The organism is Embleya sp. NPDC050154, assembly GCF_044460165.1.
Classification (GTDB): domain Bacteria; phylum Actinomycetota; class Actinomycetes; order Streptomycetales; family Streptomycetaceae; genus Embleya.
The window spans coordinates 1-114,409 of record NZ_JBITJP010000025.1; the positions used below are offsets into that span (position 1 = coordinate 1).

Here is a 114,409-nt window from a genome sequence, read left to right on the forward strand (position 1 = left end):
CACCCCACCCCCCCCTTTCGGGGGGGGGGGGGGGGCTATAACCCCGGGGTGCGGCCCCCGCGGGGGGTCATTTTTTTGCGGGGCCCGCCCCCCGGGCCCCCCCGGGGGGGGGGGGGGGCGGCGCCCCCCGCCCCCCCCCGCCCGCGTTCGTGCGAGGAACCGCCGGGGAGAGGGAGACGACCAGGCCTGTCCGGCGGATCTTGGTGGATCGGGCCGCCGGACAGGGCCTAGCCGGAGATCTGGATCTCGTAGGGCGCCGACTCCACACCGGAGGCGGACACCACGCACAACTCCACCCGGCCCGGGTCCACGTCGACCGGGACCGGGACCACCACGCACGCGTCGGAGGGGTTGGCGAAACCGGTGTCGGCCGGGATCAGCGGGGCGTGCACGTGCACCGCGCCGAACTTGACCACCACGCGTGCGAGCAGGTCCGCCTCGTGCGAGCCGCCCGCCGCGAGGTTGATCCCGCGCACCTCGATGTCGTCGCCCTGGCGCACCGCCGAGTCCAGGTCGCCGCGGGTGCGCACGCGGACCACGGACAGGATCACCGGGCGGTCGTTCTCGGCCAGCTTGCCCGCGAGGTAGGTGACCACCGAGACCAGGGCGAGCGCGACCAGCGTGGCGGGGATGTCCGGGAGCCGGTCCGGGTCGCGGGCCAGGCCGACCACGACGAAGCCCACCGCGACCAGGTTGACCAGGACGTACTGCGCGTCCACGAAGGAGGCCCGGCCCGCGTCGTCGGTCACCAGGTCGCGCAGCGAGGCCTGGTCGGCGCGCAACTTCTGGAGCACGCGTCGGCCGACCTTGTCGCCGACGATGCGGCGGACCGCCACCGCGGCGAGCAGCGGCGCCGCCACCAGGGTGATCTGGTCCAGCGCGATGTCGCCGAGCCGGTCCAGGAGCCGATCGCGATCGCCGGTCCCGGACGCGGAGGCGAGCCGCATGCCCAGGAAGGCGAAGCAGTACATCAGCGCCACCATCCACAGCGCGGCGACCGTCTTGGAGGTGGACAGACGGCCGTCCAGGCCCCGTACGGGCGCGAACACGCCGCCGCCCGCCCGGGCGGCCCACCCGACCACGCTGAGCACTCCGGCGACCACCACGGCGGCCACGATCCCGGCGGTGCGCGAGCCGGTCCAGCCGGCGCCGATCGCGGTGAGTGCCTGGACCAGGACCAGTACGGCGACCAGGAGCCACAACACGATCAGCGCGCGCCCGCCGAGAACTTGCAGCCAGGCGCGTCCCTGGGCCCGGCGTACTGCGGCCAACTCCTGCGCCTTGCCGCGCAGTTCGTCGGAGATCCACTGGCGCGCGCCGCCGTCGGAGTGGGCGACCGCCGAGGGCACACCCTCCTTGCGGGCCAGTGCCCGCCGCAACGTCTCGAAATCGGCGACGGTCCTGCGGTATTCCTCCCGGACCACGCAATGACAGTCCGGTCCGTGCACACCGACACCGTGCGCCACTTCGCCACGCCCTCCCCACCACCACATACGAACGTGCTCGTTCAGCGGCACATTGTGCCGCATCCGAGGGAGGTCGCACGGGCCCGGTCGGGTGATCGCACGGATTGTCGATCGAACATCCGACGCAACGTCAACTTCCGTGTCCCACAAGGCGTCCCGCCGGCTCGCCGAGAAGACCCGGGCAAGCCCCGGACGGACCGCCGGCCCCCGTCCGAAATCGGGCGGAGGCCGGCGAAAGCACGTGCGAGCGGGCGGGGACTACTCCCACTCGATGGTGCCCGGGGGCTTGCTGGTGACGTCCAGCGTGACCCGGTTGATCTCCCGGACCTCGTTGGTGATCCGGTTGGAGATCCGGGCCAGCAGGTCGTAGGGCAGCCGCGACCAGTCGGCCGTCATGGCGTCCTCGGAGGACACCGGGCGCAATACGATCGGGTGGCCGTAGGTACGGCCGTCGCCCTGCACGCCGACCGAGCGCACGTCCGCGAGCAGCACGACCGGGCACTGCCAGATCTCCCGATCCAGGCCCGCCCGGGACAACTCCTCACGAGCGATCGCGTCCGCCTCGCGCAGGATCTCCAGCCGGTCCGCGGTGACCTCGCCGATGATCCGGATGCCCAGACCGGGGCCCGGGAACGGCTGGCGCCAGACGATCTCGGACGGCAGGCCCAACTGCTCGCCGACCGCGCGCACCTCGTCCTTGAACAGCTTGCGCAGCGGCTCGATCAGCTTGAACTGGAGGTCCTCGGGCAGCCCGCCCACGTTGTGGTGCGACTTGATGTTCGCGGTGCCGGTGCCGCCGCCGGACTCGACCACGTCCGGATACAGCGTGCCCTGGACCAGGAACTCGACCTCCTCGCCGTGCGCGCCGGCCTCGGCGACCACCTCGGCCGCGGCCTGCTCGAACACACGGATGAACTCGCGCCCGATGATCTTCCGCTTCTCCTCGGGGTCGGTGACCCCGGCGAGCGCGGTCAGGAAGCGCTCCTGCGCGTTCACCACCTTGAGCGAGACGCCGGTGGCCGCCACGTAGTCGCGCTCGACCTGCTCGGGCTCGCCCTTGCGCAGCAGCCCGTGGTCCACGAACACACAGGTGAGCTTGTCGCCCACCGCGCGCTGCACGAGCGCCGCGGCGACCGCGGAGTCCACGCCGCCGGACAGGCCACAGATCACGTGCTTGTCGCCGACCGTCTCGCGGATCAGCTCGACCTGCTCCTCGACGATGTTGACCATCGTCCAGTTCGCCGAGAGCTTCGCGCCCACCTTCAGGAAGCGCTCCAGGATGGCCTGGCCGTGCTCGCTGTGCATCACCTCGGGGTGGTACTGCACGCCGTACAGCCGCGCCCCGTCGTTCTCGATCGCGGCGACCGGCGCACCCGCGCTGGTCGCGGTGACCGTGAAGCCCTCGGGCGCGCCGGAGACCGAGTCGCCGTGCGACATCCACACCGACAACGCGGTGGGCAGCCCGTCGAACAACGTGCCGGTCGTCCCGGTCACGGTCAGCGGCGTCGCGCCGAACTCGGCGAGACCGGTCTTCTCGACCACGCCGCCCAGCGACTGCGCCATGGCCTGGAAGCCGTAGCAGATGCCGAGCACCGGCACGCCGGCCTCGAACAGCGCCGGGTCGATGCTGGGCGCGTCGTCCGCGTACACCGAGGAGGGGCCGCCGGACAGGATGATCGCGGCCGGCCGCTTCGCGAGCATCTCCGCGACGGGCATGCTGTGCGGCACGATCTCGCTGTACACGCGGGCCTCGCGCACCCGGCGGGCGATGAGCTGGGCGTACTGGGCACCGAAGTCGACGACGAGGACGGTCTCGGTGCCGCCCCCGTCCGGGCTGGCAAAGGTCACGAGGGGCCTTCCGGCGAAGCGAAAAAAGGGGTGGACGCCGATTCTACCGGCGCCGCCCGGGTGACCCCGGCTGGTGTCCGCGCCGGCGGGCCCGGCATACTGACGGCCATGTCCTCGTTCGGCGTGACGCGCAGCTTTACCTATGGCACCGGGATCCCCGGCGCCGCCGTCACCGCCTGAACGAGTACAGCCACAGGCAGACGAAGACGCCCCGGGTCCGGTACCCGGGGCGTCTTCGCGTTCACCGCCGCCGCCCCGGAGCACGGACCCCCTCCGGAGAGCAGGCCATCGATGGCAGACACCACCACCACGAACCCGCAGTCCCCCGACGACGTGATCGGCGCGGGGCGGGCCCGGATCGACGATCTCGACCGGCGGATCATCGCGCTGATCACCGAGCGGGTGGACGCCTCGGCGGAGATCCAGCGGGTCCGTGTCGCGTCCGGCGGGAATCGGGTGCAGTTGTCCCGCGAGATGGAGGTGATCGCCCGCTACCGCGAGGGCTTGGGCAAGCCGGGCACGACCGTGGCGCTGACGCTTTTGGAGCTGTGTCGGGGTCGGGTCCGGCCGCAGGCGTAACCTCACCGCGCCGGCCGTCGTTGTGACTGATGGCCGGCCCGCTTGATGCGCGGGCCGGGCAACGCAGGACCGCCGACGCGATGAGGCGCGCTCAACCAGTGCGCCGTGGGACCTCGCGTCGGTGCCGTGACCGGGACGCAGGGGACAGCAACCGGTCACAACCCCGCCGGTGGCCGGTGTCGGGGACGCTCGACACCGGCCGCCGCGCCTTGGGCCGATCCGCGGATCGGCCCGAACGCGCCGCGCTTCGGCGTGCCTCATTCACCGCAAAGCGGATCTTTCACGCCATAGCCGCCGGCAGCGCCAAGAGTAGCGGGATTCCCGTCTCGGTTCGGCGGTTCCGCGGAACCGCCGAACCGAGACGGAGACGTCCGGTTAGCGCAAATGATGATCATTAACCGGTCGATAGATGTCATTTTGTCCCGACTTTCCGGCGCCCATTCCGGGCTCCCCCGGCGATCGGAATTCACCCTTGTGCACCCGCACGCCCCGCGAGCCGCGCACCGCGCCGGCGCGCACCGCACCGCGCGCGGCCGCACCGGCAGAGCGTCGGCGCGCACCCGGGGTCGACGCGCGCGGGGTCGGTCGGCGCACGCGGCGGGTCAGCGCACCCGGAGGGTCTTCATGATCCGCAACGACAGGGTCAGCGAGCGGGCCCACTGCTCGTCGCTCATGCCGAAGGGCGCGGCGATCGGAAGCAGCCGCTGGGTGGCCACGGTCTGCGCCTCGGTGAACTTCATGATCCCCTCGGCGCCGTGCCGTCGGCCGAGGCCGGAGTCGCCCATGCCGCCCATCGGCGCGCCCGCGCTGCCGTACGCCGCCGCGTAACCCTCGTTGACGTTGACCGTGCCCGCGCGCAGCCGCCGCGCGAGCGCACCGCCGCGCCGGGTGTCGCGCGTCCACACACTCGCGTTGAGCCCGTACGCGGTCTCGTTGGCGCGGGTGACGACGTCCTCCTCCTCGGTGAACGCGTACACGGACACCACCGGCCCGAACGTCTCCTCGGCGCACACCGCCATCTCGGGCGTGACGTCGGCGAGCACCGTCGGCTCGTAGAACAGCGGACCCAGGTCCGGTCGCGCGCTGCCGCCGATCAGCACCCGCGCGCCCGCCTCCCGGGCCTCGTCCACGTGCCTGCTCACCGCGTGCAACTGACGGCGGGAGACCAACGAGCCCATGTCGGTGTCCCACGAGAAGCCGGCCGCGAGCCGCATGGTCTGGATCCGGGCCAGGAAGCGGTCCAGGAACGCGTCGTGGATGTCGGCGTGCACGTACATCCGCTCGATCGAGATGCACAGTTGTCCGGCGGAGGAGAAGCACGCGCGCACCGCGCCCTCGGCGGCCCGGTCCAGGTCCGCGTCCGGCAGCACGATCATCGCGTTCTTGCCGCCCAACTCCAGCGACGCGCCGACCAGGCGTGCGGCGGCCCGCTGCGCCACCTCGCGGCCGGTGCGGGTGGAGCCGGTGAAGCCGACGTAGTCCGCGCCCTCGACCACGGCGGTGCCCACCACCGGGCCGTCGCCGAGCACGATCTGCCACAGGTCCTCGGGCAGGCCGCACTCGATCAGCACGTCCTGGGCCCACAACGCGGTCAAGGCGGTCTGCGTGTCCGGCTTCATCACCACCGCGTTGCCCGCGACGAAGGCCGGGATCGCGTCGCCGATGGACAGCGCCAGCGGGTAGTTCCACGGCGAGACCAGGCCGACCACACCCTTGGGGTGACGCACCTCGATCGCCTTCGTCAGCACCGGCAGCGCACCGGCCCGGCGGCGCTCGCGCAGGTAGCCCGCGGCGCGCCGGCCGTAGTGCCGTGAGCACAGCGCGACGTCCAGGACCTCCTCGAACGCGTGCTTGCGCGCCTTGCCGGTCTCGGTCTGGATGATGTCCAGGATCTCCGACTGACGCTCCAGGACCTTGTCGTGGAACCGCAGGAACACCGCCGTGCGCTCACGCACCGAACGTTTGGCCCACGCGGTCTGCGCGAGCCGCGCGCGGGCGAACGCGGAGGTCACGTTCTCCGGGGTGGACTCCGGGAGTTCGGCGATCGGCGAGCCGTCGAACGGACTGCGGGTGGTCACCATCGTCGGCACGGGGCCGGTCACGACGCGACGGGCGAGCCGCTCGGCGGGCAGGCTCGGCAGGTCGATGGGTGCTGCTGCGGGCGCGGGCGCTGCGATGTCCGTCATGCCGTCCAGCCTAGACAGCACTACTTGGCGGTAACAAGGACCGTCCGGTGCGCGGCGGGCACGGCACGTCCGTGCCCGCCGGATCGACCGGCCGGCGCCGCTCAGTCCGTGTCGAGATCGGCCAGCGCCGACTCGATGGTGCGGTGGTAGGTCGGATAGGCGTACATCATGTCCCGCAGCGTGGCCACCGGCACCGCCGCGCGGACGGCGACCACGAGCGCGCCCAGGATCTCGCCGCCGGCCGGGCCCACGGCCGTCGCGCCGACCAGCACACCCCGGTCGACGTCCTCGATCACCTTCACGAAACCGCGCGCGCCGGTGATGTGGCCACGCGAGGAGGCGGCCAGGTCGGCGAGGCCGATTCGCACGGTGAGTCCGGCGGCCCGGGCCTGATGCTCGGTCAGACCCACCGCGCCGATCTCCGGGTCGACGAACGTCACCCGCGGCAGCGCGCTGTGGTCCGCGTCCGGGCCCGCCTCGCCGCGACCGATCGTGTGCAGGACCGCCTTGGTCACGATGGCCGACTGGTACATCGCCACGTGGGTGAACGCGCCCTGCCCGGTGACGTCGCCGACCGCCCACACCGCCGGCGGCTCACCACCGGGCCGCACCCGCAACTGCCCGTCCACCGGCAGCGCGTGCGCGTGCGGGTCGACGCCGAGCGCCTCGGCGCCGAGTGCCGCCATGTCCACCCGCCGGCCCGTGGCCACAAGCAGTTTCTCCGCCTCGATCGAGCGCCCGTCGGACAACGAGAGGGTGAACGCCTTGCCGTCGTACGCGACCCGCTCGGCCCGCACGCCGAGGTGGATCCGCACACCGTCCTCGCCCAGCGCCCACGCGGCCATTTCCGAGGACTCGGGGTCCTCGACGGCCAGCACCCGTTCGCCGTTCTCCACGATCGTCACGTCGGTGCCGAACCGGGCGAACACCTGGGCGAGTTCCAGACCGATCGCGCCACCGCCGAGCACCGCGAGCGAGCGCGGCGCCTCGTCGGCCTCGATCGCCTCGCGGTTGGTCCACAGCGGGGTGCCCGCGAGGCCCTCGATCGGCGGCACGAACGCCTTGGTGCCGGTGCCGACCACGATCGCGTGCCGGGCCCGGAATCGCCGCACGACGCCGTCCGCGTCGGTCGCCTCGACCGTGTCCACGTCGGTGATCCGACCGGCGCCCCGAACGAACGTCATGCCCTTGTCGACCAGTCGGTCCACCGCCGCCCGGTCGTTCCAGTCGGCGGTCAACTCGCGCACCCGCGCGGCGACCTTCGACCAGTCGGGATGCTCCTGGTGCCGAGCCTCGCCGGCCGCGTGCACCATCGCCTTGGACGGGATGCACCCCCAGTACGGACACTCGCCGCCGACCAGGCCGTCCTCGATGCCCACGACCTCCAACCCGGCCGAGGCCAGGTTGCCGGCGACGGCCTCACCGCCCACGCCGAGACCGAGGACGATCACGTCGACGTCGAGGAGTGCGGAAGCTTCGGGGCGCTGCGTGGTCACTTGCGTACCTCCGGGGATGGCTGGACTCCCCCGGACCGTACCCCGGGGCTCGGCCCGAACTCACGCGTCAGCGGCCCTGAAAGGACTCCGTCATCTTGTCGAACCGGTCCCGCGAGACCGAGTCCCAGTTCGACTCGTACGACGCCACGTACAACGCGTAGTCCGTGTTGCCGTTCGTCACGATGCCCAGATTCATCGCGTGACTGGGCACCCGCTTCGTGGTGTCCTCACCGATCGGGTCGCCCTGCCACGTGTACTCCCACAGCGCCGCCTTGCGCGAGCCGGGCGGAACGGGGGTGAAGTCCCGCAGTTGCAGCCGGTTGTACGCGGTCCGCTTCTGCGCGCCCGGCTCGACGACCGTCTCGAAGTTCCCCTTGGGATCGTTGCCCACCGGGGTCGCGCCGATCAGGTAGACCGTCTTCTTGTCCGCCGTCAGGTACTTGATCTGGTCGCGGTTGACGCCGGTCAGACTGCGAGTCACGCCCGGGGGCATGAACAGCGAGAACCCGAGCGGGTCGCGGACCAGTTCGTAGCCGGCGGGCGGGTTGGCCGGTCGGCCGGAGACGGTCGGGGGAGGCGTCGTCGGGGCGGTGCTGCCCGGTGGTGTGGTGTTCGGTGCGCTGCTCCCCGTCGGCCCCGGGGTGTCCACGCCCGACGAAGCCGGGTTCGACCCCGCCTTGTCGCCGTCGTCCTTGTCCTTGGTGACCACGAGGCCCACCACGACACCGCCCACGATCAGCGCCACCACGAGCGCGACGACCGCCACGACACGTCCTCTGCCGCCACGACGCGGCTCCGGCGTCGGGCGGTACGGCTCCGGCGGGGTCGGCGGCCGGTGCGGCGGGCCGCCGACCGGCGGCCCGGTCCGGGTCGACGACATCCCCGCGTCGGCGGGCGAGTGCGCCGGTTGCGACCACGCCGTGGGCGGCGTGTTGCCGTCGGGGTGCCCGCTTGCGCCACTGTCGGAGCCGGGCTGCGCGTGCCGGTGCGGGTCGTACGCCCCGACCGGGGTGGTCGGGGTCTGCGGTGCGGGACTGTGCGTGGGCGGCGGAGGGACCGCGTCGAATTGCCGCGACGGCGTCGAGTTCGCCACGTCGCGCAGGATCCGGGCCCCCTCCTCGACCCCCATCCGCAGGTCCGGGTCCTTGATCAGCCAGCCGTCGATCACCGGTTCGAGCCCGCCCGCGTGCCGGGGCGGGTCCGCCTGATCGGTCAGGATCGCGTTCAGCGTGCTGATCATCGTGCCCCGGCGGAACGGGTTCCGGCCCTCCACCGCCATGTAGAGCACGACCGCCAGCGACCACAGGTCGGCGGCGAGCAGGGGACGCTTGCCCTCGGCCCGCTCGGGCGCCAGGAAGTCCGGCGAACCGACCAGCATGCCGGTCGTGGTGAGCGTCGCGGTGCCGGTCGCGGTGGCGATCCCGAAGTCGGTGAGCACGACCCGACCGTGCGGGGTGACCAGGATGTTCGCGGGTTTGACGTCGCGGTGCAGCACGCCCTTGTCGTCGGCGGCGAGCAGCGCGTCGAGCACCTTGATGCCGAGTTCGGCGGCGTCCGCCGGGGTCAGCGTGCCCTGCGTCTCCAGGATCTCGGCCAGCGACTGGGCCTCGACCAGCTCCATCACGATCCACGGGACGCCGCCGTCCTCGACCACGTCGTGGATGGTGACCACGTTGGGATGACCGATCCGGGCGGCCGAACGGGCCTCGCGCAGCGTGCGTTCGCGGGCGAGCTCCTTCTCCTCGTCGTCGAGGTGGTCGGGCAGTCGCAACTCCTTGATCGCGACGTCACGGTGCAGCATCTCGTCGACGGCACGCCATACCGTGCCCATGCCGCCTCGGCCGAGCATGGTGCCCAACCGGTAGCGCCCGCCGACGATCCGGCCGCGCGTGCCCCCGGTCTGTGCCACGTACCCTCCCCGCGTCAGCCGACTGTCCCGCCGGCCATCTCCAGACTAGAACCCGTCACATTAGGTGCGACCCCGGGATCGGCGGGAGGATGCGAGCCTCGGGCGCGTCGACCGCCCATGGAGGGTGTCTTCGGTCCCTTGTCGGGCGACCGAGGACACGCCCTCGACCGGGCGTGCGATCGGGGATCGCCGGCACACCCTACGGCGTGCCGGCCGACCGCGATCAGTTCGCCGCCGTCGCGCCGCCCTGGTTCTGCGGTGCGCCGCTCGCCCCGCCGCCGCCCTTCGACGGGTCGATCGGCGGGCGCGTGGTCACCGGAGCCGTGGTGCGCGGCGGGGTCGTGGTCGGCGGGCGCGAGGTGGGCGGGCGCGACGTGGACGGGTGGCCCGTGTTCGAGGTGGTGGGCCGAGAGGTGCGGGTCGACCCGCCGCCCTGGCTGCTGTTGCCCGAGGTGCCGGCGCCGCCGCTCTGTCCGGTGCCGGCCGAACTGCCCGTGGCGCGCAGCACGTCGCCGCGGTCGCCGGTGCCCTGCGGGTTCGCCGCCGCCGAGGCGCCCTGCGACGAGCCGCCCTCTCGGGGCGCGTCGGAGCCGCCGCCGTTGCCGCCGCCCTGTCCGCCCATCGCGGCCGGCACCCAGATCGCCAGCGCGGTCACCGCCGCGGCGACCATGCCACCGAGGAGAATGGTCTTGCGCCGCTTCTTGGCCGCGCGGTCGCCGGGGGCCGCGGGACCCGCCGCCGGGCCGATCAGCACCGGGTTGGGCCGGTCGTCGGCGGTCTCGGACCCGTGGACCGCGTCGGCGGGCGAATAGGCGTGCGACCCGGTCAGCGGATACCCGCCCGTCGCACCGTCCGGATCGGCCCGGCTCACCGCGCCGAACGGCGGCGCCGGGCTCACCGGCGGCTCCTGCTGCCAGATCGGCGGCGTCTGCGGGGTATGCGGGGTCTCCTGCGGCTGCGGGGCCTGCTGCCAGGACGACTGGGTCACGCCCCGCACACCGCCCGGGTCCTCCACCGTCGCCGTCCCCGGCGGGATCGGCTCCGCGCTCGGCTCCTGGGGGGCGGGCGCGCCGCCGCTGACCATCGCGGCCATCAGCAGACGCTCGGTGTCGTCCTCGTCGGCCCGCTCCAGCGGATCCTTGCGCAGCAACGCCTCGATCGCCGGCCACAGCGCGCCGGACTGGCGCGGCGGCGCGGGCTCGTCGGTGAGCACGGCGCTGAGCGTGTCCATCGCGCCGGTGCGCCGGAACGGCGAGAAACCCTCCACCGCCTGATACAGCGTCACCCCGAGCGACCACAGGTCCGAGGCCGGACCGGGCCGGCGCCCGAGCACGCGTTCGGGCGCGAGGTATTCGGGCGAGCCGACCAGCATCCCGGTCGCGGTGAGCGTCACCGAGCCGGCCACGGTGGCGATGCCGAAGTCGGTCAGCACGATCCGACCGCCGGGCGCCATCAGGATGTTGCTGGGCTTGACGTCCCGGTGCAGCACGTCGGCGGCGCGCGCGGCGCGCAGCGCGGCGAGCACGGCCAAGCCGACCTCGGCCGCCTCGTGCGGGGCCATCCGGCCCTCTTCCAGCACGTCGGTGAGGGAGGGGGCGCGGACCAGCTCCATCACGATCCACGGACGCCCGTCGTCCTCGGCGACGTCGAAGATCGTGACCACGTTGGGGTGGGTGATCCGGGCCGCCGCGCGGGCCTCGCGCAGCGCGCGCTCGCAGCGCCCCTGGGTCTCCATCTCGTCCAGGTCGTCCGGTATCCGGACCTCCTTGACCGCGACGTCCCGGCGCAAGAGCTCGTCGAAGGCGAGCCAGACCGTGCCCATCCCGCCGCGTCCGAGCGGTTCGCCCAACCGATAGCGCCCATCCACCAGGCGGCCGTGCGAGCCGCTGTCGTGTGCCACGTGGTCCTCCCCAAGACCGTGGACACCACCGATCCGCCCCGTCGGCGCGTCACTGGCGTCACGGGTAAGACGTCCGGTGAGCTCCGAAGGTTCCGCCCGAGAGCGTTCGGTCACGCGCCCGGCGCGAAACTCTCGCGCGCCGCGTCGAAGGCCGAACGCACCAGCGCCGAGCCGGAGTCCGGGCCGGAGACCCAGAAGTCCCAGGTCCGGCCGTCCTCGACGAAGCGCATGTTGATCGATCGGCGCACGGTGCCCCGATCGTTCCAGCGGAACTCCCAGAGTCCGGCGACCTGTCCGTGCACGGTGGTGCACTCGAGCCGGATCAGGTGGTAGTCCGTTCCGTTTCCGATGTAGGTGCCCGGTCCCAGGCCCTTGGACTCCTGTACGGCCAATTCGCCGCACGGATCGCCCTTGGCGTCGGACGCGTCCGGGCGCACTCCGAGGCGGTACAGGTCGTCCGGCGAGCGGTAGTAGACCCGCTCGCCGACGGCGTCGCGATCGGTCCATTCGGCGGGCACCAGGACGGTGAACGCGCCGCGTGAGGTGACCCGTCGGAAGCCGCCCGGCGGGTTCGTCGGAGCGGGGGTGTCCACCCGCGCGGGCGTCGTCGCGGGCCCGACGACGCCCGGGTCGGTCGGGCGAGCGGCACCGGTCGGGGCGCCGGCGGTCGAGGTCGCGGGCGTGTCCGGTTGGGCGACGCCGGAGCCCGCCGAGGTCACCGGCGCCGTTCGGCGCGGCCCGCCCGCCGAGGCCGCGTCCGGAGGCTCGGCCCCGTTCCGCCCCACCAGCACGCCGATCGTGACACCGGCGGCGGTCAGCAGCACCGCGACCACCGTGCCGAGCACGATGAACAGTCGGCCCGGGCGCCCGGTCGGTGCGGGCGTCGGCGGCCCGGCCGGCATCGGCGGCGGACCGGCCGGCCGCGGCGGCGCGGGCGAGACGGCGCCCGGAAGCCGGACCGGAGGCGGGATGGAAGGCGGGATGGAAGGCGGAACGGGGGGCGGGACCGGTACGGGCATCGGCTCGCGCACGTCGGTGGCCTCGACGTCCGGGCGCACCGTCCCGCCGCTCCCGCCCGCCCGGGCCAACAGCGGCCCCGCGGCCGCGGCCGTCATCCGCGCGGCCGGATCCCGGGTGAGCAGTCCGAGCACGGCCTCGGCGAGCGGCCCGGCGCACCCGGGCGGCGGGCAGATCCCGGCCGCGACCGCCTGCAACGTGGCCAGCGGGTTGTCCCGGCGGAACGGCGAGTGCCCCTCGACCATCTCGTAGAGCGTCACGCCCAGCGACCACAGGTCGGCGGGCGGCCCGGACGGCTGCCCACTCGCGCGCTCGGGCGCCATGTACTCGGGGGTGCCCGCCGTCGCGCCGGTCTCGGTGACCGGGGGCGCGTCCGCGTGGGTGGCGATGCCGAAGTCGGTCAACACCACGCCGTCGTCCTCGTCGACCATGACGTTGGCGGGTTTCACGTCGCGGTGCTCGATGCCGACCCCGTGCACGGCGGCCAGACCCGCGAGCATCCGCGCGCCGATCCGCGCGGCCCGGTCCGGCGCCATGGCGCCCTCGGCGATCAGCGCGGTCAGCGGCCGGCCGGGCAGCAGTTGCATGACGATCCACGGGCGGCCGTCCTCGACCACGACGTCGAAAACGGTGACCACGTTCGCGTGCCGGACCCGGCCCGCCGCGCGCACCTCGCGCCGCATCCGCGCCGAGCGCCGCTCGACCTCGTCGGCGTCCAGGTGCTCGGGCAACCGCAACTCCTTGATCGCCACGTCCCGCCCGATGGTCGGGTCGTGCGCCCGCCAGACCACCCCCATCCCGCCCTGACCGAGCACCTCGACCAGCCGATACCGCCCCGCGAGCACGCGCCCACTCATCCCGACCCCTCGACACGATCGTCTCCGCGTCGACCCGGGTCAGCCCGCGATCGACAGGTGTCCACGCGCGTGCTCGTAGTACGCGCCGGCGGTCCCCCACAAATCGTCGCGTCCGCGTACGGTCAGCCAGTAGCGCACGCCGGACGCGGTGCGGACCACCAGGTCCTTGCCGTGGTAGGGGATCAGGTCCTGGCCGCGCCACACGTACTCCCACTCCGCGGCCTCGTGCCCGCGGTAGTCGGTGGCCCGCAGGAGCAGCCGTTCGTAGTCCTCGCCGTCCAGTCGCTCCCGGCCGCCGATGCTGCCGTGCTCACGGTGCGCGACCGATTCCTCCGGGGCCATCACGATGCCCCGATCCACCGTCACGGTCACCGAGATCAGCCGGTCCGGATCGGTCACCGTCAATCCGCTGGGGCTGTCCGTACAGGTCCAGCCCTCCGGAACGGGCAGCGCGAAGCCCAGATCGGTCCGCCGTCGGCGGCGCAGTCGCGGTATCACCTTGTTGTCCACGAACGGGCCGACCACCAGGCAACCGCCGATCAGGGCGCCCACGATGATCGGGTCGGGATTGATCCGCGCGGCCTCCAGGGCCCCGCCGGCGATCACTCCGAGCAACATCGCGATCGGCACCGATCGGGAGATCCGCCGGTGCGGCAACACCAGCCACACGCTCAGCGCGAGCGCGAGCAGCACGATCGTGTACATCCCGGTCCAGTTGCCGAACGCGGCCAACCAGCGCGCGCCGGCAGCGGTGGCGATGCCGACCGAGGTCAGGATGGTCGTCCAGTGCCGGAACCACCAGCGTGGCCAGCGCCGGTAGCGGGCCCGGAAGACGCCGCCCTCGCGGGGCAGCCGCACGTTGGGCGAGGTCTCGTCCAGGCTGCCCCGGCCGGGCCGGTAGGCGGTGGCGCCGACCTTGCCCGGCGGCCGAGGCGTACGCGGCGGCCGAGGCGTGCGCGGCCCGGACGGCGCCTGGGGGTGACCGGACACCCGCACGCCGTGCCGGCGGACCGCGCCGGGCCGGATCCGGTCCGGGACGAAGCGCTCGGCGATCCGGCCGCCGGCCGGGTTGGGACCGCTCTCGACGACCTCCAGGAGCAGTTCCCGCACGTGCGCCGGCGAGCCGCGCCGGCTCGGGTCCTTGACCATCAGCGCCTTGAGCACCGGGGTCAGCGGGCCGGCCAGGAAGATCTCCGGGAAACGGCCCGCGGCCACCGCGGCGAGCGTGGCCGCGTGCGTGTTGCGGCGAAACGCGGGGCGGCCCTCGACCGCCTCGAACAAGGTCGCGCCCAGCGACCACAGGTCGGCCTCCGGTCCGGGCGGCTCGCCCGCGATCTGCTCGGGCGCCAGGTATTCGGGCGATCCCACCATCGCGCCGGCCTGGGTGAGCGTGGCGCTGTCCTCGACCGAGGCGACTCCGAAGTCGGTGAGCACGACCCGGCCGTTGCGGGCGAGCAGCACGTTGGCGGGCTTGACGTCCCGGTGCAGCACGCCGGCCTCGTGCGCGGCCTCCAGCGCCGCGAGCAACCGCAGCCCCAGCTCGGCGACCTGCTCGGACGGGATCGGCCCCTCCTTGTCCAGCTCCTGCGCCAGGGACAGGCCGCGGACCAGCTCCATCACGATCCATGGCCGCCCGTCCTCCTCGGCCACGTCGAAGATGGTCACCACGTTGGGATGGTCGATCCGCGCCGCCGCACGCGCCTCGCGCAACATCCGCGCGCTCAGCGTGCCGCGCTCGTCGTCGTCCTCGTAGCGAGGCAACCGCATCTCCTTGACCGCGACGTCGCGGTCGAGCATGGCGTCCACGGCCCGCCAGACCGTGCCCATGCCACCCCGGCCCAGTTGATCACCCAGGCGGTATCGCCCCGCGACCAAACGCTCGGGTGCTTCCGGGTCGGTCAAGTCTCTCGCTCCCCATGCAGCCGCGGCCCCGCCGCGCGATCGGGTGGTTGCCCTTTCCATACTCCAGTCCGGCGGCGCGCGGGGTCCACCGGTTCCGGGACGAACATCGCCGAAAGACACCTGGCCGGCGTATCGATGGAACGCCACGGCGCCCCGGAAGGTGCCCCAACCACGGCGCGATCAACCGTGCCGGGCGGGCCGGTCGCGGACCGCGTGCCGGGTCGGGCGCCGCCTCACCCGGGCACGATGTCCTCGGCGCCCAGCCGCACCGCGTCCGCGGTGTGATCGTCCATCTGCTCCTGCGAGGCCCGCTCCGCCTCGATCCGCTTGAGGTAGTACTCCACCTCCCGCCGCGACTGCTCCTCCTCCCACCCCAGCACCCGCGCCATCAGGGCCGCGCAGGCCCGCGCCGCCCGCGCGCCGCGGTCGAACATCTCGATCGAGACCCGGGTCCGCCGATCCAGCACGTCGCCCAGGTGCAGCGCGCCCTCGTGGGTGCACGCGTACACCACCTCGGCGGCGAGATAGTCGTCCGCGCCGTCCAGCGGATAGGCCAACTCCGGATCGTCCGCGATCAGCGCGAGCACCTCCTCGATCATCGACCCGTACCGGTTCAACAGGTGCTCCACCCGGGCCACGTGCAACCCGGTCCGCGTCGCGATCGAGGCCCGCGCGTTCCACAGCGCCGGATACCCCTCCGCGCCGGCCAGCGGCACCGTCTCGGTGCAGCTCGGCGGGACCTTGCGGTCCAGTCCGTGCACCGCCGCGTCCACCGCGTCCGCGGCCATCACCCGATACGTCGTGTACTTGCCGCCCGCGACCACCACCAGACCGGGCACCGGGTGCGCGACGGTGTGCTCGCGCGAGAGTTGCGACGTGGCGTCCGACTCGCCGGCCAACAGCGGACGCAGTCCCGCGTACACGCCCTCGACGTCCTCCCGGGTGAGCGGCACCGCCAGGACCCGGTTGACGTGCTCCAACAGGTATTCGATGTCCGCCCGGCTGGCCGCGGGGTGCACCTTGTCCAGGTCCCACCGGGTGTCCGTGGTGCCGACGATCCAGTGCCGCCCCCATGGGATCACGAACAGCACGCTCTTCTCGGTGCGCAGGATCAGGCCGGTGGAGGAGTGGATCCGGTCCCTGGGCACCACCAGGTGGATGCCCTTGGACGCGCGCACGTGGAACTGCCCACGCTCGCCGACCAAGGCCTGCGTCTCGTCCGTCCACACCCCGGTCGCGTTGACCACCTGCCCGGCCCGGATGTCGTACGTCCCGCCGGTCTCCATGTCGCGCACGTGCACGCCCACCACCCGCTCGCCCTCGCGCAGGAACCCGGTCACCGTCGCGCGCGAGGCCACCTGCGCGCCGTAGCCGGCGGCGGTACGCACCAGTGTCATCGTGTAGCGCGCGTCGTCCATCTGCGCGTCGTAGTACTGCACCGCGCCCACCAGCGAGTCCTTGCGCAACGCCGGTGCCAGGCGCAGCGCCTGACGCCGAGTCAGTTGCCGGTGCCGGGGCAGCCCGCGAGCCCGCCCGGCGGAGGCCGCCATGGTGTCGTAGAGCGTCACCCCGGCCGTGACGTACGGCCGTTCCCAGCCCCGATGGCGCAGCGGGTACAGGAACGACACCGGCTTGACCAGGTGCGGCGCGAGCGTGTGCAACAGCAGTCCGCGCTCGCGCAACGCCTCGCGCACCAGCGCGAAATCGAGCATCTCCAGGTAGCGCAGACCACCGTGGATCAGCTTGCTGGATCGGCTGGAGGTGCCCGACGCCCAGTCACGCGCCTCGACCAGTCCCACCGAGAGGCCGCGCGTGACCGCGTCCAGGGCGGTGCCCGCGCCGACCACGCCGCCGCCCACCACGACCACGTCCAACTCGCTCTCGGCCATCCGCCGCAACGCCTGCGCGCGCGCCCGAGGTCCCATCGCCGCGGTCCGCATCAGCCACCTCCGAATCCGATCGTCACCTGCCGGACCACACCGATCGGGCGACTCGCCCCACCCCCGCCTACCCAATGCCCGTCGGCCGGACCACGCGCTCTGTCATTCTGGGTGGGTTCGGGCACCGGCGCCGCGGCCGGAAGGGCGCGCGCGCCGGTTCCCCGCACTCGGCACCGGGGGGCGGCGTGGACGCGGGACGCATGGTCGGCGACGGCCGGTTCGAGTTGATCGAACGCCTCGGCGCGGGCGGCATGGGCACGGTGTGGCGGGCCCGGGACGTCACCCTGGGCCGCGAGGTCGCGCTCAAGGAGGTGCGGGCACCCGACGGACTGCCGGCCGACGAGGTGGACCGAATCCGGCAGCGGGCGCTGCGCGAGGCGCGCGCGTTGGCCCGACTCGCCCACCCGAACGTGGTCACCGTCCATCAGGTGATCGAGGACGAGAGCTACCCGTGGATCGTGATGGAGCTGGTCCCCGGCGGCTCGCTCCAGGACGCGCTCGACCGGGGCGGTCTGTCGCCCGACCGGGCGGCCGGGGTCGGCCTGGCGGTGCTCGGGGCGCTGCGGGCCGCGCACGAGGCGGGTGTGCTGCACCGCGACGTGAAACCGGCCAATGTGCTGCTCGGACCCGGCGATCGAGTCGTGCTCACCGATTTCGGCATCGCCGCGGTCGAGGGCACCCCCGCGCTCACCGTGACCGGTTCGATCATCGGCTCCCCCGAATACCTGGCCCCGGAGCGGGTGCTCGGGCACGCCCCGCGTCCCGAGGCCGACCTGTGGTCGCTGGGCATGCTGCTGTACGTCGCGGTCGAGGGGTACAGCCCGTTCCGCCGCGCGTCGACCATGGCCACGCTCGGTGCGGTGCTGCACGAGACGCTGCCGCCGCCGCGCCGGGCGGGCGCCTTGGCCCCGATCATCGTCGAGTTGCTCGCCAAGGACCCGGACGCGCGCCCGACCGGGGCGGAGTCGGCCGCCCGACTGGAGGCGGCGATCCGCGGCGACGACGCCACGCTGCCCACGACCGCGCCGCCGCGTCCCCCGCTGCCGCCTCCAGGCCCCGAATCGCCGTCCCACCTGCGCCTCCCGCTGCTCGCGGCGCTGCTCGTGGTCGTCCTGATCGCGGCGGGCGTGCTCACCGCCCTCGCGCTCACGGGCGACGACGGCACCCCGCGGGCACGCACGTCCTCCCCGGCGCCGTCCGCGCCGACCGACACCGGCCCGCCGGCCGGCTCGGCCGCCCCCACCTCGCCCCCGGGCCCGCCCACCGCCCCCGGCACGACCGTGCCGCCCACGACCGTCACGGTCACCGCGCCCGCCGCGGAGCCGCCCGCCGCGACCGCGTCCCCCACCGGGCGCCCCGGCGGCCATTGGATCGCCCAACTCGCGTCCGTACCCAAGTCCGACGAGGTGACCGGGCGCGACGCGAAGCTCGCCGAGGTGCGCCGGCAGGTCCCCGACGCGCAGGTCCTGGACAGCGACCGGTACGCCTCGCTCAAGCCGAACTACTGGGTCGTGTACGCGGACGGCCCGTTCCCGGACGGCACCGCCGCGTTGGCCTACTGTGCCGCTCGCGGTCGCACCGTCGCCGACCTGTGCGTGGGCCGGTTCCTCAGCGGCGCCTCGGCCGATCTCAAGTACGTCTGCGCGCCCGCGAACGGCACGACCACCGGGATCTGCCGCCGCGACTGATCCGTCTGCGAACGCGAACGGCCCCGAACACCAAGGGTGTTCGGGGCCATTCGGCAACTTCGGTCCGGCCGGCGACTTCCCGGCCGGCGACTTCGCCGATGTGCGGACCTCGTCGGTGTACGGACTTCGGTCAGTGTGCGGGCGAGACGGTGACCTCGACCTGCTGGAACTTCTTGAGTTCCGAGTAGCCGGTGGTGGCCATCGCCCGACGCAGCGCGCCGAACAGGTTCATCGAACCGTCGGATACGTGCGAGGGACCGAGCAGGATCTCCTCCAGCGTGCCCACCGCGCCCAGGTTCATCCGCCGACCGCGCGGCAGTTCCGGGTGGTGCGCCTCGGAGCCCCAGTGGTGACCGGCGCCGGGGGCGTCGCTCGCCCGGGCCAGCGCCGAACCGATCATCACCGCGTCCGCGCCGCACGCGACCGCCTTGGCGATGTCGCCGCTGCGTCCCACGCTGCCGTCGGCGACCACGTGCACGTACCGGCCACCGGACTCGTCGAGGTAGTCGCGGCGCGCCTCGGCCACGTCCGCCACCGCGGTGGCCATCGGCACCGCGACGCCGAGCACGCCGCGGGTGGTGTGCGCCGCGCCGCCGCCGAAGCCGACCAGGACCCCGGCCGCGCCGGCCCGCATCAGGTGCAGAGCGCCCTGGTAGGTCGCGCAACCGCCGACGATCACCGGCACGTCGAGGTCGTAGATGAACTGCTTGAGGTTCAGCGGCTCGGCGCGCCCGGAGACGTGCTCGGCCGAGACCGTGGTGCCGCGGATCACGAACACGTCCACGCCCGCGTCGATCACGGCCTTGTGGTACTGCGCGGTGCGCTGCGGCGACAGCGCCGCGGCGGTGACCACGCCCGAGTCGCGGATCTGCTTGATCCGCGCGCCGATCAGCTCCTCCTTGATCGGCTCGGCGTAGATCTCCTGCATCCGCCGGGTGGCCGCGTCCTCGTCCAGCGCGCCGATCTCCTCGATCAGCGGCGTCGGGTCCTCGTAGCGGGTCCACAGCCCTTCGAGGTTGAGCACGCCCAGGCCGCCCATGCGACCGACCTCGATCGCGGTCTGCGGCGACACGACGCTGTCCATCGGCGCCGTCAGGAACGGCAGCTCGAACCGGTACGCGTCGATCTGCCACGCGATCGAGACCTCTTCGGGGTCCCGGGTCCGCCGGCTGGGGACGATGGCGACGTCGTCGAAGTGATAGGCACGCCGGCCACGCTTGCCCCGGCCGATTTCGACCTCAGTCACGTTGCGCCTCTCCTGCTGGAATCGGTGGATGGGAAAACCCGTATCCCAGGGTACGGGGCGGGCAAACCGGCGAGAGGCCCCGCCCGCGGTACGGACGAAGCCCCTCGGGGTGTGGCGCGATCTAGCGCGAGTGGTAGTTCGGCGCTTCCTGGGTCATGTGGATGTCGTGCGGGTGCGACTCCTTGAGCCCGGCCGAGGTGATCCGCACGAAGCGGCCCTTGTCCTGGAGCTCGGTGACGGTCGCGGCGCCCGCGTAGCCCATCGACGCGCGCAGGCCGCCGATCAACTGGTGCGCGACGGCGGAGAGCGGGCCCCGATAGGGCACCTGGCCCTCGATGCCCTCGGGGACCAGCTTGTCCTCGGAGAGCACGTCGTCCTGGAAGTAGCGGTCCTTGGAGAAGGACTTGGCCTGGCCGCGCGACTGCATCGCGCCGAGCGAGCCCATGCCCCGGTAGGACTTGAACTGCTTGCCGTTGATGAAGATCAGGTCGCCGGGGCTCTCCTCGCAGCCCGCGAGCAGGCTGCCGAGCATCACCGTGTCCGCGCCGGCCGCGATCGCCTTGGCGATGTCGCCGGAGTACTGCAGGCCGCCGTCGCCGATCACCGGCACACCCGCCGCGCGGGCGGCCTGGGCCGCCTCGTAGATCGCGGTGACCTGCGGCGCGCCCACGCCCGCGATCACCCGGGTGGTGCAGATCGAGCCCGGGCCGACGCCGACCTTGACACCGTCCACGCCCGCGTCGATCAGCGCCTGCGCGCCGTCGCGGGTGGCGATGTTGCCGCCGATCACCTCGACCTTGGTGTTCGCCTTGACCTTGGCGATCATCTCCAGGACGTTGCGCGAGTGGCCGTGCGCGCTGTCCACCACGATGAAGTCGACGCCGGCCTCGACCAGCGCCTGGGCCCGGCGGTAGCTGTCGTCACCGGTGCCGATCGCGGCGCCGACCACCAGTCGGCCGTCCGCGTCCTTGGTCGCGTTCGGGTACTGCTCGCTCTTGACGAAGTCCTTGACCGTGATCAGACCGCGCAACTTGCCCGCGTCGTCGATCAGCGGCAGCTTCTCCACCTTGTGCCGGCGCAGCAGTTCCATCGCCTGGTCGCCGGTGGTGCCGACCTTGCCGGTAACCAGCGGCATCGGGGTCATGATGTCGCGCACCCGGCGCGAGTGGTCGACCTCGAAGCGCAGGTCGCGGTTGGTCACGATGCCCAGCAGCCGACCGTTGTCGTCGGTGACCGGGACGCCGCTGATCCGGAACCGCGCGCACAGCGCGTCGACTTCCTGGAGCGTGGCGTCCGCGCCGATGGTGATCGGGTCGAGCACCATTCCGGCCTCGGAGCGCTTGACCGTGTCCGCCTGCGCGGCCTGGTCCTCGATCGAGAGGTTGCGGTGCAGCACGCCGACGCCGCCCTGACGGGCCATGGCGATCGCCATTCGGGCCTCGGTCACGGTGTCCATCGCCGAGGACAACAGCGGGATCCGGACGCGAATGTTGCGGGTGACCCGGGCGGAGGTGTCCACCTCGCTCGGCACGACGTCGGACGCGCCCGGCAGCAGCAGGACATCGTCGTACGTCAGCCCGAGCATCGCGAACTTCTCGGGTACGCCGTCGGCCGTGAGACTCATGACACCTTCCGAAGGTATTCCGATGGATCGCTCCGCCGGCCCGCTCCCCGAACAGGGCGGGTCCCCGGGTACGGCGGAAACGCGCTCTCGGCAAGCGGATGGGTGGATTGAGGGTTCATGCTACTGGCCCCACGCGGTGCTTCGAGCCCGCTTGCCGATGGTGAGCACAACCGCGCACCGGGTCCGCGCCATTCCCGACCCGCCTCAGCAGCGGTCGGGCACCGCCCGGCGCCGGTTCGCCGCGGTGCCGTCCACCTCGGCGAGCAGCGCGTCGAACAGTCTGGCGATCCGGTCCTGGGCGGGCGTGGGACGGCGTCGCCGCAACTGCTCGACGAGTTCGTCGTCCTGCCGCAGCAGGCCCAGGTCGGCGGTGCCGGATCGGCCACCGAACCGCACACCGCCGCCGCTCACGCGGTCTTCTCCTCGCCCGCCAACGCCCTCAGGCGAGTCAGCGCACGGTGTTGCGCGACCCGCACCGCGCCGGGCGACATGCCCATCGCCCGCCCGGTCTCCTCGGCGGAGAGCCCGACGGCGACCCGCAGCACGAGCAACTCGCGCAGGTTGTCGGGAAGACGGCCGAGCAGGGCCCGGGCGTGCGCGGCGTCACTGCGCCGCACCACCTGGTCCTCGGGACCGGGATGGTCGTCCACCGCCTCCGGGAGATCGCACGTGGGTACCGCGCCGCGCATCGCGGCACGCTGCACGTCGACCACCTTGTGTGCCGCGATGCCGAACACGAACGCCTCGAACGGGCGGCCCTCGTCGCGATAGCGCGGCAGCGCGGACAACACGGCCAGGCAGACCTCCTGCGCGGCGTCGTCCGCCGCGTGCTCGGCGCCGGAGACCCGACCGAGCCGGGCCCGGCAGTAGCGCAACACCAGGGGTCGCACGTACGCGAGCAGTTCGTCGGTCGCCTGCACGTCCCCCTGGACCGCGCGAACCACGACGGCACGCATGCCGTCGTCGGCCTGCGCGTGTGCTTCGTACGGCTCGTCCGGCATTCGCTCGGGGGTCCCACCCATGCCATTCAGTATGCAGGGATCGGCGACCGAATCGCGGCCATGCCGACCCGGGGGACTCATCCGGCCCCCCGGGCAACGGCAATCACCGCACGGACCCTCGCCCGTCGGGGGCCGTCGGCACACGCCTCATCGCACAAGTCCCCACCGACCGTGCCCACCCGGGAGGCGACCCTCGGGCCCCTCACGGTCGGGGGAGTGCTCGCGTGCGTGCGTCATCGCACGAGTCCCCACCGGAATCCGAGCGCGACCGCGTGGGCCCGGTCGGACGCGCCCAGCTTCTTGAACAGCCGGCGCGCGTGGGTCTTGACGGTGTCCTCCGACAGGAACAGCTCGCGCCCGATCTCGGCGTTGCTGCGCCCGTGACTCATCCCTTCGAGCACCTGGATCTCACGTGCCGTCAGGGTCGGCGCCACGCCCATGTCGGGCGAACGCAGACGCCGGGGCGCGAGCCGCCAGGTCGGGTCGGCGAGCGCCTGGGAGACGGTCGCGCGCAACTCCGCGCGCGACGCGTCCTTGTGCAGATATCCCCGAGCCCCGGCGGCGACCGCGAGGGCCACGCCGTCCAGGTCCTCGGCCATCGTCAGCATGATCACCCGTGCGCCGGGGTCGCCGGCCAGGAGGCGGCGCACCGCCTCGACGCCGCCGAGCCCGGGCATCCGCACGTCCATGAGGACGAGATCGGACCGCTCCGCGCCCCAGCGCCGCAGTACCTCCTCGCCACTCGTGGCCGTCGTCACCCTCTCGACGCCGGGGACCGTGGCCACCGCCCGCCGCAGGGTCTCCCGAACCAGCGGGGAATCGTCGCAGACCAGGACGGTCGTCATCGCCGGCCTCCGCAGTGGATCCGCGTCACGTTGAGCCTCCACGCCTGTACGTACCGTTTCCTTTGCGGCGGTCCCGGAGGACGGTGACTCGGGGTCCGGCCCCGACCGCCTCCATCGCCAACCGCTTCACCCACCCCAACGAGCATCACTCGAAAGGGTTACGGGGGGAGTTCCGCTCCGCCGTTACGACAACGAGGCGACCGAGCCCGAGGACACGCGTGGGTGATCGCTCGCGTACCCAACGTCACCTTCCACCGCTTCCCCTCGTCGAATCCCACCGAAGCGCACCCACCGGTGCCCGTGACCCACCAGAGTGAGTAATTTTTTCTGCTTTCAGTGCATAAGTGGGAATTAGGATTGGAACTGATCAATTCGTGACACAGTCGCACCTACTTCTGATCGCTTGATCACGACTGTTCTGCACGGTCTGCACCCGAGGTGGCAACCCTGCTCACCGACAACTCGTACGCGATAAGCAAGAGGGACGAGTCATGGCTGATTTCTCGCGACTCCCCGGCCCCAACGCCGATCTGTGGGACTGGCAGCTCTCGGCAGCCTGTCGCGGAGTCGACAGCGCACTGTTCTTCCACCCCGAAGGCGAGCGAGGCGCCGCCAGGGTCGCCCGAGAGGCTTCGGCCAAGGAAGTCTGCATGCGGTGCCCGGTCCGTCGCCAGTGCGCCACGCACGCCCTGAAGGTGCGCGAGCCGTATGGCGTATGGGGCGGGCTCACCGAGGACGAACGGGTCGAACTCGACAGCGACCGCCGGCACGGGGTCGCCGCGGAACGCGCGGCCGCCGCGGCCGGCGGCGCGTCCGTGACGCACTGAGACACACACCAAGCTCGGCGGCCCGCCCCCGGATCCGGGGGCGGGCCGCCGAGCTTGGGCGCGGCCCGGCACGTGTCACCACGAGCCGCGGCACGTGTCACCACAGCAACGCCGAGGCGCTCGCGATCGCCTACCGGAGGGCGGACATGTCCATCTCCCACACCTTCGGCCAGTCCTTGCCCCGGAACGCCGCGTCGGTGCCGCCGTCGCAGAAGACCACCGAACCGACGAAGAAGCTCGACTCGCCGCCGAGCAGGAACGCCACCAGCGCGGCGATCTCCTCCGGCCGACCGCCGCGGCCGGCCGGGATCGTGTTCAGGAACATCTCCATGCCCTCGGCGGTCAACGGGTCCTTGCGGCCCTCGGCCGTCATCGGCGTCTCGATCAGACCCGGCGCGATCGCGTTCAGTCGGATGCCGTCGGCGATGTACTCGGCGCATTTGGTCCGCGCGTACCACGCGAGCGCGGCCTTGGTCGCGGGATAGGCCTGGAGCGCGGCGAACTCGCCGAACGCCTCGGTCGCCGCCGTCGCGCCCGCCTCGTCGCCCGCCAGACACAACTCGGCCACCTCCACCGGCCAGTTCGGCTGGGCGGTCGTCGAGTTCGAGCTGATCAGCACGACGGACGCGTTCGTGCCGGCCGCGAGCAGCGGACGCAGCCCCTCCAGGAGCGCGATCGCGCCGAAGTAGTTCACCGACACGAGCAGACCGCCCGGGCGCCCGGTGGCCGCCGCCAGACCCGCGAAGGGCACGAAGCCGTCGAGCGCGCCGCCGGACAGTTCGGTGACCCCGGCGATCGCCTCGGCGCGACCCTCGGCCGTGCTCAGGTCCACCTCGACGTCGGCGTCGTGCAGGTCGACGCCGATCACCCGGTGGCCGTCCGCCTCCAGCCGGGCCTTGGTCGCGGCGCCCAGACCCGAGGCCGCTCCGGTGATCGCGTAGGTACCCATGTCTCTCCTTCGATGGTGCTCGACCGACGGCGCTCGACGGCAGTCGCCCGGCCGACTCCTGACGGTCCGTCAGTTGACGGCTCCCGGCACTCTCGCAGATCGGGCCGGCACCGGAAAGGCCGACGGGCCCGACCGCTGCGAAGCGGTCGGGCCCGTCGGGGTGTCGCGAGGTGTCGCGGGTGGAACTAGTGCGAGTGGCCGTGGCCGCCGTGGTTGTGCGCGGCGGGCTCTTCCTCGGCCGGCTTCTCGACGACCAGGGTCTCGGTCGTGAGCAGCAGCGACGCGATCGACGCGGCGTTCTGCAGCGCGGAACGGGTCACCTTGACCGGGTCGATGACGCCCGAGTCGACCAGGTTGCCGTACTCGCCGGTCGCGGCGTTGAAGCCGTGCCCGATGCCGAGCTCCTGCACCTTGTTGACGATGACGTAGCCCTCGAGGCCCGCGTTCTCGGCGATCCAGCGCAGCGGCTCGACCGCGGCGCGACGCACGACCGCGACGCCGGTCGCGATGTCGCCGGTCTGGCCGAGGTTGTCGGCGAGCACGGAGACGGCGTGCACCAGGGCGGTGCCGCCGCCGGCGACGATGCCCTCCTCGATGGCCGCGCGGGTCGCGGAGACCGCGTCCTCGAGACGGTGCTTCTTCTCCTTGAGCTCGACCTCGGTGGCCGCGCCCACACGGATCACGCACACGCCGCCGGCCAGCTTCGCGAGGCGCTCCTGGAGCTTCTCGCGGTCCCAGTCGGAGTCGGTGTCGTCGATCTCGCGCTTGATCTGCTTGACCCGGTCCGCGATCGCGGCGGCGTCGCCGGCGCCGTCGACCAGGGTGGTCGCGTCCTTGGTGATGGTGATGCGACGGGCGCTGCCCAGCACCTCCAGGCCGACCTGGTCGAGCTTGAGGCCGACCTCGGGGGCGATGACCTGACCACCGGTCAGGATCGCCATGTCCTCCAGCATCGCCTTGCGGCGGTCGCCGAAGCCCGGGGCCTTGACCGCGACGGCGTTGAACGTGCCGCGGATCTTGTTCACGACCAGGGTCGACAGCGCCTCGCCGTCGACGTCCTCGGCGACGATCAGCAGCGGCTTGGACGCGCCGGCCTGGATGATCTTCTCGAGCAGCGGCAGCAGTTCGGCGATGGCCGAGATCTTGCCCTGGTGGATCAGGATGTACGGGTCGTCGAGGACGGCCTCCATACGCTCCTGGTCGGTGACCATGTACGGCGACAGGTAGCCCTTGTCGAACTGGAGGCCCTCGGCGAACTCCAGCTCCAGACCCATGGTCTGGGACTCCTCGACGGTGATGACACCGTCCTTGCCGACCTTGTCCATGGCCTCGGCGATCAGCTCGCCGATCTGCTGGTCCTGCGCCGAGAGCGCGGCGACGGCGGCGATGTCCTCCTTGCCGTCGATCGCGCGGGCGGTCTTGAGCAGCTGCTCGGATACCGCGGCGACCGCGAGGTCGATGCCCTTCTTCAGGTCCATCGGGGCCGCGCCGGCGGCCACGTTGCGCAGACCCTCGCGGACGAGCGCCTGGGCCAGGACCGTCGCGGTGGTGGTGCCGTCACCCGCGATGTCGTTGGTCTTGGTCGCGACTTCCTTGGCCAGCTGCGCGCCGAGGTTCTCGTACGGGTCCTCGAGCTCCACCTCACGGGCGATCGTCACGCCGTCGTTGGTGATGGTCGGGGCACCGAACTTCTTGTCGATCACGACGTTGCGGCCCTTGGGGCCGAGCGTGACCTTGACGGTGTCGGCCAGCGCGTTGACGCCGCGCTCCAGCGACCGCCGGGCCTTCTCGTCGAACTGGAGGATCTTCGCCATGAGGGTCTTCGTCCTTAAAGGTTGCTAGTCGACGTCGTACAACCGACTCCGCCCCGGGTCCACCGGCCGACAAGGCAGGGCGATCCGGGGCGGGGTCGTCGAACCGTCACCGGTTCCGGCGCGTCAGCGCGATGTCACTTCTCGATGATCGCGAGCACGTCGCGAGCCGAGAGAACGAGGTATTCCTCGCCGTTGTACTTCACCTCGGTGCCGCCGTACTTGCTGTACAGAACGGTGTCACCGACGCTCACGTCGAGCGGCAGACGCTGACCGTCCTCGAAACGACCCGGGCCCACAGCCAGGACGACGCCCTCCTGGGGCTTCTCCTTGGCGGTGTCCGGGATCACGAGACCCGACGCGGTGGTCTGCTCGGCCTCAAGCGTCTGGACCACGATGCGGTCCTCGAGCGGCTTGATGGCAACCTTGGTGTTGGCGGTCGTCACGATGCGACCTCCCCCTTCGGAGATCTCACGGAAAAATGTCTGTCGGCGATGGGACAGATCCGTCGTCGCGGGTGCCGGACCTGCTCGTATCGCACTGGCACACTCATGGGGAGAGTGCCAGCACAGACACTAGGTGGCGGTTAGCACTCCGTCAACCAGAGTGCCAGATTCAGCGCGTCGGACCGCATTGTTCATACCGGTGGCCTTCCCGACGGGGGCCGGCGGCGCTCGGCGAGAATGGGCGCGTGCACACCGAAGCTTTCACCGCGCTGCTGACCGACGAGGGCCGTTCGCTGCTGGACCTGCTCGCCGACCACGAGATCGGCGAAGAGCTGTCGTTGGCCACCCGGCTGCGTCGGGAGCACTCGCCGGAGCTGGTGGCCGCCGCGCTCACCCAGTCCCGGCTGCGGCAGCGCGGGCGGGCCAAGTTCGGTGCGGACGCGGCGCGGATGTACTTCACACCCCATGGGCTGGAACAGTCCACCCGCACCTCGGTGGCCGAGCACCGGGCCGCCCGGCTGGTCGCGGCCGGCGGGATCGACCGGGCCGTGGACCTGTGTTGCGGCATCGGCGGCGACGCGCTCGCGCTGGCCCGCGCCGGGATCGCCGTGCACGCGGTCGACCTGGACCCGCTGACCTGCGCGGTCGCCCGGGCCAACGCCGACGCGCTGGGCTTGGCGCACCTGCTCACCGTCGAGTGCGCGGACGTGACCGAGGTGGAGTTGGGCGGGTACGACGCGGCGCTGATCGACCCGGCGCGGCGCACCGCCCGGGGCCGCACCTTCGACCCCCGGGCGTACTCGCCGCCGTTCTCGTTCCTGACCACGCTCGCCGCCCGGGTGCCGTGCGGCGCGGCCAAGGTCGCGCCCGGCATCCCGCACGAGATCGTGCCCGAGGGCATGGAGGCCGAGTGGGTCTCCGATCGCGGCGACGTCAAGGAGGCGGTGTTGTGGTGGGGCCGGCTCGCGCGCGGCGGCCTGCGCGCCACCGTGCTGCCCGCCGGCGCCGCGCTGGCCTCGGGCCCGGCTCGCCGGGCACCGGTGGGCCCGGTCCGCCGCTACCTCTACGAGCCGGACGGCGCGGTGATCCGGGCGCACCTGGTGGCCGAGGTGGGCGAGTTGGTGGACGGCAACCTGGTGGACGAGACGATCGCCTACCTCGCCTCGGACAAGCTGGTCGCCACCGCGTTCGCGAGCGTGTACGAGATCACCGACGTGTTGCCGTTCAATCTGAAGCGGCTCAAGGCCCTGTTGCGCGAGCGCGGCGTCGGCAACCTCACGGTCAAGAAGCGCGGCTCGGCGGTCGAACCCGAGGAGGTCCGCCGCCGGGTCGGGCCGACCGGCCCGAACGCGGCCACGGTGCTGCTGACCCGGGTGGCGGGCGCGCCCACGATGCTGATCGGGCAGCCGGTGTCCCCGGGGCAGCCCACCGGCCCGGGCCTCGGCGGGGTGCTCGACCGGCCGGGAGGACCTCAACCGATGTAGTCCTCCAGGCGCGCGACCGTGTAGCCCTGGGCCTGGATCTTGCGCAGCATGTTGCCGAACATCTCGGTCATCGTGGTGCCCTTGAGCTCACCGGGCCCGCGGAAGTGGGCCAGGATGATGTCGCCCGGGTGCAGCTTCTTCTCGCCGACGTACTGCATGTCGTTGATCTGCATCGACTCCCGCCACTTGACGATCGCGTCGATCCCGCCGCAACCACCGGCCACCGTCTGCGTGGTCGCGTTCCAGTTGCCGTACGGCGGGCGGAACAGCGTCGGGCGCTTGCCGTAGATCTCGGCGAGCCGGTCCTGCTGACCGCAGATCTGGTGCTTCTGCGCCTCCGCGCCCAGCGTCTTGAGGTCCGGGTGGGACAGCGTGTGGTTCTGCACCGTGGCGCCGAGCGCCTGGAGCTTGCGGAAGTACTCCGGGTCCTGCCGCACGTAGGTGTCGTTGAGGAACATCGACACCGGGATCCGCAGGTCCCGCATCATGTCGAGAAACCCGGGATCCTTCTCCGCCCCGTCGTCGATCGTGATGAACACGATCTTCTCCTCGGTGGGGATCTTGTCCACCACCGGCGGCTGGGGCCCGCCGGCCTTGATCGGCTTGACCGCGGGCGGGGCGGGCGGCGGGGTGAACGGCTTCAGGTTCCACTTCGCGGCAAGCGCGGCGGCGTCGGCGCCCGGGGTGTCCGGCTTCGCGGCGGGAGTGGGCCTGGTCGGGTCGGTGGACGCGCCGCCGGTGGGCCGGCCGGTGCCCTTGACCGCGGCGGTGTCGTCGGAGCCGCCGCAGCCGGTCAGCGCGACGAGCAGCGCACCGGCCAGGCCGATCAGGGCCGAGGTGCGGGCCGCGCCCCGCCGCTTTTGTACCGTTCGATGCGCCACTGTCGCCGGACCCTTTCGTTCGTGTGCTCCGATCGCGCCCACGCTACGCGTCGCGGCGGCCTGTCACGGTCCGGACAAGGGCTGTTCAAGGGACTGTCGAAGGACTGTTGAGCAGCCGATGAGCTGGGCACACTCCCGGCAAGGCCAATGGCACGTGCGGCGGCACGCAGCCATCAGCCAAGGCACTCGGCCCGCGTCCGGCTTGCGAATGGCCTCCTCGTCGGACGCGGGTCGAGTGTTGCGCGGAACCGGACGCCGGACTCCGACGCGGACCGGCATCTCCGCCGCGGACCGGAACGCCCACTCGCGCGTGTCGGCCCGAACGCGGCGCCCGGTCAGGGGCCGACGCTGAGCCGTTCGAAGCTCCACGCGTGCGGCGTGCGGGCGACCAGCGCGGCCGGGGGGTCCGGCAGCGACACCGGCTCGCCGGTCCACAGCGCGATCACCACGACCCGGTCGCCGTCCCGCTCGTCGGAGGAGGCGAACACCTCGACCCGTTCCAGGCCGGGCGCGTCGACCAGGACCGGCAGCGCCGCGGCGTGCACCCACGCGGCCAGCGCCGCTCCCCCGCCGGCCTCGGCCCTGGCCTCCCACATCGCCGCGATCGCCATCTCGCCTCTCCCGTTTCCACCGTTCCCGAACCCTCGTACTCCGCGTGAGCGCCCGCGCCTACGACAGCGCCTGGGTCACCGTGACCGGCATCGAGGAGTCGGCCGGGATGGACAGCGTGGAGGGGGCCCGGTCCCGGGCGACCATCTCGGCGCCCAGCGCGGCGACCATCGCGCCGTTGTCGGTGCACAGGCCCGGCCGTGGCACCCGCAGCACGATCCCGGCCGCGTCGCAGCGCTCCTGCGCCAGGGCGCGCAACCGCGAGTTGGCCGAGACGCCGCCGCCCATCATCAGGTGCTCGACGCCGTTCTCCTTGCAGGCGCGGATCGCCTTGCGGGTCAGCACGTCCACCACCGCCTCCTGGAAGGAGGCCGCGACGTCGGCCACCGGCACCGCCTCGCCGGCCCGCTGCCGGGCCTCGACCCAGCGCGCGACCGAGGTCTTGAGGCCGGAGAAGGAGAAGTCGAAGGGCGCGTCGCGCGGTCCGGTCAGCCCGCGCGGGAAGGCGATCGCGGTTCGGTCGCCCTCGCGCGCCCGCCGGTCGATCACCGGTCCGCCCGGGAAGCCGAGCCCGAGCACCCGCGCGACCTTGTCGAACGCCTCGCCCGCCGCGTCGTCGATGGTCGACCCGAGTGGCCGCACGTCGGCGGTGATGTCGGGCACCAGGAGCAGCGAGGAGTGTCCGCCGGAGACCAGCAGGGCCATGCACGGCTCGGGCAGCTTGCCGTGCTCCAACTGGTCCACGCACACGTGCGAGGCCAGGTGGTTGACGCCGTACAGCGGCTTGTCCAGCGCGACCGAGTAGCCCTTCGCCGCCGCGACGCCGACCAGCAGCGCCCCCGCCAGGCCGGGGCCGGAGGTGACCGCGATCGCGTCGATGTCGCGCATGGTGACGCCCGCGTCGGCGAGCGCGCGGCGCACCGTGGGCACCATCGCCTCCAGGTGCGCGCGGCTGGCCACCTCGGGCACCACCCCGCCGAACCGGGCGTGTTCGTCGACGCTGGAGGCGACCGCGTCGGCGAGCAGCGTGGTGCCGCGCACGATGCCGATGCCCGTCTCGTCGCACGAGGTCTCGATGCCCAGGACGAGTGGTTCGTCAGCCACCGGTGGCCGTTCCTTCCCGACGTTCCTTGAGATCGCGGCGCATCACCAGCGCGTCCACGTTGGCGGGCTGGTAGTAGCCCCGCCGCACGCCGATCCCCTTGAATCCGAAGCGCTCGTAGAGCGCCTGTGCGCGGGCGTTGTCCACGCGCACCTCCAGCAGTACGTCCCGACAGCCGCGTTCGAGCGCCAGATCGAGCAGTTCGGTCAACAACACCGAGCCCAGGCCCGTCCCCCACCGATCGCGGCGCACCCCGATCGTCTGCACGTCGCCCTCGTCGCCGATCACCGCGAGCCCGGCGTACCCGGCGAGCGCCCCGGTCTCGTCCTCGGCCACCACGTAATAGCGCAACTCGGGCTCGGACAACTCGGACCAGAACATCCCGGCCGACCACGCGTCCTCGGCGAACAGTTCGTGTTCGAGTCGCATGACGGCCTCGATGTCCCACCACCGCATGCGCCGCAGTCGAGGGCCGGATTCCATGCCGGGAGTCTATCGACTGCCCCACCACCCCTTGAGCCCGATCGATCGGGCCGGCCCGGGGCGGGGCGACCGACAGGGGGCCGGCAGGGGTGCCGGGGCGGGGTGGGGCCGGCGTCGCGGATCGGTGACCGTCAGGCCCGGGGCGGCGGTCCGTCGGGGGTGACGGCCTTGTAGCCCGCGGGGACCTGCGCGTCGGGGCGGCGCAGGTACAACGGCTCGGGGGCCGACAGGGCCTCCCCGGCCGCCAGTCGCCGTACGGCGAACGCCGCGAGCGCCGCCGCGTCCGGGTGCTCCGGCGCACGCGCGTCGGTGAACGTCCCCGCGTACAACGCGGCGCCCGCGCCCACCGCCGGCAGCTTGGTGACGTCCTCGGGCAGGTCGCCCGCGCGATCCACCGCCGGGCCTTGCGCGCGCGCACCCGCTTCGTCGTACCGCGCCCAGTAGACCTCCTTGCGGCGTGCGTCCGTCGCCGCCACGAACGGCCCGGTGACGGTGCCGTCCCGGCGGGCCGCGTACGCGAGCGCGTCGAGGGTGCACACGCCGTACACGGGGATGCCGAGCGCGTCGCCCATCGCGAGCGCGGTCACGATGCCCACCCGTAGGCCGGTGTACGGCCCGGGCCCGACCCCGACCGCGATGGCGGTGACGTCGGAGCGGGTTCGGCCCGCCGCGCGCAACACGTCGGCGATGCCGGGCGCGAGCAGTTCGCCCTGCCGACGGGCGTCGACCCGGGTGGAACCGGCGAGGACGGCGGAATCGTCGTGGAGGGCGACCGTGACGGCCGGGGTGGCGGTGTCGAAGGCGAGCAGCAGCACGGCACCAGGCTACCGACCGCGCGCCGTGCTCTCGTCCGCCGCGCCCGCGGGACGCGCGGGTGCGTGGGGCGCCGCGGGCTGCCGGGAAGGAAAAGTGGACCCGGCTCCAACGCGCGGGCGGTGCCTGCCGGCACCATGGAGGCCACCACACGGCGGAAGAGGGACCCAAGGCAATGGCGAAGCGGCTCAACCCGGGCGTGGCCGTCGCGGGCATCACCATCGCCGCACTGGTCGGCGTCGGCTTCCTCGCGGCGCAGGCCGCGAACTCGGCACCGGACAACCGGGGGATAGCGCGCACGAACACGCCGACCCCCACCGCCCCGTCCGGGGCGACCGCGCCCCCGGTCTACGTACCGCCGCCGGTGCCCGCGGGCTCCGGCACCGGCAAGCGGGTCGTCTACGCGATCAAGGACAGCCACGTCTGGCTGGTCGACGAGGCCGACCGCACGCTGCGCGAATACCCCGTCGCGAACGCGCCGGTCAAGCCGCAACCGGGCTCGTACCAGGTGACCCTGAAGAAGGAGGAGGCGCAGACCGGCAGCGACAACCTCCGGATCACCTACTCGGTGCGCTTCGGCGCGGTACAGGGCATCCCGCTCGGCTTCGCCGCGACGGACACTCCGCTGGACAAGATCGACACCGGCGCCAAGCCCGGCCCCTCCCCCAGCGGCACCGCACGCCCGAAGGCCTCCACGTCGCCGGCCAAGAGCGCGGGTATCCGCTCCAAGCCGGACGACGGCGCGGCCCTGTGGGCCTTCGCCCCGGTCGGCACACCCGTCATCGTGGTGCCCTGACCGCACGGGTCCGATTCACCACGCCACGCCCACCATTGCCCCATTCAGCGGCGATTCCCGTGCTTTGCCCACATATCATCAGGATGATGATCCCTCCGGTCACACCAGCCCCATCGGGCACACGCGGCTGACCGACAGGGCCCGTCAGGGCAATGGCACCGAGGAAATGGTGGCGGCGTGGCGCACGACTCCTCCGGTCCGAGCGGTCCCGGCGACGTCCAGGGGCCGACTCCCCGGCGCAGGTTGTTCGACTACCCCCGGAGCAATCGGCGGGGACTCCGGCGTTGGTTGCCCTCGTTCAAGCACCTGCTCACCTTCGTCCTGCTGGTCCTGTCCGGCCTGTTCGCCGCCGTGGGTCTGGTCTACGCGGTCACCCCGGTTCCGCACACCGTCAACGCCCAGGCCCGGCAGCAGAGCAACGTCTGGTACTGGAGCGACGGCAGCGAGATCACCCGCACCGGCACCACCAACCGGCAGACCGTGCCGCTGGCCGCGATCCCGATCGACGTGCAGCACGCGGTGCTCGCCGCCGAGGACCGCTCCTTCTTCTCCAACGCCGGTGTATCGATCACCGGCACCGTGCGCGCCCTGCTGCGCAACGCCGCGGGTGGCTCGGGCGGCCTCCAGGGCGGTTCGACGATCACCCAGCAGTACGTCAAGAACGTCTACCTGACCCAGGAGCAGACGCTGGGCCGCAAGTTCAAGGAGGCGATCATCTCGGTCAAACTCGACCGCACCGTCTCCAAGGACGAGATCCTCACCGGCTACCTCAACAGCGTGTACTTCGGCCGCGGCGCGTACGGGATCCAGGCCGCCGCGCAGGCGTACTACGGCATCGACGTCGGGCAACTCACCGTCGAGCAGGGCGCCTACCTGGCGGTGCTGCTGAACGCGCCCAGCGCCAACGACGTCCGGAACACCACCGAGGCGGGCCGGCGGCGGGTGCTCGCACGCTGGGACTACGTCCTGGACGGCATGGTCAAGGAGAAGTGGCTCACCCCCGAGCAGCGCGCCGGCATGGTCTTCCCGGAGCCGATCGACCCGCGTCCGGCGGCCAACCTGGCCGGCGTCAACGGCTATCTGGTGGAGATGGCCAAGCGCTACCTGCTCGACCACGACGTGGTCGACGAGGACCGGCTCGACGCCGGCGGCTACGCGATCACCACGACGTTCGACAAGCGCACGACCGAGGTGCTCCAGCAGACCGTGCAGGACCAGCTCGCCCAGTCGCTGGATCCGGCCGAGCGCTCCGCGGACGTCGGCGTACGCGTCGCCGCGGCGTCGGTGGAGCCGGGCAGCGGCCGGATCGTCGCGATCTACGGCGGCCCCAACTACGTCCGGCAGTTCGTCAACGACGCCACCCGCCGCGACGTGCAGGTCGGTTCCACGTTCAAGCCGTTCGTGCTGGCCGCCGGTCTGCGCGACGGCGTGCAGGACCGCGACGGCAGGCGGGACCGGATCAGCCCGCGCACGGTCTACAACGGCAACGACAACGTGGTGATCCGCTACCCGAACGGCAAGCCCGTCCTGCAGGACGGCGTGCCCTGGCAACCGGGCAACGAGGACGGCGTCGACTACGGGCAGATCACCCTGGCCCGGGCGATGGACAAGTCGGTGAACACCGTCTACACCCAACTGGGCATGGACGTCGGCCCCGACCGGGTGGTGCGGGCGGCGGTGGACGCGGGGCTGCCCGCGAGCACGCCGGGGCTGCAACCGATCCCGTCCGTGTCGCTGGGCACCTCCACCCCCAGCGCGCTGGACATGGCCTCGGCGTACGCCACGTTCGCGGCCGAGGGCAAACAGCGCGCGCCCTACCCGGTGGACCGGTTGACCCGCTCCGGCGACACCGTGGACCTGCCCGATCACGACACCGAGGACGCCTACGACAACCAGCAGGCGAACGCGGTCACCCAGGTGCTGCGCGGCGTCGTGGACAGCGGCACCGGATTTCGTGCACAGGCGCTGAACCGCCCGGCGGCGGGCAAGACCGGCACCACCGACGACAACCGCTCGGCCTGGTTCGTCGGCTACACCCCGGACCTGTCCACCTCGATGGGCATGTTCCGCGAGGACGCCGAGACGCACGCGTTCTTGTCCCTGTCCGGGGTCGCCGGACTGGACCGGGTGGACGGCGGCAACCTGCCGACCCGGATGTGGACGACCTACATGCGTGCCGCACTCGCCGGGCAGAAGGCGACCGACTTCCCGGAGGAGACCGCCGGCGGCCTCGGTGTGCCGGACACCAGCCTGGTGCCGCCGAACACCGGTACCGCCACGCCCAGCGCGCCGGCCACCGCGACCACCGGTCCGCCGACCGGCGACACCGGCACCACCGCTCCGCCGACCACGCCCCCGGCGACCGGCACCCGCCCGCCGGACACGTCCGCCCCGCCGGGCGGTTCGGGTGGCGGCGGCGCGACCAGCCGCCCGCCCTCGAACGTGCCCGAGTCCCCCGACGCGCCCGAGTCCCCGGCGGCGGCCGTCACCTGACCGGCCCAGGGCCTCGGTCCCGGTCCGGGTCCGGGTCCGGGTCCGGGTCCGGGTCCGGGCCGGTCGATCCCGGTCCGGGTCAGCCCGCCAACGCGTCGAGGTCGATGCTCGCCCAGCGGGCGCCGACCCCGGTCACCTGGATCGTGCGCACCTCGTCGCCGGCGAAGTCGGTCGCGCTCTCCGCGAGCGCGTCCGGCCCGAGCGCGTCACGCGCGATGGCGATGTCCAGGCGGTCCTCGGTCAGTTCCTCGACCATGCCCTCGCCCCACTCCACGACGGTCACCGACTCGTCGAGCGAGGCGTCCAAATCCAGGCCGTCGATCTCGGCGGTGACGTCCGCCGAACCGCCGAGCCGATAGGCGTCGACGTGCACCAGGGCCGGGCCGCCGACCTCGGAGGGGTGCACCCGGGCGATCACGAACGTCGGCGAGGTCACCGCGCCGCGCACTCCCAGGCCGACCCCGATGCCCTGGGTCAGCGTGGTCTTGCCCGCGCCCAGGCCGCCGGACAGCACGATCAGATCGCCGGCCCGCAGCAACTTGGCCAGACGGGCACCGAGCGCGCGCGTGTCCGCGCCGCCGGCGACCGTCACCGTCACACTTCGCACCACTTCAGCACTCCCACCACGCCGAACTCGCGAACCCGAACCGCTTCGGGCCCGCCCTCCCCGAGTCGTCCCGGCTTCCCGGGATCATCGCTCGGGGTCATCACCCGGGATCACTGTCCCGCAGGATCACGGCTCGCGTCGATTCCGACCTATGCGGACGATCCGCCGCGCGCGTGCCCGCCGGATCGCCCGGCGCGCCGCCCGGGTGCACGCGTGGCGCGCGCGAGAAGATCGCGCACCGCCGCGTTGACCACCACCGGATGCTCCAGCGGGGTCAGGTGCCCCGACTGCGGCACGATCAGCAACTCGGCGCCGGGCAGCGCCTCCTTGATCGCCTCGCTGTGCGTGGCCGGCGCGATCAGGTCGCCCTCGCCGCCCACCACGAGCGTCTCCACCCCCGCCAGCGCCGGCAGCGCGGCCATCTTGTCGTGTGCCTCGAAGGCCGGGAAGAACTCGGCGATCACGTCGATCGGCGTACCGGAGATCATCCGGTCGGTGAACCGCACCAGGGTCGGGTCCACCTCGGAGTCGAACGCGTACCGCTCGGTGAACAGGTACACCAGGTCGCGGGCCGCCCGCCGACCCGCCTCCACCAGCGCGGCCCGCCGGCCGAGCGTACGCAGCAACCCGGGCGCGATCCGGTGCACGAGCCGGGCGCCGGCCGCGGGAATGCCCAGCGTCACCGTCGCCCAGCGGCCCGCCGAGGTGTTCATCAGCGCGACGCCGATCACCCGGTCCCCGAACAACTCGGGGTGCTGATCGGCCAGCGCCATGATGGTCATCCCACCCATCGAGTGGCCCAGCAGCACGAGCGGGCCCTCGGGCGCCAGTTCCGTCAGCACCGTGTACAGGTCGGCGCCGAGGTGGTCGATCGTCGAGGTCTCCGGAGCGCCCCGGCCGGATCGGCCGTGGCTGCGCTGGTCGTAGAACACCAGGCGGTATTCGTCGCGCAGTTCGGCCCGCTGGTAGTGCCAGCAGTCCATGTCGAGGCAGTAGCCGTGACACAGCACCACGGTCACCGCCGCGTCACGCCTGCCGTCCACCTCGGCGTACAACTCGACGCCGTCGCCGGTGGTGACGATGTGCGGCTCGCCGCGCAGCGTGCCGAACTCCGCCAGCGCGTCCATCTGCGCCTCGGTCCGGCGGCGGAACGCGCGGCCGACGGTCATCCGCTCGATCGCCACGCCCGCGGCGGCGCCGGCCGCGAGCACACCGACCGCGGCGCCCACGATGCCGGCCCGGCGGCCGAGCGCACGACCGCCGCCGGAGGGGCCCGGCACGGGGGTGCTCACGGCGCGCCCGTCCCGGTGGCGGCCGTTTCGGCGGTCGTCCCGGCGGCGGTCGTCCCGGTGTAGACGCGAGGCACCCGCGCGCCGATCCGGGTGACGATCTCGTAGCTGATCGTGCCGGTCGCCACCGCCCAGTCCTCCGCGGTGGGCTCGCCCCGATCGCCCGGCCCGAACAGGATCGCCTCGTCGCCCGCGGCGGCCGGGTCGTCGCCGAGGTCGACCACGAACTGGTCCATCGCCACCCGGCCGGCGATCGTGCGCCGGCGGCCGGCCACCAGGACCGGACCGGCGTTGCTCGCGTTCCTGGGGATGCCGTCCGCGTAGCCGGTGGGCACCAGCGCGAGCGTGGTCTCGCGCGGCGCGATCCACGAGTGCCCGTAGGACACGCCGTGCCCGGCCGGAACCCGCTTGACCCCGGCCAGGTTCGCCGCCAGCGTCATCGCCGGGCGCAACCCGAAGTCGGCGGGGCCGCCGACCTCCGGCACGGGCGACAGGCCATAGCTGACCAAGCCCACCCGGACCAGGTCGAAGTGCGCTTCGGGCAGCAGCAGCGTCGCGGGCGAGTTGGCCATGTGCCGCACCTCGGGGGTGACCCCGCAGCCCTCGGCGTGCGCCAGCATCTCGGTGAACTCGGCCAGTTGCACCGCAATCGAGGGGTGTCCGGGCTCGTCCGCGCAGGCGAAGTGCGACCACAGGCCGACCACCTCGACGGCGCCGTCGGCCTGGGCCTTGAGCCCGGCATCGACCAGGGCCGGCCAGTCGGCGGGTAGGCAACCGTTGCGGCCCAGGCCGGTGTCCGCCTTGAGGTGCACGCGCGCGGTCCGGCCGCTCGCCCGTGCGGCGTCCACCACCTCGCGCATCGCCCAGAGCCCGCTCACCGAGATGTCCACATCGGCGCGCACCGCGTCCTCGAAGCGGTCGCCCGGGGCCCACAACCAGGTGAGCACGCGCCCGGTGTCGCCGGCCGCGCGCAACGCGAGCGCCTCCTCGACCACCGCGGTGCCCAGCCACGCGGCGCCGCCCGCACGGGCCGCCCGCGCGCACGGGAGCAGGCCGTGTCCGTAGGCGTTCGCCTTGACCACGCTCATCACCGCCGCCGAGCCCACCCGAGCCCGGACGGCCGCGATGTTGTCCCGAATGGCATCGAGATCGATCCGCGCCTCGGCACGCATGTGGCTGGTGGTCCTTCCGACGACGGTCATCGACGAGAGCCCGCGTCCCGGCTCCGGACGGGATCCGGTGCCGGGCATCCCGGAGCTCAAGACTCCCAGTGTGGCAGGCCCGTGCCGGGGCGGTCTCCCTGTCACGTGCCTGTGACGTCCGCCCACACCGCGGGCAGCGCCCGGATCAGGTCCGGCGCGGTCACCGGGCCGGGCAGCGCGCGGGCGGCCAGGCCGTGCAGGTAGGCGGCCGCCGAACCGGCGTCCAGCGGGTCCAGGCCCGCCGCGAGCAGCGCGCCGGCCAGGCCGGAGAGCACGTCGCCACTGCCCGCGGTGGCCAGCCACGGGGTGCCGGTGGGATTGATCCGGACCCGGCCGTCGGGCGCGGCGATCACCGTGGTGGAGCCCTTGAGCAGCACCACGCAGTCGTAGAGCGCGGCGAGCCGGCGCGCGTGCTCCAGCCGCTCCGCCTCGACGCGTTCGCGGGTCGTGACGACCCCGGCGGCGGCGAACAGGCGCACCGCCTCTCCCGCGTGCGGGGTGAGCAGCGCGGGAGTCGGCCAGGTGCCGGGTTTCGCCCGGGCGAGCAGGGTCAGTCCGTCCGCGTCCACCAGCACCGGCGCCGAGCCGTGCAGTACGCCCGCCCAGCGCGCCTGGGCGTCCTGGTCGGTGTCCAGGCCCGGTCCCACCACCCAGGCCTGCACCCGACCGGCGTCGACCGGGGCAGCCTCGGTCGCCAGCGTCTCCGGCCAGGCCGCGAGCACCGGGCGCAACACCTCGGCCGGACCCGCGCAGCGGACCGCGCCCACGCCGCCGCGCACGGCCGCGCCGACCACGAGCACCGCCGCGCCGGGGTATCGGGGCGAGCCGGCGACCACGCCGAGCACCCCGCGCGAGTACTTGTCGCTCTCCCCCGTGGGAGCGGGCAACAGCCGGGCCACGTCCGCGTGTTGCAGGACGTCCACCCGTGACGTCGGCAGGTGCGGGTCGAGCCCGATGTCCACCAGGTGCCGCACGCCGGCGTACTGCGCTCCGGGGTCGACCAGCAGGCCGGGCTTGTAGGTGCCGAAGGTGACCGTGACATCGGCCCGTACCGCCGCGCCCTCGACCCGCCCGGTGTCCGCGTCCACCCCGCTGGGCACGTCGACCGCGACCACGATCGAATCCCGCACGTGCGCGAGCAGTTCCGCGGCGGGTGGGCGCAGCGCGCCCTTGCCGCCGATCCCGACGATGCCGTCGAGCACCAGGTCGGCCCGCCCGAGCAGGTCGATCGTGTCGGCCCGGTCCGGCGCGCCGGCGTCCCACACCCGTACGCCGGCCCGCCGCGCCCACGCCAGGCCCGCCGGATGGGCCCGCTCCGGCGCGAGCAGCAACGCGTCCACCCGCGCGCCGCGTCGGGCCAGCATGCCGCCCGCGTACAGCGCGTCCCCGCCGTTGTCGCCGCTGCCCACGAGCAGCGCGACCCGGGTGCCGTAGACCCGGCCGAGCAGTCGGGCGCACGTATTCGCCAGGCCGGTCGCGGCGCGCCGCATCAGCGTGCCCTCGGGCAACGTGGCCAACAGCGCGGCCTCCGCGCCACGCACCTGCTCGACGCCGTGCGCTGCGCGCATGCGCGACCCCCTCAGCCCTCGGCGATGACGACAGCGGAAGCAATGCCCGCGTCGTGGCTGAGCGACACATGCCAGTGCCGCACGCCCAGTTCGAAGGCCCGCGCGGCGACCGTGCCGGTCACCGCGAGCAGCGGCCGGCCGGAATCCTCGGTGGTCACCTCGGCGTCCAGCCAGTGCAGGCCGCCGGGCGCGCCGAGTGCCTTGGCCAGGGCCTCCTTGGCGGCGAACCGGGCGGCCAGGGACGCGACGCCGCGTTCCTGCCCGGACCGCACCCAACGCTCCCCTTCGGTGAAGAGCCGATCGGCCAACCCGGGGGTCCGCTCCAACGACTGCCCGAACCGCGCGATGTCCGCGACGTCGATACCCACACCGATGATCACGGCCCGAGCCTACAAACACCGGGGCCGCCGGCGCCCCGGCCCACGACGAGTCCGGGCCGCACCCCCGGCGGGGGTGCGGCCCGGTGGGCTCGTGGGCGCTCTCGGGTCACGACGCCTCGACGACGTCGGCCCGGTTGCGCTCGTTGACGAGAGTCACCGGCGGCTCGACGCGCACCTCGGTGCGGCGCCGCGGCTGCCACTGGCCGAGCAACATCGCGCCGAGGGCGATCAGCAGCCCGAGCACCTGGAGCGCGGTCAGCGTCTGGCTCAGCACGACCAGGCCGGCCAGCGTGGCGACCACCGGGTTGACCAGGCCGAGGAAGGACGCCACGCCGGCGCCGAGGCGCTCGATGCCGCGGAACCACAGCACGTAGGCGAGCGCGGTGCCGATCAGCACCAGGTAGCCGAAGCCGAGCAGGTTGCGGCCGGTGGGCACCGGCGGCATGCCCTCGATCGCGAACATCATCGGGACGATCACCATGCCGCCGACGGTGAGCTGCCATCCGGTGGTGGCCAACAGCGAGACCCCCTCGGGTCGACCCCAGCGCGCCGACATCACCACGCCCATCGCCATCAAGGTGGTGGCCAGCAGCATCAGGCCGACACCGATCGGGTCGAGTTCCGCCTCCGAGCTGAGCACGAGCAGGGCGACGCCGACCACGCCGCCGACGCCGGCGAGCAGCACCCGCGGTTGTGCCCGCACCTTCAGGATCAGGAACGACAGGCCCGCGACGATCAGCGGCGACACCGAGCCGATGGTGGCCGCGACACCACCGGGCAGGCGGTACGCGCCGGCGAAGATCAGCGGGAAGAACAACCCGACGTTGAGCATCCCCAGGACGAATGAGCGCCACCACCACACCCCGGTCGGCAGCCGTCTGGACATGGCGACCAGGAGCAGACCCGCGGGCAACGCCCGCACGCCGGCCGCGAGCAACGGCCGGTCGGCCGGGAGCATCTCCGTGGTCACGAGGTAGGTGGTCCCCCACGTGGCCGGGGCCACGGCCGTCGCCAGGAGCATCCCCACCCGACCGATCCCCCTGCTACCACCCTGAACCGCCATGCCATTCACCTCAACGCTAGTTTTGCGAGCAGTAACTATCTGAACGTTGAGATAAGTAAATACCCTCCTTCTGTGAGCGTCAAGTAGATGAGCGTTGAGATAAATTGGCGGCATGACCGAACGCGGCACATCCGAGACAGACATCCGCGACGCGATCGACGACGTCTGGGACCAATGGCACCGGGAGCGGCCCGACATCGCTCCCGAGAGCCTCGACGTCATGGCGGCCGTCGGGCGGATGAACCGGCTGCGCCGGTTCATCGACCAGACGTTGCGCACCTACTTCGCCCGCTACGGGCTCGACTTCTCCGAGTTCGACGTGCTGGCCACGCTGCGCCGCTCCGGCGGCGTCGAGGGGGTCAGCGCGGGCACGCTGCTGCGCTCGGCGATGGTCACGTCGGGCGCGATCACCAACCGGGTGGACAAGCTCACCGCGAAGGGCCTGGTCGAGCGCTCGGTCAGCGCCGAGGACCGCCGCTCGGTCCTGGTCAAGCTGACCCCCGAGGGCGTCAAGCTCGTGGACGACATCCTCGTCGGCCACCTGGAGAACGAGGGCCGCTTCCTCGCCGTCCTCGACGAAAGCGAGCGCGACCAGCTCAACGCCCTGCTGCGCAAGCTCCTGATCGCCCAGGGCGACACCCACCTGGGCTGACCCGAACCGATCCGGCCCCGAGCGCCCCGCCCGAAACGCGAAACCGCCCCGCGCCCCCTCTCGATGAGGGGGCGCGGGGCGGTCGAGGATCGGGTCGGACTACTCGACCGTGACCGACTTCGCCAGGTTGCGCGGCTGGTCCACCTCGTGGCCCTTGGCCGTGGCCAGCTCGCACGCGAACACCTGCAACGGCACGGTGGACACCAGCGGCTGCAGCAGCACCGGCGTGACCGGGATGCGCACCAGGTGGTCGGCGTACGGCACGACCGCCTCGTCGCCCTCCTCGGCGATCACGATGGTGCGTGCGCCGCGGGCCCGGATCTCCTGGATGTTGGACACGATCTTGTCGTGCAGCACCGAGCGCCCACGCGGCGACGGGACCACCACCACGACCGGCAGGCCCTCCTCGATCAGCGCGATCGGACCGTGCTTGAGCTCTCCCGCCGCGAAGCCCTCGGCGTGCATGTACGCCAGCTCCTTGAGCTTGAGCGCACCCTCGAGCGCCACCGGGTAGCCCACGTGCCGGCCCAGGAACAACACCGAACCGGCGTCCTTGAGCGAACGGGCCAGCTCGCGCACCGGCTCCATCGTGTCCAGGACCTTGTCCACCATCTCCGGCATCGCCGCGAGCTGCTCGATCACCTCGGTGATCTCGTCGCCCCACTTGGTGCCACGCACCTGGCCCAGGTACAGCGCGACCAGGTAGCAGGCGACCAACTGGGTCAGGAACGCCTTGGTCGAGGCGACGGCGACCTCGGGGCCCGCGTGCGTGTACAACACCGCGTCCGCCTCGCGCGGCATCGTCGAGCCGTTGGTGTTGCAGATGACCAGCACCTTGGCGCCCTGCTCGCGGGCGTGCCGCTGGGCCATCAGCGTGTCCATCGTCTCGCCGGACTGCGAGATGGTCACCACCAGCGTCTGCCGGTCCAGGATCGGGTCGCGGTAGCGGAACTCGCTGGCCAGCTCGACCTCGCAGGGCACGCGGGTCCAGTGCTCGATCGCGTACTTGGCGATCAGGCCCGCGTGGAAGGACGTACCGCAGGCGATGATCACGACCTTGTCGATCTCGCGCAGCACCTCGTCCGCGATCCGCACCTCGTCGAGCACCAGGCGCCCGTCGGTGCCGATCCGGCCCAACAGCGTGTCGGCGACCGCCTTGGGCTGCTCGGCGATCTCCTTGAGCATGAAGTAGTCGTAGCCGTCCTTCTCGGCGGCCGACACGTCCCAGTCCACGTGGTACTCGCGAATGGCCGCGGGCGCGCCGTCGAAGTCGGTCACCGTGATCGCGTCCCGGCGCAGCTCGACCACCTGGTCCTGGCCCAGCTCGATCGCCTCGCGCGTGTGCTCGATGAACGCGGCCACGTCCGAGGCGAGGAAGTTCTCGCCGACACCGCGACCGACCACCAGCGGCGAGTTGCGGCGCGCACCGACCACCACGTCGGGAGCGTCCGCGTGCACCGCGACCAGGGTGAAGGCGCCCTCCAGCCGACGGCAGACCCGGCGCATCGCCTCGGCCAGGTCCTCGCCGGCGCCCGCGAACTCCTCGGCCAGCAGGTGCGCGACCACCTCGGTGTCGGTCTCCGAGGCGAGCTTGTGCCCGCGCTCGGCCAACTCGGCGCGCAGCGCGGCGAAGTTCTCGATGATCCCGTTGTGTACGACGCCGACCCGACCCGCGTTGTCCAGATGCGGATGCGCGTTCGCGTCGTTGGGCGCACCGTGGGTGGCCCACCGCGTGTGCCCGATGCCACACGTCCCCACCGGAAGCGGCGATTCCGCCAGCGCGCCCACCAGGTTGGCCAGCTTCCCGGCGCGCTTCTCGCTCACCAGGGCACCGGCGGAGAGCACGGCCACCCCGGCCGAGTCGTAACCGCGGTATTCCAGCCGCTTGAGCCCGCCGATGACCACGTCCAGCGCCGATTGAGCGCCCACATATCCCACAATCCCGCACATGGGGGCCAGCCTACGGGGTCCACATCGGGCCGGCGGAAACGCGTTCGACGGCCCGGCGACGGCGCGTGGGCGCACACTCGGGACAATAGGCACGTGCACTCCTTCGCGGCTCAGGGGCCGGCTCGCGACCTGTCCCCCTTCGTCGAACTCGACCGCGCCGCCTGGACCCGGCTTCGGGCCGGGACGCCGCTGCCGCTGACCGCCGACGAACTCGAACGCCTGCGCGGCCTGGGCGACGTGGTCGACCTCGACGAGGTCTCCGACGTCTACCTGCCGCTGTCCAGGCTGCTGAACCTCTACGTGGGCGCCACCCGGGGCCTGGGCCGCGCGCTCACCACGTTCCTGGGCAACGGCGAGAACCCGGGCATACCGTTCGTGATCGGCGTCGCGGGCAGCGTCGCGGTGGGCAAGAGCACCACCGCCCGCATCCTGCGCGAACTGCTCGCCCGCTGGCCCGACCACCCGCACGTCGAACTGCTGACCACCGACGGCTTCCTCTACCCCAACGAGGAGTTGGAGCGCCGCGGGATCATGCACCGCAAGGGCTTCCCCGAGTCCTACGACCGACGCGCCCTGGTGCGCTTCGTCGCCGACGTCAAGGCGGGCAAGCCCGAGGTCACCGCGCCGGTGTACTCGCACCTGACCTACAACATCGTGCCGAACGAGCGGCTGACCATCCACCGGCCCGACATCCTGATCGTCGAGGGCCTGAACGTGCTGCAACCCGCCTCGCCGACCGCCGACGGCCGCCCCCGGCTCGCGCTGTCCGACTTCTTCGACTTCAGCCTGTACGTGGACGCCCGCACCCAGGACATCCGCCGCTGGTACCTGGAACGCTTCGTCAAACTGCGCCAGACCGCGTTCCGCGACCCGGCCTCGTACTTCCGCAAGTACGCGGTGATGACCCCCGAGGACGCGCTGCGCTACGCGGAGAACACGTGGGCCACCATCAACGAGACCAACCTGGTGCAGAACATCCGACCCACCCGCGCCCGCGCCACGCTGGTACTGCAAAAGGATGCGGAGCACGCGGTGAGCAGATTGCGACTGCGCAAGCTGTGAAGGGCGGTACCGTCACGGGATGTTCCATCTGCGCCTGATCGTCCCGGCCGACCGCAGCGCCGCCGTGCGCGACCTGTTGCTCGGCGAACCGGGAGCGACCCACCTGGTGGTGTGGCCGGGCGCGGCGGTGCAACCCCCCGGTGACGTGATCGCCTGCGATCTCGCGCGCGAGACCACCAGCGCGGTGCTCGCCGACCTGCGCGCGCTGGGCCTGGAGGACGACGGTGCGATCGCGCTCGAGGACCTGGACGTGATGTTGTCCCGGTCCGCGGACCAGGCCGAGCGGAACGCGCCGGGCGACAGCGCCGACTCCGTAGTCTGGGAGGAGATCGAGGAGGCCACCTCCGAGGAGTCCACCCTCTCGGTGACCTTCCTGGCCTTCCTGACGGTGGCCACCATGATCGCGGCGTGCGGTGTACTGCTGGACAACCCGATCCTGATCGTCGGCGCGATGGTGGTGGGACCCGAGTTCGGCCCGCTCGCCGGACTGTGCGTGGCCACCGTGCAGCGCAAGCCCCGACTCGCCGGCCGTTCCGCGCTCGCGCTGCTGATCGGCTTCCCGGTGGCGATGGCGGTCACCATGGCGTTCACCGCGCTCCTGGGCGCGTTCGGCCTGTTCGACCGCGAAATGCTCGAACGCTCGCGCCCACTCACCGAGTTCATCTTCCAACCGGACTGGTTGTCGTTCTGGGTCGCGCTGCTCGCCGGCGTCGCGGGCATGCTCTCGCTGACCAGCGCCAAGTCCGGCGCGCTGATCGGCGTACTGATCTCGGTCACCACCGTGCCCGCGGCCGCGAACGCGTCGGTGGCCATCCGGTACGCCGACTACCGGCAGGCGGCCGGCTCCCTGGGCCAACTCGGCCTGAACCTGGTCGGCATCGTGCTCGCGGGCACCCTCACCCTGCTCGTCCAGCGCGGCCTGTGGAGCCTGCAGGCCGCCCGCGCGAAACAACGGCCCCCGTCGCGTACGACGGGGGCCGGGAAGTCATCGTGACCCCGCGGGGGTTCGGCCGTGCTACTCGAGCGCGAGCAGGGTCCGCACGACCTCGGCCAGACCCGCGGCCTCGTCGTGCGCCTGGTCGTGCGTCTGCGCCTCGACCATCACCCGCACCAACGGCTCGGTGCCCGAGGGACGCAGCAACACCCGGCCGGTGTCCCCCAATCGCTTCTCCGCCAGCGCGACGGCCTGGGCCAGTTCGGGCGTGGTGTGCACCCGGGTGCGGTCCACCCCGGCGACGTTGACCAACATCTGCGGCAGGCGCGTCATCACCGAGGCCAACTCGTGCAGCGGCGTGCCCGTCTCCGCGACGCGCGCGAGCAGGCGCAGCGCGGTCAGCGTGCCGTCGCCCGTGGTGGCGTGATCCAACAACACCACGTGGCCGGACTGTTCGCCGCCCAGCGACAGGCCCGAGGCCTGCATCGCCTCCAGCACGTAGCGGTCGCCGACCGCGGTCTCCACCATCTTGATGCCCGCGGCCTGCATGGCCAGCTTGAGCCCCAGGTTGGACATCACGGTGGCCACCAGCGTGTTCTCCACGAGATGTCCGCCGTCGCGCATCGCCAGCGCGAGCACCGCCAGGATCGCGTCGCCGTCGACCAACTCGCCGCGCGCGTCCACCGCCAGGCACCGGTCCGCGTCGCCGTCGTGCGCGATGCCCGCGTCCGCGCCGTGCTCGACCACGGCCGCCCGCAGCGCGTCCATGTGCGTGGAACCGCAGTTGTCGTTGATGTTCAGCCCGTCGGGCTCCGCGTGGATCGCGATCACCTCGGCCCCGGCCCGACGCAACGCGTCCGGCGCCACCGCCGAGGAGGCGCCGTTCGCGCAGTCCACCACGACCTTGAGCCCGTCCAGGCGATGCGGCAGCGAGGACAGCAGGTGCTCGACGTAGCGCTCGTGGCCCTCGGGATGGTCCTGTACCCGGCCCACCCCGGACCCGGTCGGCCGCTCCCACGCGGTGCCCAGCAGCGCCTCGATCTCGTTCTCCACGTCGTCGGGCAGCTTGTGCCCGCCCCGCGCGAAGAACTTGATCCCGTTGTCCGGCATCGCGTTGTGGCTCGCCGAGAGCATCACGCCCATGTCCGCGCCGAGCAGCCCGGTCAGGTAGGCGATCGCCGGCGTCGGCAACACGCCGGCGCGGTACACGTCCACACCCGCGCCCGCCAGACCCGCGACCACGGCCGCCTCGAGAAACTCTCCGGAGGCCCGGGGGTCACGACCCACCACGGCGAACGGCCTGCGGCCGTGCCCTGATTGCGGAATCCCGTCCCGGCCGCGTGATCCGAGCACCCGCGCGGCGGCGACCGCCAGATCGAGCGCCAGTTCCGCGGTCAGCCGGCCATTCGCCAGGCCACGCACGCCGTCCGTACCGAAGAGTCGTCCCACAGTTGGATCTCCCGCATACATTCCGGATGTCTCGGACACTACCTCGCGACGCCACTCCCCCAGGAGTACCGCCGGAAAATGCATCAGGCCCCGGGGGCACGAACCGTGCCCCCGGGGCCTGATGACGCTGCGTACAGCCGCAGAGGGTGCTGCGGGCTGTTTAGCGCTTGCTGTACTGAGGCGCCTTGCGCGCCTTCTTCAGACCGTACTTCTTGCGCTCCGTGGCACGCGGGTCACGGGTCAGGAAGCCGGCCTTCTTGAGCGCCGGGCGGTTCGACTCTACATCGGCCTCGTTCAGCGAACGGGCCACACCCAGACGCAGCGCGCCGGCCTGGCCGGAGACGCCGCCACCGTGGATGCGGGCGTGCACGTCGTAGCGGTCGTCCAGCTCGAGCACCTTGAAGGGCTCGTTGACGAGCTGCTGGTGCACCTTGTTCGGGAAGTACTCCTCGAGCGTGCGCCCGTTGATCTTCCACTTGCCCGTGCCCGGAACGATCCGGACGCGCGCGACGGCTTCCTTGCGGCGGCCGGTGGCCGAACCCGCCTGCGGCTCGCTGAAGCGCGAGGCGAGCGACTCGGACGTGTAGCTCTCGAGCGGAAGACCCTCGGTCTCCTCGATCGGGGTTTCTGCAATGGTCTCGGCCACTGTTCTCCTCAAACTATTCGTTCGTCAGGCGGTGGCCGTGACTACTGCGCGACCTGGGTGATCTCGAACGGAACCGGCTGCTGCGCCGAGTGCGGGTGCTCGGAACCGCGGTACACCTTGAGCTTCGACAACATCTGCCGACCCAGGGTGTTCTTCGGGAGCATGCCCTTGATGGCCTTCTCCACGGCCTTCTCGGGGTTCTTCTCCAGCAACTCGTCGTAGCGGACGGCGCGGAGGCCACCCGGGTAGCCGGAGTGGCGGTACGCCATCTTCTGGCTGCGCTTGTTGCCCGACAGGTGAACCTTGTCGGCGTTCACAATGATGACGAAATCGCCGGTGTCGACGTGCGGCGCGTACACCGGCTTGTGCTTACCCCGGAGCAGGGCAGCAGCCTGGGTGGACAGACGGCCGAGCACGACATCGGTCGCGTCGATGACGTGCCACTGACGCTGGACGTCGCCGGGCTTGGGGCTGTACGTGCGCACGGTCGATAGCCTTCGCTTCTTCGTGAGTGTGTGCTTACGGATGCCGACTGGCTGTCCGGGAGATGATTCCGAACCGAATGCGGACTCCGGTGGCCGGCGGCCCGGCGTACCGACTCCACTCAAGCAAGCCAATACGCACAACGAACCGGCACAATACCGGGTCAAGGGGGTGCCGGTCAAAACGAGCAATGGGGCGATGATCTGCTCACGCCCCTCCCCAGCGTAAGCCATCCGCGCGGGTGCTCCTACCGTGCCACGCCGGTCCTCACCGGATCGGCGGATAGGTACGATGCGCCGAACGATCGGGTCGTCGGCGCATGGGGAGCCGAGGCGGGTCACTCCTTGCAGGGGGCGGGTATGTCGGGGGTCGGTACACCGGGAGACGACGGGCAGCAGCCCTGGAGCGTACGCCCGGGCGGGCCCGGGTCACCGGGGCAGCCGGCCCACGCGTGGGATCCGTTCCCCACTCAGGCGCAGGGCCCCCAGGGGCCACAGCCGCATCCTCAACCACAGCAGCCCTTCGCCCGACCGGCGCACGAACAGCCAACGGGGCAACAGCAGTTCGGCTCCTCCACCGGTCCCGACTGGGACGCGCTGGCGGAGCGACGCGACGCGGCGGCCCGCCGCCGCAGGCTGCTGTTCACCGTGGGCGGCTCCGTGCTCGGACTCGCCCTGATCGGCGGCGTGGTCGCGGCGGTCATGGCCACGTCCGGCGACGACGACAAGAAGAGCGCGGGACCGGGCGCCTCGGGCGTCCCGTCCGCCTCGACCTTCGCCCCGGCCAAGCCCACCTTCCGCCCCGCGCCCACGGTCCCGCCGCCGCCTCCGGCCCAGGCCGTGCTCGCCGACCCGGCCCTGGACAACGCGCCGTTCACGGTCGAATCGCTGTTCCCCGGCGCGAAGTTCACCGTCAACGGGCGGCAGTACTCGGTGGTCGCGAGCAAGCTGGACAACACCTGTTCGGACGGCACCGACGCCAAGCTCGGCCCGGCCGCGCGCAACCAGCAGTGCACCCAGCTCATCCGACTCGCGGTGGTCGGCCCGAACGGCATCGTCTCCACCGCCGCGGTCGCCTCGTTCCCCTCGGCCGACAAGGCCGCGGCGATCAAGAACGGCAAGGACGGCGGCGAACTGCTGCCGCTGGCCGGCCCCGGCGTCAAGGTCCTCGACGCCCAGAAGCAAAAACACGGCAAGCTGCGCAACTCCGTCGGCCGCTACGCGCTGTTCACCCTGGACTGGTACGCCGACGGCAAGGACCCGGTCGGCGACGACAAGACCATGGCGCAGGCCCAGGACGACGTGGACAAGTTCCTGTGGAACTCGCTGACCGCACGCGGCGAGGCGCGCTCCAAGCAGATCGACGACGAGAACCGGCGCAAGGCCCTGGAACAGATCCAGGGCTGACCCGGACGGGCCGGGGCCGCGCCCCGACCCCCGTCCGTCCCGACCTCAGCCGCCGTCCCGACGCCGACGGGTGGCCGTCACCCGGTCCGCGAGCAACGCGTCCGCCGGGTAGGCCACCTCCTCCAGGGTCAACCCGTGCGCGGGCGCGACGTGCACGCCCGAGTCGCGCACCGCGCGCCCGAGCACCTCCAGCGGCCACTCCACCGGCTTGCGTCCGGTGCCCACCGCCAGCATCGCGCCCACCAGCGAGCGCACCATGTTGTGGCAGAACGCGTCGGCCCGCACGGTCGCCACGATCACCGGCCGAAACGCGGGACCCACATCGGCCCCGCTCGGCGTCTCGCGCGCCCAGGAGAAGTCCTGGAGGCAGCGCACGGTGGTGGCCCCCTCGCGCTTGCGGCAGAACGACGCGAAGTCGTGCTCGCCCAACAACCGCTGCGCGGCCGCGTTCATCCGGGTCTCGTCCAGCGGCCGGTCGTGCCACACCACGCTGCCCCGCCGCAGCGGGTCCACCCCGCCCGGCGCGTCGCACACCCGATACGCGTAGCGCCGCCAGATCGCGCCGAACCGGGCGTCGAAGCCCTCGGGCGCCACGGTGATGTCGCGCACCCGCAGATCCCGGGGCAGCGCCCCGGTGACCCGACGCAGCGCCACGTCGCCCAGCGCGGCCCACACCTCGTCGGGCACGTCGAGGTGGGCCACCTGACCCCGCGCGTGCACCCCCGCGTCCGTGCGCCCGGCCACCGTCAACTGGGCGGGCTCGGCCAGCCGCAGCACGGTGGTCAGGGCGCTCTCCAGCGTGCCCTGCACGGTGCGCAGCTCGCGCTGCCGGGCCCAGCCCGCGAACTCGGTGCCGTCGTACGACAGATCGATGCGCAAGCGCACCACGTCAACCACCTCCGGGCATGGCGCGAGCCCGCCCTCCGTACGGGTACGGGGGACGGGCTCGCACTGTGATTCACAACGCGTGGAGCACGCGACGAGACCGTCAGGCCTTGTCGGCGTCCTTGCTCTCCTCGGCCTTCTCGGCCTCGGCGGCGGGCGCCTCCTCGGTCTCGACGACCTTCGTCGTCTCGACCTTGGCGGTCTCCTGCTCCTTGACCGAGCGCTTCGTGGCGGCCTCGGCCTCGCCGACCGCGGTCTGCGCCACGGTCAGCGCCTCGACCAGCTCGATGACCGCCATGGGCGCGTTGTCGCCCTTGCGGTTGCCGATCTTGGTGATGCGCGTGTAACCGCCCGGGCGGTTCTCGTACCGAGGAGCGATCTCCTCGAAGAGCGCGTGCACGACGCTCTTGTCACGAACGATCGTGAGCACCTGGCGACGGTTGTGCAGGTCGCCCTTCTTCGCCTTGGTGATCAGTCGCTCGGCGACGGGACGCAGCCGACGCGCCTTGGCCTCGGTCGTGGTGATCCGACCGTGCTCGAACAGCGCCGTCGCGAGACCGGCCAGGATCAGCCGCTCGTGGGACGGGCCGCCGCCGAGGCGCGGACCCTTGGTGGGCCTGGGCATGTTCTCTCCTAGATATTCCTGCGCCGGCCGTATCAGGTACCGGCGTCAGTCCACCCGGGCCGGTCGGCCCGGGTGGTGGGCTACGCCTCGCGACGAAGCTCAGTACTGCTCGGTCTCGGCGAAACCGTGGTCGTCCTCGTCGCCGAAGCTGTCCGCGGCGGCGGTCGGGTCGAACCCGGGCGGGCTGTCCTTGAGGGCCAGACCCATCCCGTTGAGCTTCGCCTTGACCTCGTCGATGGACTTCGCACCGAAGTTGCGGATGTCCAGCAGGTCGGCCTCGCTGCGCGCGACCAGTTCACCCACGGTGTGGATGCCCTCGCGCTTGAGGCAGTTGTACGAGCGGACCGTGAGCTCGAGCTCCTCGATCGGCAGCGCCAGATCGGCCGCGAGCGCGGCGTCGGTCGGCGACGGGCCCATGTCGATGCCCTCGGCGTCGATGTTCAGCTCGCGGGCGAGACCGAACAGCTCGACCAGCGTCTTGCCCGCGGAGGCCATCGCGTCGCGCGGACGCATGGACTGCTTGGTCTCGACGTCGACGATCAGCTTGTCGAAGTCCGTGCGCTGCTCGACACGGGTGGCCTCGACCTTGTACGTGACCTTGAGCACCGGCGAGTAGATCGAGTCGACCGGCACGCGGCCGATCTCCTGGCCCGCCTGCTTGTTCTGCACCGCGGAGACGTAGCCGCGACCGCGCTCGACGGTCAGCTCCATCTCCAGCTTGCCCTTGGCGTTCAGCGTCGCCAGGACCAGGTCGGGGTTGTGCACCTCGACACCGGCCGGCGGCGCGATGTCGCCGGCGGTGACCACACCCGGGCCCTGCTTGCGCAGGTACATCACGACCGGCTCGTCGTGCTCCGAGGAGACGACGAGCTGCTTGATGTTCAGGATGAGGTCGGTGACGTCCTCCTTGACACCCGGCACGGTGGTGAACTCGTGCAGGACGCCGTCGATCCGGATGCTGGTGACAGCAGCGCCCGGGATCGAGGACAGGAGCGTACGACGGAGCGAGTTGCCGAGCGTGTAGCCGAAGCCGGGCTCGAGGGGCTCGATGACGAACCGCGAGCGGTATTCGTCGACGACGTCCTCGGTGAGGGTCGGCCGCTGGGCGATAAGCATGGGGATGCCTCCTGGTAATGACGCCCGCTATTTGACGCCAGTGGAAACAAGGATACGGGCGGACCGGCACAATCCCGGTCCGCCCGATCCCGTGGAGCTCTTACTTGGAGTAGAGCTCGACGATGAGCTGCTCCTGCACCTGCGTGTCGATGACCTGACGCGCGGGGAGGGAGTGCACGAGGATGCGCATCTTGCCCGGGATGACCTCGAGCCAGGCCGGGACGGTGCGCTCGCCGGCCTCGGCACGGGCGACCACGAACGGGGTCAGCTCGACCGAGTCCTTGCGGACCTCGATGATGTCGTTGTCGGAGACCCGGAACGACGGGATGTCCGTCTTGACGCCGTTGACCACGATGTGACCGTGGCGAACGAGCTGACGGGCGTGGTCACGCGACTTGGCGAAGCCCGCGCGGTAGACCACGTTGTCCAGGCGCGACTCGAGGATGCGAAGCAGGTTCTCGCCGGTCTTGCCCTGGCGACGGTTCGCTTCCTCGTAGTAGCCCTTGAACTGCTTCTCGAGCACACCGTAGATGCGCGCGCACTTCTGCTTCTCGCGCATCTGCAGCAGGTACTCGCTGTCCTTGGTACGGCCACGACCGTGCTCACCCGGCGGGTAGGGGCGAATCTCGATCGGGCACTTCGGGCCCTCGCACTTGCTGCCCTTGAGGAACAGCTTCATCTTCTCGCGACGGCAGCGCTTGCAGTCCGCGCCGGTGTAACGCGCCATTGTTCTTTAACTCCTAGTCAGCTGCTGGTCAGACGCGGCGGCGCTTGGGGGGGCGGCAGCCGTTGTGCGGCACGGGGGTGACGTCCTGAATGGAGCCGACCTCCAGGCCGGTGGCCTGCAGCGAACGAATGGCGGTCTCACGACCGGAACCCGGGCCCTTGACGAAAACGTCGACCTTGCGCATGCCGTGCTCCTGGGCACGACGCGCGGCGGACTCGGCGGCCATCTGCGCGGCGAAGGGGGTCGACTTGCGCGAACCCTTGAAGCCGACGTGGCCCGCGGAGGCCCACGAGATCACGTTGCCGCTGGGGTCCGTGATCGAAACGATGGTGTTGTTGAACGTGCTCTTGATGTGGGCGTGCCCGTGAGCGACGTTCTTCTTTTCCTTGCGGCGCACCTTCTTGGCGCCCGCGCGGCTCTTGGGAGGCATCTGCTGGAAACTCCTGAGGTCGTCGGTCCGCTACGAATTGAGGACCGCGTGATCCGTCGTACGCGGACTACTTCTTGCCCGGCTTCTTCTTGCCGGCGATCGCGCGGCGCGGGCCCTTGCGGGTACGCGCGTTGGTGTGGGTGCGCTGACCGCGGACGGGAAGACCGCGACGGTGACGCAGACCTTCGTAGCAACCGATCTCGACCTTGCGGCGGATGTCGGCCTGAACTTCGCGGCGGAGGTCACCCTCGACGCGGTAGTTCGACTCGATCCAGTCGCGAAGCTTGATCAGGTCGTCCTCGGCGAGATCGCGGACGCGGGTGTCGGGGTTGACACCGGTGTTCTTCAGCGTGTCCAGCGCACGAGTGCGCCCGACGCCGAAGATGTAGGTCAGAGCGACCTCGACCCGCTTCTCACGGGGGAGGTCGACGCCGACGAGGCGTGCCATATGTGTGGCTCCTGGTTTAGTCGGAGGTCTGGCCCAGCACCGGTCCGGCACACCTTCTGGAGATGTCCTCGGTCCTCGGCCTCCGGCCGAGGGTGGCGTCCCGCACGAAACGGGGGTCGGGTGCTGCGGCTCTTACGGGGTGCGTCGCGCGTCGATCGCTCGTTGTGCGAGGGGGGTGTTGCTCAGCCCTGGCGCTGCTTGTGGCGCAGGTTCTCGCAGATCACCATGACCCGGCCGTGACGGCGGATCACCTTGCACTTGTCGCAGATCTTCTTGACGCTCGGCTTGACCTTCATGATTTCTCCGGTACGTGTGACGAAGGCGTGCGGGCACGCCGCCGTCGCCGAGTCGGTTATCGGTTTGCGTCCAAGCCCCGCACACCACGCTCGGCGTGGGCAGGGCCGGGGCTCGCCTACTTGTAGCGGTAGACGATCCGGCCGCGGGTCAGGTCGTAAGGGCTCAGCTCCACGACAACCCGGTCGTCCGGAAGAATACGGATGTAGTGCATCCGCATCTTCCCACTGATGTGCGCGAGGACTTTGTGCCCGTTCTGAAGCTCCACGCGAAACATGGCGTTGGGGAGCGACTCGATGACGGTGCCCTCGATTTCGATGGCCCCTTGCTTCTTGGGCATGTCCTCCGCGCTTCGTATCTCGGGATCAGCTACCGTTACCCGGCGCACATGACGAAGCTCAAATTTTTGGCGCCCAGATGACGGGCGCGCCAAACCTGGCTACATGTGAGCCGACGAGTCAGTCTAAGGCACTCGGCCAGTGAAAGCGAAACCGGGCCCGGAACCGCAGGTTCCGTTCCTGCCGGGCCCGTCGGTCTACCTCAGGAAGTAGACCAGCGCCCACACCAGCACGCCGAGTGACATCACGACCAACCAGACCTTGTTCAACGTCGCGTTGGAAACCCGCGGACGCCGCTCCTCCGCCGGGCCGTAGGCACCGGCTCGTGGAGGCGCGTCGACGATCGGTCGGTACTCCGGCGGCGGCGTCGCACCCGCCGCGTCGTCTCGATCCTCACGGCCCGGCAGATTCGCCGAGACCGCGTCGAGCTCCCCCACCGTACCGGCTCGGCGGACCGCGTCCAGGCGCGCCCGGTATTCGGACAGCGCCAGCCGACCCGACGCGAGGTGCTCACGCAGCTCGGCGGTCACGCGTTCGCGGTCCGTGGGAGTCGCGGGAGCGTTCGGATCTCGGTCCATGAGACGAGGGTAGCCCGGTCACGGCGAGGAGCGCCCGTGGCGCCAGTAGACCATCTGGATCGAACCCAGCACGGCCGCGGCGGGACCGTAGACCCACACCGGCCAGAAGTACACGACCCCGGTACCGGCCACCGCGACCAGCAGCCAGATCACCACGTTCAACGCGGTGACCGCGTTCAGCGTGGTCCACGCCGCGCGCAGGGCCCGCGCGCCGGCGGCCCACCCGTCGCGCTCCCCGTGCGCCGGAACCACCTCCCGGCGCACCTGCGGCCGGACCGGCGGCGGCGCGGGCCGGGGCGCCGGCCAGGACGCGACCGGCGGCGACTCCGGCGCGACCGGCCGCGCCAGGGTCGCCCGGGTGCGGGCCACCTCGTAGGCCATCCGCGCGCGGATCACCTCGACATCCGCCTCCAGGTGTTCCGGCGGCGGCAGATCGGCGATCAGCCGAGCCAGCTCCCCCAGCGTGACCGCCTCGTAGGCGGCCCCCATGCGTTCGTTGAACTCTGCGAGCGTCAACCGTCCGACGGCGTGGTGATCGCGCAGCAGCGTCACCGCCGCCTCACGGTCCACGTCGGATGCCCGCATGGTCGGAGTCCTCACCATGTCATCGACACTAGGCAGGGCGCGAAGAGTCGTACATGGTGCCAGCCCCACCATCGAGGGGGGTCTGGCATCAGGGCAGCGTCAGTACCACGGGCCCGTTCTCGGTGATCGCGATCGAGTGCTCCCAGTGCGCCGCGTAGCCGCCCGCGGTGGTCTTGACCGTCCACTCGTCGGCCAGCGTGTACGTGTCCGGCTTGCCCAGGGTGACCATCGGCTCGATCGCCAGGCACACCCCGACCTCCAGGCGCGGCCCGCGCCCGCCGGGGCCGTAGTTGAGCACGTGCGGGTCCTGGTGCATCTCGGTGCCGATGCCGTGGCCGCCGTAGTCCTCGACGATGCCGTATTTGGCGCCGCCCGGCAGCGGGTTGGCCCGGATCGACTTCTCCACCGCGTGGCTGATGTCGGTCAGCCGACCGCCGGCCACCGCGGCCTCGATGCCCGCCCACATCGACTGCTCGCACACCCGGCTCAGTTCGAGCACCTCGGGCCGCACCGTGCCGATCGGCACGGTGATCGCCGAGTCGCCGTGCCAGCCGTCCAGGATCGCCCCGCAGTCGATCGAGATGATGTCTCCGTCGTGCAACGGCGTCTCGTCCGGAATCCCGTGCACCACCACGTCGTTGACCGACGCGCAGATCGACGCGGGGAAGCCGTGGTAGCCCTTGAACGAGGGGATCGCGCCCGCGGCGCGGATCGAGCGTTCGGCGATCGCGTCCAGGTCGGCCGTCGTCACGCCCGGCTTCGCCGCTTCGCGCAGCGCCTCCAGGGTGTGTGCCACGACGGCCCCGGCGCGACGCATCTTCTCGATCTGCTCGGGCGTCTTGCGTTCGATTCGCATCTGCCGCTTCCTGAACACCGGCATGGCCGTCCTCATTCGTATTCGTGTGTCGCCGAGGTTGTGTGTCGGCGCGAAAGCACGATGGGCGATCCGGGGTTTCCCCGGATCGCCCATGTGTGATGTCTGTCGCGGCCGACGCCGATCAGGCGCGGAACTCCCGAAGCGCGGCCATCGCGCGCTCGGTGACCTCCTTGACCGGACCGGTCGCCTGGATCGGCAGCAGGAGGTTGCGCTCGGAGTAATAGCCGACCAAGGGTTCGGTCTGCTCCTTGTACACGTCCAGACGGTGCCGAACGGTCTCCTCGCGGTCGTCGTCGCGCTGGTACAGCTCGCTCCCGCACTCGTCGCAGACCCCGGCGACCTTCGGCGGGTCGGTCAGGATGTGGCAGACGTGCCCGTTGGCGCGGCACTGCCGACGGCCGGAGATCCGCTGGATGATCTCCGAGTCGTCGACCTTGAGTTCGAGCACGACGTCGAGTTCGGTGTCGTTCTCGGCGAGGATCTCGTCGAGCACCTTGGCCTGGGCCGTGTTGCGCGGGAACCCGTCGAGCAGGAAACCGGCGGCGACGTCCGGCTGCGCCAGGCGCTCCCGGACCATGCCTATGGTCACCTCGTCGGGTACCAGGTTGCCCGCGTCCATGTAGGTCTTCGCCTCGCGGCCGAGCGGGGTGCCCTGACTCACGTTGGCGCGGAAGATGTCACCGGTCGAGACGGCGGGAATCGACAGGTTGGCGGCGATGTACTGGGCCTGGGTTCCCTTACCCGCGCCGGGAGGCCCCACGAGAACGATACGCATTTAGCGGAGGAAGCCTTCGTAGTTGCGCTGCTGGAGCTGACTCTCGATCTGCTTCACGGTTTCCAGACCCACTCCCACGATGATCAGGATGCTCGTGCCGCCGAACGGGAAGTTCTGGTTGGCGTTGAAGAGCACGAGCGCGATGCTGGGTACCAACGCGATCATGCCCAGGTACAACGATCCGGGCCACGTGATCCTGGTGAGGATGTAGTTCAGGTATTCCGCGGTCGGTCTGCCGGCGCGGATCCCCGGAATGAAGCCACCATACTTCTTCATGTTGTCGGCAACTTCTTCGGGGTTGAACGTGATGGCCACGTAGAAGAACGCGAAGAAGACGATCAGCAGGAAGTACGTGATCATGTACAGCGGATGGTCGCCCTTGACGAAGTGGCGTTCGATCCACACCGCCCAGTCCGATTTCCCACCGCTGAACTGAGCGATGAGGGCCGGGATGTACAGCAGCGACGAGGCGAAGATGACGGGGATGATGCCCGCCTGGTTCACCTTGAGCGGGATGTAGGTCGAGGTCCCGCCGTAGGCGCGACGCCCGATCATGCGCTTGGCGTACTGCACCGGGATCCGGCGCTGCGCCTGTTCCACGAAGACCACCAGGCCGACCATCACGAGGCCGATGGCGATGACGGTGAAGAACGGTACCCAACCGCCGCCGATGGTGCCCTGCTCCTTGATCGTCCACAGCGCGGCCGGGAAGCCGGCGGCGACCGAGACGAACATCAGGATGGACATGCCGTTGCCGATGCCGCGGTCGGTGATCAGCTCACCGAGCCACATGATCGTCGAGGTGCCGGCGGTCATCACGGCGACCATGACGATCACTCGGAAGAGCGAGTCGTCCGGAACGATGCCCTGCGGGTCGCAGGTGGCGCTGCGGGCGCTGGAGAAGAGCGCGCCGCTGCGTGCGGTGGCGATCAGCGCGGTGGACTGCAGGATCGACAAAGCGATGGTCAGGTACCGGGTGTACTGGGTGATCTTCGCGGTGCCGGACTGCCCCTCCTTCTTGAGGGCCTCCAACCGCGGGATCACCACGGTGAGGAGCTGCAGGATGATGCTCGCCGTGATGTACGGCATGATCCCCAGCGCGAAGATCGTGAGTTGCAGCAGCGCGCCGCCGCTGAACATGTTCACGAGGCCGAACAGGCTGTTCCGGTTGGAGTCCTCTACGCAAGAGCGCACCATCTCGAACGAGACGCCCGGTACCGGGATATGCGACCCGATCCGGAAGAGGACGATGATCGCCAACGTGAACAGCAGCTTCTTGCGCAGGTCGGGCGTGCGGAACGCCCTGGCGAACGCGGTGAGCACACTGCCTCCTGCGCCTCGCCCGTCTTAGGGGCGAGTCGATCGAGTCGTCGGTCCGGTAGGACCACTGGTCAGGTCCCACACAGGAACCTCACGGACAATAACAGCGCCGACGGCCCGGAAGTATCGCCCCGGCCCGACGTTCCTGCGACATGACACAACACACGGTAAAAACACAGCAAGTCATGTGTGGGGGTGGAGCAATGAACCTGCCCCCACGTCACAGCAAACCACAGGGGCGCCACCACCTTACCGGCGTGACACCCCTGCGCTATAGCCTCCAACGACGTCAAGGCCCGTTCGGTACCGATCCGAACGGGCCATGACGATCACACCTTGTCCCGCGTTCGGATCAGACCGACAGTTCGTCGGTCGAACCACCCGCGGCGGCGATCTTGGTCTTCGCCGAGCCGGAGAAGGCGTGCACCTTCACCTGGACGGCAACCGAGATCTCGCCGGTGCCCAGGATCTTGACGGGCAGGTTCTTGCGAACCGCGCCCTTCTCGATCAGACCCTCGACGGTGACTTCGCCACCGTTGGGGTACAGGGCCTCGATCTTGTCCAGGTTCACGACCTGGAACTCGACCCGGAACGGGTTCTTGAAGCCCTTGAGCTTGGGCAGCCGCATGTGCAGCGGCATCTGCCCACCCTCGAAGCGGGCCGGCACCTGGTAACGAGCCTTGGTGCCCTTGGTGCCACGACCGGCGGTCTTACCCTTGGAGCCCTCGCCACGACCCACGCGGGTCTTGGCGGTCTTGGCGCCCGGGGCGGGCCGCAGGTGGTGCACCTTCAGCGGGTTGTCAGCACCCATGTCAGTCGACCTCCTCGACGGTGACGAGGTGCGACACCGTCGCGATCATGCCGCGGATCTCCGGGCGGTCTTCCTTGACGACCACGTCGTGGACGCGCTTGAGACCGAGCGAACGGAGAGTGTCCCGCTGGTTCTGCCTGCCACCGATCTTGGATCGGGTCTGCGTGACCTTGAGACGTGCCATTACGCACCAACCCCCGCGCGGGCCCGCAGGAGCGCGGCCGGGGCCACGTCCTCCAGAGGCAGGCCACGACGAGCCGCGATCTCCTCGGGGCGAACGAGCCCCTGGAGCGCCGCGACGGTCGCGTGCACGATGTTGATCGGGTTCGACGAACCGAGCGACTTGCTCAGCACGTCGTGGATGCCGGCGCACTCGAGCACGGCGCGCACGGGGCCACCGGCGATGACACCGGTACCCGGCGAGGCCGGCTTCAGGAGCACGACGCCGGCAGCCTTCTCACCCTGGATCGGGTGCGGAATGGTGCCCTGGATACGGGGGACCTTGAAGAAGTGCTTCTTGGCCTCTTCAACACCCTTGGCGATCGCGGCCGGCACCTCCTTGGCCTTGCCGTAACCGACACCTACGGTGCCATCGCCATCGCCAACCACGACCAGCGCGGTGAAGCTGAAGCGACGACCACCCTTCACGACCTTGGCGACGCGATTGATCGCGACGACGCGCTCGACGTAAGCGGTCTTCTCGGCGGCTGCGCCACCATCACGTCGATCCCGCCGGTCCCGCCGCTCGCCGCCGCCGGCGCCGCCACCGCGGCGCTGGGGTCCAGCCATCAGAATGTCCTCACATCTGTCGTTCGAAGCTTGTCCCGGAGCGGGCTCAGAAGGTCAGCCCGTTACCGCGTGCGGCATCCGCGAGGGCGGCGATACGACCGTGGTACTTGTTACCACCGCGGTCGAACACAACGGCCTCTACACCGGCAGCCTTCGCGCGCTCGGCGACCAATTCGCCGACCTTGCGAGCCTGAGCGGTCTTGTCGCCCTCACCACCACGGATGGACGGGTCCATCGTGGAGGCCGAAGCGAGAGTGTGGCCGGCGATGTCGTCGATAACCTGCGCCACCATGTGACGGGTGGAGCGGCTCACGACGAGACGGGGCCGCAGCGGGGTGCCGGAAACCTTCTTCCGCACCCGGATGTGCCGGCGCTTGCGTGCGACAGACTTCTTCGCAACGCCCTTGCCGGTCTTCACGCCGACAGCCATGCCTACTTACCAGCCTTTCCGACCTTGCGGCGGATGACCTCGCCGGCGTACTTGACGCCCTTGGCCTTGTACGGGTCGGGCTTCCGCAGCTTGCGGATGTTCGCGGCGATTTCACCGACCTTCTGCTTGTCGATGCCTTCGACCGAGAAACGGGTCGGGGCCTCGACCACGAAGGTGATGCCCTCCGGGGCCTCGACGACGACGGGGTGGCTGAATCCGAGCGCGAACTCCAGCGAGGAGCCCTTCGCCTGGACTCGGTAACCGACACCGCTGATCTCGAGCTTCTTGATGTATCCCTGGGTCACACCAGTGATCATGTTCGCCACCAGCGTCCGGGACAGCCCGTGCAGGGCCTTCGAGCGACGCTCGTCGTCGGGACGGGTCACCGCGAGGGTGCCGTCATCCGACTTTGCGATCTCGATCGGGGCGGCGATGGTGTGCGACAGGGAACCCTTGGGGCCCTTCACGACAACCTCGCGGCCATTGATGGTGACGTCCACACCGGTGGGAACCGGGATGGGGAGACGTCCGATGCGCGACATTGCTCTCCTTCCCTTCCCTTACCAGACGAAGGCGAGGACTTCCCCGCCCACGCCCTTCTTGGCCGCCTGCTTGTCGGTGAGGAGACCGGTCGACGTCGAGATAATCGCGACGCCGAGGCCACCGAGCACCTTCGGCAGGTTCGTGGACTTTGCGTACACCCGCAGACCGGGCTTCGACACACGGCGGACGCCGGCGATCGAGCGCTCGCGGTTCGGGCCGTACTTGAGGACGACGGTGAGCTTCTTGCCCACCTCCGCGTCCTCGACGCGCCAGCCCTGGATGTAACCCTCCTGCTGGAGGATCTCCGCGATGTGCGACTTGATCTTGCTGAACGGCATCACGACATCGTCGTGATATGCCGAGTTGGCGTTCCGCAGACGGGTCAGCATGTCTGCGATGGGGTCGGTCATGGTCATGACGGCCTCAAGGCCTTTCTCGCCGTGGTTTCCCGGCGTGCGATCCCTCGCCCCGCCGCCCTCCCGAGGGAGAGCGGCGGAGCGACGACTGCGGTGCGGGACCTACGACGTCGTTACTGTTCTCGCCCGTCCCCGCGGGACGGGCGATGTGCCGGGTCGCGTCGGCCGTCGAAACGGCCGCCGCGAACTACCAGCTGCTCTTGGTGACGCCCGGCAGCTCGCCGGCGTGCGCCATCGTGCGCAGGCACACGCGGCACAGGCCGAACTTGCGGTACACCGAGTGAGGGCGGCCACAGCGCTGGCAGCGCGTGTAGCCACGAACCTCGAACTTCGGCTTGCGGGCGGCCTTTGCGATCAGGGCCTTCTTCGCCACGTCTCAGTCTCCTTGTTGCGTTCCTCAGTCGGCGAGCCGACTGCTCACGCTTCCTTGAACGGGAAGCCGAGGAGACGCAGCAGAGCGCGGCCCTCGTCGTCGTTCTTGGCGCTGGTCACCACAGTGATGTCCATGCCGCGAACGCGGTCGATCTTGTCCTGGTCGATCTCGTGGAACATCGACTGCTCCGTGAGACCGAAGGTGTAGTTGCCGCGGCCGTCGAACTGCTTCGGCGAGAGCCCGCGGAAGTCGCGGATACGCGGCAGAGCGATCGACAGCAGACGGTCGAGGAACTCCCACATCCGGTCGCCGCGCAGTGTAACGTGCGCGCCGATCGGCTGACCCTCACGCAGCTTGAACTGCGCGATGGACTTGCGGGCCTTCGTGACCTGGGGCTTCTGGCCGGTGATGGCCATCAGGTCCTTGATCGCGCCGTCGATCAGCTTCGAGTCGCGGGCGGCGTCGCCCACACCCATGTTGACCACGATCTTGGTGACGCCCGGAACCTGCATGACGTTCTCGAACGAGAACTCCTCACGCAGCTTGCCGAGGATCTCCTCGCGGTAACGCTGCTTCAGACGCGGCAGTTCGCGCGCCTCAGTGGTGACCGTCATCAGATGTCCTCACCGGTCCGCTTGGCGTACCGGATCTTGTTGCCCTCGTCATCGAACCGGAAGCCGGTCCGCGTCGGGACCTTCTTACCGTCCTTCTCCACGACCAGCATCACGTTGCTGACGTGGATGGAGGCTTCCTGGGTGATGATGCCACCGGTCTTGGCACCCTTGGCGGACTGACCCACCTTGGTGTGCTTCTTGATCCGGTTGACGCCCTCGACCAGGACGCGCTCCTTCGGCGGGTAGGCCGCGATGACCTTGCCCTGCTTGCCCTTGTCCTTGCCCGTGATGACCTGTACCAGGTCACCCTTCTTGATCTTCATCGCCTTCGCCATTGGTTAGAGCACCTCCGGCGCGAGCGAGATGATCTTCATGAACTTCTTCTCACGAAGCTCACGGCCGACCGGGCCGAAAATACGGGTGCCTCGGGGTTCGCCATCGTTCTTCAGGACAACGGCGGCGTTCTCGTCAAAGCGGATGTAGGAGCCGTCGACACGCCGGCGCTCCTTCACGGTCCGCACGATGACCGCCTTGATGACGTCACCCTTCTTCACGTTGCCACCGGGGATCGCGTCCTTGACGGTGGCAACGATGACGTCCCCGATGCCCGCGTAGCGCCGGCCGGAGCCACCGAGCACACGGATGCAGAGAATCTCCTTCGCACCCGTGTTGTCGGCGACTCGCAGTCGCGACTCCTGCTGGATCACGTCTAACTCCTGATCGTCACGTCGCGGTCACGACCCACGGTTGGTGGGGCGACCGGCGCTCGCTACTTGGCCTTTTCGAGGATCTCGACGATGCGCCAACGCTTGCTGGCGGACAGCGGCCGAGTCTCCATGAGGACGACACGGTCACCGACGCCACAGGCGTTCTGCTCGTCGTGAGCCTTCAGCTTGTTCGTGCGGCGGATGACCTTGCCGTACATCGGGTGCTTCACGCGGTCCTCGACGGCGACAACGACGGTCTTGTCCATCTTGTCGCTGACGACGAGGCCCTCACGGGTCTTGCGGAAACCCCGGGTTGCTTCAGTCATCTCAGTCTTCTCGCTCACGCCGCGCCTCCGGTCTCCTGCACGTCGATGCCCAGCTCGCGCTCGCGCATCAGCGTGTAGATCCGGGCGATGTCCTTACGGACAGCCTTGAGCCGCCCGTGGTTTTCGAGCTGCCCGGTCGCCGCCTGGAAACGGAGGTTGAACAGCTCCTCCTTGGCTTCGCGGAGCTTGGCGACGATTTCCTCGTCACCGAGTTCGCGGAGCTCGGACGCCTTGGTAACGGCCGCCATCACGCCTCACCAGCCTCGCGCCGGACGATCCGGCACTTCATCGGCAGCTTGTGCACGGCGCGGGTAAGCGCCTCACGAGCCACCTTCTCGTTCGGGTACGACAGTTCGAACATCACCCGACCGGGCTTGACGTTCGCGACCCACCACTCGGGCGAGCCCTTACCGGAACCCATGCGGGTCTCGGCAGGCTTCTTGGTCAGCGGACGGTCGGGGTAGATGTTGATCCACACCTTGCCACCACGGCGAATGTGCCGGGTGATGGCAATACGAGCGGACTCGATCTGACGGTTGGTCACGTACGCCTGGCCGAGGGCCTGGATGCCGTACTCGCCGAACGCCAGTTCCGTACCGCCCTTGGCGCGGCCACCGCGCTTGGGGTGGTGCTGCTTGCGGTGCTTGACCCTGCGGGGGATCAGCATCGGGGTCAGGCCTCCGATCCGGATTCGGGCGCCGAGTTCACAGCCTCGGCCGCCGGCGCGGAGCCGGTGTCCGAGGAACCGGTGGCCTGCGCGTCGTTCTGCTGCGGACGTCCGCCGCGGCCACCACGGCCGCCGCGCTCGCCGCCACGACCGCCGCCGCCACCCTCGCCACGACGGGGACGCTCGGGAGCGCCACCACGGGCGGGACGGTTGCTGGCGCGAGCCGCGGCGTTCTCGGCGCGAACCTCGGCGATGTTCTTGACGTCGCCCTTGTAGATCCACACCTTCACACCGATGCGACCGAACGTCGTACGGGCCTCGAAGAAGCCGTAGTCGACGTTGGCGCGCAGCGTGTGCAGCGGCACGCGACCCTCACGGTAGAACTCCGAGCGGGACATTTCGGCCCCACCCAGACGACCACCGCACTGGATCTTGATGCCCTTGGCCCCGGCCTTCATGGAGCTCTGCATCGCCTTGCGCATCGCGCGGCGGAAGGACACGCGGCTCGAGAGCTGCTCGGCCACACCCTGCGCCACAAGCTGAGCGTCGACCTCGGGGTTCTTGACCTCGAGGATGTTCAGCTGAACCTGCTTGCCGGTGAGCTTCTCGAGCTCACCGCGGATGCGGTCGGCCTCCGCACCACGACGGCCGATGACGATGCCCGGCCGGGCGGTGTGGATGTCGACGCGGACGCGCTCACGGGTGCGCTCGATCTCTACCTTCGAGATCCCGGCGCGCTCCATGCCCTTCGTCATCATCTGACGAATCTTGACGTCCTCGCCGACGTAGTCCTTGTACAGCTTGTCGGCGTACCACCGGGACTTGAAGTCCGTGGTGATGCCGAGACGGAACCCGTGCGGGTTAACCTTCTGGCCCACTAGCGGGTCCTCTCCTTCTCGGCGACAACCACGGTGATGTGGCTGGTGCGCTTGCGGATGCGGTACGCCCGGCCCTGTGCCCGCGGACGGAAACGCTTGAGGGTCGGACCCTCGTCCACGTAGGCGGCGGACACGTACAGGATGTTCGTGTCCAGGTTGTGGTTGTGACCGGCGTTGGCAATGGCGCTGTCCAGCACCTTGCCGACCGGCTCACTCGCGGCCTGCGGAGCGAATCGCAGGACCGCCTGGGCCTCCGCGGCGTTCATGCCACGGATGAGGTCCACCACACGGCGGGCCTTCATGGGCGTGACGCGGATGTACCGCGCCTGAGCCCTGGCTTCCATCGACGTCCCCTTGCTCATCTCGATATCCATGCGATTCGCCGCGTCAGCGACGACGCGACTTCCGGTCGTCCTTCTCGTGACCGCGGAAGGTCCGAGTCGGCGCGAACTCGCCGAGCTTGTGGCCGACCATCGACTCGGTCACGAACACCGGGACGTGCTTACGGCCGTCGTGCACCGCGATCGTGTGGCCCAGCATCGCCGGGACGATCATCGAGCGGCGGGACCAGGTCTTGATGACGTTCTTGGTTCCCTTGTCGTTCTGTACGTCCACCTTCTTGATCAGGTGGCCGTCGACGAAGGGTCCCTTCTTGAGACTGCGCGGCATCGAGACTGCTCCTAGCGCTTCTTGTTCGTCTTGCGGCGGCGGATGATGAGCTTGTCGCTGGCCTTCTTCGGCCGGCGAGTACGACCCTCGGGCTTACCCCAGGGGCTCACCGGGTGGCGACCACCGGAGGTCTTACCCTCACCACCACCGTGCGGGTGGTCGATGGGGTTCATCGCCACACCGCGGACGGTCGGGCGCTTGCCCTTCCAGCGCATGCGACCGGCCTTGCCCCAGTTGATGTTCGACTGCTCGGCATTGCCGATCTCGCCGACCGTCGCCCGGCAGCGCACGTCCACCAGGCGAATCTCGCCCGAGGGCATGCGGAGGGTCGCGTGAGCGCCCTCCTTCGCCAGCAGCTGCACGCTGACACCCGCGGAACGGGCGATCTTCGCGCCGCCACCGGGCCGAAGCTCGATGGCGTGGATGACCGTACCGACCGGGATGTTCCGGAGCGGCATGTTGTTGCCCGGCTTGATGTCGGCGCCCGGACCGTTTTCGATCCGGTCGCCCTGCTTCAGCTTGTTCGGGCACAGGATGTAGCGCTTCTCGCCGTCCGCGTAGTGCAGAAGAGCGATGCGCGCGGTGCGGTTCGGGTCGTACTCGATGTGAGCGACCTTCGCCGGAACGCCGTCCTTGTCGTTGCGCCGGAAGTCGATCAGTCGGTACGCGCGCTTGTGGCCGCCACCCTGGTGGCGAGCAGTCACACGGCCGTGGTTGTTACGACCACCCTTGCTGTGCAGAGGGCGGACCAGCGACTTCTCCGGCTCGGACCGCGTGATCTCGACGAAGTCGGCGACGCTGGCGCCACGACGGCCCGGCGTCGTCGGCTTGTACTTGCGGATGCCCATGGCTTCTCTTAGTCCTCGTCCGTATCAGCGGCCGTCAGCCGACGGGTCCACCGAAGATGTCGATCCGCTCGCCCTCTGCAAGGGTGACGATCGCGCGCTTCGTGTCCTTGCGCTTGCCGAAACCGGTCTTGGTGCGCTTGCGCTTACCGACGCGGTTGATCGTGTTGACGCTCTCGACCTTGACCCCGAAGACCGCGATGACGGCCTGCTTGATCTGGGTCTTGTTGGCGTCGGGGTGCACGATGAACGTGTACTTGTTCTCGTCGATGAGCCCGTAGCTCTTCTCCGAGATCACCGGCTTCAGCAGCACATCGCGCGGGTCGGTGTAGGTCTTGCTGGTGACCTTCGTCGTGCTCTCGACGGTGTCGGTGCTCACGCGTGGCTCCCTTCGAGCTCGTCGGAGCTCGCGACCGCCGAGGCGGCCTGGGCCGGTCCGGCGATGAAGCGCTCCAGAGCGGCCTTCGTGAAGACCACGTCGTCGGAGACGAGCACGTCGTAGGTGTTCAGCTGCCCGACCTCGAGCAAGTGCACCTGCGGAAGGTTGCGGGCGCTCAGCCAGGCAGTGGTGTCGGACTTCTCGACGACCAGGAGCACGTTCTTGCGCTCACTGATCTTGCCGAGCAGCGTCTTCGCCGCCTTGACCGACGGCTTGTCGCCCTCGACCAGCGCGGAAACGCAGTGGATGCGCTCGTGACGCGCCCGGTCGGAGAGGGCACCGCGCAGGGCGGACGCCTTCATCTTCTTCGGGGTCCGCTGCTCGTAGTCGCGCGGCACGGGACCGTGCACGACGCCACCACCGGCGAACTGCGGCGCGCGGGTCGAGCCCTGACGGGCGCGACCGGTGCCCTTCTGGCGGTACGGCTTGCGCCCACCGCCGCGGACCTCGCCACGAGTCTTGGTCTTGTGCGTGCCCTGACGAGCCGCGGCGAGCTGGGCCACGACGACCTGGTGGATCGTCGGGATGCTCACCTGGACGTCGAAGATCCCCTCGGGGAGATCGATCGTCCCGGACTTCTCGCCGGCGGGCGAAAGAACGTCAATGCTGGTCATGAAATTCACACACCCTTCGCAGCAGTGCGCACCAGCACCAGGCCGCCGTTGGGGCCGGGGACCGCGCCCTTGATCAGGAGCAGGCCCTTCTCGGCGTCTACGGCGTGCACGGTCAGGTTCTGGGTGGAGACGCGCTCGTTACCCATGCGGCCTGCCATGCGCACGCCCTTGAACACACGACCCGGGGTGGCGCAGCCACCGATCGAGCCGGGCGAGCGGTGCTTGCGCTGCGTACCGTGCGAGCTGCCGAGACCCTTGAAGCCGTGTCGCTTCATGACACCGGCCGTGCCCTTGCCCTTCGAGGTGCCCATGACGTCGACCTTCTGGCCGGCCTCGAACACCTCGGCGGTGATCTCCTGCGCCAGCGTGTACTCGCCGGCGTCGGAGGTACGGAGCTCGACCAGGTGGCGACGCGGGGTCACCCCGGCCTTGGCGAAGTGGCCGGCGAGCGGCTTGTTCACCTTGCGCGGGTCGATCGCGCCGAACGCGATCTGGACGGCGGAGTAGCCGTCGACCTCGGCGTTGCGGACCTGGGTCACGACGCAGGGCCCGGCTTCGACCACAGTCACTGGAACGACGCGGTTGTTCTCGTCCCAGACCTGGGTCATGCCGAGCTTCTTGCCCAGAATGCCCTTCATCTGCTTCGTCATCGTCGGTGCGTCCTCAGAGCTTGATCTCGATGTCGACGCCGGCCGGCAGGTCGAGACGCATAAGCGAGTCGACCGTCTTCGGCGTGGGGTCGAGGATGTCGATGAGCCGCTTGTGAGTGCGCATCTCGAAGTGCTCGCGCGAGTCCTTGTACTTGTGCGGCGAGCGGATGACGCAGTACACGTTCTTCTCGGTCGGCAGCGGCACCGGTCCCGCAACCTGCGCACCAGTACGCGTCACCGTCTCGACGATCTTCTTCGCCGAACTGTCGATGACCTCGTGGTCGTAGGCCTTGAGCCTGATGCGGATCTTCTGTCCCGCCATGGCTGCTTCGAATTCCTTCTCTCGTACCGCTGCGGATCACCCCCGCTGACACGGGGAGAAGACTTGGGCTGAAAACCCCTTGGGGTTTCCCTTCCCCGCCGACCCCCGCGGTCGGGCGTGTCGCTCTGTTGCTCACAAGCGCCCCTTGGAAACCCTTACGGGCGGCCTGGGGGCCTGGGCAACGTACTCTCGGCGTCACCTTCGCTGCGGCAAGCGAAAGGACGGCACGAGGTCGCTAAGCGACGACGCCGGCTGCATGGGTGGCAGGACAGAAGTCCACCGATTGTTCGGAGCCAACGGGGCCGGCGCCACGGCTCTGTCTGTTCGACAGGCACGGCGCAGCCCGTTGTCTATCCGAGCAACTTGGCTAGTATGCCCCACGAATGGCGGGCTTGGCCAATCGAGCGACTCCCCCAGGTTTGAGAGAGCCCCCGAGCAATGGATATCCGGTCCCACCTAGGGGGTGGAATCGATCCGGACAAAGCCCCGCCCGCCGACCCAGGTGGACCGGCGGGCGGGATTTCATCACTTCTTGATCTTGACGACCTGGCCGGCGCCCACGGTGCGGCCACCCTCGCGGATGGCGAAACGCAGACCCTCTTCCATGGCGATCGGCTGGATCAGCGCGACGTCCATGCCGGTGTTGTCACCCGGCATGACCATCTCGGTGCCCTCGGGGAGGGTCACCACGCCGGTCACGTCCGTCGTACGGAAGTAGAACTGCGGCCGGTAGTTGTTGAAGAAGGGGGTGTGACGGCCACCCTCGTCCTTCGACAGGATGTAGACCTGAGCCTCGAAGTCGGTGTGCGGCGTGACCGAACCCGGCTTGATGATGACCTGGCCGCGCTCGACGTCCTCGCGCTTGATGCCGCGCAGGAGCAGACCGACGTTCTCGCCCGCCTGACCCTCGTCGAGCAGCTTGCGGAACATCTCGATGCCGGTGACCGTCGTGGTGGTCTTGGTCTCCTTGATGCCGACGATGTCGACAGTCTCGTTGACCTTGACGATGCCACGCTCGATGCGGCCGGTGACGACGGTGCCACGACCGGTGATCGTGAAGACGTCCTCGACGGGCATCAGGAACGGCATGTCGGTGTCACGCGGCGGGGTCGGGATCGCCTCGTCGACGGCGGCCATGAGCTCGAGCAGCTTGCTGCCCCACTCCTTGTCGCCCTCGAGCGCCTTGAGCGCCGACACCCGCACGACCGGAAGGTCGTCGCCCGGGAACTCGTACTCGGAGAGGAGCTCGCGCACCTCGAGCTCGACGAGCTCCAGGATCTCCTCGTCGTCCACCATGTCGGCCTTGTTCAGCGCGACCACGATGTACGGAACGCCGACCTGGCGGGCCAGGAGCACGTGCTCCTTGGTCTGCGGCATCGGGCCGTCGGTGGCGGCGACCACGAGGATCGCGCCGTCCATCTGCGCGGCACCGGTGATCATGTTCTTGATGTAGTCGGCGTGCCCGGGGCAGTCGACGTGCGCGTAGTGACGGTTCTCCGTCTGGTACTCGACATGCGCGATCGAGATCGTGATACCGCGCTGCCGCTCCTCCGGCGCCTTGTCGATCTGGTCGAACGGCGTGAAGGGGTTCAGGTCCGGGTACGCGTCGTGCAGCACCTTGGTAATCGCCGCGGTCAGCGTCGTCTTACCGTGGTCGATGTGACCAATGGTGCCGATGTTGACGTGCGGCTTAGTCCGCTCGAACTTAGCCTTCGCCACTGGGGTCCTCCTGTGGACTGGTTCTTTACGCCGTACGACGTCGGGTATCGGGGGTGAGCCGGGGCGGGGGCACCGGAGTCCGGATACGGACCCCGGGTCCCCCTGGTATCGCTGCTGCCGCTGGGGCGGTGATTACTCGCCGCGCGACTTGGCGATGATCTCCTCGGCGACGTTCCTCGGAACCTCGGCGTAGGAGTCGAACTGCATGGAGTAGCTCGCGCGACCCGAGGTCTTGCTGCGGAGGTCGCCGACGTAGCCGAACATCTCCGACAGCGGGACCAAGGCCTTGACGACGCGCGCACCGAAGCGCTCGTCCATGGCCTGGATCTGGCCGCGACGCGAGTTGAGGTCGCCGATCACATCGCCCATGTAGTCCTCGGGCGTGGTGACCTCGACGGCCATCATCGGCTCGAGAAGAGCCGGGCTGGCCTGCCGGGCCGCTTCCTTGAACGCCTGCGAACCGGCGATCTTGAACGCGAGCTCGGACGAGTCGACCTCGTGGTAGCCACCGTCGATCAGCGTCAGACGCACGCCGACCATCGGGTAGCCGGCGAGAACGCCGTACTGCATGGCCTCCTGCGCACCCGCGTCCACCGAGGGGATGTACTCCCTGGGGATACGGCCACCGGTGACCTTGTTGACGAACTCGTACGCGTCACCCTCGAGCGGCTCGAGCGCGATCTGCACCTTGGCGAACTGACCGGTACCACCGGTCTGCTTCTTGTGCGTGTAGTCCACGCGCTCGACGACCTTGCGGATCGTCTCGCGGTAGGCCACCTGCGGCTTGCCGACGTTGGCCTCCACGCGGAACTCGCGCTTCATCCGGTCGACCAACACCTCGAGGTGCAGCTCGCCCATGCCGCCGATGATCGTCTGGCCGGTCTCCTCGTCGGTGTGCACCTGGAACGAGGGGTCCTCGGCGGCGAGGGACTGGATGGCAACACCCAGCTTCTCCTGGTCGCCCTTGGACTTCGGCTCGATGGCCACCTGGATGACCGGGGCCGGGAACGTCATCGACTCCAGGATCACCGGGTTCGCCGGGTCACAGAGCGTCTCACCGGTGGTGGTGTCCTTGAGACCCATCACGGCGATGATGTCGCCCGCGCCGACCGACGGGATCTCCTCACGCTTGTTCGCGTGCATCCGGTAGATCTTGCCGATGCGTTCCTTCTTGCCCTTGACCGAGTTCAGCACGGAGCTGCCGGCCTCGAGGACACCCGAGTAGACCCGGACGAAGGTGAGCTTGCCCAGGTGCGGGTCACGCATGATCTTGAAGGCGAGGCCCGCGAAAGGCTCGTCATCGCTCGGCTGGCGAACGATGACCTCTTCCTCCTTGTTCACCGCGTGGCCCTGGATGCCCTCGATGTCGAGCGGCGACGGCAGGTAACGGACGACCGCGTCGAGCAGGGGCTGAACGCCCTTGTTCTTGAACGCGGTACCGCAGAACACCGGAGTGAACGTCGGCTGGCCCTTGTTGTCACCCTTGGTCGAGGCGATGGTGGCGCGACGGATCGCGGCCATCAGCTGCTCCGTGGTGGGCTCTTCGCCCTCCAGGTACAGCTCCATCATCTCTTCGTCGTACTCGGCGATCGTCTCGAGCAGCTTGCCGCGGTACTCGGCGGCGGCCTCGGTGTGCGTGGCCGGGATGTCGACGACGTCGTACATCTCGCCCTTGGCCGCCTCGGCCGACCAGACCAGCGCCTTCATGGCGACCAGGTCGACAACGCCCTGGAAGTCCATCTCGGTGCCGATCGGAAGCTGCATGACCAGCGGAACCGCGCCCAGCCGCTCGTCGATCATGTCGACACAGCGGTGGAACTCGGCGCCGGTGCGGTCGAGCTTGTTCACGAAGCAGATACGCGGCACGCCGTACCGGTCGGCCTGACGCCAAACGGTCTCGGACTGCGGCTCCACGCCGGCGACACCGTCGAAGACGGTGACGGCGCCGTCGAGCACACGCAGCGAACGCTCCACCTCTACGGTGAAGTCGACGTGGCCCGGGGTGTCGATGATGTTGATCGTGTGATCGACGTCTTCGAGCGTCCAGTGACAGGTCGTCGCGGCAGACGTGATGGTGATGCCGCGCTCCTGCTCCTGTTCCATCCAGTCCATGGTGGCAGCGCCCTCATGAACCTCACCGATCTTGTAGTTGACCCCGGTGTAGAACAGGATCCGCTCGGTGGTGGTGGTCTTGCCCGCGTCGATGTGGGCCATGATGCCGATGTTTCGGACCTTGGCCAGATCAAGAGCAGTGGTAGCCATCGTGGCTTGTCTTCTCTCGGCTTCTCGTCGTTGCGGGTGGAACTACCAGCGGTAGTGCGCGAAGGCCTTGTTGGACTCGGCCATCTTGTGCGTGTCCTCGCGGCGCTTGACCGCGGCACCGAGACCGTTGCTCGCGTCCAGGAGCTCGTTCATCAGACGCTCGGTCATCGTCTTCTCGCGACGGGCGCGGGAGTAGCCGACGAGCCAGCGGAGAGCGAGGGTCGTGGAGCGGCCCGGACGGACCTCGACCGGCACCTGGTAGGTCGCGCCACCGACGCGGCGGCTGCGGACCTCGAGGGTCGGCTTCACGTTCTCGAGCGCGCGCTTGAGCGTGATGACCGGGTCGGTACCGGTCTTCTCGCGGCAGCCTTCGAGAGCGCCGTAGACGATCTTCTCGGCGACGGAGCGCTTGCCGCTCATCAGGACCTTGTTCACCAGCGAGGTGACCAGCGGCGAGTTGTAAACCGGGTCGATGATGACCGGTCGCTTGGGGGCAGGGCCCTTACGCGGCATTAGCTCTTCTCCTTCTTCGCGCCGTAGCGGCTGCGCGCCTGCTTGCGGTTCTTGACACCCTGGGTGTCGAGCGAACCACGAATGATCTTGTAGCGGACACCGGGGAGGTCCTTCACACGACCACCGCGAACGAGCACAATCGAGTGCTCCTGGAGGTTGTGACCCTCACCGGGGATGTAGGCCGTCACCTCGATGCCACTCGTGAGGCGCACACGCGCGACCTTGCGAAGCGCAGAGTTCGGCTTCTTCGGCGTCGTCGTGTAAACACGGGTGCACACGCCGCGACGCTGCGGGCTCCCCTTGAGCGCCGGAGTCTTGGCCTTGTCGACCTTGTCCTGGCGGCCCTTTCGGACCAGCTGCTGGATCGTGGGCACCGCGTCTCCGTCTTCTTCGTGCCGAGCGGTCTTTTTGAAGCGACTGCAATGTCTGAATCGGCCTGCATCCCGGTCGACGCCGGAGCCAACCGCAAGTCCGACCCCCGCGGTCGGGCGTGTCGCCCGGTCTTGGGAGTGTGCTTGCTGTGGAGGCTGCGGGTCGGCCCCTTACGCCCTCTCACGCACGCATCCCGTGGGGATTGCGGTGAGCGCAGGCACAAGAGCCCGGGGACACCCCAGGCACAAGGAGAGAGACTACCTACCACAGCAGCAGAGGTCAAAGCGAAAAGAAAGACCCCCGCCACGACATGGAATTCGGCGCTCTCACCTTGGCGGAGCACCGAATCGTTCAGGGCGGTACATCACCCTCCGAGCCCCACCGTACCCGGCATTGCGGCCGGAGGCGAACGAGCGCACGCGTGGTGGTCGCCCGGGCGGGACGCGGTGACTCAGCACACGGCGCGCAGCGCGCCGAACAGATGCAGGTGATCGGAATAGTCGTGGCCGTCCGAGTCCAGTACGACGATCACGATGACCAGCGCCAGCAGCGCCATCCCGATCCAGCCCAGCACCACGCCGGCGATCGCCATGCCCCGACCCTGCTGACCGGTGCGCTCGGTCTGGGCCAAGGCTATGTGCCCGAAGATCACCGCGAGCAGGCTGCCGATCCAATAGATCCAGACGATGCCCAGGATCATCGACGCGATGGCCAGGCCGTTGGTGCCCGGCTGAGGCAGGTATCCGCCGTAGCCGGGGTGTTGGTAGTAGCCGTACGCGTACGGCTGCTGCTGCCCGTACGGCGGCGCCTGGCCGTATGCGTAAGGCGGGGGCTGCTCCCCCGGACCGTAGCCCTGGCCGTGCGGCGGGGGCGGCTCGCCGTAGGGGCTCCACGCGGCGCCGGGGGGCTGATCTTCGTGGTGCTCGTATCGGGGCTCGTACTGGGGCCCGTCAGGGGTGCTCATGGGGTTCTCCCGGGGTGGGACGGCGCGTTGGCAGCATCGTCGCACCGATCGGCGCCGGCATGGAGGGCCTGCGAACAACCCGGGTCCGCGCACGCGACAGGGCCGCCACCCCGAAGGGTGACGGCCCTGTTCCCGGCTGTGGGCCGATCAGCCCTGGTAGCCGCCGAAGTCGTACTCCTCCAGCGGGACGGCCTGGCCGGAGCCCGAACCGAACGCGGAGTAGTCGGCCTCGTCGTACCCGGACATCGAGTACATCGCGGCCTTGGCCTCTTCGGTGGGCTCGACCCGGATGTTGCGGTAGCGGGGCATGCCCGTACCGGCCGGGATGAGCTTGCCGAGGATCACGTTCTCCTTCAGGCCGAGCAGCGGGTCCGACTTGGCGTGGATCGCCGCGTCGGTCAGCACTCGGGTGGTCTCCTGGAAGGAGGCCGCCGACAACCACGACTCGGTGGCCAGCGACGCCTTCGTGATGCCCATGAGCTGCGGACGGCCCGAGGCCGGGTGCCCGCTCTCCGACATCACCCGACGGTTCTCGGTCTCGAACCGGCCGCGCTCGACGAGCTCGCCCGGAAGCAGCTCGGCGTCGCCCGACTCGATGATCGTCACGCGGCGGAGCATCTGCCGAATGATGATCTCGATGTGCTTGTCGTGGATCGACACACCCTGCGAGCGGTAGACCTGCTGGACCTCCGCCACGAGGTGGATCTGCACCGCACGCTGGCCGAGGATGCGCAGCACGTCGTGCGGGTTGACCGCGCCGACGAGCATCTTCTGACCGACGTCGACGTGGTCGCCCTCGTCGACCAGCAGGCGCGAGCGCTTGCTGACCGCGTACGCCAGTTCCTCGGAACCGTCGTCCGGGACCACCACGACCTTGCGGGTCTTCTCGGTGTCCTCGATGCGCACCCGACCGGCCGCCTCGCTGATCGGGGCGACACCCTTGGGGGTGCGCGCCTCGAAGAGCTCGACGACACGCGGCAGACCCTGCGTGATGTCGTCACCCGCCACACCACCGGTGTGGAAGGTACGCATCGTGAGCTGGGTGCCGGGCTCACCGATCGACTGGGCGGCGATGATGCCGACCGCCTCGCCGATGTCCACGAGCTTGCCGGTCGCCAGCGAGCGGCCGTAGCACATGGCGCACGTACCGACCTTGGACTCGCAGGTCAGCACCGAACGCGTCTTCACCGACTCGACACCTTCGGCGACGAGGTGGTTGATGATCACGTCACCGAGGTCGGCGTTGGCCGGGGCCAGCACCTTGCCGTCCACGACGACGTCCTCGGCCAGGTTGCGGGCGTACACGCTGGTCTCGACGTCGTCGTCCTTGCGGAGCACGCCGTCGGCACCGCGGGTGGCGATCGACAGGACCAGGCCGCGGTCGGTGCCGCAGTCCTCCTCGCGCACGATCACGTCCTGCGAGACGTCCACCAGACGACGGGTCAGGTAACCCGAGTCGGCGGTACGCAGCGCGGTGTCGGCCAGACCCTTACGGGCACCGTGCGTCGAGATGAAGTACTCGAGGACGGACAGACCCTCACGGAAGGACGCCTTGATGGGACGAGGGATCGTCTCGTTCTTGGCGTTCGACACCAGACCACGCATACCCGCGATCTGACGCATCTGCATCATGTTTCCGCGAGCACCCGAGTCGACCATCATGAAGATGGGGTTCGTCTTGGGGAAGTTCAGGTTCATCGCCTCGGCGACCTCGTTGGTCGCCTTGGTCCAGATCTGAATCTGCTCCTGCTGACGCTCGTCCTTGGTGATCAGGCCGCGCTCGTACTGCTTCTGGACCTTCTCGGCCTGGGCCTCGAAGCGCTCCAGGATCTCCTTCTTCGCCGGCGGCACGACGACGTCGGAGATCGAGACGGTGACACCGGAACGGGTGGCCCAGTGGAAGCCGGCCTCCTTCAGGTTGTCCAGCGTCGCCGCCACGACCACCTTCGGGTACCGCTCCGCCAGGTCGTTCACGATGATCGACAGCGTCTTCTTGCCGATCTCCTCGTCGACGAACGGGTAGTCCGCCGGCAGGAGCTCGTTGAACAGCGCGCGGCCGAGCGAGGTGTGCACGCGCAGCGGCGAACCGGGCTCCCAGCCCTCGGGCGCGACCCAGCCGCGCGACGGGACGGTGCCCGCCGGCAGTCGCAGCTCGATCTTCGCCTGCAGGTCGAGCTCACGGGCGTCGAACGCCATGATCGCCTCGGCCGTGGACGCGAACACGCGTCCGTCGCCCTTGGTGTTCTCCCGCTCGGAGGTCAGGAAGAACAGGCCCAGCACCATGTCCTGGGTCGGCATGGTGACGGGACGACCGTCGGCCGGCTTCAGGATGTTGTTGCTCGAGAGCATCAGGATGCGGGCCTCGGCCTGCGCCTCCGCGGACAGCGGCAGGTGCACGGCCATCTGGTCACCGTCGAAGTCCGCGTTGAACGCGGTGCACACGAGCGGGTGAATCTGGATGGCCTTGCCCTCGACGAGCTGCGGCTCGAACGCCTGGATGCCCAGACGGTGCAGCGTCGGTGCGCGGTTGAGCAGCACCGGGTGCTCGGCGATGACCTCTTCGAGCACGTCCCACACCACGGGGCGGGCGCGCTCGACCATGCGCTTGGCCGACTTGATGTTCTGCGCGTGGTTGAGGTCCACCAGGCGCTTCATCACGAACGGCTTGAACAGCTCGAGCGCCATGGCCTTCGGCAGACCGCACTGGTGCAGCTTGAGCTGCGGGCCGACGACGATGACCGAACGCGCGGAGTAGTCCACGCGCTTGCCGAGCAGGTTCTGGCGGAAACGACCCTGCTTGCCCTTGAGCATGTCGGACAGCGACTTGAGCGGCCGGTTGCCCGGGCCGGTCACCGGACGACCGCGGCGGCCGTTGTCGAACAGCGCGTCGACGGCCTCCTGGAGCATCCGCTTCTCGTTGTTCACGATGATCTCGGGGGCACCGAGGTCGAGCAGACGCTTCAACCGGTTGTTGCGGTTGATCACGCGGCGGTACAGGTCGTTCAGGTCGGAGGTCGCGAAGCGGCCACCGTCCAGCTGCACCATCGGACGCAGGTCCGGCGGGATCACCGGGACGCAGTCCAGGACCATGCCGTTGGGGCTGTTCCGGGTCTGCTGGAACGCGGAGACGACCTTGAGGCGCTTGAGCGCGCGGGTCTTCTTCTGGCCCTTGCCGGTGCGGATGATCTCGCGCAGCTTCTCGGCCTCGGCGTCGAGGTCGAACGACTCCAGTCGACGCTGGAGCGCCTGCGCGCCCATGCCGCCCATGAAGTACGTGCCGAACCGGTCCCGCATCTCGCGGAACAGGATCTCGTCGCCCTCGAGGTCTTGGACCTTGAGGTTCTTGAACCGGGTCCAGACGTCGTCGAGACGGTCGAGCTCGCGCTGGTTGCGGTCGCGGAGCTGCTTCATCTCGCGCTCGGCACCTTCGCGCACCTTGCGGCGGACGTCGGACTTGGCGCCCTCGGCCTCCAGCTCGGCGAGGTCGGTCTCGAGCTTCTTCTGGCGCTCTTCGACGCTGGCGTCGCGACGCTGCTCGATCTGCTGCCGCTCGACCGAGATCTTGGCGTCGAGGGACGGCAGGTCGCGCTGGCGACGCTCGTCGTCGACGTACGTGATCATGTACGCCGCGAAGTAGATGACCTTCTCGAGGTCCTTCGGGGCGAGGTCGAGCAGGTAGCCGAGGCGGCTGGGCACGCCCTTGAAGTACCAGATGTGCGTGACCGGCGCGGCGAGCTCGATGTGGCCCATGCGCTCACGACGCACCTTGGCGCGAGTGACCTCGACGCCGCAGCGCTCACAAATGATGCCCTTGAAGCGGACGCGCTTGTACTTGCCGCAGTAGCACTCCCAGTCCCGGGTCGGACCGAAGATCTTCTCGCAGAAGAGCCCGTCCTTTTCCGGCTTCAGGGTGCGGTAGTTGATGGTCTCGGGCTTCTTGACTTCACCGTGCGACCACTGGCGGATGTCGTCTGCGGTAGCGAGGCCGATACGCAGCTCGTCGAAGAAGTTGACGTCGAGCACTGTTTCGTCAATCCCTCTTTCGGGGTTTGGTCCCGGCGGTCACGGCGGGGGCTGTGCCGTGATCACCAGTGTGTGTCTTCATCAGGACTGGGGTCGAAATCCCGGGGCCGGCCTCACGGCCGGACCCGGGAGGGAGCCTCAGACCTCTTCGACGCTGCTCGGCTCACGCCGCGACAGGTCGATACCAAGCTCCTCCGCAGCGCGGAAGACGTCCTCGTCGGTGTCGCGCATCTCGATCGACATACCGTCGCTGGAGAGGACCTCCACGTTGAGGCAGAGCGACTGCATCTCCTTGATGAGCACCTTGAAGGACTCGGGGATGCCCGGCTCCGGGATGTTCTCGCCCTTGACGATCGCCTCGTACACCTTCACGCGGCCGAGGACGTCGTCGGACTTGATGGTCAGCAGCTCCTGGAGGGCGTAGGCGGCACCGTATGCCTCGAGTGCCCACACCTCCATCTCACCGAAGCGCTGGCCACCGAACTGGGCCTTACCACCCAGCGGCTGCTGGGTGATCATCGAGTAGGGACCGGTCGACCGGGCGTGCAGCTTGTCGTCGACCAGGTGGTGCAGCTTGAGGATGTACATGTACCCGACCGAGACCGGGTGCGGGAACGGCTCGCCGGAGCGGCCGTCGTACATCTTCGCCTTGCCGGTGCCGTCGATCAGACGGACGCCGTCGCGGGTCTTGTTGGTCGAGTCGAGGAGACCGGTGATCTCCTCCTCGCGCGCACCGTCGAAGACCGGGGTGGCGACGTTGGTGCCGGGGGCACCCTGGTCGGCCGCGATCGCCCGGAGGCGACCCTTCCAGTCCTCGTCGTCGCCCTCGACGCTCCAGCCGGTCTTGGCGATCCAGCCGAGGTGCGTCTCCAGGACCTGACCCGGGTTCATGCGGGACGGGACACCGAGCGGGTTGAGGATGATGTCGACCGGGGTGCCGTCCTCCAGGAACGGCATGTCCTCGACCGGCAGGATCTTCGAGATGACGCCCTTGTTGCCGTGGCGACCGGCGAGCTTGTCACCGTCGGTGATCTTGCGCTTCTGCGCGACGTAGACGCGCACGAGCTGGTTCACGCCCGGCGGCAGCTCGTCGCCGGCCTCGCGGTCGAACACGCGGACGCCGATGACCTTGCCCGACTCGCCGTGCGGGACCTTGAGCGAGGTGTCGCGCACCTCGCGCGCCTTCTCGCCGAAGATCGCGCGGAGCAGGCGCTCCTCCGGGGTCAGCTCGGTCTCGCCCTTGGGCGTGACCTTGCCGACCAGGATGTCGCCGGGTACGACGTCGGCGCCGATCCGGATGATGCCGCGCTCGTCCAGGTCCGCGAGGACCTCCTCGGAGACGTTCGGGATGTCCCGGGTGATCTCCTCCGGGCCGAGCTTGGTGTCCCGGGCGTCGACCTCGTGCTCCTCGATGTGAATCGAGGAGAGGACGTCGTCCTGCACCAGACGCTGCGACAGGATGATCGCGTCTTCGTAGTTGTGGCCCTCCCACGGCATGAACGCCACGAGCAGGTTTTTGCCGAGGGCCATCTCGCCCTCTTCGGTGCACGGACCGTCGGCCAGCACCTGGCCGGCCTCGACCCGCGCGCCCTCGTCGACGACGACCTTCTGGTTGAAGGACGTGCCCTGGTTCGAGCGCATGAACTTCTGCACGCGGTACGTGGTGTACGTCGCGTCGTCGTTCATCACGGTGATGTAGTCGGCCGAGACGTCCTGGACCACGCCCGGCTTCTCGGCGGTGATCACGTCGGCGGCGTCGACCGCGGCGCGGTACTCCATGCCGGTGCCCACCAGCGGGGACTCCGCCTTCAGCAGCGGCACGGCCTGGCGCATCATGTTCGAGCCCATCAACGCGCGGTTCGCGTCGTCGTGCTCGAGGAACGGGATCATCGCGGTCGCGACCGACACCATCTGGCGCGGCGAGACGTCCATGTAGTCGACTTCGTCGCCGGGGATGTAGTCGATCTCGCCGCCGCGGCGACGCACGAGCACACGGGCCTCGGCGAAGACGTCGTCTTCCTTGAGCGGCGCGTTCGCCTGGGCGATGACGAAGCGGTCTTCCTCGTCGGCCGTCAGGTAGTCGATGCCGTCGGTGACCCGGCCCTCGATCACCTTGCGGTACGGGGTCTCCACGAAGCCGAACGCGTTGACCCGACCGTAGGACGCGAGCGAGCCGATCAGGCCGATGTTCGGGCCTTCGGGGGTCTCGATCGGGCACATCCGGCCGTAGTGCGACGGGTGCACGTCACGGACCTCGAAGCCGGCCCGCTCACGGGAGAGACCGCCGGGGCCCAGCGCGGACAGACGACGCTTGTGGGTCAGGCCCGACAGCGGGTTCGTCTGGTCCATGAACTGGGACAGCTGGCTGGTGCCGAAGAACTCCTTGATGGAGGCGACGACCGGCCGGATGTTGATCAGGGTCTGCGGCGTGATCGCCTCGACGTCCTGGGTGGTCATCCGCTCGCGGACGACGCGCTCCATCCGGGCCAGGCCCGTACGGACCTGGTTCTGGATGAGCTCGCCGACGTTGCGCAGACGACGGTTGCCGAAGTGGTCGATGTCGTCGACCTCGACCACGATCTCCTGGCCGGACGCGCCTTCCATGGCCTCTTCGCCGGCGTGCAGCTTGACCAGGTACTTGATGGTCGCGATGACGTCTTCGACGGTCATGACGCCGGCGTCCAACGCCTGCTCGACCCCGAGCTTCTTGTTCACCTTGTAGCGGCCGACCTTGGCGAGGTCGTAGCGCTTCGGGTTGAAGTAGAGGTTCTCGAGCAGGGTCTGCGCGGCCTCGCGGGTCGGCGGCTCCCCCGGACGCAGCTTGCGGTAGATGTCCAGCAGCGCGTCGTCCTGGCCCTGGGTGTGGTCCTTCTCCAGGGTCTGCCGCATCGACTCGTACTGGCCGAACTCCTCGAGGATCTGGGAGTCGGTCCAGCCGAGCGCCTTGAGCAGCACGGTGACGCTCTGCTTGCGCTTGCGGTCGATGCGGACACCGACGGTGTCGCGCTTGTCGATCTCCAGCTCCAGCCAGGCACCACGCGAGGGGATCACCTTCGCGCTGAAGATGTCCTTGTCGGACGTCTTGTCGACCTGGCTGTCGAAGTAGACACCCGGGGAGCGAACGAGCTGGGACACCACGACACGCTCGGTGCCGTTGATGATGAAGGTGCCCTTGTTCGTCATGAGCGGGAAGTCGCCCATGAAGACCGTCTGGCTCTTGATCTCGCCGGTCTCGTTGTTGGTGAACTCGGCGGTGACGAACAGCGGCGCCGAGTAGGTGAAGTCGCGCTCCTTGCACTCCTCGATGGAGTTCTTCGGAGGCTCGAACCGGTGGTCCCGGAACGTCAGGGACATCGACCCGGAGAAGTCCTCGATCGGGGAGATCTCTTCGAAGATCTCTTCGAGGCCGGACTTCGTGGGCACATCCTGTCCGCCCGCGAGGGCGGCCTCGACCCGTGCCTTCCACGCACTGTTGCCGAGCAGCCAGTCGAAGCTCTCGGTCTGCAACGCGAGAAGGTTCGGAACCTCCAGGGGTTCCCTGATCTTGGCGAAGGAGATGCGGAGCGGGGCAGTGGCGGCGCCGGGGTTGGTAGCGGAGGCGGTGCGCGAGGCGGCCAAGAGGGGTCCTTCCGAGGGCTCGGACTCACTATGCGCATACAAGACGGCCCGGGTTCATACACCGGGAGAAGTCAATAGGCAGCGCAAAGGGTCAGTGTAGCCACAAGGCACACCGCTGTCCAGCCCCTACGAAGGGCCGGTCCACAACCCGGATTCAGAAACCATCCGGCAACCGTGCTTCAGGGGTGCGTCCGAAGAATTGCGCGCCCCGAACCGTTCGTCAAGGGGTTGCTTTCCCCCTCAGAGCCGACGGAACCCTTCCGCGGACCGAGAAAACCGGACGGAGGTCCCGATCCCGCGGCCTGCGACGAGAGTCTCGTCACAGTGGCCGACCGCGTTCGCGGAGAGCCTCGGGAAGCCTGGAAAACACGGTAGACCGGCGGTCCGACAACGACCGGATCCGGCGCTCGGAAGTCGCCGCGCGCGCCGTGGCGCGCGCCCTCGCCGAGGGGCGACGGGCCTGGTACGAGGGGGTCCGACGGGTGCCGAGGGTGTTGGGAGTATCACCCTTTCGAGCGAGGCCGACAGGGGTATCCCCACCCTCGCGCGGCCCGCTGCGGCGCTCGGCCGAGGAGGTGCGGCGCCCCCGGAGAACCCCGGAAAAGCCCGAAGGCGACCGCCCTGACGGACGATCGCCTTCGGTGATGCCACCCGGTGGGCGGCGTCGAATTACTTGACCTCGACCGAGGCGCCGGCGCCTTCGAGGGCAGCCTTCGCCTTCTCGGCGGCCTCCTTCGAGACCTTCTCCAGGAGCGCCTTGGGGGCGGAGTCCACGAGGTCCTTGGCCTCCTTCAGACCGAGGCTCGTGAGCGCGCGCACCTCCTTGATGACCTGGATCTTCTTGTCGCCGGCACCCGTGAGGATGACGTCGAACTCGTCCTGCTCCTCGACGGCCTCGGCGACAGCGCCCGGGCCGGCGGGGCCCGCGACGGCGACCGGGGCGGCAGCCTTCACGTCGAAGGTCTCCTCGAACAGCTTCACGAAGTCCGCGAGCTGGATGAGGGGCATGGCCTTGAACTCTTCGATGAGCTCTTCGTGGGTGAGCGCCATGATCGGCGGTCCTTCCTGATCAATTCGGCTGGTGCCGGGTGGTGTGGATGGGCGGGGGCGCTGCCCCCGGCGACGTCGGTCGCGACTGCCGAACTACTACTCGGCGGTCTCGGCCTCGGCGGCGGGAGCCGGCTCGCCGGCACCGCCCTGCTCGACCTTCGCCCGAAGCGCGTCCGCGGTGCGGACGAACTGCGAGAGCGGAGCCTGGAAGGTCGCCGCGGCCTTGGCCATGGATCCCTTCATGGCACCCGCCAGCTTGGCGAGCAGCACCTCGCGGGACTCGAGGTCCGCGAGCTTCTTGATCTCGTCGGCGCTGAGCGCCTTGCCCTCAAGGACGCCGCCCTTGATGACGAGAAGGGGGTTCGCCTTGGCGAAGTCACGCAGGCTCTTCGCGGCCTCCACGGGGTCACCCGTGACGAACGCGATCGCGGACGGGCCCTCGAGGAGGTCGTCGAGCTGATCGATGCCCGCCTCGTTGGCGGCGATCTTGGTCAGCGTGTTCTTCACCACGGCGTACTGCGCGTTCTCACCGAGCGAACGACGCAGCTCCTTGAGCTGCGCGACGGTGAGCCCGCGGTACTCGGTCAGCACTGCGGCGTTCGAGTCACGGAACTGCTCCGTGAGCTCGGCGACCGCGGCCGCCTTGTCGGGCCTCGCCATAGGGCTGGCCTCCTTCCGCGATGCGATTGCCGATCGACCGTGGCGGTCGATCGTGTGCCGGATGAATACGCCGGTCCGCAGGGCGGAAGGGGTCCACATACGAAAAACGCCCCGGCGCAGGCGCACGGGGCGTACATCCTCGAATCACGCGCCATGCGCGTGCCTCGGGGGCAACGTCTCACGTTCACACCTGCGCAGGTCGTCCGCGATGCGGAACCTTCGTTTGCCGACCCTGCCTTACGGCACGACGACAACGACCGACGGTCTTTGGCTTGGACTCAAGGTACGCGACGGCACTCGTTCGGAGCAAATCGGTTGCCGGCGAGTGGGCAACGACGGTTCTTCCGGCGGGCTTTCGGCCCGTCCCCGGTGCCCGCGCCCCGGTCGGCCGGGCGGGGACGAACGTGCCGAGGCCCGGCACACCGTGTGGTGTGCCGGGCCTCGTTCGCGTGCGGGGCGGTCAGACCGCCTCTTCCTCCACCAGGAGGTTGCGGGTGCGGTTGGGGTCGACCTGGATGCCGGGGCCCATCGTGGTCGAGACGCCGACCTTCTTGATGTAGCGACCCTTGGCGGCCGACGGCTTCGCGCGGAGCACCTCTTCGAGGGCGGCGGCGTAGTTCTCGACGAGCTGGGTGTCGTCGAACGTCGTCTTGCCGATGATGAAGTGCAGGTTCGAGTGCTTGTCGACGCGGAACTCGATCTTGCCGCCCTTGATCTCGTTCACGGCCTTCGCCACGTCGGGCGTGACCGTGCCGGTCTTCGGGTTGGGCATGAGGCCACGCGGGCCGAGCACGCGGCCCAGGCGGCCGACCTTGCCCATCAGGTCCGGGGTGGCGACGACGGCGTCGAAGTCGAGCCGACCCTTGGCGACCTCGTCGATGAGCTCGTCGGAACCGACGATGTCGGCGCCGGCGGCCTTGGCAGCCTCGGCACGGTCACCGGTCGCGAAGACCAGGACCCGGGCGGTCTTGCCGGTGCCGTGCGGGAGGATGACGGTGCTGCGGACCATCTGGTCGGCCTTGCGCGGGTCGACGCCCAGACGCATGGCCACCTCGACGGTGCCCGCGAACTTGGTGGGCGAGGTCTCCTTGGCCAGACGAACGGCCTCGAGGGGCGAGTAGAGCCGCTCGTGGTCGATCTTGGTGTCGGCCTCGCGGTAGGACTTGCTGCGCTTCACTGAAAGCTCCTGGAATTCTGAAAGGAGTTGTGGTGGGAGCGGGTCGCGCGGACCCTTCCACTCCGCGGGGCCGTGGGCTTTCGCGCACGTCCTCGCGTCGGTTCCGGTACTGCCTGACTGCGGGGCTCGATCAGCCCTCGACCGTGATGCCCATCGAACGCGCGGTGCCGGAGATGATCTTCTCGGCGGCGTCGATGTCGTTGGCGTTCAGGTCGGCCATCTTGGTCTGCGCGATGCCGCGGATCTGCTCGCGGGTGACCTTGGCGACCTTGGTCTTGTGCGGCTCGCCCGAGCCCTTCTCGACACCGGCGGCCTTGAGGATCAGGCGCGCGGCCGGCGGCGTCTTCGTCACGAAGGTGAAGGAACGGTCTTCGTAGACCGAGATCTCCACCGGGACGATGTCGCCACGCTGCGACTCGGTCGCGGCGTTGTAGGCCTTGCAGAACTCCATGATGTTGACGCCGTGCTGACCCAGCGCGGGGCCGACCGGCGGGGCCGGCGTGGCTGCGCCGGCCTTGATCTGCAGCTTGATGATCGCTGACAGCTTCTTCTTCTTGGGAGGCATTTTTTCCGGGTCCTTCGACGAGATGTACGTCCCGATCACCACGCGGAGCGCGGACGTGTTCGGGCCCGCCACGCGGTGCGGCGCCCCCTCAACGATAACCACCGTTGTGAGGGCGCCTTGTCCACCACCCGGATGCGACCCCGGCGAAACGGGGTCCCACCTGGGGGAAGTATCAGTTCTTCTGGATCTGGTTGAACGAGAGCTCGACCGGCGTCTCGCGCCCGAAGATCTCCACCAGGCCCTTGACCTTCTGCGAATCGGCGTTGATCTCGTTGATCGTCGCCTGCAGCGTCGCGAAGGGACCGTCGATGACGGTGACCGAGTCGCCGACCTCGAAGTCGAGCACCTTGACCTCGGTCGTGCTCTTGGCACCGCTGCCGCCGCCGGTCGCCTTCTCCTCCTCGGGGGCGAGGATCTTGACGACCTCGTCGAGGGTGAGCGGGAAGGGCTCGTGCGCGTTGCCGACGAAGCCGGTGACACCGGGGGTGTTCCGGACGGCGCCCCACGACTCGTTCGTCAGGTCCATCCGGACCAGCACGTAGCCGGGGAACTTGTTGCGCTTGACGGTCTTGCGCTGGCCGTTCTTGATCTCGACGACCTCTTCCTGCGGCACCTCGACCTGGAAGATGTAGTCCTCCATGTTGAGCGAGGTGGTGCGGGACTCGAGGTTGGCCTTCACGCGGTTCTCGTAGCCGGCGTACGAGTGGATGACGTACCACTCGCCCGGGGCGCGGCGGAGCGCTTCCTTGAAGTCCTCGATCGGGTCGCCCTCGGGGGCGTCCTCGAGCTCGGCGTCGTCCTCGGCCTCGGCGGCCTCGTCGTCGTCCTCGAACTCTTCGTCGTCCACGCCCTCGGCGTCGTCCTCGGTGGCCTCGGCGTCTTCCACTTCGTCATCGGTGGAGACGGCCGGGGCCTCGGCCGCGTCCTCGAGGGCGTCCTCGAGAGCAGCGGCCTCCGCCTGCTCCGACAGGGCCGCCGTCTCGTCGGCGGAGTTGTCGGCGGACAGGTTCGGGTCAGACACGTTGGGTGCTTCTTCCTGGCTGGGGGTCGAACGGTCGTTGCAGGCGCGCTGCGCAAGGGTGGGGCTCAGCCGAAGATGGCGAGCGCTGCCTTCGCGAAGCCGAGGTCGAGTCCGTAGACGATTCCGATGATCATCAGACAGAACACGATGACCACCGTGGTGTACGTGCTCAGCTCGTTGCGGGTCGGCCAAACGACCTTGCGCAGCTCGGCGATGATTTGCCGGTAGAAGAGAGCCGCCCGCGCGAACAGGTTTTTCTTCTTCTGCTCCGGCTTGCCCGAAGAGCCCTTCGGGCGGTTCGCCCGGCGACCGCCGGGGGGCTCGTCGTCGGAGCCGCGGCCATCAGAGCTGCTGTGCTCAGGCGTAGCCGTGGAGCCGTGGGCCTCCGTCAACTCGTCCTCACCTGATCCGGTCCGACCGTGGATCACCGACGGGGTTGTCGGCGCCGACAGTTTGCGCTGACTGCGTGCGAGTCACGGTCGATCCGGGGATCGACCGCGGTCACACATCGCAGGGCACGAGGGACTTGAACCCCCAACCCCCGGTTTTGGAGACCGGTGCTCTGCCAATTGAGCTAGTGCCCTTCATCCGGTCATCAACCTAGCGGAGTCGCCGACCCGAGAACACGAAATTTTCGGGCGCGGCAGCACGCAGGTTGGGACCGCCAAGCGTCGAGTGTACGGGGTCGAGTGCGTCAGGTCGAACCCGTGCCGCGCGGGCCGGCCGTCGGGCGCCGCCCGCCCGTTTTCCGCGTGCCCCCGGTGGGACCGGAATGGCACCATGCCGGGCATGACGGCTCCCACCTCCAGTTCCCCGTCCGTACCCGCGCCCGAGCGTCGGATCTCCGCCCTCGTCGGCGCCATCGCCGAGTCCGCGACGCTCGCGGTCGATGCCAAGGCCAAGGCGCTCAAGGCGGCCGGTCGCCCCGTGGTCGGCTTCGGCGCCGGCGAGCCGGACTTCCCGACGCCCGACTACATCGTGGACGCGGCGGTCGCGGCGTGCCGCGAGCCCGGGTTCCACCGGTACACCCCGGCCGGCGGGCTGCCGGAGTTGAAGGCCGCGATCGTCGCCAAGACACTGCGCGACTCGGGCCTGGCGGTGGAGCCGGACCGGGTGCTCGTCACCAACGGCGGCAAGCAGGCCATCCACGAGGCGTTCGCCGCCATCCTGGATCCGGGCGACGAGGTGCTGGTGCCCGCGCCGTACTGGACCACCTACCCGGAGTCGATCAAGCTCGCGGGCGGGGTTCCGGTGGCGGTGGTCGCCGACGAGACCACCGGCTATCTGGTGTCCGTCGAGCAGTTGGAGGCGGCGCGCACCGAGCGCACCAAGGTGCTGGTGTTCGTCTCGCCGTCGAACCCGACCGGCGCGGTGTACTCGCGGGCCCGGACCGAGGCGATCGGGCGCTGGGCGGTCGAGCACGGGCTGTGGGTGCTGACCGACGAGATCTACGAACACCTCGTCTACGACGACACCGAGTTCGTCTCGATGCCGGTGGTGGTGCCGGAGCTGGCGGATCGCTGCGTGATCGTCAACGGCGTCGCCAAGACCTACGCGATGACCGGCTGGCGGGTCGGCTGGGTGATCGGTCCCCGGGACGTGATCAAGGCCGCGACGAACCTCCAGTCGCACGCCACCTCGAACGTGTGCAACGTGGCGCAGGCCGCCGCGCTGGCCGCGCTGACCGGCGACCTGACCGCGGTGGACACGATGAAGGTGGCCTTCGACCGCCGCCGGCGCACGATCGTGCGGATGTTGAACGAGATCCCGGGCGTGCGGTGCCCCGAGCCCAAGGGCGCCTTCTACGTGTATCCGTCGGTCAAGGGGGTGCTGGGCCGAAGGATCCGCGGCGCCCGCCCGAGCAGCTCGGCCGAGTTGGCGAGCCTGATCCTGGACGAGGTCGAGGTGGCCGTGGTGCCGGGCGAGGCCTTCGGCACCCCGGGCTATCTGCGGTTGTCCTACGCGCTCGGCGACGACGATCTGGTCGAGGGCATCGGGCGGATCGCGCGGCTGCTGGCCGAGGCCGAGTAGGCGTCCGCGTGCCCTGGGGCCGTTGCACGGGAGACCGGGCGGCGGCCCTTTCGCGGCGGTCTTGGGTGCGGGCGCGCGGGTGGACGCGGAGGCGTTCACGCGCCGGCCCCCGAAGTTTCCGCTCTCCTTCAGGGGGATCATCCGCGGTACCCCTCACGTGGACGGGGCCGGTGGTCCATGATCTGTGGATGGATCGTCCCGCACGCGATGTCCGCACCCTCCCGAAGGCTCATCTCCACCTGCACTTCACGGGATCCATGCGGTCGGAAACCCTGTTGGAACTGGCGGATCTGCACGGAGTGCGGCTGCCCGACTCGCTGACCTCGGGTCGACCACCACGATTGCGGGCCACCGACGAGCGGGGCTGGTTCCGCTTCCAGCGGCTGTACGACATCGCCCGCTCGTGTGTGCGGACCGCGGACGACATGCATCGGCTGGTCCGCGAGGCGGCCGAGGACGACCGGGCCGAGGGGTCGGGCTGGTTGGAGATCCAGGTGGATCCGACCTCGTACGCGCCTCGTCTGGGCGGACTGACGCCCGCGGTGGAGATCGTGCTGGACGCGGTGGAGGCCGCCCGCGCGGCGACCGGGATCGGGATCGCCGTGGTGATCGCGGCCAATCGCACCAAGCACCAATTGGAGGCGCGCACGCTGGCCCGGCTCGCCGCGCAGTACACCGATCGCGGCGTGGTCGGGTTCGGGTTGTCCAACGACGAGCGGCGGGGTCGGGCGCCCGCGTTCGAGCGGGCCTTCGAGATCGCCCGGCACGCCGGGTTGTTCGCGAACCCGCACGGTGGCGAGTTGGACGGGCCGCGCAGCATTCGCGAATGCGTGGACGTGTTGGGCGCGCGCAGGCTCGGGCACGGGATCCGGGTGGTGGAGGATCCCGAGCTGATGGCGCTGCTGGCGCGGCGGCGGATCGTGTGCGAGGTGTGCCCGGCCTCCAACGTCGCGCTCGGCGTCTACGACAAGGTCTCGGACGTGCCGCTGCGGAGGCTGTTCGAGGCGGGGGTGCCGATCGCGCTGGGTGCCGACGATCCGTTGTTGTTCGGGTCCCGGTTGGCCGCGCAGTACGAGCTGGCCCGGGACGAACACGGGTTCACCGATCCGGAGTTGGCCGAACTGGCCCGGCAGTCGATCCTCGGGTCGGTGGCGCCGGCGCAGGTACAGCGGGCGTTGCTGGACGGGGTGGACGGGTGGCTGGCGGCACCGGGTGCCGCGCCGGCGCCGGATCTGGTTCCGGCCCGGCCGCCGGTCGGGTGAGCCGACGGGGGGCGCGGATTTCGGGCGGCCCGAGCGGTCAGAGCTTGGCGTTGATCAGGACCGGTTCGTTGACCAGGGTGACGCCGAACGTCGCGTGCACACCGTCCCGGACCTCGCGGGCCAGGGTGAGCAGGTCCTCGGTGCTGGCCCGGCCCCGGTTGGTCAGGGCCAGGGTGTGCTTGGTGGAGATCCGCGCCCGGCCCTGCCCGTAGCCCTTGGGGAAGCCGGCGCGTTCGATCAGCCAGGCCGCGGAGGTCTTGACGTGGTCGTCGCCGGACGGGTAGCGCGGCGGGGTGGCGTCGGGGCCCAGGTGCCGCGCGGCCCGCGCGGTCAGGTCGGCGAAGGCGTCGTGGGTCAGGATCGGGTTGGTGAAGAACGAACCCGCGCTCCAGGTGTCGTGGTCGGCCGGGTCCAGCACCATGCCCTTGCCGCGCCGCAGGCCGAGCACCGCGGCGCGGGCGGCCTCGACCGGGACCCGCTCACCGGGCTCGACGCCGAGCGCGCGGGCCAGTTCCGCGTACCGGATCGGCGCCGAGCGGCCGGCGTCGTCGCGCAGTCGAAAGCGCACCCGCAGCACCACGTAGCGGTCGTCGCCCTTGAACACGCTGTGCCGGTAGGTGAAGCCGCACTCGGCGGCGGTCAGCGTGCGCGGCGCGCGCTCGGTGCGGTCGTAGACCTCGACCGAGGCGATGGTCTCGGCGACCTCCTGGCCGTACGCGCCGACGTTCTGCACCGGGGTCGCGCCGGCGCTGCCCGGGATGCCCGCGAGGCATTCGATGCCGGACAACCCCGCGGCGACGGCGGCGGTGACCACGTCGTCCCACGGCACGCCGGCCTCGACGCTCACGTCGGTGCCGTCGACGCGGAGTCCGGTGGTGGCGATCCGCAGCACGTCGCCCGGGAAGCCGTCGTCGCCGACGACCAGGTTGCTGCCGCCGCCGAGCACGAGCAACGGGATGCCCTGCTCGTCGGCGGCGCGCACGGTCGCCAGTACCGCGTCGGTGGTCGTGGCCGTGTGGAGCCGACGAGCCGGACCGCCGAGGCGGAGGGTGGTCAGGGAGGCGAGAGGCGCGTCGGTTTCAGGCTGCACCGTTGGATTCTCGCATCACCCGACCGGGGCGGGACTCAGGCCAGCTGCACGATGGCCCGGGGCACGCCCAGGACCTTGGCGCCGGCGGCGGTGACCAGCAGGTCCACCCGGGCCCGGCGGTCGTCCAGGAGCACCGCGACCTTGCCGCTGACCTCGATGGTCGCGCCGTCGACGGTGTCGGGGACCACGACCGGCTTGGTGAAGCGCACACCGAACTCGATCAGCGCGCCCGGGTCGCCGAGCCAGCCGGTGACCACGCGTGCGGCCTCGGCCATGGTGAACATCCCGTGCGCGATGACGTCGGGCAGGCCGACCTCGCCGGCGAAGCGGCCGTTCCAGTGGATCGGGTTGAAGTCGCCGGAGGCGCCCGCGTAGCGGACCAGGGTCTCGCGGGTGACCGGGAAGCTGCGCGCGGGCAGTTCGGTGCCGACCTCGACGTCGTCGAAGGAGATCTTGGCGGTCATGATCAGGCCTCCGAGTCGGCGGCCCGGGCCACCAGGGACGAGAGCGCGGTGACGATGTGCTCGCCCTCCACCGTGGTCACCTCGGCGCGCGTGGTGAGGATGTCGTTGCCCGCGAGGGACTTGATGTTGTCCACGGTGGTCACCACGGTCAGTCGGTCGCCCGCGCGAACCGGCCGCGTGTAGGTGAACTTCTGGTCTCCGTGCACGACGCGCGAGTAGTCCAGGCCCAGTTCGGGGTCGTACACCACCTGGTCGGCCGCGCGCATGGTGACCACGATCGCGAACGTCGGCGGCGCGATCACGTCCGGGTGGCCGAGCGCCTTGGCCGCCTCGGGGTCGTTGTACGCGGGATCGGGGTCACCGATCGCCGCGGCGAACTCGCGGATCTTCTCCCGACCCACCTCGTACGGCTCGGTGGGCGGATACGTCCGTCCGATGAACTTCGCGTCCAGCGGCATGAAGCGGGTCTCCCTGATGGATGGGCGGGGCTGATGGATGGCGGACCGTTGCATCGCGGGCCGGCGGAGGCGGGCCGGCGCGGGCGACGTTGCGGAGAATACGACAACGAGGCCACCCCCCTTGCGGGGAGTGGCCTCGTCGGTGTCGTGGTGCGAGCCGCTAGCGGGTTTCGCGGTGCGCGGTGTGCGCGTTGCAGCGGGGGCAGTGCTTCTTCATCTCAAGACGGTCCGGGTCGTTACGCCGGTTCTTCTTGGTGATGTAGTTCCGCTCCTTGCACTCCACGCAGGCCAGCGTGATCTTCGGGCGGACGTCGGTGGCAGCCACTGGAGTGCCTTCCTTGCGGTCAGGGGTGAATACAGCAAAAGCAGCCGATGCGGAGTCTCCCCCGAATCGGCTCGCTTGGTAGCGGCGACCGGACTTGAACCGGTGACACAGCGATTATGAGCCGCTTGCTCTACCGTCTGAGCTACGCCGCCTCAACGAGGCCCCCGCCTGTTCCCAGGCGGGGATCCCATCGTCTGAGCCCCAATACGGAATCGAACCGTAGACCTTCTCCTTACCATGGAGACGCTCTACCGACTGAGCTATTGGGGCGAGCAGGAAAACCATACACGCTGCCCGTCACCGATCGGAAATCGATTGGCGCAACGCCCCCGGCTCGACTACTCGGTGGACCAAACAGACCTGGTCAGAGCCCCTTCGACGGTTTGCGCGTACACGGCGGCGGCCAGCCACGCAGCGGACAAAAGGTCGTTGTCGCCCGTGCGAAGACGCCCGAAAACATCCCGTTCGCGGCCCGCCGCGACGTGCGTGAGGCGCTCGACCAGATCCGCCCCCGTGGTCAGTCCGACCCGGCGCAGTCGGGCGGTGTCGCCGGCGGTGGAGCCGGCCAGGGCGAGTACCGGCCGGCCGCCGCTGATCGCGCGTTCGACGTGACGGTGCATCAGGTACAGCGGGGCGGGCGACGGTTCCTCGGCAGCGCCGGTCGGCGCCCCGGCCGGCGCTGCACTCGGGAGGTCGGCACGATGCAGCCGGTCCAGGCCCAGGTCGATCCGGCCCAGCCGCTCCTCGGTCAGCCGCAGGGTGGGCCCGTCCCCCGGTGGGATGCCGATCGCCAGCACCCGGACCGCGCGGTCGGCACCGGGTTCGAGCCGACCGATCAGCCGCAGCCGCAGGCCGGGGCAGGTTGCCAGCAGGCGCAGGTTGTCCCGGTAGGCGAAGGCGGGGTCGGCGTGCGCGACCAGCAGGTGCACATCCAGTTCGCCGCACGCGGCGTGCACCCGGTCCCGGGCGCCGGCGGTGGTGCCGAGCACGGTGACGTCGAGGAAGAGCAGGTCGGCGCCGGCGGGACGGTCGTCGGGGGGCAGGTCGCGATGACCCACCACGCGGTCGACCTGGGCGGGCAGCGGGACCTCCCACAGATCGCGCAGGGGTTCCTCGGTCCAGGCCACGCCGCTCGCCCGTGCCGCGCGCACGCCCTGGCCGGCGCCCAGTCGGCCGCCCGCGGACGCGGTGGCACCGGAGACGACCAGGCCCGCACGGGTCAACGCGACCGGGTCGATGGAGGTGTCGCCGACCCGGATCGCGCGGGTCGCGGCACCGACCGCGCGTTCGGCGCCGCCGGGTGCGACGTCGCCGATCGTGCGCAGCGTGCCGGTGGAGTCCACAGTGGTGGTCACCGCGCCCGCGAAGCCGCGTGCGGTCAGCACCGGTTCGGTGAACAGGCCGTACAGGCGCAGCGAACCGGCCGCGGCGTAGGCCCGGCGGGAGGTGCCGCGCAACGCCTCGAGCGCCTGCGCGGCCTCGCCCGTCGAGGTCCGCAACGCATGGGCGACGTCGAGCAGTTCGCGCAGTGCGGCGACCAGCTCGGCGAGCCGGTACGCGGGATCGTCGGCGCGGGCGGCGCGCAGCCCGGTGGCCACCGCGACGGCGGCGGCGGACGCGCGGTGCAGTCCGGCCAGACGCGCGGTGTGCGCGGCGCGCAGCAGGCCGGCCTGGAGCACCGCGCCGGCGCTGTCCAGGCCGGCGTCCACGATCGCGGCGCCGGCGGTCCACAGCGCGTCGGCGGCGGCGCGTTCGGCGTCGGTGGGGCCGGCGGGTTCGGCGCCGATGGGTTCGACGGCCTCGGTCGGCGCCGCGGTCCCGGCCGGGTCCGTGGTCTCGGTGCCGGCGTCGGCGCCGGGTGTGCCTTCGGCGACCGGGGCCGAGGCGGCGGCCGCGGCGCGGTGTACGCAGGCGGGTGCGAGCAGGCACGAGCAGCGCAGGTCGGCGGTGGTGGTGACCGCCCCGGTCGGGATGTACAGGGTCAGTTCGGCGTCGTCGCCGACGGTGATCCGCACGGTGTCGCCGTCGCGTTCGACCGCGCACGCGGCGAGTTTGCCGATCGCGGCGTCCAGGCGTTTGCGCAGGCGCGGGGTGAGTGCCTCGACGATGTCGGCGGTGACGTCCGGCGCGACGGGTGGCAGGCCCTGCGTGCTCATCGGACCTTCTCTCCGACCCAGCGGGCCAGTTCGGTGGGGCTCAGGGCGGCGACCGGCATGCCGGCGGCGACGAGGCTGCCGGCGACGGCGGTGGAGTAGCGCGGCCGGCCCGCGTCGTCCAGGCTCGCGCAGCCGAGGATGTGGCAGCCGGAGGAGGCCAGCGCACGCACCTCGCCGAGCAGGCCGCCCAGCGGGTAGCCCTCCTCGAAGTCGCTGATCACGGTGATCAGCGTGCGGGAGGGCACGGTGACCAGTTCGCGGGCGGCCCGCAGGCCGGCGGCGATGTGCGTGCCGCCGCCGACGTTCACCTCCAGGAGCAGGCCGAGCGGGTCGTGCACATGCTCGGTGAGGTCGATCACCTCGGTGGAGAAGGCCAGGAAGTGCGTGCTCAGCGACGGGACGCCGGCCAGGATCGACGCGGTGAGCGCGGACCAGATGGTGGAGGCCTCCATCGAGCCGGACACGTCGACGACCAGGATCAGCCGCCAGTCGTTGCTGCGGCTCGCGCGGGTCCTGAAGATCGGCCGCTCCGGGACCACGACCACGGTGCCCTCCGGGTTGCGGCGGGCGGTGGTGAGGTTGGCGCGGAGGGTGCGCGGCAGGTCGAGCGCGCCGCCGGGGCGGCGGGTCGGGCGCGGTGTGGTGATGCCGGTCAGGGCGGGTCGCAGGCGGGTGGCGAGTTCGCGGGTGAGCTCGGCGACGATCCGGGCGATCAGCGGGCGCAGCAGCGCGAGTTTGCCCTCGGGGAGGCCGCCGGCGTGGGCCAGGACGGTCTTGAGCAGGTCCACGGAGGGGCGGGCGGCGGCCGGGTCGAGGTGGGTGAGCACGTCGGTGCGCCCGGCCGCCGCGGCGGCGGCCAGCACCTCCTCGCGGACGGCGGGGCCGAACAGGGCGATCAGTTCCTCGGACCATTCCCGCACGCCCGGGTAGGGGGCTTCCCGGCCGCCGCGGTCGCCGTCGCCGAGGTCGCCCCGGGCACCTTCGCCTCGGCCGGTGCCGTAGAGCTCGTCGAGCGCGGTGGCCATCCGGGCGGCGTTGCCCGGGAGGCGGTCGGAGCGGCGGCCGAGAATGAGCTTCCAGCGCTGGGCGCTCGGGATTTCGTGGGCGGGTGGCGGGATTGCGGTCCGGTCGGCCGGCAATTGTGCGCCCTCGCCCACCGGTTGCGCGGAATTCGGAGGCTGCGGTGTTACGGCGCCGGGCGAGCCGATCTCGTCTCGCGACGCGCCGGCGGTGGGTTCGGGTGGGGGTAGCAGGCCGCGTCGGGTGAGGGCTTCGCGGGCGGCCAGGTCGGCACCGGTCCAGCGGGCCAGTTCGAGCGGGTCGGTGTCGGTGTCGACGCGGTCGCCCAGGTGGTCGGCCACCGCGTCCAGTACCCGGTCGCGGGCCGCGGGGCTGAGCGTGTCGAAGCCGCCGCGCAGCGCCGGCAGGCGCTCCAGGAACGGGCGGTCGGCAAGGGTGTCGACGCGGTCCAGGAGCGCGGTCGACACCGGGCCGCCGGTTTGCAGCAGCGGGCCGGCCGCCGTGAGCAGGCCGGTGAGTCGACGGGTCAGGTCGGCGCGGGCCGCGGGAGTGGTCGCGGTGTCGATCCAGGAGCCGATCCGGTCGCCGAGGACGACCGCGTCCTCGTGCCCGAGCAGGACCCGGATCGCACCGGCGGCGGCGGACATCAGCGGCGAACCGTCGGCGGCCAGCCGGGCCAGTCCGGTGGACAGCCGCAGTCCGCCGAAAGCGTCGGCGCGCCCGGCCAGATCGGCCAGGGCTCGCGCGTCGGCGGGATCGTCGGATCCGTCCAGGCCGTCGAGGTGGCGGACGGCGGCGGTGAGCAGGGTCCGGGTGATGTCGGGTCCCCCGGCGGAGCCGGACTTCGAGTCGACCGCCTTCGGGTCGGCGTCTGCCGTCTCGTTGCCCGGCGCGTCGTTGCCCGGCTCGGACTCGGATGCCGCCTCGGGCTCGGGTGCGGGCTCCGGTGCGACGCCCAGGTGGCCCGCGTGGATGCGGTCGGTCAGGGTCAGCGCGGTGAGCAGGTTCGGAAGGGTGGCGATGCCGGGGAGGGTGTCGGCGGTCTCGGTCAGCCGGGTCGCGGTGAGCTCGGTCAGGCCGCACGCGGCGGCGCGTTCGAGCCCGGTGAGGATCTGTTCGGCGGTGGGGCCGCCCTCGTCGAGTTCGGTCCGGTGCCGCGCGCGCAGGGTGCCTTCGGCAGCCTGTTCGGGGGTCACGCCGCGCGTGCCGGCCGCGTCCAGCAGTGCCGCGGCGGACGGTGTCCAGCGCACCCGCCAGCGGGTGGTGACCGCGTCCGCACCGCCCGCGCCGACCACCGCGACCGGTTCGGCGTACGGGATCCGACAGGTCGTCAGTTGTTGCAGGAGCAGTTCGCGGCGCCGATCCAGGTCGCTGCGCAGCGGGTCCAGGCGCAGGTCGCGTTCGGCCGGGTCGGCGGGGCCGGGCAGGCCGAGTTCGGCGATCCGGCGTTCGACCTCGGGGCCCAGGCCGCTGCGCGGCGCGGCCGGCGCGGGGCGGCCGGCCCGGGTGCCGACCAGAACGTGTTCGAGCGCGCGGGCCACCGAGCGGCCCCGGCCCAGCGGCTCGCCGTGCGTGAGCACGGTCTGCACCGCCTCGAGCAGTTCGCCGCGGCCCGCCGCGGGCAGCCCGCGCAGGTTGGCCAGGTCGCCGGCGAGCCGGACGATCTCGCGGGCGTCGGCCGGCCCGCTGGGGTGACCCTGGCGGCGCAGTTCGGCGCAGATCCGGACGGCCGCGGCGATCAGCGCCTCGTACAGCGCGGCCGGGTCGCCGCCGGATTCCAGCACACTCTGCTGCCACTCCGGGTCGCGGATGCCGGCCGGGTAGCCGGAGCGCGCGTCCAGGAGCGGGTAGGTGTACGGGATCAGCGACATCGTGACGTCGGCGATCTCGGCGGCGGGCGCGACGGTGTCCTGGTCGAGCAGGGCCGGCGCGTGGAAGGCGCCGAGCACCACCGCGGCGCGCGCGCCGCCGGCGGTCGCCTCGCGCAGGGTGGCGCGCATCCACGCCTCGCGGCGCAGGTCGACCGGGTCCACGCTGCCCGCGTCGCGGCGCAGTGCCCAGCCGACGGTGAGCGCCGCCCGGCGGATCGCCTCGGCGGGCGAGCCGGGTGCGGTGGCCTCGACCAGCCGGTCCCACAGGTCGTCGCCGGCGCGGCCGGTGAGCCGGTCGCGCAGCGCGGCGTGCAGTGTCCCCGCGCCGTGTGCCGCGCCGTCGCCGGCGTCCGCGGGCACGTGGTCGGTGCGGTCCCATCCGGGGTGCCCCAGCGGAAGGTCGCACGGGATCGCGGGGACGCCGTTGCGGGCGGCCCAGCGCAGGGCGGCCAGCTCCGGCGAGAAGTCGGCGAACGGGTAGAAGCCGAGCCCGTTCGGCCCGGTCCCGGCCAGTGCGATCGGAGCCCGGGTGTCCTTGTGCGCGAGCCACTCCAGCCAGGGCGCGGCCTCGTGCGGCAGTTCGACGAGCAGGACCTCGGGGCGGGCCGCGTCCAGCAGGGCCGGGACGGCGGCGGCGAGCGAGGGGGCGTGGTGGCGCACGCCGATCAGGTAGGGCTGCCGGGACGCGGCCAGGCGCTCGGCGGCGGGACGGGCCTCGTCGATGGGCCCGTCCGTACGTGTGGTCGACACCTCGTCAGCCCTCCAGGACTCCGCGCAGGTCCCACAGGGTGCGCCAGGTGGCCGAGCCGTGTTTCGCGCGGCGGCGCACCGCCGCGTCCCAGTAGGACAGGAGCCGGGCGGCGTCGGCCGGGTCGTCCTTCTTCGCGACGCCGAGCAGGTGTCCCGGGAGCAGGCTCAGCACGTCCCGGTCGCCCGGGAAGTACGCCGCAGCCAGCGCGAGCGAGGAGGCCACCGAGACCGCCTCGGCGGTGCTCAGCACGGTGGACGGGCGTTCGATCTCCCAGCCCTCGGCGGAGCGGCCGGTGCGCAGGTCGCGGAACGCGGTGACCAGTACCTCCAGGACCGTGTCGTCGACGGCGTACGCGGTCCCGGTGCGCTCCACCGCGGCCTTGGCCTGGCGGCGGACCAGCGCGATCTCCGCGTCGTGGTCGCCGATCGGGCCGACCGTCTCGAAGTTGAATCGGCGCTTGAGCGCGGCGGACATCTCCGAGACACCCCGGTCGCGCAGGTTCGCGGTGGCGATCAGGGTGAAGCCCGGCGCGGCGTGTACCTGCGCGTCGGTGCCGCCCGCGAGTTCGGGCACCGCGATCCGGCGCTCGGAGAGCAGCGACACCAGCGCGTCCTGCACCTCGGGCAGGCAGCGGGTGACCTCTTCGATCCGGGCCACCCCGCCGGTGGTCATCGCGGTGAGCACCGGCGAGGGCACCAGGGCGCCCCGGCTGGGGCCCTGCGCGAGCAGCAGCGCGTAGTTCCAGCCGTACTTGAGCTGGTCCTCGGTGGTGCCCGCGGTGCCCTGCACGGTGAGCCCGCTGGTGCCGCACACGGCGGCGGCCAGCAGTTCGGACAACATCGACTTCGCGGTGCCGGGCTCGCCGACCAGGAGCAGGCCGCGTTCGCCGGCGAGGGTGACCACGCAGCGCTCGACGAGGGCGCGTTCGCCGACGAACTTGGCGCCGATGGTCAGGGTGCGCGGCAAACCGTCGACCGGTTCGGGCAGCTTGAGTTCGTCGCCGCTGCCCATCACGAAGGTGACCACGGCGCGCGGGGTCAGCCGCCAGGCCGGCGGGCGCGGGCCGCGGTCGTAGGCGGCCAGGAAGGCGAGTTCGCTCGCGTACAGGTCCTCGGGGGGTTGTATCTGGCGCGCGCTCGCGGCGGATTCGGTTGCGGTTGCGGTTGCCATCAGCGGCGGCCCTTCCGGGTGGTGCGGGTGACGAGTTGTTCGAAGCCTGGCGCATCGCCGTCCTGCACCCGTCGCCAGGCCCGGTGGAACAGTTCGGGCACCGGGCATTCGGGCACGATCGTGGTGTGGGTGGGCGTCGCGTACAGCCCTTCCTTCCAGGTCTCCACGGGCAGTGCGGGGGCCTTGAGCGCGCTCCAGCCGCCGGGCAGGAACAGCGTGCGGCCGGCGCGCGAGCGCTTGGCCTCGACCACCAGGTCGGTGCCCGCGAGTTCGGTGCGGGCCTTCTTCAGGCGCGCGGGCTTCCAGCCGGTCCAGCGGGCGACGTGCCGGTCGGTGGGGTCGGGCAGGGCGAGCAGTTGCAGGTACAGGACCGCCGCGTCCTCGCCGATGCCGTGCGTCTTGGCCACCTCGGCGACCAGGTCGGGTACCGAGTACGCCGGGTCCTGCTGGATGCCGGGCGGGCCGTCGGCGCGCAGCAGTTCCTCGAAGGCCGGGTCCAGGATCCGGCGGAAGGACTTGAGGCCGGCAGAGTCGGCGGCGCCGCGGAGCGCGATCAGCCGGTCGAACCACGGGTCGTCGGCACCGGTGAAGCCGGCGGGTCGGACCTCGGCGAATTCGCTCTCGCCGTACCAGGGCCGGAGCCAGAAGCGGTCCTCGAGCCGGAGTATGCCGTCGGGGTCGCTGCCGCCGGTGGCGGGCAGTCCGACCGCCTCGCGCAGCAGGGCCGCGGTGTTGCCGCGCTCGGCGTACTCGATGTCCAGGTCGAACACCAGTCCCGGGTCGGCCAGTCGGGTGCGCAGCAGGCCGAGCACGTGCGGCAGGTGCGCGCGCAGCGGATCGCCGTAGGGCAGCCGGTAGGCGAGCCAGGCGAGCGCGGTCACGGTGGCCTTCAGGCCGTGGCCGCTGGGCACCGCCTCGCTGTCGGAGGCGCGCAGGCGGCCGTCCTTGTCCACCGTGTGGGTGGAGGTGCCGGTGATCCACTTGCACGATTCCGGGGTGAGCACGCTCTCGAACGATCCGGCGGACAGGCCCCGGACGTCCGCCGCGACGTCCTCGGGCAACCGGAGCACCCGGCCGAACGCGGTGTTCCAGGCGCGGCAGCCGGCCTCGATGTCGTGGCCCGTCGTCCACAGGGTGTGCACGTCCTCCGGGCGTTCGGGGATCAGCGCGCCCAGCACGCCGGCCCGCGCGCTGCCCTCCAGCCGGTCCAGCTGCGAGCGTGCGCTGTCGATCTCGGCCACCTTGAGCCGGAGCAGGGCCCGCTGGTCCTTGTCCAGGTCGCCGGCGGTCAGTCCGGTCAGCAACAGGCTCGCCTCGGCCCGGCCCAGGCCAGTGCCCTCCATCAGAGCGGTGACCGCCTCCGGCCGCCAGGTCAGCGGACCGTGTTCGCGGATCCCGCGCACCACGGCGGCGACCCGCTCCGGGGACATCGGCTCCACGTAGCGGTGTTCCTCGTGGGTGGTGAAGCCGTCGATCGCCGCGAACGTTCCCGAGGGGTCGTGGTCGAGCGCGGTCCAGTGCTCCTTGTCGTTGCCGTAGGTGTACTGGCTGTCCAGGATCACGATGGTGCGGTCGCCGCGGCGGATCACCCGGCCCCGGCGCTTGTTGTCCTTGTTCTTCTTGCGGCTGGGCTCGCACAGGGTGACCGAGCGCAGCGTCCCGGCGGGTGTGCCCAGCGGGCCGGCGGCGAGCGCCTCCAGTGCCACGAGCAGCGACGCGCGGTGCTCCTCGGAGGTGAACGGGGACAGCGCACGGGCGAGCATCGCGGCGCGGTGGTCGAGCAGTTCGTGCCAGGACATGTGCGGATCGGTGAGCCGGTCGGACTCGGTGGTCCACTCGGCCGGGCCGTCGGTGCGGGCCAGCATCGCGGCCACGGCGGTGATGTGGTTCATCGTGGTCCACGCGGCCGGGCTTGTGCCGTAGTGCCGGTATCCGCCGTTGCGCGCGATCCCGGCGAGGGCCGGGTGCAGTTCGGCGTCCTGGCCGTGCGCGGGGCCGGTGGGCACCACGCGGGCCTTGCGCTCCTTGACGGTGACCTTGCCGAAGTCGCGGAGTCTGCGGGCGAGTCGGGAGGTGTCCGCGGCCAGCCCGGCGACGCAGCGCACGAGTCCGGCGTGGCCGATCTCGGGCAGCAGTCGGCGCACCGGCTCGATCCGCACGGCGTCGGGTCGGCTCGGCTTGTTCTTGTCCTCGGACTTCTTGGCGATCGCGTACTCGGCCATCGCCCGCTCGTGGTCCGCGTGCACCTCGGCAACCAGTTCGGCGGCCCGCTCGGGGGTGAGCGCGCGCAGGGCCAGCGAGCCGGCCTCGTCGCGCGGGCGCAGTGCGTGCCAGAACGCCGGCGGCGGGACGATCCGGCTGCCCAGGGCCAGGTCGCCGACGCCGCCCCGTTGGCCGCACTGGCCGAGCAGCACGTCGCCGGCCCACAGCGTCGCCTTACCGCCGCTCTCGACGACCGCCGTCGGGGCCGCGCCGCCGGGCAGGCGCAGCGCGCCGATCGGCACCTCCTGCGGCGTGTTGTCCCAGTGCCGCCGGTTGCGCACGGGCGCGCCGACGGTGCGGCCGTCCACGGAGCCGGCGGTGATCGTGTCCCCGTCGACGCGGACCCAGTGGCCGAGCAGTGTGCCGTCGGTGCCCAGCGGAGTGTTCTCCAGCCCGGGCAGCAGCGGCAGCAGTTCGCATCGGTCGGCCACCAACGCGCCGCCGTCGGCGACCGCGGCGGCGAACGGCGCGGGCAGCGAGACCCGGCCGTGGGTGCCGGTGGCCGGGTCGTACTCGGTCCACTTGCGGTCGCTGCGGTCGAAGTCGAGCGACCAGTGCGTGGTGCCGTCGGTGAGCACGCCCCGGCGCGGCGGCAGCTTGGTGTCGCCCGCGTACAGCGGCCGGCCGCCGGTGGTGCGGCCGCCGTCGGGCAGCGCGAGGGAGAGCATCGAGTTGGCGTCCGAGCCGCCGTTGGGGCTCTCGCCGGTGAGCGGGAAGGTCTCGGTCGGGCGCCCGGACCAGTACGCCTCCCAGTCGTACTCCTTGTTGTACCAGGCGACCAGGAGTTGTCCGTCGACATAGCGGAAGGCGGGGCGCTGCCACGAGATGCGCTCCTTGGGCAGCCGCGGCTCGTGGTCGAGCAGGATGCCCTCGGGGCCGACCACGACCGCGCGCTTGTCGGAGGAGAGCACCAGCGCGGGCCACGCCTCGTCGACCCGGATCTCGCTCTTGCGGCCGAAGAGGTCGATCGCCTCCTCCAGCGCGGGCCAGCCGAGTTCGTCGTAGACGCCGGCGCGCAGCGTGGTGGTCAGCAGGGCGACGGCGTCGAACGCGCGGATCCGGGAGACCAGGTCCGGGGTGACGTCCTCGACCACCTCGCGGAACTCGTTCAGTACCTTGAACTCGTGCTCGACGGTGGGCAGGCCGGCCGCCGAGGTGACCCGGGCGCCCTGCTCGGTCAGCCAGCGGGCGAGCACACCGCGCAGCACCGGGTGCGCGGCGGTGGCCGCGTGGTGGTTGCCCTTGAGGCCGCCGATCGCGGCCTGGAGCAGGGCGGTGTAGCGCTCGTCCGCGGCGACGTGGGCCAGTTCGCTGCGGCCCGGTTCCTGGTCGTTCCACCATTCGCCGAGGTCGATCGAACCCTTGGGGTCCGGGTCGGCCAGCGGTATGCGCTCGGACAGGGCCGTGTCGAGCAGGTCGATGTCCACGCTGGAGCGCCAGCCGTTGCCACTGAACAGGTCGACCGGCACCGCCTCGGCGCGCAGCGCGTCGGCCATCTCGGCGAGCAGCTTCGCGGTGCGCTCGCTGCGCGCGTTGTAGCGCCAGCCGCGCTGCCGGTGCGTGGACCAGCGGGTGACCCATTGGGCCCGGGCGCCGGCGACCAGGTCGCCGCCGACCAGCAGATCCAGGACTCCGGCTTCGGCGAGCAGGTCGAGCCACAGATCGTCGAGTTCGGCGTCCGGGGTCGAGCCGCCGGGGGTGGGCAGGATCTCCAGCAGCCGGACCCGGATCTCCGGCTCGGCGGCGGCCAGCGCCGCGATCGGCTTGCGGTTGACCTTCCAGAAGGACAGCGGCGCGCGGCCGATCGCGGGCGTGGCGAGCAGTTCGCGCAGCAGCGCGTGCTCCTCGGCGGTGTGGTCGCCGCCGGCCGCGCGGATCAACGCGCGGGCGTCCTCGGCCAGGCCCGCGTACGGCGGCATGCCCGCGGTGCAGCGCTCGACCGCGAGTTGGCGGAACTGCGCCCATGCCTCGATCGGACCCAGCCGCGCGGACAGTGCCTTGGCGTGTTCCTTGAGCGCCTTGGCGGTCAGCGCGCCGGCGAAGGCGAACTCCAGGAAGACCGCGCGCAGCCGCTCCTCCTCGATCGGCAGGTTGTGCACCCGCTCGGCCTCGCGGGCCTTGCCGAAGAACGCGGACGCGTAGGTCGTGTTGTCGTGCTTGAGGAAGATCCGCGCGGCCTGCTCGTGGAAGGTGGGCAGGAAGTGCGGTACGGCCCGGCCCAGTCGGGTCGCGAGCTGGTCGAAGCCGTCCTTGGCCGCGCCGGGCTTGGTCTTGGCCTGCCGGTCCAGCCGCTCGATGTCGCGGACCAGGGCCAGCGCGTGGTGGCCGTTCGCCGGGTCGTTGACCAGGGCCCAGGCCGGGAAGCCGAGCGCCTCGCGGCGGACCTGGCCGACCTCGGGCGCGTCCTGTTCGCGGGCCAGGCCCAGGAATCCGAGCGCCAGGTCCTCGGCCTCGCCCAGCGTCGCCGGGACCAGCCGGACGATCGGGCGGTCCTCGAACGCGGGGTGCAGGTAGGTGCGCACCGTGAGCGTGTCGATGTCGTCGCCGGTCAGGGTGCCGGCGGGCAGGATGCCGCCGGCGTCCAGCAGCACGCGGGACGGGTCGGGGGTGGTGCTCATGCCGCTTCCTCCGTGGTCTCGATCGTGCGGCCCGCGTACAGCGCGGCGCCCATGCGCATGCCTTCCGACCAGGCCACCGGCGGAACCCGGTCCAGGGTCAGCGTGCTGCCGCCCTCGGTCCAGGTGACCGAGCCGGTCTCGGTCGATTCGTAGCCGTCGTAGTCGCCCAGCCACATCCGGGCCTCGACCTCGCGGTCGCCGTCCAGCACCGCGCACACGGCCTGGCCGCCGCGCACCTGGTAGCCCAGTTGGGTGGCCCGGCCGATCAGGAAGCGCAACTGGTCGTAGCGCCCGCCGGAGAACTCCTCGATGCCGCTGCGGGTGCCGTCCAGGTCGGCGGGTCGGTGCCACACCTCGCGGTAGAGCTGCTGCACCCGCTGCTCGACGCCCAGTTCGACGGCGAACTCGCGCAGGTCCTCCAAGTCCTCCAGCAGCACCGGGTGCGGGATCCGCACGGTCCGCGCGTCGAGGTAGACGGTGTCGCCGTCGGGGTCGACGATGCCGACGCCGCGCTCGGGGTCCGCGCCGCGCAGAAATCCGGCCACGTCGGCGCCGTCGGCGGTGACCACCAGATCGCGCAGTACCCGCTGCCAGGACGGATCCGGCCACACCCGGGACAACACCGCGACCGGGACCGGGAGCGAGCCGATCATCCAGCGCTCGACCGCGTCCTGGCACGAGCGGTCGTGCCGCTCCAGCCACTCGACGAGCTGTCGCAGGCCCACCACGGCCGGGTCCTCGGCGAGTTTCCCGGGCACCGACTTCAGTTGCCGCCCCTTGGCATTGCGGCACACCACCTTGCCGTCCTGCACGGCGACCTCATAGTCGCCCGCCCGGATCCATCCCACGATCGTTCCCTCCACAGCTCTTCGCGAATGTCGGTGACACCCCGTCAAATGCCAAGCGGCACAAGGCGCTCGGCGCCGGTGACCAGGTTGGCGGGAACGTTAGCCGCCGATTCCGACAGCGCCGTCACCCGCCAGGATGAAACCCCGGGGAAATCCGCCTTCGATGGCCGAATATCGCGCCCGAGAGGCAAACTCGGGGCGGCGCTTGGACTAACTTGCGTGGAATGACAGTGCCCGCCGCACCCCGAGGTCTGCGCAGCCTGATTCCCGGTCCCGGGCCGGAAGGGGATCCCGGCGCCACGGCCGGCGGTACGGCCGCCGGCGCGCCGATCTCGGCCTGCCCGGTGTCGCAGCCGGCCGAACCCGCGCCGGTCGCGGCGCGTACCCGCTCGATGCTGGACGCGCTGGCGCCGGTAGCGGTGCCGCGCGCGGTCGCCGAGGCGTCCGCGGACGTGTTGTGCGCGCTGGCCGCGACCGCGCCCGCGGAACTCGCGCAGGTGGCCCAGGAACTGGCTCTGCGGCTGCGCGCCGCCGCCCATCCGGCGTAACTTCACCGATCGCGACCGCTCGTTCGGCCGTGTCGCCGTATCCGACGGCAGGTTGGCGCGTTGTTCAGGATCCACCCGCCGCGGGTGGGACCTGTACGAACCGAAAGGACCGACACAAGATGTCGCGTATCGCCAAGGCCGCAGTCCTGACCGCCACCGTGGGCGCCGCTCTCGCGGGCGCTGCCGGGCCCGCCATGGCCGGCTCCGAGGCGGACGGCGCGGCCGTGGGCTCGCCCGGCGTGCTCTCCGGCAACAACATCCAGGTTCCGGTTCACGTCCCGGTCAACTTGTGCGGCAACACCGTGAACATCATCGCGGCGCTCAACCCCACCATCGGCAACACCTGCATCAACGGCGGCTGACGTCGACATCGGCTGACGAACACTTCGGCCCCGCTCGGTGCGTTCTTCCACGCATCGAGCGGGGCCGCGTCGTGTGCCGCGACGACCGGCGGGGCGGATCGGAACCGGCGCCCGGCGGCCGGCCGGGGCTCCCCGGCTTCGGACCGGCCTTCATCGGTTCGTCGGTTCATCGGGTCGTCGGTTCGAACCGGGGTTCGGTGCGGCGCGGCGCCGGGGTAGGCATCCGCGCATGACGACCTACGCCCTGCACCACGTACAGCTCGCCATCCCGGCCGGCAGCGAGGACGCGTGCCGTGCCTTCTACCTCGGCGTCCTGGGCATGACCGAGGTGGCCAAGCCGCCGGTGTTGGCCGCGCGCGGCGGCCTGTGGGTGCGGGCCGGCACGCTGGAGATCCACCTCGGTGTCGAGGCCGACTTCCGACCCGCGCGCAAGGCGCATCCCGGCATCCTGGTCACCGACCTGGACGACGTGATGGCCAGACTCACCGCGAACGGCACCGAGGTCGTCCCGGACGGCGAGTTCCCCGGCCACCGCAGGTGCTACGCACAGGACGCGGTGGGCAACCGGCTGGAATTCCTCCAGCCGCTGTGACCGACCGCGCGGCCCGAGATCACGGGCGGCGGGCCACCACGTCGATCTCGACCAGGATGTTCATCAGGTCCGAGCCGACCGTCGTGCGCACCGGGTACGGCGCGGTGAAGTACTCGCGGTAGACCTCGTCGTATCCGGCGAAGTCGCGCTTGAGGTGCTCCAGGTGGGTGGTCACCTTGACCACGTGGCTGAAGTCGAGGCCGGCCTCGGCCAGCACGGCCTTGAGGTTGTCCAGCACCTGGCGGGTCTGGGTGGCCACGTCGTCGCCCACGGTCGCGCCGGTGGCCGGGTCGATCGGGCCCATGCCCGCGGTGTAGACGAAGTCGCCGGCGTCGATGCCCTGCGAGTACGTGCCGCCCGGCTTGGGCGCGGCGTCGGTGCGGATTTCCTTGTGTGCCATGGGAGTTCGCTTCCTTGATCGCATTGTTCGTGCTTGTGGACAGTAGGTGAGCGGGCGGCTCAGCGGACGACCGCGTCGTCCTGGTGCAGCAGCCGCAGTTCGTCCCGGCGGGGCAGGCCCTCCCAGTCGCCGGGCACGGTGACCGCGAACGCGCCGGCCGCGGCGGCGGTGGCCACTCGGGCGGCGACCGAGCCGCCCTCGACCAGTTCGGCGAGATAACCGGCGGCGAACGCGTCGCCCGCGCCCACCGGGTCGACCGCGTCGACCCGGTGCAGCGGCACCTCGTGCGGCCGGCCGTCGACGAGCGCGACGGCGCCGCGCGAGCCCTGCTTGAGCAGCACCTGGGTGGGGCCCAGCGCACCGAGTTCGCGCGCGAGGTCGAGCACCGGGGTGTGCTCCGGCGCCTTGAGCACCAGGCGGGCCTCGTCCTCGGTGGCGAACACGATGTCCGCGCCGGCGGCCAGCGCGCGCAGTTCGGTCGCCGCGTCCTCGGCCGACCACAGCGCCTTGCGGTAGTTCAGGTCGAGCGAGACCGGGACGCCGGCCGCGTTCGCCTCGGCCACGGCCGCGCGGACCGCCGCGCGCGCGGTCGTGGACAGCGCGGGGGTGATGCCGGTGACGTGCAGGATCCTCGCCGAGCGCACCAGCGCGGGATCCACGTCCTGCGGGCACAACCGCGAACCGGCGCTGCCCGCACGGTAGTAGCGCACGTCGGTGGCCGCGCTGGTGCGCCGCGCCTTGACCATCAATCCGGTGGGCGCGTCCGGGTCGACCACCGCGCCGCGGGTGTCCAGCCCCTCGCCGCCGAGCACGGTCAGCACCAACCGACCGAACTCGTCGTCGCCCACCCGACCGATCCAGGCGGCCCGCCGGCCCAGTCGGGTGATCCCGATGGCCAGGTTGCTCTCCGCCCCGCCGGTGGCGACGTCGAGTGTGCGAGCGTGCCGCAGCGGGCCGATGTGCGGCGCGGTGAGCAGCACCATGGTCTCGCCGAGCGTGACCACGTCCGGGGCTTCCCGGGGTTCGGCGGTCATGATGTCCTCTCGCGTGATTCGCGTCATCGGTGGCATCGGATTCGGGGTCGGGTTCCGAGCCGGCGTCGCGCTCGGGTTCGGAGTCGGGTCGGGTTTCGGATTCGGGACGGCTCGGCCGCGGATCGAGGGTCGGGTGGCCGGCGCGGCGAGCCGAGCGGTGGGCTCAGAAGTGGGTGTTCAGCACGTCCACGACACGATGGTCGTCGTCCACCACCGGCACCGCGCGCCACTTGTCGAACGCCGTACAGGGGTGCGAGATACCCAGGCAGACCAGCTCGCCCGGGGCCATCGTGGTCCCGCCGAGGTCGACGTACGCGTGCTGGTCGTCCAGCTTGACCACGCGCGCCTCCCCCGCTTCGCGCATCGTCCCGTCCAGCGCGCGCACCCGCAGCGGAGTCGGCAGGTCCTGGTCGAACGGCACGTCCCGGCGGCCCGCGCCGAGCACGGCCAGACCCGGTTCGGGCGCGGAGAGCACCTGTGCCCACACCTCCAGGGCGGCCGCGAGCGAGCCCTCCTCGGGGTGCCTGGCGAACGGCGTCACGCGCGTGTAGAAGCCGTCGTCGTGCGAGACGTAGGCGCCGCTGCGCAGGATGATCGTGCGGTCCGGCAGCGGCTTGCCGTCCGGCGCGAGCACGTCCACGACCGCGTCGAACCAGGCGCTGCCCCCCGCCGAGACGATCGGCGTCCCGGGCACCAGGTCGGCGATCGCGTCGGCCAGCCCGACCAGTTCGCGCATCCAGTCCGACACCGCCGCGGCGTCCGGCAGGCCGCCCTCGTAGCCGGCCACGCCCGCCACGGTCAGCCCCGGCACCTCGGCCGCGGCCCGGGCCAGTTCGACGCCCTCGGCGATGTCGCGGCAGCCGGCCCGCCCGCCCGGGCGGCCCAGCTCGACCAGCACCGACAACTTCCCGCCGGGCACCGCCGCCAGCGCCCGCGCGGCGACCTCGACGCCGGCCCGGGAGTCCACGTAGAACAACAGGTCCGGCCGGGTGGCGGCCCAGCGCAGCACCTTCTCGTCCAGCACCTCGTTGGCGATCAGGATCCGGGGCACCCGGAACCGGTGCGCGGCCAGCGCCTGGTTCGCGGTCGCCACGCTGATCCCCCAGGCACCGGCTGCCAGTTGCTCGGCGAACAGCTCGGGCGACATGGTGGTCTTGCCGTGCGGCGCGAACAACACGCCGTGCCGCGCGGTGTACTCGCTCATCGTGGCCACGTTCGCGATCAGCGCGGACTTGCGCGCGACCATCACCGGCCACGTGAACGGCCCGTCGAACAGGCTGTGTTCGGCGGCACCGAGTTCGTCGTCGGTGAGTTCCTCATACGGCAGCCAGGTGCCCTTGGTGTATGAGTCGAGGGTCATCGGGTCGCTCCCAGGGTGCGCGATACACGGAGGGCCGCCCCCGCGACGGCGGGTCCCAGCTCGCGGACCCGCGCGGCGGTGACGCGGGACGTGAGACCGGAGACCGACAGCGCTCCGACCACGACGTCGTTGTGATCGAAGATAGGCGCTGCGACGCAGCGCACCTCGGGCTCGTTCTCCCGATCGTCCACCGAGTAGCCCCGGTTGCGGATCCGGGCCAGTTCGGTACGCAGCAGCACCGGGTCGGTGAGGGTGCGGGCGGTGACGGTGGGCAGGCCAGCGTCGACCACCTGCGCGAACACGTCCTCGGGCAGCCAGGCGAGCATCGCCTTGCCCACGGCCGTGCAGTACATCGGCGCGCGGCTGCCGATCCGCGACGCCATCCGCACGGCGGTCTCGTTCTCGACCTTGTCGATGTAGACGATGTGCGGCGCGTCCGGAACGCACAGGTGCACGGTGCCGCCCGCCTCGCGCATCAGCCGGTGCGCCTCCTCGGCGGCGGCGGTGCGCAGGTCGATGCCGGCCAGGTACGCCTGGCCGAGCGCGAGCGCGCCGGGGCCGAGCCGGAAGTGGCCGTGCCGGCGGTCCCGGGCGAGCAGCCCGGTGTCCAGGAGCGGCTGGGCCAGGCGCAGCACGGTGCTCTTGGACAGGCCGAGCGTGTCGGCGAGTTCGGTCAGGTTCAGGCCCTCGGCGCCCGCGTGGTCGCGGACCTCCTCCAGGACGGCGAGTGCGCGGCGCAGCGACGCGGACTGGTTGCGCGCCGCCGGCGGGCGGTCCTCGCCGCGCGGTCCGCCGCGGGGCTCGCTCGGCGACTCGTGGGCGCCGCGCTCGTGCTCGTGAGTGCTCACTGGCATGTCCTCAGGACGGTCCGACCGGGCGCCCGGGCGTGTTGCCCGTCAGGGCTCCGGACGAGAGTACGGGGACACCGGCCACCAGGACGTCGTCGATGCCGGCGGCGGGTCGGCGGGCGTCGCCGTAGTCGGCGAGGTCGGCCACCCGGGTCGGGTCGATCACCGCGATGTCGGCGGCCAGGCCGACCCGGAGCAGGCCCCGGTCGGTCAGCCCGAAGCGGCGGGCCGGGTGCGACGCGAGGTGCACGGCGGCCTGTTCCCAGGTCCAGTCGCCCAGTTCGACCACGTGTCGGGCGAGCAGTCGGGCGAACGCGCCCCAGCCGCGCGGGTGCGGGCTGCCGCCGATGTAGATGCCGTCGGAGCCGCCGATGTGTGCGGGGTGGCGCAGCAGCGCGCGGACCGATTCGTCGCTGTTGGTCGGCGGCTGGTCGAACACGGCGCTCGCCACCAGGTCGGTGGCGATCAGCAGGTCGGCGCAGAATTCCGCGGGACTCGCGCCGGCCTCGGCGGCGGCGTCCACGAGGCGGCGGCCCTCGGCCCAGCGGAAGTCGGCGGCGGGCACGTGCGCGAGGGTGATCCGGGGCCACAGGGCCGGGTCCACCTCGTCGGCCAGGAGGCGTCGGGTGGCCGGTCGGGCCAGTGCGTCCACCACCCGGTCGGGATCGGGATCGTCCAGCGCGCGGGGCAGCGCGACCATCGCCAGGATGCTGCAGCCGCGCAGGTAGGGGTACGCGTCGTAGGTGAGGTCCAGGCCCTCGGACCGGGCCGCGTCCACCATCGCGATCAGTTCCTCGGCCGGGCCGTGGTAGTGCGAGACGTGGGTGGCCACGCCCGCCGCGCGGGCCACGTCGAGCATCTCGCGCATGGCCGGTCCCGCGGCGCCCTCGTAGCCGCGCATGTGCGAGACGTGCGGCAGGCCGCGGGCCGCGACGGGGGCGAGCAGGGCGGCCAGCTCGGCGGTGTCCGCGTAGCGGCCGGGCACGTATTCCAAGCCGGTGGACAGGCCGCACGCGCCCTCGTCCAGGCCCTGTTCGACGGCCTTGGTCATCGCGGCCAGCTCGGCGGCGTCCGCGGGGCGCGCGGTGGGGCCGAGCGCGCTGTAGCGGACGGTGCCGTGCGGCACGAGGTAGGCGGTGTTGACCGCGGTGCTGCGGTCGTAGGTGTCGAGCAGGTCGGCGACCGAGACCGGACCTTCGCCCAGGCCGGGGTGGGTGCCGTTGATCGCCGCGAAGTAGCGGGTCGCGTAGGCCAGCGCGGCGGGGGTGGCGGGGGCGTAGGACAGGCCGTCCTGGCCGAGCACGAAGGTGGTCACGCCCTGGCGCAGCGCGGCGAGCTGGACGTCGGGGTCGAGCACGGCGGCGTCGCCGTGCACGTGGGCGTCGACGAAGCCGGGCGCCACGTACCGGCCGCTCGCGTCGAGCTCGGTCGCGGCCCGGGCGCCGTCCAGGCGGCCGATCGCGGCGATCCGGTCGCCGGTGATCGCGACGTCGGCCCGGAAGGCGGGTGCGCCGGTGCCGTCGAGCACTTGCCCGCCGCGCAGCAGTACGTCGTACATGCGAGCCCTCCCTGCCCTTCGTGGTCCCTCGCGTCCGAGCCGGTCGGAACGGGCGGTGTCCTGCGGATGGCCGACGGATCGACCGAGCAGGGACGTTACGTGTCCGTGAGCGCTCGGTGCCACTTTCGCAGCACACCATTTTGCAGTGCACAACGTTCGGCGGGACGCCTTGTCGGAACGCGGCGCCGCTTTCTAACGTCCCGCTCACGCCGCACCGGATGTTTCCCCCCTTGCGGCCCGTTCGTGTCGATTGATGCAGACGTCCAGACGTACAGGCCGACCCTCGGGTCGCGGCATCCCCGCGATCGCTCCGGCCTGCCTCGCCGCAGGAGGAATTGTCGTGAAGATCCGGAGTTTGGCCGCCGTCGCAGTGGCCGGCATCGCGCTGGCGGCGTGCGCGCCGGGCACGGCGTCCAAGTCGAAGTCCGCCGACGAACAGACCGGCACGCTCAAGGTGTGGCTGTACGACGAGGCGAACCGCGGGCCCAAGGAGAAGGTCGTCAACGCGGCCGTCGCCGAGTTCAAGGCCGCGCACCCGAAGGTGAACGTCGAGCTCGGCTACATACCCACCGACGCCGGCCCGCGCGCGGAGAAGATGAAGGGCGCGTTCAACGATCCGAACAGCGCGCCGGACGTGGTCGAGTTCGGCAACACCGACCTGTTCGGCTACGTCCAGGCCGGCGGTCTCGCGGACATCTCCGCCGACCTGGGCAACTGGTCCGAGGCGGGCGACCTGCCCAAGGACCTCAAGGACACCACGCTGGTCGACGGCAAGACCTACGGCCTGCCGTGGTGGCTGGGCCTGCGCTCGCTGTACTACCGCACGGACGTGTTCACCGAGCTCGGCCTGAAGCCGCCGACCTCGTACGCCGAGCTGGTCGACGCCGCGAAGAAGGTGCGCGCGGCCAAGCCGGACATGTTCGGCATCGCGGTCGGCGGCAAGTACACCTTCGGCGGTCTGCCCTTCCTGTGGGCCAACGGCGGCGATATCGCCACCCAGCAGGGCGGCAAGTACGCGGCCTCGATCGACTCGCCGCAGTCGCAGGCGGGCGTCAAGGCGTACACCGACCTGTTCTCCAAGGACATCTGTCCGCCCCAGCAGTGCGCCGACCTGACCGGCGGCAAGACCGTGGAGGCCTTCGCGGCCGGCACCGCGGGCATGGCGATCCTGCCCAACTCCTCGCGCAGCGCGGTCGAGGCGGGCGTGGCCAAGGGCAAGTACGCGGTGGTCCCGCTGCCGGGCAACGCCCCGGGCTCGATCGCGCCGGCCTTCTCCGGCGGCAACGACCTCGGCGTGATGAAGTCCTCGCAGCACCGCTCACTCGCGGTCGACTTCATGAAGATCCTGGGCGGCAAGAAGTACCAGCTCCAGATGTTCGACGCGATGGGCAACCTGCCCACACTCGCCTCGGCGCGTGGCGACGTGGTGGCCAAGGACCCGTGGCTCAAGCCGTTCA

Annotated in this window: 109 protein-coding genes and 3 tRNA genes (1 of these 112 cut by a window edge); 16 read left to right on the forward strand and 96 right to left on the reverse strand. The window is 70.8% G+C overall.

Translation table 11 applies throughout. From position 1 onward, the window contains the following. Window positions 1-227 precede the first annotated feature (227 nt). Window positions 228-1,424, reverse strand: a complete 1,197-nt coding sequence (locus tag ACIBSV_RS38500) for a hypothetical protein (RefSeq protein ID WP_395871602.1) — start codon at window positions 1,422-1,424, stop codon at window positions 228-230. Between the two features lie 300 nt (window positions 1,425-1,724). Then, the gene (gene guaA, locus ACIBSV_RS38505; protein WP_395871604.1) at window positions 1,725-3,314 is read right to left on the reverse strand and encodes a glutamine-hydrolyzing GMP synthase; all 1,590 of its coding nucleotides are present in this window, start codon (window positions 3,312-3,314) and stop codon (window positions 1,725-1,727) included. Between the two features lie 291 nt (window positions 3,315-3,605). Here guaA and ACIBSV_RS38510 point away from each other — a divergent pair, with 291 nt between their 5' ends. Next, on the forward strand, window positions 3,606-3,893 hold the full coding sequence (locus ACIBSV_RS38510) for a chorismate mutase (RefSeq protein ID WP_395871606.1): 288 nt from the start codon (window positions 3,606-3,608) through the stop codon (window positions 3,891-3,893). 602 nt (window positions 3,894-4,495) lie between these two features. On the opposite strand, the gene ACIBSV_RS38515 is transcribed toward ACIBSV_RS38510, so the two are convergent. The 7 genes from ACIBSV_RS38515 to ACIBSV_RS38545 all read right to left on the reverse strand — a co-directional run bounded on the left by ACIBSV_RS38515 (window position 4,496) and on the right by ACIBSV_RS38545 (window position 17,100). Next, window positions 4,496-6,079 carry a succinic semialdehyde dehydrogenase gene (locus tag ACIBSV_RS38515; protein ID WP_395871608.1) on the reverse strand — a complete coding sequence of 528 codons (1,584 nt, stop codon included), beginning with the start codon at window positions 6,077-6,079 and terminating at the stop codon, window positions 4,496-4,498. A 101-nt stretch (window positions 6,080-6,180) separates the two neighbouring features. Further along, complete coding sequence (locus tag ACIBSV_RS38520; RefSeq protein WP_395871610.1) at window positions 6,181-7,575, reverse strand: dihydrolipoyl dehydrogenase family protein; 1,395 nt, start codon at window positions 7,573-7,575, stop codon at window positions 6,181-6,183. Window positions 7,576-7,642: 67 nt separating this feature from the next. Beyond that, window positions 7,643-9,484 carry a serine/threonine-protein kinase gene (locus tag ACIBSV_RS38525; RefSeq protein WP_395871613.1) on the reverse strand — a complete coding sequence of 614 codons (1,842 nt, stop codon included), beginning with the start codon at window positions 9,482-9,484 and terminating at the stop codon, window positions 7,643-7,645. 223 nt (window positions 9,485-9,707) lie between these two features. Next, the gene (locus ACIBSV_RS38530; RefSeq protein ID WP_395871615.1) at window positions 9,708-11,384 is read right to left on the reverse strand and encodes a protein kinase; all 1,677 of its coding nucleotides are present in this window, start codon (window positions 11,382-11,384) and stop codon (window positions 9,708-9,710) included. 110 nt (window positions 11,385-11,494) lie between these two features. Next, window positions 11,495-13,258, reverse strand: coding sequence for a protein kinase (locus tag ACIBSV_RS38535; RefSeq protein ID WP_395871618.1), 1,764 nt, complete (start codon window positions 13,256-13,258; stop codon window positions 11,495-11,497). 39 nt (window positions 13,259-13,297) lie between these two features. After that, entirely contained in the window at window positions 13,298-15,160 is a 1,863-nt protein-coding gene (locus tag ACIBSV_RS38540) for a serine/threonine-protein kinase (RefSeq protein WP_395871620.1), read from the reverse strand. A gap of 233 nt (window positions 15,161-15,393) precedes the next feature. Continuing rightward, window positions 15,394-17,100: a glycerol-3-phosphate dehydrogenase/oxidase gene (locus ACIBSV_RS38545; protein ID WP_395871622.1), complete on the reverse strand. Its 1,707-nt coding sequence runs from the start codon at window positions 17,098-17,100 to the stop codon at window positions 15,394-15,396. A 185-nt stretch (window positions 17,101-17,285) separates the two neighbouring features. On the opposite strand from ACIBSV_RS38545, the gene ACIBSV_RS38550 reads away from it, so the two are divergent. Then, the gene (locus tag ACIBSV_RS38550) at window positions 17,286-18,788 is read left to right on the forward strand and encodes a serine/threonine-protein kinase (RefSeq protein ID WP_395871624.1); all 1,503 of its coding nucleotides are present in this window, start codon (window positions 17,286-17,288) and stop codon (window positions 18,786-18,788) included. Between the two features lie 130 nt (window positions 18,789-18,918). Here the strand turns inward: ACIBSV_RS38550 and ACIBSV_RS38555 are convergent, their stop codons facing one another. The 5 genes from ACIBSV_RS38555 to ACIBSV_RS38575 form a co-directional block, all read right to left on the reverse strand. Next, window positions 18,919-20,034: a GuaB3 family IMP dehydrogenase-related protein gene (locus ACIBSV_RS38555; RefSeq protein WP_078975688.1), complete on the reverse strand. Its 1,116-nt coding sequence runs from the start codon at window positions 20,032-20,034 to the stop codon at window positions 18,919-18,921. Window positions 20,035-20,155: 121 nt separating this feature from the next. Then, a complete protein-coding gene (gene guaB, locus ACIBSV_RS38560) occupies window positions 20,156-21,658 on the reverse strand; it encodes an IMP dehydrogenase (protein WP_395871626.1) in 1,503 nt (500 codons plus the stop codon). 204 nt (window positions 21,659-21,862) lie between these two features. Beyond that, window positions 21,863-22,069: a hypothetical protein gene (locus tag ACIBSV_RS38565; protein ID WP_395871627.1), complete on the reverse strand. Its 207-nt coding sequence runs from the start codon at window positions 22,067-22,069 to the stop codon at window positions 21,863-21,865. Then, on the reverse strand, window positions 22,066-22,659 hold the full coding sequence (gene shbA, locus ACIBSV_RS38570; RefSeq protein ID WP_205354273.1) for an RNA polymerase sigma factor ShbA: 594 nt from the start codon (window positions 22,657-22,659) through the stop codon (window positions 22,066-22,068). The genes ACIBSV_RS38565 and shbA overlap by 4 nt, the downstream gene beginning before the upstream one ends. Before the next feature lie 233 nt (window positions 22,660-22,892). Next, complete coding sequence (locus ACIBSV_RS38575) at window positions 22,893-23,504, reverse strand: response regulator transcription factor (RefSeq protein WP_020549179.1); 612 nt, start codon at window positions 23,502-23,504, stop codon at window positions 22,893-22,895. Between the two features lie 491 nt (window positions 23,505-23,995). Between ACIBSV_RS38575 and ACIBSV_RS38580 the strand changes: the two genes are divergently transcribed. Continuing rightward, window positions 23,996-24,331: a WhiB family transcriptional regulator gene (locus tag ACIBSV_RS38580; RefSeq protein ID WP_395871629.1), complete on the forward strand. Its 336-nt coding sequence runs from the start codon at window positions 23,996-23,998 to the stop codon at window positions 24,329-24,331. A gap of 130 nt (window positions 24,332-24,461) precedes the next feature. Here ACIBSV_RS38580 and ACIBSV_RS38585 read toward each other — a convergent pair whose 3' ends face one another. The 3 genes from ACIBSV_RS38585 to groES all read right to left on the reverse strand — a co-directional run bounded on the left by ACIBSV_RS38585 (window position 24,462) and on the right by groES (window position 27,537). Then, complete coding sequence (locus ACIBSV_RS38585) at window positions 24,462-25,280, reverse strand: SDR family oxidoreductase (RefSeq protein WP_395871631.1); 819 nt, start codon at window positions 25,278-25,280, stop codon at window positions 24,462-24,464. A gap of 185 nt (window positions 25,281-25,465) precedes the next feature. Further along, entirely contained in the window at window positions 25,466-27,094 is a 1,629-nt protein-coding gene (groL, locus tag ACIBSV_RS38590; protein WP_395871633.1) for a chaperonin GroEL, read from the reverse strand. A gap of 134 nt (window positions 27,095-27,228) precedes the next feature. After that, the gene (gene groES, locus ACIBSV_RS38595) at window positions 27,229-27,537 is read right to left on the reverse strand and encodes a co-chaperone GroES (RefSeq protein WP_161359282.1); all 309 of its coding nucleotides are present in this window, start codon (window positions 27,535-27,537) and stop codon (window positions 27,229-27,231) included. A 245-nt stretch (window positions 27,538-27,782) separates the two neighbouring features. Between groES and ACIBSV_RS38600 the strand changes: the two genes are divergently transcribed. Beyond that, window positions 27,783-29,021: a methyltransferase domain-containing protein gene (locus ACIBSV_RS38600; RefSeq protein ID WP_395871635.1), complete on the forward strand. Its 1,239-nt coding sequence runs from the start codon at window positions 27,783-27,785 to the stop codon at window positions 29,019-29,021. Here the strand turns inward: ACIBSV_RS38600 and ACIBSV_RS38605 are convergent. The 5 genes from ACIBSV_RS38605 to tsaB all read right to left on the reverse strand — a co-directional run bounded on the left by ACIBSV_RS38605 (window position 29,009) and on the right by tsaB (window position 32,911). Continuing rightward, a complete protein-coding gene (locus tag ACIBSV_RS38605) occupies window positions 29,009-29,902 on the reverse strand; it encodes a polysaccharide deacetylase family protein (protein WP_395871637.1) in 894 nt (297 codons plus the stop codon). The genes ACIBSV_RS38600 and ACIBSV_RS38605 overlap by 13 nt on opposite strands. Before the next feature lie 335 nt (window positions 29,903-30,237). Further along, entirely contained in the window at window positions 30,238-30,513 is a 276-nt protein-coding gene (locus tag ACIBSV_RS38610; RefSeq protein ID WP_395871639.1) for a hypothetical protein, read from the reverse strand. 58 nt (window positions 30,514-30,571) lie between these two features. Then, on the reverse strand, window positions 30,572-31,615 hold the full coding sequence (gene tsaD, locus ACIBSV_RS38615; protein WP_395871641.1) for a tRNA (adenosine(37)-N6)-threonylcarbamoyltransferase complex transferase subunit TsaD: 1,044 nt from the start codon (window positions 31,613-31,615) through the stop codon (window positions 30,572-30,574). After that, entirely contained in the window at window positions 31,608-32,096 is a 489-nt protein-coding gene (gene rimI / locus ACIBSV_RS38620) for a ribosomal protein S18-alanine N-acetyltransferase (protein ID WP_395871643.1), read from the reverse strand. Before rimI ends, tsaD begins: the two co-directional genes overlap by 8 nt. A 131-nt stretch (window positions 32,097-32,227) precedes the next feature. Next, window positions 32,228-32,911 (reverse strand): tRNA (adenosine(37)-N6)-threonylcarbamoyltransferase complex dimerization subunit type 1 TsaB, encoded by a 684-nt coding sequence (tsaB, locus tag ACIBSV_RS38625; protein ID WP_395871645.1) that lies wholly within the window; start codon window positions 32,909-32,911, stop codon window positions 32,228-32,230. A 173-nt stretch (window positions 32,912-33,084) separates the two neighbouring features. Here tsaB and ACIBSV_RS38630 point away from each other — a divergent pair, with 173 nt between their 5' ends. Then, window positions 33,085-33,705, forward strand: coding sequence for a L,D-transpeptidase (locus ACIBSV_RS38630; protein WP_395871648.1), 621 nt, complete (start codon window positions 33,085-33,087; stop codon window positions 33,703-33,705). Window positions 33,706-33,882: 177 nt separating this feature from the next. Further along, complete coding sequence (locus ACIBSV_RS38635) at window positions 33,883-36,198, forward strand: transglycosylase domain-containing protein (RefSeq protein ID WP_395871650.1); 2,316 nt, start codon at window positions 33,883-33,885, stop codon at window positions 36,196-36,198. 79 nt (window positions 36,199-36,277) lie between these two features. Here ACIBSV_RS38635 and tsaE read toward each other — a convergent pair whose 3' ends face one another. From tsaE to ACIBSV_RS38665, 6 genes are all read right to left on the reverse strand, one after another. Next, window positions 36,278-36,796, reverse strand: coding sequence for a tRNA (adenosine(37)-N6)-threonylcarbamoyltransferase complex ATPase subunit type 1 TsaE (gene tsaE, locus ACIBSV_RS38640; RefSeq protein WP_395871652.1), 519 nt, complete (start codon window positions 36,794-36,796; stop codon window positions 36,278-36,280). A 158-nt stretch (window positions 36,797-36,954) separates the two neighbouring features. Next, entirely contained in the window at window positions 36,955-38,097 is a 1,143-nt protein-coding gene (locus tag ACIBSV_RS38645) for an alpha/beta fold hydrolase (RefSeq protein ID WP_395871654.1), read from the reverse strand. Further along, window positions 38,094-39,266: an alanine racemase gene (alr, locus tag ACIBSV_RS38650; RefSeq protein ID WP_395871828.1), complete on the reverse strand. Its 1,173-nt coding sequence runs from the start codon at window positions 39,264-39,266 to the stop codon at window positions 38,094-38,096. The genes ACIBSV_RS38645 and alr overlap by 4 nt, the downstream gene beginning before the upstream one ends. A 131-nt stretch (window positions 39,267-39,397) precedes the next feature. Further along, entirely contained in the window at window positions 39,398-40,864 is a 1,467-nt protein-coding gene (locus tag ACIBSV_RS38655; RefSeq protein ID WP_395871656.1) for an NAD(P)H-hydrate dehydratase, read from the reverse strand. A gap of 11 nt (window positions 40,865-40,875) precedes the next feature. Beyond that, window positions 40,876-41,244 (reverse strand): holo-ACP synthase, encoded by a 369-nt coding sequence (locus tag ACIBSV_RS38660; RefSeq protein WP_395871658.1) that lies wholly within the window; start codon window positions 41,242-41,244, stop codon window positions 40,876-40,878. 106 nt (window positions 41,245-41,350) lie between these two features. Next, the gene (locus ACIBSV_RS38665; protein WP_395871660.1) at window positions 41,351-42,307 is read right to left on the reverse strand and encodes an EamA family transporter; all 957 of its coding nucleotides are present in this window, start codon (window positions 42,305-42,307) and stop codon (window positions 41,351-41,353) included. 112 nt (window positions 42,308-42,419) lie between these two features. Between ACIBSV_RS38665 and ACIBSV_RS38670 the strand changes: the two genes are divergently transcribed. Then, window positions 42,420-42,959, forward strand: a complete 540-nt coding sequence (locus ACIBSV_RS38670) for a MarR family winged helix-turn-helix transcriptional regulator (protein WP_395871662.1) — start codon at window positions 42,420-42,422, stop codon at window positions 42,957-42,959. A gap of 99 nt (window positions 42,960-43,058) precedes the next feature. Here ACIBSV_RS38670 and glmS read toward each other — a convergent pair whose 3' ends face one another. Further along, complete coding sequence (gene glmS / locus ACIBSV_RS38675) at window positions 43,059-44,909, reverse strand: glutamine--fructose-6-phosphate transaminase (isomerizing) (RefSeq protein WP_395871664.1); 1,851 nt, start codon at window positions 44,907-44,909, stop codon at window positions 43,059-43,061. A gap of 93 nt (window positions 44,910-45,002) precedes the next feature. On the opposite strand from glmS, the gene coaA reads away from it, so the two are divergent. Both coaA and ACIBSV_RS38685 read left to right on the forward strand, forming a co-directional pair. Continuing rightward, window positions 45,003-45,971, forward strand: coding sequence for a type I pantothenate kinase (gene coaA, locus ACIBSV_RS38680; RefSeq protein WP_395871666.1), 969 nt, complete (start codon window positions 45,003-45,005; stop codon window positions 45,969-45,971). Window positions 45,972-45,990: 19 nt separating this feature from the next. Beyond that, window positions 45,991-46,965 carry a DUF389 domain-containing protein gene (locus ACIBSV_RS38685; protein WP_395871668.1) on the forward strand — a complete coding sequence of 325 codons (975 nt, stop codon included), beginning with the start codon at window positions 45,991-45,993 and terminating at the stop codon, window positions 46,963-46,965. A gap of 21 nt (window positions 46,966-46,986) precedes the next feature. Here the strand turns inward: ACIBSV_RS38685 and glmM are convergent, their stop codons facing one another. The 3 genes from glmM to rplM form a co-directional block, all read right to left on the reverse strand. Continuing rightward, window positions 46,987-48,354, reverse strand: coding sequence for a phosphoglucosamine mutase (glmM, locus tag ACIBSV_RS38690; RefSeq protein WP_395871670.1), 1,368 nt, complete (start codon window positions 48,352-48,354; stop codon window positions 46,987-46,989). Between the two features lie 160 nt (window positions 48,355-48,514). Further along, a complete protein-coding gene (rpsI, locus tag ACIBSV_RS38695; protein WP_395871672.1) occupies window positions 48,515-49,000 on the reverse strand; it encodes a 30S ribosomal protein S9 in 486 nt (161 codons plus the stop codon). 41 nt (window positions 49,001-49,041) lie between these two features. Then, window positions 49,042-49,485, reverse strand: coding sequence for a 50S ribosomal protein L13 (rplM, locus tag ACIBSV_RS38700; RefSeq protein WP_020549205.1), 444 nt, complete (start codon window positions 49,483-49,485; stop codon window positions 49,042-49,044). Window positions 49,486-49,842: 357 nt separating this feature from the next. Between rplM and ACIBSV_RS38705 the strand changes: the two genes are divergently transcribed. Continuing rightward, complete coding sequence (locus tag ACIBSV_RS38705) at window positions 49,843-50,889, forward strand: hypothetical protein (RefSeq protein ID WP_395871674.1); 1,047 nt, start codon at window positions 49,843-49,845, stop codon at window positions 50,887-50,889. Between the two features lie 45 nt (window positions 50,890-50,934). On the opposite strand, the gene truA is transcribed toward ACIBSV_RS38705, so the two are convergent. From truA to ACIBSV_RS38945, 48 genes are all read right to left on the reverse strand, one after another. Beyond that, on the reverse strand, window positions 50,935-51,777 hold the full coding sequence (gene truA / locus ACIBSV_RS38710; protein WP_395871676.1) for a tRNA pseudouridine(38-40) synthase TruA: 843 nt from the start codon (window positions 51,775-51,777) through the stop codon (window positions 50,935-50,937). Window positions 51,778-51,877: 100 nt separating this feature from the next. Then, window positions 51,878-52,399, reverse strand: a complete 522-nt coding sequence (gene rplQ / locus ACIBSV_RS38715) for a 50S ribosomal protein L17 (protein ID WP_395871678.1) — start codon at window positions 52,397-52,399, stop codon at window positions 51,878-51,880. Window positions 52,400-52,498: 99 nt separating this feature from the next. Beyond that, window positions 52,499-53,515 (reverse strand): DNA-directed RNA polymerase subunit alpha, encoded by a 1,017-nt coding sequence (locus ACIBSV_RS38720; protein WP_020549209.1) that lies wholly within the window; start codon window positions 53,513-53,515, stop codon window positions 52,499-52,501. Window positions 53,516-53,615: 100 nt separating this feature from the next. Further along, window positions 53,616-54,242: a 30S ribosomal protein S4 gene (gene rpsD / locus ACIBSV_RS38725; protein ID WP_020549210.1), complete on the reverse strand. Its 627-nt coding sequence runs from the start codon at window positions 54,240-54,242 to the stop codon at window positions 53,616-53,618. Between the two features lie 28 nt (window positions 54,243-54,270). Then, window positions 54,271-54,672: a 30S ribosomal protein S11 gene (rpsK, locus tag ACIBSV_RS38730; protein ID WP_020549211.1), complete on the reverse strand. Its 402-nt coding sequence runs from the start codon at window positions 54,670-54,672 to the stop codon at window positions 54,271-54,273. A gap of 67 nt (window positions 54,673-54,739) precedes the next feature. Beyond that, complete coding sequence (rpsM, locus tag ACIBSV_RS38735; protein WP_020549212.1) at window positions 54,740-55,120, reverse strand: 30S ribosomal protein S13; 381 nt, start codon at window positions 55,118-55,120, stop codon at window positions 54,740-54,742. A 182-nt stretch (window positions 55,121-55,302) separates the two neighbouring features. Then, window positions 55,303-55,416, reverse strand: coding sequence for a 50S ribosomal protein L36 (gene rpmJ / locus ACIBSV_RS38740; RefSeq protein WP_009740505.1), 114 nt, complete (start codon window positions 55,414-55,416; stop codon window positions 55,303-55,305). 116 nt (window positions 55,417-55,532) lie between these two features. Next, window positions 55,533-55,754: a translation initiation factor IF-1 gene (gene infA, locus ACIBSV_RS38745; protein ID WP_018382544.1), complete on the reverse strand. Its 222-nt coding sequence runs from the start codon at window positions 55,752-55,754 to the stop codon at window positions 55,533-55,535. 195 nt (window positions 55,755-55,949) lie between these two features. After that, on the reverse strand, window positions 55,950-56,330 hold the full coding sequence (locus ACIBSV_RS38750; protein ID WP_395871680.1) for a DUF1707 domain-containing protein: 381 nt from the start codon (window positions 56,328-56,330) through the stop codon (window positions 55,950-55,952). 18 nt (window positions 56,331-56,348) lie between these two features. Continuing rightward, entirely contained in the window at window positions 56,349-56,933 is a 585-nt protein-coding gene (locus tag ACIBSV_RS38755; protein ID WP_395871682.1) for a DUF1707 domain-containing protein, read from the reverse strand. A 70-nt stretch (window positions 56,934-57,003) separates the two neighbouring features. Continuing rightward, on the reverse strand, window positions 57,004-57,771 hold the full coding sequence (map, locus tag ACIBSV_RS38760; RefSeq protein WP_395871683.1) for a type I methionyl aminopeptidase: 768 nt from the start codon (window positions 57,769-57,771) through the stop codon (window positions 57,004-57,006). Window positions 57,772-57,913: 142 nt separating this feature from the next. Continuing rightward, window positions 57,914-58,567: an adenylate kinase gene (locus ACIBSV_RS38765; RefSeq protein ID WP_395871685.1), complete on the reverse strand. Its 654-nt coding sequence runs from the start codon at window positions 58,565-58,567 to the stop codon at window positions 57,914-57,916. After that, window positions 58,568-59,890 (reverse strand): preprotein translocase subunit SecY, encoded by a 1,323-nt coding sequence (secY, locus tag ACIBSV_RS38770; protein ID WP_020549217.1) that lies wholly within the window; start codon window positions 59,888-59,890, stop codon window positions 58,568-58,570. Window positions 59,891-60,239: 349 nt separating this feature from the next. Beyond that, window positions 60,240-60,698 (reverse strand): 50S ribosomal protein L15, encoded by a 459-nt coding sequence (gene rplO, locus ACIBSV_RS38775; protein ID WP_395871687.1) that lies wholly within the window; start codon window positions 60,696-60,698, stop codon window positions 60,240-60,242. 1 nt (window position 60,699) lies between these two features. Further along, window positions 60,700-60,882, reverse strand: a complete 183-nt coding sequence (gene rpmD, locus ACIBSV_RS38780; RefSeq protein ID WP_020549219.1) for a 50S ribosomal protein L30 — start codon at window positions 60,880-60,882, stop codon at window positions 60,700-60,702. Continuing rightward, a complete protein-coding gene (rpsE, locus tag ACIBSV_RS38785; protein ID WP_020549220.1) occupies window positions 60,882-61,487 on the reverse strand; it encodes a 30S ribosomal protein S5 in 606 nt (201 codons plus the stop codon). The genes rpmD and rpsE overlap by 1 nt, the downstream gene beginning before the upstream one ends. A 46-nt stretch (window positions 61,488-61,533) precedes the next feature. After that, entirely contained in the window at window positions 61,534-61,917 is a 384-nt protein-coding gene (rplR, locus tag ACIBSV_RS38790; protein ID WP_020549221.1) for a 50S ribosomal protein L18, read from the reverse strand. A gap of 2 nt (window positions 61,918-61,919) precedes the next feature. Continuing rightward, a complete protein-coding gene (gene rplF / locus ACIBSV_RS38795; protein ID WP_020549222.1) occupies window positions 61,920-62,459 on the reverse strand; it encodes a 50S ribosomal protein L6 in 540 nt (179 codons plus the stop codon). Between the two features lie 18 nt (window positions 62,460-62,477). Next, complete coding sequence (gene rpsH, locus ACIBSV_RS38800) at window positions 62,478-62,876, reverse strand: 30S ribosomal protein S8 (RefSeq protein WP_020549223.1); 399 nt, start codon at window positions 62,874-62,876, stop codon at window positions 62,478-62,480. A 187-nt stretch (window positions 62,877-63,063) separates the two neighbouring features. Next, the gene (locus ACIBSV_RS38805; protein ID WP_020549224.1) at window positions 63,064-63,249 is read right to left on the reverse strand and encodes a type Z 30S ribosomal protein S14; all 186 of its coding nucleotides are present in this window, start codon (window positions 63,247-63,249) and stop codon (window positions 63,064-63,066) included. 44 nt (window positions 63,250-63,293) lie between these two features. After that, a complete protein-coding gene (rplE, locus tag ACIBSV_RS38810; RefSeq protein WP_020549225.1) occupies window positions 63,294-63,863 on the reverse strand; it encodes a 50S ribosomal protein L5 in 570 nt (189 codons plus the stop codon). Next, window positions 63,863-64,186, reverse strand: a complete 324-nt coding sequence (gene rplX, locus ACIBSV_RS38815; RefSeq protein WP_026217943.1) for a 50S ribosomal protein L24 — start codon at window positions 64,184-64,186, stop codon at window positions 63,863-63,865. The genes rplE and rplX overlap by 1 nt, the downstream gene beginning before the upstream one ends. A gap of 15 nt (window positions 64,187-64,201) precedes the next feature. Next, window positions 64,202-64,570 (reverse strand): 50S ribosomal protein L14, encoded by a 369-nt coding sequence (gene rplN, locus ACIBSV_RS38820; protein ID WP_020549227.1) that lies wholly within the window; start codon window positions 64,568-64,570, stop codon window positions 64,202-64,204. A gap of 62 nt (window positions 64,571-64,632) precedes the next feature. Further along, on the reverse strand, window positions 64,633-64,914 hold the full coding sequence (rpsQ, locus tag ACIBSV_RS38825) for a 30S ribosomal protein S17 (protein WP_355532996.1): 282 nt from the start codon (window positions 64,912-64,914) through the stop codon (window positions 64,633-64,635). Then, window positions 64,911-65,144, reverse strand: a complete 234-nt coding sequence (gene rpmC / locus ACIBSV_RS38830) for a 50S ribosomal protein L29 (protein ID WP_020549229.1) — start codon at window positions 65,142-65,144, stop codon at window positions 64,911-64,913. The genes rpsQ and rpmC overlap by 4 nt, the downstream gene beginning before the upstream one ends. After that, window positions 65,144-65,563, reverse strand: a complete 420-nt coding sequence (gene rplP, locus ACIBSV_RS38835; protein WP_020549230.1) for a 50S ribosomal protein L16 — start codon at window positions 65,561-65,563, stop codon at window positions 65,144-65,146. The genes rpmC and rplP overlap by 1 nt, the downstream gene beginning before the upstream one ends. Window positions 65,564-65,568: 5 nt before the next feature. Continuing rightward, a complete protein-coding gene (rpsC, locus tag ACIBSV_RS38840) occupies window positions 65,569-66,441 on the reverse strand; it encodes a 30S ribosomal protein S3 (protein ID WP_078975729.1) in 873 nt (290 codons plus the stop codon). Next, window positions 66,441-66,785 carry a 50S ribosomal protein L22 gene (rplV, locus tag ACIBSV_RS38845; RefSeq protein ID WP_026217944.1) on the reverse strand — a complete coding sequence of 115 codons (345 nt, stop codon included), beginning with the start codon at window positions 66,783-66,785 and terminating at the stop codon, window positions 66,441-66,443. Before rplV ends, rpsC begins: the two co-directional genes overlap by 1 nt. A 43-nt stretch (window positions 66,786-66,828) precedes the next feature. Continuing rightward, complete coding sequence (gene rpsS, locus ACIBSV_RS38850; protein ID WP_020549233.1) at window positions 66,829-67,110, reverse strand: 30S ribosomal protein S19; 282 nt, start codon at window positions 67,108-67,110, stop codon at window positions 66,829-66,831. 11 nt (window positions 67,111-67,121) lie between these two features. Then, on the reverse strand, window positions 67,122-67,958 hold the full coding sequence (gene rplB / locus ACIBSV_RS38855; protein WP_020549234.1) for a 50S ribosomal protein L2: 837 nt from the start codon (window positions 67,956-67,958) through the stop codon (window positions 67,122-67,124). A gap of 34 nt (window positions 67,959-67,992) precedes the next feature. Further along, the gene (rplW, locus tag ACIBSV_RS38860; RefSeq protein ID WP_020549235.1) at window positions 67,993-68,334 is read right to left on the reverse strand and encodes a 50S ribosomal protein L23; all 342 of its coding nucleotides are present in this window, start codon (window positions 68,332-68,334) and stop codon (window positions 67,993-67,995) included. Continuing rightward, window positions 68,331-69,008, reverse strand: coding sequence for a 50S ribosomal protein L4 (gene rplD, locus ACIBSV_RS38865; RefSeq protein WP_395871689.1), 678 nt, complete (start codon window positions 69,006-69,008; stop codon window positions 68,331-68,333). The genes rplW and rplD overlap by 4 nt, the downstream gene beginning before the upstream one ends. 5 nt (window positions 69,009-69,013) lie before the next feature. Next, window positions 69,014-69,658, reverse strand: coding sequence for a 50S ribosomal protein L3 (rplC, locus tag ACIBSV_RS38870; protein ID WP_391585394.1), 645 nt, complete (start codon window positions 69,656-69,658; stop codon window positions 69,014-69,016). A 13-nt stretch (window positions 69,659-69,671) separates the two neighbouring features. Then, on the reverse strand, window positions 69,672-69,980 hold the full coding sequence (gene rpsJ, locus ACIBSV_RS38875) for a 30S ribosomal protein S10 (protein ID WP_020549238.1): 309 nt from the start codon (window positions 69,978-69,980) through the stop codon (window positions 69,672-69,674). Window positions 69,981-70,505: 525 nt separating this feature from the next. Continuing rightward, complete coding sequence (tuf, locus tag ACIBSV_RS38880; RefSeq protein WP_395871691.1) at window positions 70,506-71,699, reverse strand: elongation factor Tu; 1,194 nt, start codon at window positions 71,697-71,699, stop codon at window positions 70,506-70,508. 132 nt (window positions 71,700-71,831) lie between these two features. Then, window positions 71,832-73,961, reverse strand: a complete 2,130-nt coding sequence (gene fusA / locus ACIBSV_RS38885; RefSeq protein ID WP_395871693.1) for an elongation factor G — start codon at window positions 73,959-73,961, stop codon at window positions 71,832-71,834. Between the two features lie 42 nt (window positions 73,962-74,003). Then, window positions 74,004-74,474 carry a 30S ribosomal protein S7 gene (rpsG, locus tag ACIBSV_RS38890; RefSeq protein ID WP_020549241.1) on the reverse strand — a complete coding sequence of 157 codons (471 nt, stop codon included), beginning with the start codon at window positions 74,472-74,474 and terminating at the stop codon, window positions 74,004-74,006. Then, complete coding sequence (gene rpsL, locus ACIBSV_RS38895; RefSeq protein WP_020549242.1) at window positions 74,474-74,848, reverse strand: 30S ribosomal protein S12; 375 nt, start codon at window positions 74,846-74,848, stop codon at window positions 74,474-74,476. The genes rpsG and rpsL overlap by 1 nt, the downstream gene beginning before the upstream one ends. A gap of 449 nt (window positions 74,849-75,297) precedes the next feature. Further along, the gene (locus ACIBSV_RS38900; protein ID WP_395871695.1) at window positions 75,298-75,810 is read right to left on the reverse strand and encodes a DUF4190 domain-containing protein; all 513 of its coding nucleotides are present in this window, start codon (window positions 75,808-75,810) and stop codon (window positions 75,298-75,300) included. 147 nt (window positions 75,811-75,957) lie between these two features. Further along, window positions 75,958-79,833, reverse strand: a complete 3,876-nt coding sequence (locus ACIBSV_RS38905; protein WP_395871697.1) for a DNA-directed RNA polymerase subunit beta' — start codon at window positions 79,831-79,833, stop codon at window positions 75,958-75,960. A 138-nt stretch (window positions 79,834-79,971) separates the two neighbouring features. After that, the gene (rpoB, locus tag ACIBSV_RS38910; protein WP_360308749.1) at window positions 79,972-83,451 is read right to left on the reverse strand and encodes a DNA-directed RNA polymerase subunit beta; all 3,480 of its coding nucleotides are present in this window, start codon (window positions 83,449-83,451) and stop codon (window positions 79,972-79,974) included. Window positions 83,452-84,120: 669 nt separating this feature from the next. Next, window positions 84,121-84,501 (reverse strand): 50S ribosomal protein L7/L12, encoded by a 381-nt coding sequence (gene rplL / locus ACIBSV_RS38915; RefSeq protein WP_395871699.1) that lies wholly within the window; start codon window positions 84,499-84,501, stop codon window positions 84,121-84,123. Window positions 84,502-84,597: 96 nt separating this feature from the next. Next, entirely contained in the window at window positions 84,598-85,161 is a 564-nt protein-coding gene (gene rplJ, locus ACIBSV_RS38920; RefSeq protein ID WP_395871701.1) for a 50S ribosomal protein L10, read from the reverse strand. A gap of 460 nt (window positions 85,162-85,621) precedes the next feature. Then, window positions 85,622-86,338: a 50S ribosomal protein L1 gene (gene rplA, locus ACIBSV_RS38925; protein WP_020549249.1), complete on the reverse strand. Its 717-nt coding sequence runs from the start codon at window positions 86,336-86,338 to the stop codon at window positions 85,622-85,624. A gap of 130 nt (window positions 86,339-86,468) precedes the next feature. Further along, entirely contained in the window at window positions 86,469-86,903 is a 435-nt protein-coding gene (gene rplK, locus ACIBSV_RS38930) for a 50S ribosomal protein L11 (protein ID WP_020549250.1), read from the reverse strand. Window positions 86,904-87,075: 172 nt separating this feature from the next. Continuing rightward, window positions 87,076-87,924: a transcription termination/antitermination protein NusG gene (gene nusG / locus ACIBSV_RS38935; RefSeq protein WP_395871703.1), complete on the reverse strand. Its 849-nt coding sequence runs from the start codon at window positions 87,922-87,924 to the stop codon at window positions 87,076-87,078. Window positions 87,925-87,989: 65 nt separating this feature from the next. Further along, window positions 87,990-88,316: a preprotein translocase subunit SecE gene (secE, locus tag ACIBSV_RS38940; protein WP_079026295.1), complete on the reverse strand. Its 327-nt coding sequence runs from the start codon at window positions 88,314-88,316 to the stop codon at window positions 87,990-87,992. A gap of 119 nt (window positions 88,317-88,435) precedes the next feature. Continuing rightward, window positions 88,436-88,508: transfer RNA gene (locus ACIBSV_RS38945), tRNA-Trp, on the reverse strand. A gap of 196 nt (window positions 88,509-88,704) precedes the next feature. Here ACIBSV_RS38945 and ACIBSV_RS38950 point away from each other — a divergent pair. Both ACIBSV_RS38950 and ACIBSV_RS38955 read left to right on the forward strand, forming a co-directional pair. After that, window positions 88,705-89,955, forward strand: coding sequence for a pyridoxal phosphate-dependent aminotransferase (locus ACIBSV_RS38950; RefSeq protein ID WP_395871704.1), 1,251 nt, complete (start codon window positions 88,705-88,707; stop codon window positions 89,953-89,955). Window positions 89,956-90,143: 188 nt separating this feature from the next. After that, complete coding sequence (locus ACIBSV_RS38955; protein ID WP_395871706.1) at window positions 90,144-91,217, forward strand: adenosine deaminase; 1,074 nt, start codon at window positions 90,144-90,146, stop codon at window positions 91,215-91,217. Between the two features lie 37 nt (window positions 91,218-91,254). Here the strand turns inward: ACIBSV_RS38955 and ACIBSV_RS38960 are convergent, their stop codons facing one another. The 11 genes from ACIBSV_RS38960 to ACIBSV_RS39010 form a co-directional block, all read right to left on the reverse strand. Next, window positions 91,255-92,307 (reverse strand): UDP-N-acetylmuramate dehydrogenase, encoded by a 1,053-nt coding sequence (locus ACIBSV_RS38960; protein ID WP_395871708.1) that lies wholly within the window; start codon window positions 92,305-92,307, stop codon window positions 91,255-91,257. 35 nt (window positions 92,308-92,342) lie between these two features. Continuing rightward, window positions 92,343-92,771 (reverse strand): MaoC family dehydratase, encoded by a 429-nt coding sequence (locus ACIBSV_RS38965; RefSeq protein WP_395871710.1) that lies wholly within the window; start codon window positions 92,769-92,771, stop codon window positions 92,343-92,345. 2 nt (window positions 92,772-92,773) lie between these two features. Beyond that, window positions 92,774-93,229 (reverse strand): MaoC family dehydratase N-terminal domain-containing protein, encoded by a 456-nt coding sequence (locus ACIBSV_RS38970; RefSeq protein ID WP_395871712.1) that lies wholly within the window; start codon window positions 93,227-93,229, stop codon window positions 92,774-92,776. Between the two features lie 160 nt (window positions 93,230-93,389). Further along, complete coding sequence (gene rpmG / locus ACIBSV_RS38975; RefSeq protein WP_004571794.1) at window positions 93,390-93,554, reverse strand: 50S ribosomal protein L33; 165 nt, start codon at window positions 93,552-93,554, stop codon at window positions 93,390-93,392. Window positions 93,555-93,630: 76 nt separating this feature from the next. Then, a tRNA-Met gene (locus tag ACIBSV_RS38980) sits at window positions 93,631-93,706 on the reverse strand. 45 nt (window positions 93,707-93,751) lie between these two features. Continuing rightward, window positions 93,752-93,824 (reverse strand) — tRNA-Thr (locus ACIBSV_RS38985). A 68-nt stretch (window positions 93,825-93,892) separates the two neighbouring features. Then, window positions 93,893-95,710: a hypothetical protein gene (locus ACIBSV_RS38990; RefSeq protein WP_395871714.1), complete on the reverse strand. Its 1,818-nt coding sequence runs from the start codon at window positions 95,708-95,710 to the stop codon at window positions 93,893-93,895. Continuing rightward, window positions 95,707-99,351, reverse strand: a complete 3,645-nt coding sequence (locus ACIBSV_RS38995) for a DUF5682 family protein (protein ID WP_395871716.1) — start codon at window positions 99,349-99,351, stop codon at window positions 95,707-95,709. Before ACIBSV_RS38995 ends, ACIBSV_RS38990 begins: the two co-directional genes overlap by 4 nt. A gap of 4 nt (window positions 99,352-99,355) precedes the next feature. Next, window positions 99,356-100,522: an AAA family ATPase gene (locus ACIBSV_RS39000; RefSeq protein WP_395871718.1), complete on the reverse strand. Its 1,167-nt coding sequence runs from the start codon at window positions 100,520-100,522 to the stop codon at window positions 99,356-99,358. After that, a complete protein-coding gene (locus ACIBSV_RS39005; protein ID WP_395871720.1) occupies window positions 100,522-105,402 on the reverse strand; it encodes a hypothetical protein in 4,881 nt (1,626 codons plus the stop codon). The genes ACIBSV_RS39000 and ACIBSV_RS39005 overlap by 1 nt, the downstream gene beginning before the upstream one ends. After that, on the reverse strand, window positions 105,399-106,250 hold the full coding sequence (locus ACIBSV_RS39010) for a DUF4132 domain-containing protein (RefSeq protein ID WP_395871722.1): 852 nt from the start codon (window positions 106,248-106,250) through the stop codon (window positions 105,399-105,401). Before ACIBSV_RS39010 ends, ACIBSV_RS39005 begins: the two co-directional genes overlap by 4 nt. 224 nt (window positions 106,251-106,474) lie before the next feature. Between ACIBSV_RS39010 and ACIBSV_RS39015 the strand changes: the two genes are divergently transcribed. The 3 genes from ACIBSV_RS39015 to ACIBSV_RS39025 all read left to right on the forward strand — a co-directional run bounded on the left by ACIBSV_RS39015 (window position 106,475) and on the right by ACIBSV_RS39025 (window position 107,752). Beyond that, window positions 106,475-106,798: a hypothetical protein gene (locus ACIBSV_RS39015; RefSeq protein WP_395871724.1), complete on the forward strand. Its 324-nt coding sequence runs from the start codon at window positions 106,475-106,477 to the stop codon at window positions 106,796-106,798. A gap of 119 nt (window positions 106,799-106,917) precedes the next feature. Further along, window positions 106,918-107,160: a chaplin gene (locus ACIBSV_RS39020; RefSeq protein ID WP_395871726.1), complete on the forward strand. Its 243-nt coding sequence runs from the start codon at window positions 106,918-106,920 to the stop codon at window positions 107,158-107,160. 229 nt (window positions 107,161-107,389) lie between these two features. After that, the gene (locus ACIBSV_RS39025; protein WP_395871729.1) at window positions 107,390-107,752 is read left to right on the forward strand and encodes a VOC family protein; all 363 of its coding nucleotides are present in this window, start codon (window positions 107,390-107,392) and stop codon (window positions 107,750-107,752) included. Between the two features lie 19 nt (window positions 107,753-107,771). On the opposite strand, the gene ACIBSV_RS39030 is transcribed toward ACIBSV_RS39025, so the two are convergent. From ACIBSV_RS39030 to ACIBSV_RS39050, 5 genes are all read right to left on the reverse strand, one after another. Continuing rightward, entirely contained in the window at window positions 107,772-108,152 is a 381-nt protein-coding gene (locus tag ACIBSV_RS39030; protein WP_020549267.1) for a RidA family protein, read from the reverse strand. 59 nt (window positions 108,153-108,211) lie between these two features. Beyond that, window positions 108,212-109,213, reverse strand: coding sequence for a sugar kinase (locus tag ACIBSV_RS39035; RefSeq protein ID WP_395871731.1), 1,002 nt, complete (start codon window positions 109,211-109,213; stop codon window positions 108,212-108,214). A 136-nt stretch (window positions 109,214-109,349) separates the two neighbouring features. Next, complete coding sequence (locus tag ACIBSV_RS39040; RefSeq protein ID WP_395871733.1) at window positions 109,350-110,546, reverse strand: alanine racemase; 1,197 nt, start codon at window positions 110,544-110,546, stop codon at window positions 109,350-109,352. Next, entirely contained in the window at window positions 110,543-111,394 is an 852-nt protein-coding gene (locus tag ACIBSV_RS39045; RefSeq protein WP_395871735.1) for an IclR family transcriptional regulator, read from the reverse strand. The genes ACIBSV_RS39040 and ACIBSV_RS39045 overlap by 4 nt, the downstream gene beginning before the upstream one ends. Window positions 111,395-111,404: 10 nt before the next feature. Next, window positions 111,405-112,952: an amidohydrolase family protein gene (locus ACIBSV_RS39050; RefSeq protein WP_395871737.1), complete on the reverse strand. Its 1,548-nt coding sequence runs from the start codon at window positions 112,950-112,952 to the stop codon at window positions 111,405-111,407. A gap of 340 nt (window positions 112,953-113,292) precedes the next feature. Between ACIBSV_RS39050 and ACIBSV_RS39055 the strand changes: the two genes are divergently transcribed. Then, window positions 113,293-114,409, forward strand: partial view of an extracellular solute-binding protein gene (locus tag ACIBSV_RS39055; protein ID WP_395871739.1) — the 5' portion only. 176 nt of this gene lie beyond the right edge of the window; only the first 1,117 of its 1,293 coding nucleotides appear in the window; the start codon lies at window positions 113,293-113,295; its stop codon lies beyond the right edge, outside the window.

Coding starts and splice junctions, on each gene's coding strand:
- ACIBSV_RS38510 (WP_395871606.1), top strand. CDS start 3,606: ATGGCAGACACCACCACCACGAACCCGCAGTCCCCCGACGACGTGATC.
- ACIBSV_RS38515 (WP_395871608.1), bottom strand. CDS start 6,079: ATGACGGACATCGCAGCGCCCGCGCCCGCAGCAGCACCCATCGACCTG.
- ACIBSV_RS38535 (WP_395871618.1), bottom strand. CDS start 13,258: ATGAGTGGGCGCGTGCTCGCGGGGCGGTATCGGCTGGTCGAGGTGCTC.
- ACIBSV_RS38545 (WP_395871622.1), bottom strand. CDS start 17,100: ATGCGGACCGCGGCGATGGGACCTCGGGCGCGCGCGCAGGCGTTGCGG.
- guaB (WP_395871626.1), bottom strand. CDS start 21,658: ATGAGTCTCACGGCCGACGGCGTACCCGAGAAGTTCGCGATGCTCGGG.
- shbA (WP_205354273.1), bottom strand. CDS start 22,659: ATGCCGGACGAGCCGTACGAAGCACACGCGCAGGCCGACGACGGCATG.
- ACIBSV_RS38575 (WP_020549179.1), bottom strand. CDS start 23,504: ATGACGACCGTCCTGGTCTGCGACGATTCCCCGCTGGTTCGGGAGACC.
- ACIBSV_RS38580 (WP_395871629.1), top strand. CDS start 23,996: ATGGCTGATTTCTCGCGACTCCCCGGCCCCAACGCCGATCTGTGGGAC.
- ACIBSV_RS38585 (WP_395871631.1), bottom strand. CDS start 25,280: ATGGGTACCTACGCGATCACCGGAGCGGCCTCGGGTCTGGGCGCCGCG.
- groL (WP_395871633.1), bottom strand. CDS start 27,094: ATGGCGAAGATCCTCCAGTTCGACGAGAAGGCCCGGCGGTCGCTGGAG.
- ACIBSV_RS38610 (WP_395871639.1), bottom strand. CDS start 30,513: ATGGCGATCGCGGCGATGTGGGAGGCCAGGGCCGAGGCCGGCGGGGGA.
- rimI (WP_395871643.1), bottom strand. CDS start 32,096: ATGGAATCCGGCCCTCGACTGCGGCGCATGCGGTGGTGGGACATCGAG.
- ACIBSV_RS38630 (WP_395871648.1), top strand. CDS start 33,085: ATGGCGAAGCGGCTCAACCCGGGCGTGGCCGTCGCGGGCATCACCATC.
- alr (WP_395871828.1), bottom strand. CDS start 39,266: ATGCGTGCCGAGGCGCGGATCGATCTCGATGCCATTCGGGACAACATC.
- ACIBSV_RS38655 (WP_395871656.1), bottom strand. CDS start 40,864: ATGCGCGCAGCGCACGGCGTCGAGCAGGTGCGTGGCGCGGAGGCCGCG.
- ACIBSV_RS38665 (WP_395871660.1), bottom strand. CDS start 42,307: ATGGCGGTTCAGGGTGGTAGCAGGGGGATCGGTCGGGTGGGGATGCTC.
- ACIBSV_RS38670 (WP_395871662.1), top strand. CDS start 42,420: ATGACCGAACGCGGCACATCCGAGACAGACATCCGCGACGCGATCGAC.
- glmS (WP_395871664.1), bottom strand. CDS start 44,909: ATGTGCGGGATTGTGGGATATGTGGGCGCTCAATCGGCGCTGGACGTG.
- ACIBSV_RS38685 (WP_395871668.1), top strand. CDS start 45,991: ATGTTCCATCTGCGCCTGATCGTCCCGGCCGACCGCAGCGCCGCCGTG.
- ACIBSV_RS38705 (WP_395871674.1), top strand. CDS start 49,843: ATGTCGGGGGTCGGTACACCGGGAGACGACGGGCAGCAGCCCTGGAGC.
- rplQ (WP_395871678.1), bottom strand. CDS start 52,399: ATGCCCAGGCCCACCAAGGGTCCGCGCCTCGGCGGCGGCCCGTCCCAC.
- ACIBSV_RS38720 (WP_020549209.1), bottom strand. CDS start 53,515: ATGCTTATCGCCCAGCGGCCGACCCTCACCGAGGACGTCGTCGACGAA.
- rpsD (WP_020549210.1), bottom strand. CDS start 54,242: ATGGCGCGTTACACCGGCGCGGACTGCAAGCGCTGCCGTCGCGAGAAG.
- rpsK (WP_020549211.1), bottom strand. CDS start 54,672: ATGCCTCCCAAGAGCCGCGCGGGCGCCAAGAAGGTGCGCCGCAAGGAA.
- rpsM (WP_020549212.1), bottom strand. CDS start 55,120: ATGGCACGCCTCGTCGGCGTCGACCTCCCCCGTGAGAAGCGGGTCGAG.
- rpmJ (WP_009740505.1), bottom strand. CDS start 55,416: ATGAAGGTCAAGCCGAGCGTCAAGAAGATCTGCGACAAGTGCAAGGTG.
- infA (WP_018382544.1), bottom strand. CDS start 55,754: ATGCCCAAGAAGCAAGGGGCCATCGAAATCGAGGGCACCGTCATCGAG.
- ACIBSV_RS38750 (WP_395871680.1), bottom strand. CDS start 56,330: ATGGACCGAGATCCGAACGCTCCCGCGACTCCCACGGACCGCGAACGC.
- ACIBSV_RS38755 (WP_395871682.1), bottom strand. CDS start 56,933: ATGGTGAGGACTCCGACCATGCGGGCATCCGACGTGGACCGTGAGGCG.
- map (WP_395871683.1), bottom strand. CDS start 57,771: ATGCGAATCGAACGCAAGACGCCCGAGCAGATCGAGAAGATGCGTCGC.
- ACIBSV_RS38765 (WP_395871685.1), bottom strand. CDS start 58,567: ATGCGTATCGTTCTCGTGGGGCCTCCCGGCGCGGGTAAGGGAACCCAG.
- rplO (WP_395871687.1), bottom strand. CDS start 60,698: ATGGGTGCTGACAACCCGCTGAAGGTGCACCACCTGCGGCCCGCCCCG.
- rpmD (WP_020549219.1), bottom strand. CDS start 60,882: ATGGCACGTCTCAAGGTCACGCAGACCCGATCCAAGATCGGTGGCAGG.
- rpsE (WP_020549220.1), bottom strand. CDS start 61,487: ATGGCTGGACCCCAGCGCCGCGGTGGCGGCGCCGGCGGCGGCGAGCGG.
- rplR (WP_020549221.1), bottom strand. CDS start 61,917: ATGGCTGTCGGCGTGAAGACCGGCAAGGGCGTTGCGAAGAAGTCTGTC.
- rplF (WP_020549222.1), bottom strand. CDS start 62,459: ATGTCGCGCATCGGACGTCTCCCCATCCCGGTTCCCACCGGTGTGGAC.
- rpsH (WP_020549223.1), bottom strand. CDS start 62,876: ATGACCATGACCGACCCCATCGCAGACATGCTGACCCGTCTGCGGAAC.
- rplE (WP_020549225.1), bottom strand. CDS start 63,863: ATGACGGTCACCACTGAGGCGCGCGAACTGCCGCGTCTGAAGCAGCGT.
- rplX (WP_026217943.1), bottom strand. CDS start 64,186: ATGAAGATCAAGAAGGGTGACCTGGTACAGGTCATCACGGGCAAGGAC.
- rpmC (WP_020549229.1), bottom strand. CDS start 65,144: ATGGCGGCCGTTACCAAGGCGTCCGAGCTCCGCGAACTCGGTGACGAG.
- rplP (WP_020549230.1), bottom strand. CDS start 65,563: ATGCTGATCCCCCGCAGGGTCAAGCACCGCAAGCAGCACCACCCCAAG.
- rplV (WP_026217944.1), bottom strand. CDS start 66,785: ATGGAAGCCAGGGCTCAGGCGCGGTACATCCGCGTCACGCCCATGAAG.
- rpsS (WP_020549233.1), bottom strand. CDS start 67,110: ATGCCGCGCAGTCTCAAGAAGGGACCCTTCGTCGACGGCCACCTGATC.
- rplB (WP_020549234.1), bottom strand. CDS start 67,958: ATGGGCATCCGCAAGTACAAGCCGACGACGCCGGGCCGTCGTGGCGCC.
- rplD (WP_395871689.1), bottom strand. CDS start 69,008: ATGACCAGCATTGACGTTCTTTCGCCCGCCGGCGAGAAGTCCGGGACG.
- rplC (WP_391585394.1), bottom strand. CDS start 69,658: ATGACGAAGCAGATGAAGGGCATTCTGGGCAAGAAGCTCGGCATGACC.
- rpsJ (WP_020549238.1), bottom strand. CDS start 69,980: ATGGCGGGACAGAAGATCCGCATCAGGCTCAAGGCCTACGACCACGAG.
- fusA (WP_395871693.1), bottom strand. CDS start 73,961: ATGGCTACCACTGCTCTTGATCTGGCCAAGGTCCGAAACATCGGCATC.
- rpsG (WP_020549241.1), bottom strand. CDS start 74,474: ATGCCGCGTAAGGGCCCTGCCCCCAAGCGACCGGTCATCATCGACCCG.
- ACIBSV_RS38900 (WP_395871695.1), bottom strand. CDS start 75,810: ATGAGCACCCCTGACGGGCCCCAGTACGAGCCCCGATACGAGCACCAC.
- rplL (WP_395871699.1), bottom strand. CDS start 84,501: ATGGCGCTCACCCACGAAGAGCTCATCGAAGAGTTCAAGGCCATGCCC.
- rplJ (WP_395871701.1), bottom strand. CDS start 85,161: ATGGCGAGGCCCGACAAGGCGGCCGCGGTCGCCGAGCTCACGGAGCAG.
- rplK (WP_020549250.1), bottom strand. CDS start 86,903: ATGCCTCCCAAGAAGAAGAAGCTGTCAGCGATCATCAAGCTGCAGATC.
- ACIBSV_RS38950 (WP_395871704.1), top strand. CDS start 88,705: ATGCCGGGCATGACGGCTCCCACCTCCAGTTCCCCGTCCGTACCCGCG.
- ACIBSV_RS38955 (WP_395871706.1), top strand. CDS start 90,144: ATGGATCGTCCCGCACGCGATGTCCGCACCCTCCCGAAGGCTCATCTC.
- ACIBSV_RS38965 (WP_395871710.1), bottom strand. CDS start 92,771: ATGACCGCCAAGATCTCCTTCGACGACGTCGAGGTCGGCACCGAACTG.
- ACIBSV_RS38970 (WP_395871712.1), bottom strand. CDS start 93,229: ATGCCGCTGGACGCGAAGTTCATCGGACGGACGTATCCGCCCACCGAG.
- ACIBSV_RS38990 (WP_395871714.1), bottom strand. CDS start 95,710: ATGAGCACGCAGGGCCTGCCACCCGTCGCGCCGGACGTCACCGCCGAC.
- ACIBSV_RS39000 (WP_395871718.1), bottom strand. CDS start 100,522: ATGGCAACCGCAACCGCAACCGAATCCGCCGCGAGCGCGCGCCAGATA.
- ACIBSV_RS39005 (WP_395871720.1), bottom strand. CDS start 105,402: ATGAGCACCACCCCCGACCCGTCCCGCGTGCTGCTGGACGCCGGCGGC.
- ACIBSV_RS39015 (WP_395871724.1), top strand. CDS start 106,475: ATGACAGTGCCCGCCGCACCCCGAGGTCTGCGCAGCCTGATTCCCGGT.
- ACIBSV_RS39020 (WP_395871726.1), top strand. CDS start 106,918: ATGTCGCGTATCGCCAAGGCCGCAGTCCTGACCGCCACCGTGGGCGCC.
- ACIBSV_RS39025 (WP_395871729.1), top strand. CDS start 107,390: ATGACGACCTACGCCCTGCACCACGTACAGCTCGCCATCCCGGCCGGC.
- ACIBSV_RS39030 (WP_020549267.1), bottom strand. CDS start 108,152: ATGGCACACAAGGAAATCCGCACCGACGCCGCGCCCAAGCCGGGCGGC.
- ACIBSV_RS39035 (WP_395871731.1), bottom strand. CDS start 109,213: ATGACGCGAATCACGCGAGAGGACATCATGACCGCCGAACCCCGGGAA.
- ACIBSV_RS39040 (WP_395871733.1), bottom strand. CDS start 110,546: ATGACCCTCGACTCATACACCAAGGGCACCTGGCTGCCGTATGAGGAA.
- ACIBSV_RS39050 (WP_395871737.1), bottom strand. CDS start 112,952: ATGTACGACGTACTGCTGCGCGGCGGGCAAGTGCTCGACGGCACCGGC.